Source organism: Bradyrhizobium sp. CW1, assembly GCF_023100665.1.
Taxonomy (GTDB): Bacteria; Pseudomonadota; Alphaproteobacteria; order Rhizobiales; family Xanthobacteraceae; genus Bradyrhizobium; species Bradyrhizobium canariense_D.
In genome coordinates, this window is record NZ_CP064684.1 from 3,085,229 (window position 1) to 3,196,455 (window position 111,227).

The 111,227-nt window shown below is 64.0% G+C and carries 109 protein-coding genes, 1 tRNA gene and 4 pseudogenes (2 of these 114 running past the window's edge); 54 read left to right on the forward strand and 60 right to left on the reverse strand.

The genetic code is table 11. The features are described 5' to 3' along the window. Positions 1-86: the 5' end (the start) of a DUF72 domain-containing protein gene (locus IVB54_RS14945; protein ID WP_085385045.1), read on the reverse strand. The gene continues 736 nt to the left of window position 1, outside the view; only the first 86 of its 822 coding nucleotides appear in the window; the start codon lies at positions 84-86; its stop codon lies off the left edge, out of view. A gap of 115 nt (positions 87-201) precedes the next feature. Between IVB54_RS14945 and IVB54_RS14950 the strand changes: the two genes are divergently transcribed. The 4 genes from IVB54_RS14950 to IVB54_RS14965 all read left to right on the forward strand — a co-directional run bounded on the left by IVB54_RS14950 (position 202) and on the right by IVB54_RS14965 (position 3,777). Then, complete coding sequence (locus IVB54_RS14950) at positions 202-582, forward strand: hypothetical protein (RefSeq protein WP_247777310.1); 381 nt, start codon at positions 202-204, stop codon at positions 580-582. Positions 583-671: 89 nt separating this feature from the next. Beyond that, the gene (locus IVB54_RS14955) at positions 672-875 is read left to right on the forward strand and encodes a hypothetical protein (protein WP_026232985.1); all 204 of its coding nucleotides are present in this window, start codon (positions 672-674) and stop codon (positions 873-875) included. A 259-nt stretch (positions 876-1,134) separates the two neighbouring features. Continuing rightward, on the forward strand, positions 1,135-2,268 hold the full coding sequence (locus IVB54_RS14960) for a glycosyltransferase family 2 protein (RefSeq protein WP_026232986.1): 1,134 nt from the start codon (positions 1,135-1,137) through the stop codon (positions 2,266-2,268). A 6-nt stretch (positions 2,269-2,274) separates the two neighbouring features. Further along, on the forward strand, positions 2,275-3,777 hold the full coding sequence (locus tag IVB54_RS14965) for a glycosyltransferase family 39 protein (protein ID WP_247777311.1): 1,503 nt from the start codon (positions 2,275-2,277) through the stop codon (positions 3,775-3,777). Between the two features lie 25 nt (positions 3,778-3,802). Here the strand turns inward: IVB54_RS14965 and IVB54_RS14970 are convergent, their stop codons facing one another. Both IVB54_RS14970 and IVB54_RS14975 read right to left on the reverse strand, forming a co-directional pair. Continuing rightward, a complete protein-coding gene (locus IVB54_RS14970; RefSeq protein ID WP_247777312.1) occupies positions 3,803-5,692 on the reverse strand; it encodes an adenylate/guanylate cyclase domain-containing protein in 1,890 nt (629 codons plus the stop codon). Positions 5,693-5,767: 75 nt separating this feature from the next. Continuing rightward, complete coding sequence (locus tag IVB54_RS14975; RefSeq protein WP_026232987.1) at positions 5,768-6,292, reverse strand: FecR domain-containing protein; 525 nt, start codon at positions 6,290-6,292, stop codon at positions 5,768-5,770. 646 nt (positions 6,293-6,938) lie between these two features. Here IVB54_RS14975 and IVB54_RS14980 point away from each other — a divergent pair. Continuing rightward, complete coding sequence (locus tag IVB54_RS14980; RefSeq protein WP_018455608.1) at positions 6,939-8,012, forward strand: DUF2778 domain-containing protein; 1,074 nt, start codon at positions 6,939-6,941, stop codon at positions 8,010-8,012. Positions 8,013-8,085: 73 nt separating this feature from the next. On the opposite strand, the gene IVB54_RS14985 is transcribed toward IVB54_RS14980, so the two are convergent. Next, complete coding sequence (locus tag IVB54_RS14985; RefSeq protein WP_018455609.1) at positions 8,086-8,910, reverse strand: SDR family NAD(P)-dependent oxidoreductase; 825 nt, start codon at positions 8,908-8,910, stop codon at positions 8,086-8,088. 22 nt (positions 8,911-8,932) lie between these two features. Beyond that, a complete protein-coding gene (locus tag IVB54_RS14990; protein ID WP_018455610.1) occupies positions 8,933-9,766 on the reverse strand; it encodes a MurR/RpiR family transcriptional regulator in 834 nt (277 codons plus the stop codon). A gap of 136 nt (positions 9,767-9,902) precedes the next feature. Here IVB54_RS14990 and IVB54_RS14995 point away from each other — a divergent pair, with 136 nt between their 5' ends. The 7 genes from IVB54_RS14995 (at position 9,903) to IVB54_RS15025 (ending at position 16,836) form a co-directional block, all read left to right on the forward strand. Then, a complete protein-coding gene (locus IVB54_RS14995; RefSeq protein ID WP_247777313.1) occupies positions 9,903-11,195 on the forward strand; it encodes an ABC transporter substrate-binding protein in 1,293 nt (430 codons plus the stop codon). A gap of 106 nt (positions 11,196-11,301) precedes the next feature. Next, a complete protein-coding gene (locus IVB54_RS15000; protein ID WP_085351081.1) occupies positions 11,302-12,222 on the forward strand; it encodes a branched-chain amino acid ABC transporter permease in 921 nt (306 codons plus the stop codon). A gap of 5 nt (positions 12,223-12,227) precedes the next feature. Then, positions 12,228-13,271, forward strand: coding sequence for a branched-chain amino acid ABC transporter permease (locus IVB54_RS15005; RefSeq protein WP_085385040.1), 1,044 nt, complete (start codon positions 12,228-12,230; stop codon positions 13,269-13,271). Continuing rightward, positions 13,268-14,011: an ABC transporter ATP-binding protein gene (locus IVB54_RS15010; protein ID WP_247777314.1), complete on the forward strand. Its 744-nt coding sequence runs from the start codon at positions 13,268-13,270 to the stop codon at positions 14,009-14,011. Before IVB54_RS15005 ends, IVB54_RS15010 begins: the two co-directional genes overlap by 4 nt. Further along, positions 14,008-14,709, forward strand: a complete 702-nt coding sequence (locus IVB54_RS15015; protein ID WP_247777315.1) for an ABC transporter ATP-binding protein — start codon at positions 14,008-14,010, stop codon at positions 14,707-14,709. Before IVB54_RS15010 ends, IVB54_RS15015 begins: the two co-directional genes overlap by 4 nt. After that, the gene (locus IVB54_RS15020) at positions 14,710-15,369 is read left to right on the forward strand and encodes an ATP-binding cassette domain-containing protein (protein ID WP_085351085.1); all 660 of its coding nucleotides are present in this window, start codon (positions 14,710-14,712) and stop codon (positions 15,367-15,369) included. It abuts the gene before it with no gap. 30 nt (positions 15,370-15,399) lie between these two features. Then, complete coding sequence (locus IVB54_RS15025) at positions 15,400-16,836, forward strand: NAD-dependent succinate-semialdehyde dehydrogenase (RefSeq protein ID WP_247777316.1); 1,437 nt, start codon at positions 15,400-15,402, stop codon at positions 16,834-16,836. A gap of 18 nt (positions 16,837-16,854) precedes the next feature. On the opposite strand, the gene IVB54_RS15030 is transcribed toward IVB54_RS15025, so the two are convergent. The 3 genes and pseudogenes from IVB54_RS15030 to IVB54_RS15040 form a co-directional block, all read right to left on the reverse strand. Beyond that, positions 16,855-18,213: a caspase family protein gene (locus tag IVB54_RS15030; protein WP_247777317.1), complete on the reverse strand. Its 1,359-nt coding sequence runs from the start codon at positions 18,211-18,213 to the stop codon at positions 16,855-16,857. Positions 18,214-18,323: 110 nt separating this feature from the next. Next, positions 18,324-18,962: a glutathione binding-like protein gene (locus IVB54_RS15035; protein WP_247392686.1), complete on the reverse strand. Its 639-nt coding sequence runs from the start codon at positions 18,960-18,962 to the stop codon at positions 18,324-18,326. A 13-nt stretch (positions 18,963-18,975) separates the two neighbouring features. Further along, positions 18,976-19,568: pseudogene (locus IVB54_RS15040) on the reverse strand (cysteine hydrolase family protein). A 132-nt stretch (positions 19,569-19,700) separates the two neighbouring features. On the opposite strand from IVB54_RS15040, the gene IVB54_RS15045 reads away from it, so the two are divergent. Together IVB54_RS15045 and lepB are read left to right on the forward strand one after the other, a co-directional pair. After that, positions 19,701-20,534: a LysR family transcriptional regulator gene (locus IVB54_RS15045; protein WP_018455621.1), complete on the forward strand. Its 834-nt coding sequence runs from the start codon at positions 19,701-19,703 to the stop codon at positions 20,532-20,534. Between the two features lie 109 nt (positions 20,535-20,643). Beyond that, entirely contained in the window at positions 20,644-21,390 is a 747-nt protein-coding gene (gene lepB, locus IVB54_RS15050; RefSeq protein WP_247440548.1) for a signal peptidase I, read from the forward strand. A gap of 122 nt (positions 21,391-21,512) precedes the next feature. On the opposite strand, the gene groL is transcribed toward lepB, so the two are convergent. Further along, the gene (gene groL, locus IVB54_RS15055) at positions 21,513-23,153 is read right to left on the reverse strand and encodes a chaperonin GroEL (RefSeq protein WP_085351091.1); all 1,641 of its coding nucleotides are present in this window, start codon (positions 23,151-23,153) and stop codon (positions 21,513-21,515) included. 44 nt (positions 23,154-23,197) lie between these two features. Next, on the reverse strand, positions 23,198-23,512 hold the full coding sequence (locus IVB54_RS15060) for a co-chaperone GroES (RefSeq protein WP_007611913.1): 315 nt from the start codon (positions 23,510-23,512) through the stop codon (positions 23,198-23,200). A 373-nt stretch (positions 23,513-23,885) separates the two neighbouring features. Here IVB54_RS15060 and IVB54_RS15065 point away from each other — a divergent pair, with 373 nt between their 5' ends. After that, a complete protein-coding gene (locus tag IVB54_RS15065; protein ID WP_007611911.1) occupies positions 23,886-24,173 on the forward strand; it encodes an usg protein in 288 nt (95 codons plus the stop codon). 149 nt (positions 24,174-24,322) lie between these two features. Next, positions 24,323-24,862 carry a cupin domain-containing protein gene (locus IVB54_RS15070; protein WP_018455297.1) on the forward strand — a complete coding sequence of 180 codons (540 nt, stop codon included), beginning with the start codon at positions 24,323-24,325 and terminating at the stop codon, positions 24,860-24,862. 12 nt (positions 24,863-24,874) lie between these two features. On the opposite strand, the gene IVB54_RS15075 is transcribed toward IVB54_RS15070, so the two are convergent. The 3 genes from IVB54_RS15075 to IVB54_RS15085 all read right to left on the reverse strand — a co-directional run bounded on the left by IVB54_RS15075 (position 24,875) and on the right by IVB54_RS15085 (position 28,355). Beyond that, on the reverse strand, positions 24,875-26,719 hold the full coding sequence (locus IVB54_RS15075) for a tetratricopeptide repeat protein (RefSeq protein ID WP_247443732.1): 1,845 nt from the start codon (positions 26,717-26,719) through the stop codon (positions 24,875-24,877). Between the two features lie 15 nt (positions 26,720-26,734). After that, positions 26,735-27,001 carry a hypothetical protein gene (locus IVB54_RS15080; protein WP_247443729.1) on the reverse strand — a complete coding sequence of 89 codons (267 nt, stop codon included), beginning with the start codon at positions 26,999-27,001 and terminating at the stop codon, positions 26,735-26,737. 103 nt (positions 27,002-27,104) lie between these two features. After that, the gene (locus tag IVB54_RS15085; RefSeq protein WP_085361711.1) at positions 27,105-28,355 is read right to left on the reverse strand and encodes a nucleoside transporter C-terminal domain-containing protein; all 1,251 of its coding nucleotides are present in this window, start codon (positions 28,353-28,355) and stop codon (positions 27,105-27,107) included. A gap of 158 nt (positions 28,356-28,513) precedes the next feature. Between IVB54_RS15085 and IVB54_RS15090 the strand changes: the two genes are divergently transcribed. Next, on the forward strand, positions 28,514-29,752 hold the full coding sequence (locus IVB54_RS15090) for an MFS transporter (RefSeq protein ID WP_247777318.1): 1,239 nt from the start codon (positions 28,514-28,516) through the stop codon (positions 29,750-29,752). 239 nt (positions 29,753-29,991) lie between these two features. Here IVB54_RS15090 and IVB54_RS15095 read toward each other — a convergent pair whose 3' ends face one another. From IVB54_RS15095 to IVB54_RS15115, 5 genes are all read right to left on the reverse strand, one after another. Next, positions 29,992-30,750 carry an SDR family oxidoreductase gene (locus IVB54_RS15095; RefSeq protein WP_018455301.1) on the reverse strand — a complete coding sequence of 253 codons (759 nt, stop codon included), beginning with the start codon at positions 30,748-30,750 and terminating at the stop codon, positions 29,992-29,994. A 26-nt stretch (positions 30,751-30,776) separates the two neighbouring features. After that, a complete protein-coding gene (locus IVB54_RS15100; RefSeq protein WP_026232918.1) occupies positions 30,777-31,535 on the reverse strand; it encodes a proteasome-type protease in 759 nt (252 codons plus the stop codon). Positions 31,536-31,657: 122 nt separating this feature from the next. After that, the gene (locus tag IVB54_RS15105; RefSeq protein WP_007611900.1) at positions 31,658-32,506 is read right to left on the reverse strand and encodes a transglutaminase family protein; all 849 of its coding nucleotides are present in this window, start codon (positions 32,504-32,506) and stop codon (positions 31,658-31,660) included. A gap of 68 nt (positions 32,507-32,574) precedes the next feature. Continuing rightward, positions 32,575-33,519 (reverse strand): alpha-E domain-containing protein, encoded by a 945-nt coding sequence (locus IVB54_RS15110; protein WP_018455303.1) that lies wholly within the window; start codon positions 33,517-33,519, stop codon positions 32,575-32,577. Positions 33,520-33,523: 4 nt separating this feature from the next. Beyond that, positions 33,524-34,942 carry a circularly permuted type 2 ATP-grasp protein gene (locus IVB54_RS15115; RefSeq protein WP_018455304.1) on the reverse strand — a complete coding sequence of 473 codons (1,419 nt, stop codon included), beginning with the start codon at positions 34,940-34,942 and terminating at the stop codon, positions 33,524-33,526. A gap of 277 nt (positions 34,943-35,219) precedes the next feature. On the opposite strand from IVB54_RS15115, the gene IVB54_RS15120 reads away from it, so the two are divergent. The 3 genes from IVB54_RS15120 to IVB54_RS15130 all read left to right on the forward strand — a co-directional run bounded on the left by IVB54_RS15120 (position 35,220) and on the right by IVB54_RS15130 (position 37,248). Then, entirely contained in the window at positions 35,220-35,957 is a 738-nt protein-coding gene (locus IVB54_RS15120; RefSeq protein ID WP_018455305.1) for a molybdopterin-binding protein, read from the forward strand. Between the two features lie 36 nt (positions 35,958-35,993). Continuing rightward, the gene (gene gpt / locus IVB54_RS15125; protein ID WP_026232919.1) at positions 35,994-36,521 is read left to right on the forward strand and encodes a xanthine phosphoribosyltransferase; all 528 of its coding nucleotides are present in this window, start codon (positions 35,994-35,996) and stop codon (positions 36,519-36,521) included. Between the two features lie 109 nt (positions 36,522-36,630). After that, positions 36,631-37,248, forward strand: coding sequence for a hypothetical protein (locus IVB54_RS15130; RefSeq protein WP_026232920.1), 618 nt, complete (start codon positions 36,631-36,633; stop codon positions 37,246-37,248). Here the strand turns inward: IVB54_RS15130 and IVB54_RS15135 are convergent. After that, positions 37,245-37,472: a hypothetical protein gene (locus tag IVB54_RS15135; protein ID WP_018455308.1), complete on the reverse strand. Its 228-nt coding sequence runs from the start codon at positions 37,470-37,472 to the stop codon at positions 37,245-37,247. The two genes, IVB54_RS15130 and IVB54_RS15135, sit on opposite strands and share 4 nt — an antisense overlap. Positions 37,473-37,476: 4 nt before the next feature. Next, positions 37,477-38,499, reverse strand: coding sequence for a methionine synthase (locus IVB54_RS15140; RefSeq protein WP_018455309.1), 1,023 nt, complete (start codon positions 38,497-38,499; stop codon positions 37,477-37,479). Positions 38,500-38,609: 110 nt separating this feature from the next. On the opposite strand from IVB54_RS15140, the gene IVB54_RS15145 reads away from it, so the two are divergent. Together IVB54_RS15145 and IVB54_RS15150 are read left to right on the forward strand one after the other, a co-directional pair. After that, a complete protein-coding gene (locus tag IVB54_RS15145) occupies positions 38,610-39,218 on the forward strand; it encodes a 2-hydroxychromene-2-carboxylate isomerase (RefSeq protein ID WP_018455310.1) in 609 nt (202 codons plus the stop codon). Further along, positions 39,218-40,195 (forward strand): NADPH:quinone oxidoreductase family protein, encoded by a 978-nt coding sequence (locus IVB54_RS15150; protein ID WP_018455311.1) that lies wholly within the window; start codon positions 39,218-39,220, stop codon positions 40,193-40,195. Before IVB54_RS15145 ends, IVB54_RS15150 begins: the two co-directional genes overlap by 1 nt. 12 nt (positions 40,196-40,207) lie before the next feature. Here the strand turns inward: IVB54_RS15150 and IVB54_RS15155 are convergent, their stop codons facing one another. From IVB54_RS15155 to IVB54_RS15190, 8 genes are all read right to left on the reverse strand, one after another. Further along, on the reverse strand, positions 40,208-41,098 hold the full coding sequence (locus IVB54_RS15155; protein WP_018455312.1) for a crotonase/enoyl-CoA hydratase family protein: 891 nt from the start codon (positions 41,096-41,098) through the stop codon (positions 40,208-40,210). Positions 41,099-41,248: 150 nt separating this feature from the next. Continuing rightward, the gene (locus IVB54_RS15160) at positions 41,249-42,670 is read right to left on the reverse strand and encodes an amidase (protein ID WP_018455313.1); all 1,422 of its coding nucleotides are present in this window, start codon (positions 42,668-42,670) and stop codon (positions 41,249-41,251) included. Beyond that, positions 42,663-43,835: a M20 aminoacylase family protein gene (locus IVB54_RS15165; RefSeq protein ID WP_085351102.1), complete on the reverse strand. Its 1,173-nt coding sequence runs from the start codon at positions 43,833-43,835 to the stop codon at positions 42,663-42,665. The genes IVB54_RS15160 and IVB54_RS15165 overlap by 8 nt, the downstream gene beginning before the upstream one ends. A 13-nt stretch (positions 43,836-43,848) precedes the next feature. Beyond that, positions 43,849-45,354: a M81 family metallopeptidase gene (locus tag IVB54_RS15170; protein WP_247335594.1), complete on the reverse strand. Its 1,506-nt coding sequence runs from the start codon at positions 45,352-45,354 to the stop codon at positions 43,849-43,851. Between the two features lie 212 nt (positions 45,355-45,566). Then, positions 45,567-47,216, reverse strand: a complete 1,650-nt coding sequence (locus IVB54_RS15175) for an ABC transporter ATP-binding protein (protein WP_026232921.1) — start codon at positions 47,214-47,216, stop codon at positions 45,567-45,569. 14 nt (positions 47,217-47,230) lie between these two features. Further along, positions 47,231-48,118, reverse strand: coding sequence for an ABC transporter permease (locus tag IVB54_RS15180; protein ID WP_018455317.1), 888 nt, complete (start codon positions 48,116-48,118; stop codon positions 47,231-47,233). A 20-nt stretch (positions 48,119-48,138) separates the two neighbouring features. Further along, complete coding sequence (locus IVB54_RS15185) at positions 48,139-49,080, reverse strand: ABC transporter permease (protein WP_007602533.1); 942 nt, start codon at positions 49,078-49,080, stop codon at positions 48,139-48,141. A 168-nt stretch (positions 49,081-49,248) separates the two neighbouring features. Continuing rightward, positions 49,249-50,379, reverse strand: a complete 1,131-nt coding sequence (locus IVB54_RS15190) for a M20/M25/M40 family metallo-hydrolase (protein ID WP_247777319.1) — start codon at positions 50,377-50,379, stop codon at positions 49,249-49,251. 280 nt (positions 50,380-50,659) lie between these two features. On the opposite strand from IVB54_RS15190, the gene IVB54_RS15195 reads away from it, so the two are divergent. Both IVB54_RS15195 and IVB54_RS15200 read left to right on the forward strand, forming a co-directional pair. Next, positions 50,660-52,267, forward strand: coding sequence for an ABC transporter substrate-binding protein (locus IVB54_RS15195; RefSeq protein ID WP_247777320.1), 1,608 nt, complete (start codon positions 50,660-50,662; stop codon positions 52,265-52,267). 240 nt (positions 52,268-52,507) lie between these two features. Beyond that, positions 52,508-54,102 (forward strand): annotated as a pseudogene (locus IVB54_RS15200) (glycosyltransferase family 39 protein). A 204-nt stretch (positions 54,103-54,306) separates the two neighbouring features. Here the strand turns inward: IVB54_RS15200 and IVB54_RS15205 are convergent. Together IVB54_RS15205 and IVB54_RS15210 are read right to left on the reverse strand one after the other, a co-directional pair. Next, on the reverse strand, positions 54,307-55,557 hold the full coding sequence (locus IVB54_RS15205) for a multidrug effflux MFS transporter (protein WP_247777321.1): 1,251 nt from the start codon (positions 55,555-55,557) through the stop codon (positions 54,307-54,309). A 160-nt stretch (positions 55,558-55,717) separates the two neighbouring features. Beyond that, a tRNA-Leu gene (locus tag IVB54_RS15210) sits at positions 55,718-55,806 on the reverse strand. Positions 55,807-55,978: 172 nt separating this feature from the next. Between IVB54_RS15210 and IVB54_RS15215 the strand changes: the two genes are divergently transcribed. Further along, on the forward strand, positions 55,979-56,395 hold the full coding sequence (locus tag IVB54_RS15215) for a hypothetical protein (RefSeq protein WP_018455323.1): 417 nt from the start codon (positions 55,979-55,981) through the stop codon (positions 56,393-56,395). Positions 56,396-56,420: 25 nt separating this feature from the next. Here the strand turns inward: IVB54_RS15215 and IVB54_RS15220 are convergent, their stop codons facing one another. Together IVB54_RS15220 and IVB54_RS15225 are read right to left on the reverse strand one after the other, a co-directional pair. Continuing rightward, positions 56,421-57,623, reverse strand: coding sequence for an FAD-dependent monooxygenase (locus tag IVB54_RS15220; RefSeq protein WP_247299779.1), 1,203 nt, complete (start codon positions 57,621-57,623; stop codon positions 56,421-56,423). Positions 57,624-57,642: 19 nt separating this feature from the next. Continuing rightward, complete coding sequence (locus IVB54_RS15225) at positions 57,643-57,888, reverse strand: zinc-finger domain-containing protein (RefSeq protein WP_007602543.1); 246 nt, start codon at positions 57,886-57,888, stop codon at positions 57,643-57,645. Positions 57,889-58,191: 303 nt separating this feature from the next. Between IVB54_RS15225 and IVB54_RS15230 the strand changes: the two genes are divergently transcribed. Both IVB54_RS15230 and IVB54_RS15235 read left to right on the forward strand, forming a co-directional pair. After that, positions 58,192-59,328: a hypothetical protein gene (locus IVB54_RS15230; RefSeq protein ID WP_247299776.1), complete on the forward strand. Its 1,137-nt coding sequence runs from the start codon at positions 58,192-58,194 to the stop codon at positions 59,326-59,328. Positions 59,329-59,362: 34 nt separating this feature from the next. After that, positions 59,363-60,118 carry an alpha/beta hydrolase gene (locus tag IVB54_RS15235; protein ID WP_026232923.1) on the forward strand — a complete coding sequence of 252 codons (756 nt, stop codon included), beginning with the start codon at positions 59,363-59,365 and terminating at the stop codon, positions 60,116-60,118. Positions 60,119-60,265: 147 nt separating this feature from the next. Here the strand turns inward: IVB54_RS15235 and IVB54_RS15240 are convergent, their stop codons facing one another. Beyond that, positions 60,266-61,228, reverse strand: coding sequence for an AraC family transcriptional regulator (locus IVB54_RS15240; RefSeq protein ID WP_018455327.1), 963 nt, complete (start codon positions 61,226-61,228; stop codon positions 60,266-60,268). A 214-nt stretch (positions 61,229-61,442) separates the two neighbouring features. On the opposite strand from IVB54_RS15240, the gene IVB54_RS15245 reads away from it, so the two are divergent. Together IVB54_RS15245 and IVB54_RS15250 are read left to right on the forward strand one after the other, a co-directional pair. Then, on the forward strand, positions 61,443-62,213 hold the full coding sequence (locus tag IVB54_RS15245; protein ID WP_026232924.1) for an alpha/beta hydrolase: 771 nt from the start codon (positions 61,443-61,445) through the stop codon (positions 62,211-62,213). Positions 62,214-62,401: 188 nt separating this feature from the next. Next, positions 62,402-63,003 (forward strand): annotated as a pseudogene (locus IVB54_RS15250) (hypothetical protein). A gap of 157 nt (positions 63,004-63,160) precedes the next feature. On the opposite strand, the gene IVB54_RS15255 reads toward IVB54_RS15250, so the two are convergent. Then, entirely contained in the window at positions 63,161-64,519 is a 1,359-nt protein-coding gene (locus tag IVB54_RS15255) for a hypothetical protein (protein WP_162496427.1), read from the reverse strand. A 275-nt stretch (positions 64,520-64,794) separates the two neighbouring features. Here IVB54_RS15255 and cysE point away from each other — a divergent pair, with 275 nt between their 5' ends. Further along, positions 64,795-65,619, forward strand: coding sequence for a serine O-acetyltransferase (cysE, locus tag IVB54_RS15260; RefSeq protein WP_247777322.1), 825 nt, complete (start codon positions 64,795-64,797; stop codon positions 65,617-65,619). A 150-nt stretch (positions 65,620-65,769) separates the two neighbouring features. Beyond that, the gene (locus IVB54_RS15265) at positions 65,770-65,988 is read left to right on the forward strand and encodes a DUF3126 family protein (RefSeq protein ID WP_007602550.1); all 219 of its coding nucleotides are present in this window, start codon (positions 65,770-65,772) and stop codon (positions 65,986-65,988) included. An 89-nt stretch (positions 65,989-66,077) separates the two neighbouring features. Here IVB54_RS15265 and IVB54_RS15270 read toward each other — a convergent pair whose 3' ends face one another. Continuing rightward, positions 66,078-66,662 carry a DUF1349 domain-containing protein gene (locus tag IVB54_RS15270; RefSeq protein ID WP_026232925.1) on the reverse strand — a complete coding sequence of 195 codons (585 nt, stop codon included), beginning with the start codon at positions 66,660-66,662 and terminating at the stop codon, positions 66,078-66,080. 263 nt (positions 66,663-66,925) lie between these two features. Then, complete coding sequence (locus IVB54_RS15275) at positions 66,926-67,633, reverse strand: hypothetical protein (protein ID WP_085351113.1); 708 nt, start codon at positions 67,631-67,633, stop codon at positions 66,926-66,928. Positions 67,634-67,855: 222 nt separating this feature from the next. On the opposite strand from IVB54_RS15275, the gene IVB54_RS15280 reads away from it, so the two are divergent. The 5 genes from IVB54_RS15280 (at position 67,856) to IVB54_RS15300 (ending at position 69,888) form a co-directional block, all read left to right on the forward strand. Then, on the forward strand, positions 67,856-68,185 hold the full coding sequence (locus IVB54_RS15280) for a hypothetical protein (RefSeq protein ID WP_007602553.1): 330 nt from the start codon (positions 67,856-67,858) through the stop codon (positions 68,183-68,185). Between the two features lie 91 nt (positions 68,186-68,276). Next, positions 68,277-68,807, forward strand: a complete 531-nt coding sequence (locus tag IVB54_RS15285) for a gamma carbonic anhydrase family protein (protein ID WP_018455332.1) — start codon at positions 68,277-68,279, stop codon at positions 68,805-68,807. A 71-nt stretch (positions 68,808-68,878) separates the two neighbouring features. Next, positions 68,879-69,052, forward strand: coding sequence for a hypothetical protein (locus tag IVB54_RS15290; protein ID WP_018455333.1), 174 nt, complete (start codon positions 68,879-68,881; stop codon positions 69,050-69,052). Between the two features lie 64 nt (positions 69,053-69,116). Beyond that, positions 69,117-69,416, forward strand: a complete 300-nt coding sequence (locus IVB54_RS15295; protein WP_247335619.1) for a hypothetical protein — start codon at positions 69,117-69,119, stop codon at positions 69,414-69,416. A 103-nt stretch (positions 69,417-69,519) separates the two neighbouring features. After that, entirely contained in the window at positions 69,520-69,888 is a 369-nt protein-coding gene (locus IVB54_RS15300; RefSeq protein WP_247335622.1) for a hypothetical protein, read from the forward strand. A 179-nt stretch (positions 69,889-70,067) separates the two neighbouring features. On the opposite strand, the gene IVB54_RS15305 is transcribed toward IVB54_RS15300, so the two are convergent. The 6 genes from IVB54_RS15305 to IVB54_RS15330 form a co-directional block, all read right to left on the reverse strand. Then, positions 70,068-70,562 carry a hypothetical protein gene (locus IVB54_RS15305; RefSeq protein ID WP_247335625.1) on the reverse strand — a complete coding sequence of 165 codons (495 nt, stop codon included), beginning with the start codon at positions 70,560-70,562 and terminating at the stop codon, positions 70,068-70,070. A 176-nt stretch (positions 70,563-70,738) separates the two neighbouring features. Further along, complete coding sequence (locus IVB54_RS15310; RefSeq protein WP_085361723.1) at positions 70,739-71,470, reverse strand: aspartate/glutamate racemase family protein; 732 nt, start codon at positions 71,468-71,470, stop codon at positions 70,739-70,741. 20 nt (positions 71,471-71,490) lie between these two features. Beyond that, positions 71,491-72,369 carry an ABC transporter permease gene (locus IVB54_RS15315; protein WP_085396140.1) on the reverse strand — a complete coding sequence of 293 codons (879 nt, stop codon included), beginning with the start codon at positions 72,367-72,369 and terminating at the stop codon, positions 71,491-71,493. Between the two features lie 3 nt (positions 72,370-72,372). Continuing rightward, positions 72,373-73,332: an ABC transporter permease gene (locus IVB54_RS15320; protein ID WP_018455339.1), complete on the reverse strand. Its 960-nt coding sequence runs from the start codon at positions 73,330-73,332 to the stop codon at positions 72,373-72,375. Positions 73,333-73,336: 4 nt separating this feature from the next. Further along, positions 73,337-74,626, reverse strand: coding sequence for a PotD/PotF family extracellular solute-binding protein (locus tag IVB54_RS15325; protein WP_007602563.1), 1,290 nt, complete (start codon positions 74,624-74,626; stop codon positions 73,337-73,339). 42 nt (positions 74,627-74,668) lie between these two features. Continuing rightward, the gene (locus IVB54_RS15330) at positions 74,669-75,655 is read right to left on the reverse strand and encodes an ABC transporter ATP-binding protein (protein WP_247777323.1); all 987 of its coding nucleotides are present in this window, start codon (positions 75,653-75,655) and stop codon (positions 74,669-74,671) included. A 265-nt stretch (positions 75,656-75,920) separates the two neighbouring features. On the opposite strand from IVB54_RS15330, the gene IVB54_RS15335 reads away from it, so the two are divergent. Further along, the gene (locus tag IVB54_RS15335; RefSeq protein ID WP_247335628.1) at positions 75,921-76,628 is read left to right on the forward strand and encodes a GntR family transcriptional regulator; all 708 of its coding nucleotides are present in this window, start codon (positions 75,921-75,923) and stop codon (positions 76,626-76,628) included. A 42-nt stretch (positions 76,629-76,670) separates the two neighbouring features. On the opposite strand, the gene IVB54_RS15340 is transcribed toward IVB54_RS15335, so the two are convergent. Next, the gene (locus IVB54_RS15340) at positions 76,671-77,600 is read right to left on the reverse strand and encodes a tripartite tricarboxylate transporter substrate binding protein (protein ID WP_247299768.1); all 930 of its coding nucleotides are present in this window, start codon (positions 77,598-77,600) and stop codon (positions 76,671-76,673) included. A gap of 163 nt (positions 77,601-77,763) precedes the next feature. Then, positions 77,764-78,576 carry a helix-turn-helix domain-containing protein gene (locus IVB54_RS15345; protein ID WP_018455343.1) on the reverse strand — a complete coding sequence of 271 codons (813 nt, stop codon included), beginning with the start codon at positions 78,574-78,576 and terminating at the stop codon, positions 77,764-77,766. A 332-nt stretch (positions 78,577-78,908) separates the two neighbouring features. Between IVB54_RS15345 and IVB54_RS15350 the strand changes: the two genes are divergently transcribed. Next, complete coding sequence (locus IVB54_RS15350; RefSeq protein WP_247335649.1) at positions 78,909-80,660, forward strand: CYTH and CHAD domain-containing protein; 1,752 nt, start codon at positions 78,909-78,911, stop codon at positions 80,658-80,660. A gap of 120 nt (positions 80,661-80,780) precedes the next feature. On the opposite strand, the gene IVB54_RS15355 is transcribed toward IVB54_RS15350, so the two are convergent. From IVB54_RS15355 to IVB54_RS15370, 4 genes are all read right to left on the reverse strand, one after another. Further along, a complete protein-coding gene (locus IVB54_RS15355) occupies positions 80,781-81,407 on the reverse strand; it encodes a transglutaminase-like cysteine peptidase (RefSeq protein ID WP_247777324.1) in 627 nt (208 codons plus the stop codon). Positions 81,408-81,738: 331 nt separating this feature from the next. Continuing rightward, a complete protein-coding gene (locus IVB54_RS15360) occupies positions 81,739-82,350 on the reverse strand; it encodes a PilZ domain-containing protein (RefSeq protein ID WP_007602573.1) in 612 nt (203 codons plus the stop codon). A gap of 68 nt (positions 82,351-82,418) precedes the next feature. Beyond that, positions 82,419-83,585, reverse strand: coding sequence for an MFS transporter (locus IVB54_RS15365; RefSeq protein ID WP_247335654.1), 1,167 nt, complete (start codon positions 83,583-83,585; stop codon positions 82,419-82,421). Between the two features lie 52 nt (positions 83,586-83,637). Then, positions 83,638-84,885: an MFS transporter gene (locus IVB54_RS15370; protein WP_256464915.1), complete on the reverse strand. Its 1,248-nt coding sequence runs from the start codon at positions 84,883-84,885 to the stop codon at positions 83,638-83,640. Positions 84,886-85,135: 250 nt separating this feature from the next. Between IVB54_RS15370 and IVB54_RS15375 the strand changes: the two genes are divergently transcribed. The 4 genes from IVB54_RS15375 (at position 85,136) to IVB54_RS15390 (ending at position 87,936) form a co-directional block, all read left to right on the forward strand. Then, positions 85,136-86,287, forward strand: a complete 1,152-nt coding sequence (locus tag IVB54_RS15375; protein ID WP_204511595.1) for a zinc-binding dehydrogenase — start codon at positions 85,136-85,138, stop codon at positions 86,285-86,287. Between the two features lie 3 nt (positions 86,288-86,290). Next, entirely contained in the window at positions 86,291-86,770 is a 480-nt protein-coding gene (locus IVB54_RS15380; protein ID WP_085351128.1) for a DUF5680 domain-containing protein, read from the forward strand. A gap of 110 nt (positions 86,771-86,880) precedes the next feature. Beyond that, positions 86,881-87,309, forward strand: a complete 429-nt coding sequence (locus IVB54_RS15385) for a VOC family protein (RefSeq protein WP_204511594.1) — start codon at positions 86,881-86,883, stop codon at positions 87,307-87,309. Positions 87,310-87,423: 114 nt separating this feature from the next. Beyond that, the gene (locus tag IVB54_RS15390) at positions 87,424-87,936 is read left to right on the forward strand and encodes a hypothetical protein (RefSeq protein ID WP_247777325.1); all 513 of its coding nucleotides are present in this window, start codon (positions 87,424-87,426) and stop codon (positions 87,934-87,936) included. Positions 87,937-87,973: 37 nt separating this feature from the next. Here the strand turns inward: IVB54_RS15390 and IVB54_RS15395 are convergent, their stop codons facing one another. Both IVB54_RS15395 and IVB54_RS41635 read right to left on the reverse strand, forming a co-directional pair. Continuing rightward, on the reverse strand, positions 87,974-88,327 hold the full coding sequence (locus tag IVB54_RS15395) for a cupin domain-containing protein (RefSeq protein WP_085361730.1): 354 nt from the start codon (positions 88,325-88,327) through the stop codon (positions 87,974-87,976). A gap of 52 nt (positions 88,328-88,379) precedes the next feature. Then, a pseudogene (locus tag IVB54_RS41635) lies at positions 88,380-89,116 on the reverse strand (metallophosphoesterase family protein). 368 nt (positions 89,117-89,484) lie between these two features. Here IVB54_RS41635 and IVB54_RS15405 point away from each other — a divergent pair. Next, positions 89,485-91,482 carry a DEAD/DEAH box helicase gene (locus IVB54_RS15405; RefSeq protein ID WP_247443759.1) on the forward strand — a complete coding sequence of 666 codons (1,998 nt, stop codon included), beginning with the start codon at positions 89,485-89,487 and terminating at the stop codon, positions 91,480-91,482. 65 nt (positions 91,483-91,547) lie between these two features. Here IVB54_RS15405 and IVB54_RS15410 read toward each other — a convergent pair whose 3' ends face one another. Continuing rightward, complete coding sequence (locus IVB54_RS15410) at positions 91,548-92,057, reverse strand: GNAT family N-acetyltransferase (protein ID WP_247777326.1); 510 nt, start codon at positions 92,055-92,057, stop codon at positions 91,548-91,550. A 145-nt stretch (positions 92,058-92,202) separates the two neighbouring features. On the opposite strand from IVB54_RS15410, the gene IVB54_RS15415 reads away from it, so the two are divergent. Then, complete coding sequence (locus IVB54_RS15415; protein WP_247335661.1) at positions 92,203-92,592, forward strand: hypothetical protein; 390 nt, start codon at positions 92,203-92,205, stop codon at positions 92,590-92,592. A gap of 13 nt (positions 92,593-92,605) precedes the next feature. Here the strand turns inward: IVB54_RS15415 and IVB54_RS15420 are convergent, their stop codons facing one another. Next, positions 92,606-93,160: a PAS domain-containing protein gene (locus IVB54_RS15420; RefSeq protein WP_247335664.1), complete on the reverse strand. Its 555-nt coding sequence runs from the start codon at positions 93,158-93,160 to the stop codon at positions 92,606-92,608. Positions 93,161-93,685: 525 nt separating this feature from the next. On the opposite strand from IVB54_RS15420, the gene IVB54_RS15425 reads away from it, so the two are divergent. Both IVB54_RS15425 and IVB54_RS15430 read left to right on the forward strand, forming a co-directional pair. After that, positions 93,686-94,462 (forward strand): rhomboid family intramembrane serine protease, encoded by a 777-nt coding sequence (locus IVB54_RS15425; RefSeq protein ID WP_018455359.1) that lies wholly within the window; start codon positions 93,686-93,688, stop codon positions 94,460-94,462. Positions 94,463-94,651: 189 nt separating this feature from the next. Beyond that, the gene (locus IVB54_RS15430) at positions 94,652-95,080 is read left to right on the forward strand and encodes a CBS domain-containing protein (RefSeq protein ID WP_085351136.1); all 429 of its coding nucleotides are present in this window, start codon (positions 94,652-94,654) and stop codon (positions 95,078-95,080) included. Between the two features lie 16 nt (positions 95,081-95,096). Here the strand turns inward: IVB54_RS15430 and IVB54_RS15435 are convergent, their stop codons facing one another. Continuing rightward, positions 95,097-96,137 (reverse strand): patatin-like phospholipase family protein, encoded by a 1,041-nt coding sequence (locus IVB54_RS15435; protein WP_085361736.1) that lies wholly within the window; start codon positions 96,135-96,137, stop codon positions 95,097-95,099. A gap of 242 nt (positions 96,138-96,379) precedes the next feature. Between IVB54_RS15435 and IVB54_RS15440 the strand changes: the two genes are divergently transcribed. From IVB54_RS15440 to IVB54_RS15450, 3 genes are all read left to right on the forward strand, one after another. Next, on the forward strand, positions 96,380-97,453 hold the full coding sequence (locus tag IVB54_RS15440) for a hypothetical protein (protein ID WP_018455362.1): 1,074 nt from the start codon (positions 96,380-96,382) through the stop codon (positions 97,451-97,453). 349 nt (positions 97,454-97,802) lie between these two features. Beyond that, positions 97,803-98,042, forward strand: a complete 240-nt coding sequence (locus IVB54_RS15445) for a hypothetical protein (RefSeq protein ID WP_247777327.1) — start codon at positions 97,803-97,805, stop codon at positions 98,040-98,042. A gap of 84 nt (positions 98,043-98,126) precedes the next feature. Next, on the forward strand, positions 98,127-98,549 hold the full coding sequence (locus IVB54_RS15450) for a hypothetical protein (RefSeq protein WP_247335668.1): 423 nt from the start codon (positions 98,127-98,129) through the stop codon (positions 98,547-98,549). A 390-nt stretch (positions 98,550-98,939) separates the two neighbouring features. Here IVB54_RS15450 and IVB54_RS15455 read toward each other — a convergent pair whose 3' ends face one another. From IVB54_RS15455 to thrS, 3 genes are all read right to left on the reverse strand, one after another. Next, positions 98,940-100,208, reverse strand: a complete 1,269-nt coding sequence (locus tag IVB54_RS15455; protein ID WP_247777328.1) for a serine hydrolase domain-containing protein — start codon at positions 100,206-100,208, stop codon at positions 98,940-98,942. 63 nt (positions 100,209-100,271) lie between these two features. Further along, entirely contained in the window at positions 100,272-100,835 is a 564-nt protein-coding gene (locus IVB54_RS15460; protein ID WP_018455367.1) for a nitroreductase, read from the reverse strand. 93 nt (positions 100,836-100,928) lie between these two features. After that, positions 100,929-103,010, reverse strand: a complete 2,082-nt coding sequence (gene thrS / locus IVB54_RS15465; RefSeq protein WP_018455368.1) for a threonine--tRNA ligase — start codon at positions 103,008-103,010, stop codon at positions 100,929-100,931. 186 nt (positions 103,011-103,196) lie between these two features. Between thrS and IVB54_RS15470 the strand changes: the two genes are divergently transcribed. Then, a complete protein-coding gene (locus IVB54_RS15470) occupies positions 103,197-104,369 on the forward strand; it encodes an MFS transporter (RefSeq protein WP_018455369.1) in 1,173 nt (390 codons plus the stop codon). A 92-nt stretch (positions 104,370-104,461) separates the two neighbouring features. After that, a complete protein-coding gene (locus IVB54_RS15475) occupies positions 104,462-104,851 on the forward strand; it encodes a hypothetical protein (protein WP_247777329.1) in 390 nt (129 codons plus the stop codon). A 68-nt stretch (positions 104,852-104,919) separates the two neighbouring features. Here IVB54_RS15475 and IVB54_RS15480 read toward each other — a convergent pair whose 3' ends face one another. Beyond that, positions 104,920-106,248 (reverse strand): alpha/beta hydrolase, encoded by a 1,329-nt coding sequence (locus IVB54_RS15480; RefSeq protein ID WP_247777330.1) that lies wholly within the window; start codon positions 106,246-106,248, stop codon positions 104,920-104,922. Between the two features lie 330 nt (positions 106,249-106,578). Here IVB54_RS15480 and IVB54_RS15485 point away from each other — a divergent pair, with 330 nt between their 5' ends. Further along, complete coding sequence (locus tag IVB54_RS15485; RefSeq protein WP_018455372.1) at positions 106,579-107,946, forward strand: amino acid permease; 1,368 nt, start codon at positions 106,579-106,581, stop codon at positions 107,944-107,946. 2 nt (positions 107,947-107,948) lie between these two features. Beyond that, positions 107,949-109,163 carry a hypothetical protein gene (locus tag IVB54_RS15490; RefSeq protein WP_085351145.1) on the forward strand — a complete coding sequence of 405 codons (1,215 nt, stop codon included), beginning with the start codon at positions 107,949-107,951 and terminating at the stop codon, positions 109,161-109,163. Here IVB54_RS15490 and IVB54_RS15495 read toward each other — a convergent pair whose 3' ends face one another. Together IVB54_RS15495 and yidD are read right to left on the reverse strand one after the other, a co-directional pair. After that, complete coding sequence (locus IVB54_RS15495; protein WP_026232939.1) at positions 109,164-109,376, reverse strand: hypothetical protein; 213 nt, start codon at positions 109,374-109,376, stop codon at positions 109,164-109,166. Positions 109,377-109,468: 92 nt separating this feature from the next. Further along, entirely contained in the window at positions 109,469-109,807 is a 339-nt protein-coding gene (gene yidD, locus IVB54_RS15500; protein WP_018455375.1) for a membrane protein insertion efficiency factor YidD, read from the reverse strand. 253 nt (positions 109,808-110,060) lie between these two features. On the opposite strand from yidD, the gene IVB54_RS15505 reads away from it, so the two are divergent. Further along, positions 110,061-110,960 (forward strand): hypothetical protein, encoded by a 900-nt coding sequence (locus IVB54_RS15505; protein ID WP_247443706.1) that lies wholly within the window; start codon positions 110,061-110,063, stop codon positions 110,958-110,960. Positions 110,961-111,017: 57 nt separating this feature from the next. Here the strand turns inward: IVB54_RS15505 and IVB54_RS15510 are convergent, their stop codons facing one another. After that, on the reverse strand, positions 111,018-111,227 hold the 3' end of the coding sequence (locus IVB54_RS15510; RefSeq protein WP_007602629.1) for an iron-sulfur cluster assembly scaffold protein. The gene runs 246 nt beyond the window's last position; only the last 210 of its 456 coding nucleotides appear in the window; its start codon lies beyond the right edge, outside the window; it ends in the stop codon at positions 111,018-111,020.

A 111,227-nucleotide genomic window follows, 5' to 3' on the forward strand; every position in this document is an offset into this window, starting at 1 on the left:
ACCCCACGCCATGGCTCGAAGGTCCAGCCGCCGATGCCGATGAAGATGTTGCCGGATTTTTTGGACGCGGTTTTTGCTTTGGCCACGGGAGGATCTCGGATGCGGGAGGAGGGCCTCCATCCTAATCAAACCAGTTGTGATTGGCCAGTTGCGACGTCCCGTCTAAGCTCGCGATAGGATCTGCGAAAAAAGGAGAACAAGATGCGGATGCTGATGGTGGGAGCGGCGCTCGTCATGATGACATCTGCTGCCATGATATCTTTAGTTATGGCCGACGATGACGATGCCAAGGGTGCGCAGAAGCTCGCCACGCAGGGCCGCGACGATTATTGGCATTGCCTGGCGCGGGAATATTCGCGCGTCGGCAATCAGGGCCTGTCGAAACAGGATTTTGGGCGCTCCGTCGCCGGAGCCTGTCCGTCGGAGCGACAATACTACCGGGTGGCACTGCTCGATTATCTCACCACGCAATATCCGGATATTGATGCCGGCGCCCATCTCGCGACCGCGAACAGGGCGGTGGAGGCGGCGCAGAAGGACATCGTGGCGGCCTTCGTCAAGCACAAGCCGCCGCAGCAATAGCCCATTGAACCGGTGCGTCCGGCAAGCCCTTCCGGCAGCGCGCTTATCCATGGTATCACTGGGCGCATCTGGAACAGGGATGGGTTTCCATGTCGTCTGAGTCGGTGGGGGGCATTTTGGGCGCGATCGTCGCGGCGATTGTGCTTGCGGTCGCCGTCGTCTTTGGGCCGATCGGCCAGTACGGCAAGCCGCCCAAGCCTGCGAAGGCCGAGCCGGCCGGGGCTGCGGCGCCGGCGGCTCCTGCCGCGCCCGTGCCGCGAGGGCCGGTGATCAAGGAAGTCCCGAACCAATAAGGGCGTGAAAAAGGCCTCTTTCGCCCCTTGTAAAGCGGCGTTGCCGTTCCCATTTAGCTTCTAACGGCGACGTTGAGCGAAAAACTCCGGCGCTGGAACGACCTTGGAATAGCCCAGGCTGCGCCGGATGTACGCGCCGCCCGCCGTTCCGGGGTCGTTGGCATTTTGGGACCCCTTTTTGGGCCGCTCCCCAGAGAAACCCCGGCTTGCTGGCGCAAGTTCTTGGCAGCACAGGACGCGGCGGATATACGCTGCCGTCATGAATCAAGCGATCAGACCGGGCTCCGATAACCCACGGGCGGCTTCGCCGGCGCCCGAATTGTCGGTCGTCGTCCCGACCTTCAACGAACGCGACAATGTCACGGTGCTGTACCGGCGGCTGGAGACAGTGCTGGCCGGCATCGCCTGGGAGGTCGTGTTCGTCGACGATAATTCGCCTGATGGCACCTGGGACGTCGTGCGCGCGCTGGCCCAGCGCGATAGCCGCGTGCGCTGTGTCCGCCGTATCGGCCGCCGCGGCCTGTCGGGGGCCTGCATCGAGGGCATCCTGGCCTCCAGCGCGCCCTATGCGGCCGTGATCGACGCCGACCTCCAGCACGACGAGACGCAACTGCCGAAGATGCTGTCGCTGCTCGCGAGCGGGCAGGCCGAACTCGTGGTCGGCAGCCGCTACATCGAGGGCTACAAGAGCGAAGGCTTCAACAAGCAGCGCGCCGGCGCCAGCGCGCTGGCAACGGAACTCGCCAGGAAAGCGCTGCGGGTCGAGATCGCCGATCCCATGAGCGGCTTCTTCATGGTTCGCCGCGACCGCTTCGAGCAGCTCGCGCCGAAACTTTCCGTGCACGGCTTCAAGATCCTGCTCGACCTCGTCGCAAGCGCTAACGGCACCTTGCGCGCCATCGAAATTCCCTACACGTTCGGCGAGCGCCAGCACGGCGAAAGCAAGCTCGATTCCATGGTCGCGCTGGATTTTCTCGGCCTCGTTCTGGCGAAGTTCACCAACGATGCTGTCTCGTTACGCTTCCTGCTGTTCGCGATGGTCGGCGGGATCGGCCTCGTGGTGCATCTCACCACCCTGTTCATATCGCTCGAGCTGTTCAAGGAGCCGTTCGCGGAAGCGCAGGCCTCCGGCGCCATCGTCGCAATGACCAGCAATTTCGTCCTCAACAACTTCCTCACCTACCGCGACCAGCGGCTGAAGGGCTTTGCACTGCTGCGCGGCCTGATCGCGTTCTACATCGTGTGCAGCGTCGGCCTGCTCGCCAATGTCGGCGTCGCCTTCTCGGTCTACGACCAGGAGCCGATCTGGTGGCTTGCGGGTGCGGCCGGGGCGCTGATGGGCGTGGTGTGGAACTACGCGATGTCCGGATTGTTCGTCTGGCGCAAGAAATAGCTCACGATGGGCGGGGCTGACGCGCGGATCGTCCGCAATACGGCGCTGGTGACCGTTGCGCTGGTCGGCTTGCGGCTCGTCGCAGCCGCCTTCACGCCAATCACCTTCGACGAAGCCTATTACTGGATGTGGTCGCAGAACCTCGCCGGGGGGTACTACGACCACCCGCCGATGGTTGCCTACGTCATCCGCGCCGGCACCCTGATCGCCGGCGACACCGAGCTCGGCGTCCGGCTGGTCTCGATCCTGCTCGCGCTGCCGATGAGTTACGCGATCTATCGCTCCGCCGCGATCCTGATCGGCGGCGCGCGGGTGGCCGCGACCAGCGCCATCCTGCTCAATGTAACGCTGCTGGCCTCGGTCGGCACGCTGATTGTCACGCCCGATGCGCCGCTTCTGGTTGCCTCCAGCTTCGTGCTGTTCTTTCTCGCCAAGGTGCTGGAGAGCGGCCGCGGCATCTGGTGGCTCGCGGTCGGCGCAGCCGTCGGTGCGGCGCTCCTGTCCAAATACACCGCGATGTTCTTCGGGCTGGCGATCCTGATCTGGATCGCTGCCGTGCCGAAACTGCGGCACTGGTTTCTCTCGCCCTGGCCGTATCTGGGCGGTTTCGTTGCGCTCGCGTTGTTCTCGCCGGTGATCCTCTGGAATGCCGATCATCAATGGGTCTCGTTCGCAAAGCAGCTCGGGCGCGCCAGGATCGAGGATTTTCGTCCGGTCTTCATCGCCGAGCTGATTCCGACGCAGATCGCGTTCGCAACCCCGCTGGTGTTCATCCTCGGCGCGATGGGGCTGCACGCGCTGACCTGGCGCCGGGCCGGCGCACTCGCCTCGCGCGTGCTGATCGAGACGATGTTCTGGACCATCGTCGCCTATTTCGTCTGGCATTCGCTGCATGCCCGCGTCGAGGCCAACTGGTTCGCGCCGGTCTATCCGCCTTTCGTCATCGCGGCGGCCGCCGCCGCCAATCTGGTGCAGTGGAAGCCGCGGCAGCGTCGCCTGGTGGATTTCTGCCTGCGCTGGGCCGCACCCACCGGCATCGTGATGTTTGCCGCGCTGATCGTGCAGGCCAATACCGGCTGGCTGTCCGGCTATCGCCGCGATGCGACCGTGCGTAGCGTCGGCGTCGGCTGGCGCGAGCTCGCTGCCGAAATCGAAGCGGTGCGAGCTCGCAATGGCGCGACCTGCGTGCTTGCCCCGGACTACGGCACGACGGGCTGGCTCGCCTTCTATCTGCCGCGCGGCAGCTGCGTGGCGCAGCAAAACCAGCGCATCCGCTGGGCCAACATGCCCGAGCCGGATCCAAAGCTGCTTGCGGGCAAACTGATCTATGTCGACGAGCTGCGCTCTGACGGCCATCCCGCCGTCCACGATCTCTTTGCCAAGGTGACGCAGGTCGCGCAATTGCAGCGCAAGCGCGGCCCGCTCGTGATCGAGACTTACAGCATCGATCTGCTCGAAGGCGCCAAGGGCGACGTGCTGGACCGCTCGCCGCCGCCGGAAGCGCGGTAGCTCTCCTCGGAACGACGACGAAAGTTCAGTTGATCATCTCGGCCTTGGTCGAGGCCTGGTTCGGCCTGTCCTGGTCGCGCCAGAACCAAACGCTCACGACGCCGGAGCGGCCGCGGACCTGCGTGAGCAGGGGGCCCGACAGAACGCCGTGGGGAGCGCCCTGGAAATCGGCCGCATCCAGCAGCGTATCGCTGAGCGCGAGACGCGCGCCGTTTTTAGCAGCGACCTCCATCAACCGGCTCGCGACGTTGACGGTGTCGCCCGTCGCCGTGATGTGCTGATGGCTTTCGCCGAGGCGGGAGGCGACGATCGGGCCGAAATGCGCGCCGATCTTGAAGCCGAGCTGATCCCTGATCGCTGGCGGCAACCACGTGATCCAGCGCTCGACGCCGCGGTGCAGGTCGATCGCGCATTTCAGCGCGCGTGCGGCGTCGTCGGGCATCGCGCCGGGCAGGCCGAACAGGATCATGGCGCCGTCACCGAGAAAGCCGCTGATCATGCCGCCGCAATCGACCGCGGTCTTCTCGATCAGCGCGTGAAACGCCTTCAGAATGTCCTGGAGTTCACCCGGATCGATCCGCTCGCTCAGCGCCGTGAAGCCGGAGAGATCGATGAAGACCATTGCTGCGTCCTGCCGGACGGGTGTTGACAGGAAATTCGGATCCCGCGCCAGCCACTCCTGCACGGCCGGCGCCTGGAATTGCGCGAGCGACCGACTCTTGGCGGCAAAATATTGCGTGCGGCGGCCTCCCGCCCACAATTGCACGCCGGCAAAGACCGCAACCGGCGGCACTGCCGCGGCGAGCGTGGTCGCGGCGTTCAACCAGACGCCATGCGTGAACGCAAACAGATTGAACCCGGCCCAGGCGATCATCACCGCGGCCGCGGCGACGATGCCGAGCGCGCTGCGCCGCCAGGCGAGCAGGCCCACCAGCAGCACCGGCAGCAGGATCGCGATGAGCGCGTCGGCGATGTGGACCTTGCGGTCGCGCACGATGCTGTCCCCGGCGACGAGATGGGTGATCGCGGTGGAGACCACTTCGACGCCGGGCATTAGAGAATCGAACGGTGTTGGGTAAAAATCACCGCCGCCGGCGACCGAGGCCCCGATCACGACGATCCGGTTCTCGATCGCCGCGCGACTTAACGTGCCGTCGAAGATGCTCTGTGCGCTGACGGTGCGGATGGTCCGGCGCGGGCCGTAATAGGTGATCGGTAGCGCGAAGTCGGCATCGGTGGGCACCGCGCGGTCGCCGAGCATCAGATGGTCCGGCGCGATCGTCAGCGACTTGTCGAGCGCGCGCGCCGCGACCCGCAACGGAAAGGACAGCTCGACCTTGTCGCTCGTCCGGAACAGCATCGGCACCGAGAGCGGCGAGCCCGATTGTCCGGTCGCAACATTGACGACGCCGACCTCGGCATGATCGGCGAACGCCGGCAAGGGCAGCAGGAAGCGCTCGGCCTGCGGCAGGGCGGCGAGGGGGCCTTGGCCGCTGGTCTCCACGGTCTCGCTGGCGGACGGGAAGATCGCTGCGGCGGCAAGGACGATGGGACCCGTAGCCAGCGTATTTGCCAGCGTAGCGTCGCCGATCGCAGCGCTGCGATCGACCAGCAGCAGGTCGATCGCGACGACCTTCGGCTTGAACTGCACGATGGTGTCGACGACGCGGGCGAGATCGGCGCGCGGCAGCGGATAGCTGCCGCCGCGCTTCACGACGGTGTCGTCGATCGCGACGATGGTGACGAGATCGGGCGGAACCCGCACGCCGCGGACCTGCGTCCGCCAATCCGTCAGCGTCGCCTCGAGGCGATCGAGAAACCGCAGATGACCGTTGGCGTGACCGGCATAGATGCCCGCGCCCCACAGTGCGGTGAGGACGAGTGCCACCAGGATCTGAACGCGTCGGCTACTCATGTGGTCGTGTTGCAATTTCTCTATCGTCCAAGTGCTGTTCGCCGCGCCCAGGTGACCCGAACCATTGGCCAAGTCTTACTGACCAAGTCTTGCCATCAACGCGTCGACGCGCGGCTGGCCCCATGTCTTGACCGTCAACGGGCCTGTGGCTTCCACGTCGACGCCTTGGCCACGGTCTAATACCACGCTGCGCCCACCATTCCTGCGGCTCACGCCGACACGGCCGTCAGCCACGAAGACGGAGGTCTTGGCCTCTGCGACATCGACCGCCCATTTCGTGCCGCGCACCGCGGCGATCGCCTGCGGCGTCAGCACCTTGAAGGGATTGCCGCCGGGCTTCTTGGGGACCTCGACCAGCAGCGCTTTGCTGCTCAACTCCACCGAGTCTATATGTCCGTCGCGGTTAGCGTCCTTAAGTTCAAATCTGGCACCGCTTTCGGCAACGATCGTGATGCCGTTGTCGCAGCGCCAGGTCTGCGTACCGGCAGCAGATGGCGTCGCCGTGCAGCCCACATTGGCGGCAGGCTGGGCAATCGCGTGTCCGATCAACAGAAACGACCCCGCCAGAGCGAAAAACCCTGCGCGCACGAACTCTCTCATGCCAGCCTCCGTTTGCGTGCTCGGCACAGTTCAAGGCGATCTTGATACGGTACCGTATCACACGCAGAGGCTGCTGAAAAGTGCCGGTTGCCGTAGCTATTTTCTCGCTGCGGCCTTTTCCAGTGCGGTGCGATCAACTTTCGGTCAGGGCACCTGCTCGCGTGCGCGGTGTAGCTGCTGACAACCGCGCTGCGGCTGCGGAGCAGAGGGTGCTTGCGCACCAGCCTCGCGCAACGCTTCCCCGCTATCTTCCGGGTATTGAACACCACGAAAACGACTTGGTTGGATGGCCTTAGAGATGCGGCCGGAGACGGTCGCCGGCAACGCCAATCCCGCCGAGAATTATAGTTAACAGACGCCCTTAAGTCCGTAGTTCTGCGGGCTTTTTTCTCGAAATGGGACACCCGAACGGGTTGCCTCACATCCGCCCGAACTTAATCCGCATTTAACTAAAAGTGGCCTTAATGACGCTCCGAGCCTCTGCGAGATGCTGTTCCCGGATCGTGACCAGCGGCGCTTCGAAGGGGGACCGAGTGACACCGTTCTGGACGCAAGGCGAATGAGTACGAGTATCGCTGCGCAAGGCATCGCGGCACGAAAGTCCAAAGGATTCTCGAGCAATTCCTATCGGAAGCCTTCCCGGAAAATGACCACCCAAAACGTGCTTGGCGCCGCCGTGATCGGCTGCGTCGTGCTTGGCGCCGGCTGGACCATCTACAGCAACATCTTTGCCGCCAGCGTCTATCCGACCGTCGGCAGCAGCGGCTACGACGAGCCCGTGATCAAGCGGGCGCCCAGGGTCGCGCTGCGCGAGGCCGGTGAGGCCGTCAAGGACGCCTTTGCGCTCTTGCCCGACCGCTTGCAGGTGGCAGCGCCGATCTCGCGCGAGATGTTCAACGATCGCTTTGCCGCGGCTGCGACCCAAGGCGTGACATCGAATGCGGCCAGCGCCGCGCCCGCAACCAAGGTCGCCGAAGCCAAGGACGCGCCGAAGCCGAGCGTGATCGCGAGGGTCGCGGAAGTCCTGAAGCCAGGTCCCGCCAAGATCGCTGACGCTGCGAAGTCCAAGCGCGGCGCTGACGCGCCGCTGCAGCTTGCCTCGGCAGATCCGGCCGAGATCGTGCCGGCGCCTGAGGCGAAGCCAAAATCGATTGCCGATCGCGCCAAGGCTGCGGTGATGTCGATTACCGGACCGCGCCAGTCGATGGTGGAAAAGCTCTGGGGCAAGCGCGAGCCGTCCGGTGGGCTGCTCGCCTATGCCTCGGCCGACGCCAGCGTGACCGCCTCCATCGCGCCGAGGGAGCAGAACCCCATGCTCGGCGGTTCGGCGCCCTATGAGCGTGACACCGCGGTCTACGACATCTCCGCTAAAACGGTTTACTTGCCCGACGGCACCAAGCTCGAGGCGCATTCCGGCCTCGGTTCCAACCTCGACGACCCGCGCTCCTCGCGCGTCCGCATGCGCGGTGTGACGCCGCCGCATATCTACACGCTGAAACCGCGCGAGGCGCTGTTTCACGGCGTGCCTGCGCTGCGCCTGACCCCGATTGGCGGTGAGAGCGCGATCTACGGCCGCGACGGCCTGCTCGCGCATACCTTCATGCTCGGGCCCAACGGCGATTCCAACGGCTGCGTGTCGTTCAAGGATTATTACGCGTTCCTCGACGCCTACCGCAACAAGGGCATCCGCAAGCTCGCGGTGCTGGCGCGCGTGGACTAGGCTCAGTCAATTCGAGATCACGCAAAAGGGCCGCTTGCAGCGGCCCTTTTCTGTTTCGCTTCGCGCGTGCGTTTTAGCCCGGCCAGCACTGCCCGCCGCCGTCGATCCGCAGCACCTGACCGGAAACGAAGGCGCCCATGGGCCCTGCGAAGAATTCGACAACGCGCGCGACCTCGTCGACGGTTGCGATCCGGTCGAGCGTGCCGGTCTCGACCATTCTGTCGGGGTCGACTGCACGCGTTCCGAGGAAGCGGCCGGTGCGGGTATCTCCGGGCGCGATGCAGTTGACGGCGACGTCGTAGGGGCGGAGCTGGTCGGCCAGGCATCGCGTGTAATGGGTCACGCCGGCCTTCGAGACCGCATAGATCGAGCCTTGGGTACGTCCCTTGAAAGCGGCGACGGAGCCAAGCGTCACGATGCGGCCGCGTCGGCGCTCCATCATGCCGCGCGCGACCGCCTGGCATGTCAGGATGGTGGAGAGCAGATTGCGCTCCAGCACCGCGCGCACGTCGGCCTCCTTGATATTCACCGCATCGTTCGGATCGGGCTTGCCGCCGCCGGCCGCGATATCGCCCCCGGCATTGTGCACGAGAATGTCGATCGGGCCGAGTGCCGCTTCGGTCTCCGCGATGACGCGTGCGATGTCCTCGCCCTTGGTGAGATCGCCGAGCACGCGCTGGCTGCGAACGCCGAATTCGCGGCCGATCTCGACGGCGACCGCGGTGAGGGTGGTGCCCTCGCCATACTCGGCCGGCCCGTTCTCGCGCATGCCGTGGATAGCGACGTCAGCGCCGAGCGCGGCAAGCTTCTCTGCAAAAGCGCGGCCGAGCCCGCGTCCCGCGCCGGTCACCAGTGCAACTTTGCCTGCCAGAAGCTTGTTGGTGTCATGCGATGTCATGATCTTGTTCCTGTTGTGAATGTCAGTCTGCGGCGAGGTCGAGGCCGATCGCCAACGCCTGCACGAGGCACATCGGTGCGACAAGCGTACGCAGCGCGGGCTCAGGCATGTCCTGGATCTCGAACACGACGCTCGCGCCCTCGACGATCGGGCTCAAAAGGCTGTCGGTGATGGAAATCGTGGGCACGCCCCGCGCGACGAGTTCAGGAAACAAGCGCGCCGTATCCGGATAGTAATTTCGGAAGCTGATCGCGACCAGCGCGTCGTCTGATGTCGCCGCGTGCGACTGCTCGTGGATGCTGCCGCCAAGGCCGTCGAGCAGGACGACGCGCCGTCCGAGCTTGCGCAGCACGTAGGCGAGGTGGATCGCAACCGGGAACGAGCCGCCCAGGCCGAGCAGATAGATGTCACGTGCCTTGGCAAGGATCGCGGTTGCGGCGTCGAGTTCGCGCGCATGGACGGATTGGCTGAGCGTGACCAGCGATGATTGCGCTTCGGACACGAAACGCGACAAGACCGCGGCCGGCTGGCGGCCGAGCACTGACTTCTCCTGGCTCTTCATGCGGGCGAGGCGCGCCTTGTAGCTTGGCGCGACGCCGGCGACGAGACGGGAGCGGAACACCTGCTGCATCTCGGTGAAGCCGCCGAACCCGAGCGCATGCGCGAAGCGAACGATCGCCGACGGCGGCACCCCTGAGCGCTGCGCCACCTCCGCCACGGTGCCGAGCGCGACATCGGTCGGGTGATCGAGCACGAACTCCGCGATCTGCTGTAACCGGCCGGACAGTGCCCGGTGCCGCTGCGCGATCGCGCCGCGCAGTTCGTCATAAGTCATGGCGCCAGCCGCCTTGTTCATCGAGTCGGATCTCCGGATCGGTCGCCTGTTTAACGGCATTTCATCGTTTGGATCAAATATTCTACTTTACATAACAGATAGAATGAATATTCTAATCTCACAAAAAAGCAAAAGACTTCGAAAACGGGAGGACACGATGAGAGGGCGTCAGATCTCACGGCGAAGCGTTCTGAAGGGCAGCTTGATGGCGAGCGTCATCGGCGGCGCCGGCAGCTTCTTTGGGCCGTGGCGGCAGAATCATGCCTGGGCGCAAGGCGCGAAACCGATCAAGCTGGGCCTGACGTGCGATGCCAGCGGTCAATACGGCAACAGCGGCCAGGATGATTTCCGCGGCATCAAGATGGCGATCGACGAGATCAACGCCAAAGGTGGCGTACTCGGGCGCCAGGTCACGTTCATCACGGCGGACACCGAGACGACGCCAGCTACGGGCAGCCGCGTCGCGGAACGTTTCATCACCCGCGAGGACTGCACCATCCTGATCGGCGCGCTGCATTCGGGCGTCGCCAACGCCATCACACAGGTCGCTAGCAAATATGGTGTGATCTACATGAACACCAATTCCTCCGCGCCCAGCGAAGCCGGGGAGAACTGCTCGCGCGTGAAATTCGTATGGGACGGCAACGGCACCAATTTTTCCAAGGCGTCGGTCAAGAACGCGGTGGACTCCATCGGCAAGAACTGGATGCTGCTGACCAACGACTATGTCTGGGGTCACACGACGTCTGCCGCGACCAGGACGCAGGTCGAGAGCGCCGGTGGCAAGATCCTCGACAATCTGCTGGTGCCGCAGAACACGCGCGACTTTACTGCCTATCTGCTGAAGATCCAGCAGGCCAAGCCCGATGTTGTGGCGACCGCAGTTGGCGGCGACGATATCAAGGCATTGCGCGAGCAGGTGGCGCAGCTCAAGCTCGACGGCAAGCCGGCCTGGATCAACAACCAGCAGGACTGGCCCGATGTGTGGGGCGCGCCCGACAGCCTGTTCGGCGTGTTCGGCACCACCTGGTATCACAAGCTGCCGCTGCCAGGTGTCGCCGAATTCGTCAAGAAGTGGCAGGCCGCCAACAAGGACCGCCCGATCCCGGTGCCGGGCAACGTCTCCTACAACGGCTACATGTCCACGCGCGAACTGCTGCGTGCAATCGAGCGGGCAGGGTCGACCAACAACGTCAAGATCATCAAGGAGCTCGAGAACCTGAAGGTCTCGGCGACCGATCGCATGCAGCATTTCGACGCCTACATGGATCCGATGACGCACCAGATGCAGCAGACGATCTATCTGGCGCGGCGCAACGCCAAGCCGGTCGACAATACCGATCTGTTCGAGATCATCAGCTGGACGGAGCCGAAATCGGCCGCCGATGATGCGGCACCCGGCAAGTGCAAGCTCACCCCCTACGAGCAGGTGCCGACCGTCGACTCCTAGAGACGGTGCGTCACATCGCAGAACGAGCGGCGCGCATCTCGCGCGCCGCGCCTCCGGGACCGTCAGCCTCCCGGATGACACATGCCAGTTGCGAGAGCCAAAAACCTTGTTCGACCTTCTTCCGCATCTCCTCAACGGCCTGACGCTCGGCCTGTTGTTCGCGCTGATCGCACTCGGCTTCATGCTCATCGTCGGGCTGATGGAGCAGATCAACCTCGCGCACGGCTCCCTGTTCGCGCTCGGGGCTTATGTCGCCATGCAGCTCACGGGGCCGCGCCCTCCATTGCCGATGGAGCTTGCGAAAGCGTGGCTCGCGCTGCCGCTCGGCTGGCGCTATGCGGCGACGTTGATCATTGCTCCCGTGATCGTGAGCCTGGTCGGCATGCTGATCGAGCTCTGCATGCGGCGCACTTACGGCAAGGATCCGCTCTACGGGCTGCTCCTGACCTTCGGCGCCGCGATGGTGATCGAAGAGATGATCCGCCTGGTGTGGGGCACGCGCGACTACGTGCTGCAGGTGCCGTCCGCCATCAACGGCGGCTTCCTGTTCGGCGACCTGATCTGGTCGACCTATCGCTTCTACGCAGCGGGCATCGCGGCCGGGGTCATCGGCCTGGTCTGGCTGTTGATCGAAAAGACCTCGTTCGGTGCGACGGTCAAGGCCGGCGCGCATGACAGCGAGATCGTTCGCGCGCTCGGCATCAACCTGTCGCGGTTGCGGATGCTGGTCTTCGTGTTCGGCACGATGCTGGCCGCGATCGCGGGCATCATCGTCGCGCCGATCTGGGGCATTCGCCCGCATATGGGCGTCGATGCGGTCATTCCTGCGTTCCTGGTGATCGTGCTCGGGGGCGTCGGCAGCTTTTGGGGTGCGGTCGTGGCGGGTCTTTTGGTCGGACTGTGTGTCGGCCTTGCCGGCGCCTACGCGTCCGAATGGTCGCTGTTGTCGATGTACATCTTGCTCGTGGCCGTCGTGACGTTCCGCGCGCGCGGCCTCTGGGGCAAAAAAAGCGTGCTCGAGGCCTAAAGGGAATGATTGTGGGACCAAAATCTTCACCGGACGCTGCGCGCCTCGTTACGCCGACGATGCTGGTGCTCTGGCTCGTGCTTGCAACGGTGCCGCTCTGGATCACGCGGATCGGGCTCTATCCCTATCTCGGGATCGAGATCCTGATCTGGTCGCTCTATGCGCTCGCATTCAACCTGGTGCTGGGCACCGCCGGACTTCCGTCGTTCGGTCATGGTGCCTATTTCGGCATCGGCGCCTACGCGTTCGGTCTCTGTCAGTTCGACATCGTCGCCAATCTCTGGATATGCCTGATTGCCGCGGCCGCGGCGGCAGGTCTCGCCGGCGTGCTGGTGGCGCTGTTCATCTCGCACAGGCGCGGCATCTATTATGCCTTCATGACGATTGCCTTCGGCCAGATCTTCTGGACGTTGGCGATAAAATCGCACCGGATCACCGGCGGCGAAGACGGCCTTCTCAAGATCAAACGGTTGCCGGCCGATTTCGGGCTTGTGTCGTTCGATCTCAACGACAATGTCGCGTTCTACTATTTCGTGCTCGCCGTCTTTGCGGTCGGCACCGCCGCATTGTGGAGGCTGGTGCACTCGCCCTATGGCCGCGTGGTCGCTGCGATCAGGCAGAGCGAAGTTCGCGCGAGCCATCTCGGCTATAATGTGTGGCTCTACAAAGTCGCGATCTTTGCGCTGTCGGCCGCCGTCTCGGGGTTTGCCGGCGGATTGTTCGCCATGGCGCAGCTCGCCGCATTCCCCGACGTCATGAGCCTGCATCAATCCGGCTACGTCGTGATGATGACGCTCGTCGGCGGTGGCCTCGTCAGCTTCTGGGGTCCGGTGATTGGCGTATTTCTCTTCCTCACCGCCCGAGACGTGATCGGTGCGCTGACCAATGCCTGGATGCTCTATTTTGGTCTGCTCTTCATCGCCATCGTGCTGTTTCGCCCCGAAGGCATTGCCGGCGCGATATCCGCTGCCGTGCAGCAGCACTCACTCGGCGCCTTACGGCAGCGCGGTACCTCGGCGATGCGGCTGCTGTTCGGGAGCGGGCGATGAACATGATCGAAGCCGCAGCCGTTCATGTCCGCTTCGGCGATCGGGTCGTGCTGGAGAGCGTCGATCTCGCGGTCGCGGAGGGCGAGCTTCACGGCGTGATGGGCCCGAACGGTGCCGGCAAAACCACGTTCTTCAATGTCCTCACCGGCCGGGTGAAACCGAACCGTGGTCGAGTCCTGCTCGCCGGCGAGGATGTCACGGGCCTCAGCCCGCACCGCATCGCCACCAAGGGCATCGCCCGCTCGTTTCAGATCATGACACTGTTCGACGAATTCTCCGCGCGTGACAACGTCATGATGGGCTTGCCCGAGTTTCGCGCCCGTGGCCACGATGTCGCGCGCGCAGCGGCGGGCGACAGCCGGCTTGCCGCGAAGGCCTCTGAATCGCTGGCGGCAGTCGGGCTTGCCGACAAAGGCGACACCCGCGCCAAGGACCTGTCCTATGGCGACCGGCGCGCGCTGGAGATCGCGGTCGCCCTGGCGCAGGCGCCCCGGGTGCTGTGCCTGGACGAACCGACCTCCGGCCTCGGCTCCGACGGGGTGCACCGGCTCGCAGCCCTGATTGCTCGCCTGAAGGGGCGGCTGACCATCGTCGCCATCGAGCACGATATGGAGTTCCTGTTCTCGTTGGCTGACCGGATCTCGGTCATCCATTGGGGGCAGGTGGTGGCGCGCGGAACGCCACACGAACTGCAGCAGAACGAATGGGTGCGGCGCTCCAATCTCGGGAAGTTCGCATGATCCTCGAAGTGGACGCGGTCGATACCTTTTACGGCGAGACCCAGGCGCTGTTCGGCGCCTCGCTTGCCATCGAGCACGCCAAGGTGTTTGCGCTGCTCGGCCCTAACGGCGCCGGCAAGACGACCATGCTCCGCTCGATTCTGGGGCTGACGCGTCCGCGCCGCGGCTCCGTTTGTTTCGACGGTCACGACGTCACGCGCGATCCGACCCACGAGATTGCGCGCGCCGGCATCGGCTGGGTACCCGACGACCGCCGGCTGTGTCCGACATTGACGGTTGCGCGCAACCTGTCGATCGCGCAAAAGCGCACGCGCTTTCGCCACTGGAGCGTCAAGGAGGCCGCTGCGATCTTCTCACCGCTCGAATATCTCATGGAGCGCGACTGCGAAAACCTGTCGGGCGGCGAAATGCAGATGGTGGCGATCGCCCGCGCGCTGGTCGGCTCGCCGGGACTGGTGCTGTTCGACGAGCCGAGCCAGGGACTGGCGCCGAAAATCGTCGGCGACGTGCTTGCGACGATCCTGCGCATGAAGGATGAGGGTATTGCCTCGCTGGTCGTGGAGCAGAACGCCGACATCGCGCTGTCGGTCGCAGACCATGCCGCGGTGATCGATCGCGGCCGGATCATCTGGACCGGGGAGGCCGCGGCCTTGCGCGATGACCGCGGGCTTCGTCAGTGCTTGCTGGGAGTACAATAAGTGGCCGCACCGCTGCTCGTTCTCGACGACGTTCGAAAGGTCTATACACGGGGCCGCGTGATCCGCCGACCGACATTCACGCTACAGGCAAACCTGTCGCTGGACGAACCTGATATCGTTGGTGTCGTCGGCCCGAATGGCGCCGGCAAGACGACCTTGTTCGAGATGATGACGGGCTCGAACGCCCCGACCTCCGGGCGCGTGCTGGTCGCGGGCACCGATATCCATGGTGTCAAATATCGCGAGCGCGACCGGCTCGCGATCCACTATCACCAATCCTATCAGGTTAGGCGCTTCCGGAAGCGCATTCCGTCCGCCTTCCTGGCGCCGTCGCCAACCCGGACGCCGCTGGTTCACCTGTTCGACGAACCGCAGTTCAACCTGCAGGATGGCTATATCGGCTTCATGCTCGATTTCTTCCGCAAGCTGCGCGACGAGGGTCGGCTGGTCGTGCTCTGCATGCATCCGACGGCGGCCTGGCACCTCGACATCCTTGCCGAGATCGCCGGGCGATTCCTCTTTGTGGCCGGCGGTGGGGTGACACGCATGGCCGATTTCGGCGCTCTGGTCGCCGAGCCACGCTTCCGCTCCTATCTTGGGCCGGAGATGACAAAGGCGGCGGACGCGATTTGTCACCGAGCCACTCCCATCCCGACCTAACGCAGAAAAAAGCGACCACAGGAGAATCCGTTGGCCTATTCGAACACCCAGCTTTTCATTGGCGGCAAATGGCGACCGGCCCATTCGGGCAAGGTGATCGAGGTCCGCAATCCCGCGACTGAAGAGGTGATCGGCACCGTCGCCCATGCCGGACGGTCCGACCTCGACGAGGCACTCGCCGCAGCCAGCGCCGGCTTCAAAATCTGGCGAAACGTTGCTCCCTTCGAGCGCTGCCGCATCATGCGCAAGGCCGCCGCGATCATGCGCGAGCGCAATGAGGAGATCGCGCCGCTGCTCACGATGGAGCAGGGCAAGACGCTCGGCGAGGCCAAGATGGAGGCGATGGCCGCCGCCGACGTGATCGAGTGGTTTGCGGAGGAAGCCAAACGCGCCTATGGCCGCCTGATCCCCGCGCGCGGCCCGGGCATCTACCAGCTCGCGATCAAGGAGCCGGTCGGCCCGGTTGCGGCGTTCACGCCCTGGAACTTTCCGATCAATCAGGTCGTGCGCAAGCTCTCCGCCGCACTCGGCGCCGGCTGCTCGATCATCGTCAAGGCCCCGGAGGAGACGCCGGCCTCGCCCGCACAGCTGATCCGCGCGTTTGAGGACGCTGGCGTGCCCGATGGCGTCATCAACCTGGTCTACGGTATTCCTGCCGAGATCTCCGAATATCTCATTCCGCATCCGGTGATCCGCAAGATCTCGTTCACAGGCTCGACCCATGTCGGCAAGCAGCTCAATGCGCTCGCGGGCCTGCACATGAAGCGTGCCACCATGGAGCTCGGCGGTCATGCGCCGGCGATCGTTTTCAAGGACGCCGACGTCACATCGGCGGCCAAGATTCTGGCGGCAGCAAAATATCGCAATGCCGGGCAGGTGTGCATCTCGCCGACGCGGATGCTGGTGCAGGATGACGTGTTCCGTGAATTCGTCGACACATTTGTCGACAGCGCCAAGGCCTTCAAGGTCGGTAACGGCCTTGATCCCGACTCCAAAATGGGTTCGCTCGCCAATCCGCGCCGCGTCACCGCCATTGAGGGCATGGTGCAGGATGCCGTCGGCAAGGGTGCAAAGCTCGAGACCGGCGGTAAACGCGTCGGCAACAAGGGCCATTTCTTCGAGCCGACCGTAGTGAGCGACGTGCCGAAGGATGCGCGCGCCATGAACGAGGAGCCGTTCGGCCCGCTCGCGCTGATTTCGCGCTTCTCATCCTTCGACGAAGTTGTCGAGGAGGCCAACCGCTTGCCGTTCGGGCTGGCGTCCTACGCATTCACAAGCTCGACCAAGACGGCGGCCGCGATCGGTTCGGCCGTCGAAGCCGGCATGATGTCGATCAACAGTTTTGGTCTGGCGCTGCCCGAAGTGCCGTTCGGCGGCATCAAGGATTCCGGCTACGGCTCGGAGGGCGGCACCGAGGCGATGGAGGGTTATTTGAACACCAAGTTCATCAGCCAGACGGGCGTGTGACCGGCCGGGGATGCGCAGCTAGCGTTTGACGAAAACCAGATTGCAGGCCCGCGCCTCGTTGCGCTTGCCGGTGCCGCGGGTGCGATCGAACTGCGCATCGACGGTAAAGGCGTAGGGCGAGCCGGGCGCGAGATTGTTCAGCGTGTACGCGCTCGCTCCCGTCGTGCCGCGCGCGCTCAAGGTGGTCTTGCCGTCCGCCGGGATCTGGCCGTCGATCTCGAGCCGGTTGATGTTGTTGCCCGGATCCTGCGCCTCGGCATGAAGCACGCCGTTCGTGACGGTGGCGACCAGAGGTCTGGTGAAGCCCTGCGCCTTGCCGGTGGCCAAGCAGTTCAACGTCACGTCCCAGCTGCCGTCAAAATCCTTGCTTCCGCCGCTCCGGCCGTTGCCTGACGGCGCGAGCGCCACCTTCTGCTTCAGCCCCTCGATCCGAGCTTTGGCGAGCGTGGCGAAGATGCAATTCGGGAATCTCGCGAGGTGATCCTCGAAAGCGCCCAGCGTGCCGATGCCGTCGGCAGCCTTCCAGTGTGCTTCTGCTGCTGCGCAAGGGTCAGCCCGGGGCGCGGCTTGTGGCGCCGCCGGCGCCACCGTGACCGACACCGGTCCGTTCAGGTAGAACTTGCCGATGATCGACAGCGACAGCTCCGGGAGTTGGGTCTTGCCGCTGGAATCGTAGACGTCGCTGCTGATGTCGCGAAAGACTTCGCCGATCTCCTGCGGCTCCTCGATGTGCTTCAGGAACGCCGTCGTATAGGGGCTGTTGCGGCCGCTGCCATCGGCCGCCGTCTGCCCGGACTGGGTTGAGAACGACACGATCGTGCCGCGCGGTGCTTCGACTTTCGACAGGCCCCGCCCGATCGAGGCGCCGCGCGTCATGCCGGCGGAGCGTTTCAAGGTTTCGGCCAGCGGATTGTCGCGGCAGGAATCGAGGATGAGGATGCGCAGGTTCTTGGCCTGCTGCAGGTCGTTCACGATGTCGTCCACCCGCACGAAGCGCTTCAAATCGGCTTCGTCGCTCAGCACGGCATCGACAGGCATCAGATAGTTCACGCCGTTGTACTGCATCGCATGGCCGCTGTAGTAGAACATGGCGACGTCGGCTTTGCTCGCGGCGCGCGCGAAGCGGATGGTGAGGTCCTGCATGTCAGCTTGGCGCAGGTCGATGCCCTGGAGCACCTCGAAGCCGCTGCGCTTGAGCGAGGCGGCGACGTCTTCGGCATCGTGCGACGGGTTGGGAAGCTGCGCCGTACTGGCATAGGCGCCATTGCCGATCACCAGGGCGACGCGGGTTTCCGCCGATGCCGGCGCAACGGAAAGCCAGCAGGCCAGGAGGGCAAGGCAAAGTCCGGCCGGGCAAAATCTGGAAAGAGCACGCATGAATGCCTTCCAAGGAAATGTCGAAAAATATCCCTCCAGATTAGCGCATGCCGCGCCGACATCAATGCCCTGCCGGAGCACCGCTCAGATTTCCCGGCCGTGACATCCTGTCACGCCGGGCTCGCCGCGATCGTCTTGCGGACGGCCATTTCGGTCGCAATCGCGTCCCGCACGGCCGGTCGCGCCTGCATGCGCGCGAGATAGGCCGACAACGATGGCCATTGCGCGACGTCGATTCCCGCGGGACGGAGCAACAGCAAAGCCCAGGTGAGATGGGCATCCGCGACGGTGAAGCTGTCGCCGACGAGGAATTCGCGGTCCGTCAGATGCGCGGCAGGCATCGATAATGTCTGCGCTATTCTTGCACGCGGCTTGGCGAGCGAGGCCTCGTCCTTGTACCAGAAGGTTGGAAACAGGAACGCCTTGTGGATCTCGGCCCCGACGAAACTGAGCCATTCCTGGAGCCGATACCGGTCGGGATTTCCGAAGGCGGGTGCAAGGCCCGCCTGCGGCTTTAGGTCGGCGATGTATTGCAGCACCGCGGCGCTTTCGGTCAGCCGTTCGCCATTCTCCAGCACCAGGACCGGCACCGCGCCCTTTGGGGAAACGCCGAGGAAATCGCTGCCGTCGTCCACGACCTGCTTGGTCTGGAGATGGACCGGATGATAGCGGGCCTCGATGCCCGCTTCCATCAGCGCGATGCGGCTCGCAAGCGAGCAGGCCATCGGTGAGAAATAGAGTTGCAGCATCGCCTACGCTCCTTCAGGTCAACGTCTCGGTTTGTGCGATGATCGCAAACCGGTCCGACAATTCGGCCAGGGCGACCTCGTGGATGATTCTTGCGGAGAGCGCTCCGCCGCGGCCGTCGGGAAGATCGCGTGTGGCGCAGGCATCGGCTGCGATCGTCGTGCGCAGGCCGAGGTCGAGCGCGGCGCGGGTGGTCGAGCTGTGCACATATGGGTCATGAAACCGGCCAGCACGATGTTCGTGCGTCCGGTTGCGGCCAGCCGGACTTGCAGGTCGGTGCCGGCAAAAGCGTTCGGCAGCGCTTTTTCGATCACGGCTTCGCTGGCGAGCGGCGCCACGTTCCTGACGATCGCGCCGCGCGCGGCCTCGCGGTCGAACAGGCTGCCGGCACGTCCCTTGTGCGCGATATGGAAGATCGCAGCGCCGCTCGCCCTCGCGCGGGCGAGCAGGCGCGCGGCGGCGGCGATTGCGGGCTCCGCGTCCGGCAAGGCGAGCGGCCCGGCGCAATATTCGTTCTGGATGTCGATTAGCACGAGGCAGGAATCGGCGAGCCTGGGCGGAGTGAGATCGGCGCCGGACAATTCAAGCAGGGTTTTTGGGGCGGTCATGCGGGTCGGGCCTTCCTAAGGCATATCGGATGGCGCCACAGTAGCGCGGCGGCGGCCTGCCAATGTGCAGGACTATTGCAGCATATGGCTGCAAATTTGCAGGAGCCCGTCGTGCCTGCTAGGCTCATCGCCATGAACTGGGACGATCTGCGCATCATCGCCGCGGTCAGGGACGAGGGCACCTATGCCGGCGCCAGCGCGCGGCTGCGCATCGACGAGACCACCGTCGGCCGCAGGCTCGCGCGTATCCAGCGCGATCTCGGCGTGCCGCTGTTCGATGCGGTGGACGGCCAGCGCCGGCCGACGCGGAGTTGCGAGGCGGTGCTGGCGCATGTCGAGGCGATGGCCGCACATGCCGCCGAGATCGGTCGCGTCGGCGAGAGTCTTGCAGGCCCGGTGGGACGCCTGCGTATCGCCTCCACCAACACGGTTGCCGAGGAGGTTCTGTCGCCGCGCGCGAGCGACTTCCTGCGCGCCAATTCCGGCCTGACGCTGCAATTCCTCACCTCGAGCGAGAACGTCAAGTTCTCGCGCTGGGAAGCCGATCTCGCTATCCGGCTGCGCAAGCCCGACAAGGGCGACTTCGCGATCTCCAGGCTCGGTGACGTCAAGCTCTATTATTTTGAGCCTGTCACGACTGAAGGCGAGCCGGTGCTGTGCGCCTATCCGGACGAACTCGGTGCCATTCCCGAGATGCAATTCCTGCGTATGAAGCAAGCCCACGCGCGCTGCGTTACCGACAACGTTCGCGTCATCCGTAACCTGATCCGCGCGCATCAGGCCGCCGGCGTGTTGCCGGAGCACGTCTGCGCGGACTTACTCGGCGATCGCCGCCTGCGCGCCACGCTGCTGCCTGGGCGCCGCGACGTCTGGCTGCTGGTGCAGAACCATCTCAAGCGCGATCCGGCGACGCGGCTCACCATCGAATGGATCCGCCGCTGCTTCAGCGATCTCGCGCGCGGTTGATTGCGACCCGTGAACGCGATCCGCGCGCGGCGCGACCAAGTTATGGGATTGCGTACGCGCGAGGGTTGCGTAATCTCGCGACGACTACGGGCTTGATCAGGGCAGGCGCATGACCACTCTTCAGGAAACCATCCACCCGCAGGCCAAAGCGCGGGAATGGAAGGCGATCGTCATCCTGATCCTCCTGATTCCGGTGCTGTGGTCGCCGCCGTTCCTGTTTCGCATCTTCCTGTTTCAGCCGTTCAACATCCCGTCCGGCTCGATGACGCCGACGCTGGTCGTCGGCGACTACGTCTTTGCTGCAAAATATGCCTATGGCTATGGCCGTTATTCGTTTCCCTTCGCGCCGTCGTGGATCTCCGGGCGTTTCCGGGCCACCGATCCCGAGTATGGTGACGTCGTCGTGTTCCGGACGCCAAAGGACACCGCGGTCGACTATGTCAAGCGCGTGGTCGGGCTGCCCGGTGATCGCATCCAGATGCGGCAGGGCCAACTCATCCTCAATGACCGCCCGGTGACGCGCGTCGCTCTGAAGCAGGCATTCGCCGGCTCCACCTGCGGCGTGGATGACGGTGCGAAGGCCAAGCGCTGGCGCGAGACGCTGCCGAACGGCGCGTCCTACGTGACGCAGGACTGTGTCGACAACGGCTACTACGACAACACCGACGTCTACACCGTGCCGCCGGGCCATTTCTTCGTGCTCGGCGACAATCGCGACAACTCGAGTGACAGCCGCGTGATGTCGTCGATCGGATTCGTGCCGATGGACAATCTGGTCGGCAAGGTGACGCGGATATTCTGGTCGCTCGACCAGCACGGCGAACCGCACATGGAGCGGCTGGGGAAGGTGTGGTGAAGCCCCACTGTCATTCCGGGCTCCGCGCTGCGCGCCGCTCCGGGATAGGACCACCGAAGAAAAACAAAACCCCGGCATCGCTGCCGGGGTTTCGCATTTTGTCGTTTGCCAGGATGGCTGGATCAGAAATCCATGCCGCCCATGCCGCCGCCCGGGGGCATCGCGGGGCCGGAGCCGCCCTTCTTGGGCAGCTCGGCGACCATGGCTTCCGTCGTGATTAAGAGCGCCGCAACCGAGGCTGCGTTCTGGATCGCGGTACGGACCACCTTGGTCGGGTCGATGATGCCCTTCTTGACGAGGTCGACATATTCGCCGGTCTGGGAGTCGAAGCCGTAGGCGTACGACTTGTTCTCGAGGACCTTGCCGACGATCACCGAGCCGTCTTCGCCGGCGTTGATCGCGATCTGGCGAGCGGGCGCGGAGAGCGCCTTGCGCACGATCTCGACGCCGGTCTTCTGGTCGTCGTTCTTGGTGCGCAGGCCCTTGAGCTGCTCGGAGGCACGGAGCAGGGCGACGCCGCCGCCCGGGACGATGCCTTCTTCCACAGCCGCGCGGGTCGCATGCATCGCGTCATCAACGCGATCCTTGCGCTCCTTCACCTCGACCTCTGTCGCGCCGCCGACGCGGATCACCGCGACGCCGCCTGCGAGCTTGGCAAGACGCTCCTGGAGCTTCTCACGGTCGTAGTCCGAGGTGGTTTCCTCGATCTGCGCCTTGATCTGCGACACGCGCGCTTCGATGTCGGCCTTCTTGCCGGCGCCGTTGACGATCGTGGTGTTCTCCTTGTCGATCATCACCTTCTTGGCGCGACCGAGCATGTTGAGCGTGACGTTCTCGAGCTTGATGCCGAGATCTTCCGAGATCGCCTGGCCACCGGTCAGGATCGCGATGTCCTGCAGCATGGCCTTGCGGCGATCGCCGAAGCCCGGAGCCTTGACGGCCGCGACCTTCAGGCCGCCACGGAGACGGTTCACGACCAGGGTGGCAAGCGCTTCGCCTTCGACGTCCTCGGCGACGATGACCAGCGGCTTGCCGGTCTGCACCACGGCCTCGAGCAGCGGCAGCAGCTCGTTCAGCGAGGAGAGCTTCTTCTCGTTGATGAGGATGTAGGCGTCGTCCATCTCAACGCGCATCTTGTCGGCGTTGGTGACGAAGTAGGGCGAGATGTAGCCGCGGTCGAACTGCATGCCCTCGACGACGTCGAGCTCGGTCTCGAGCGACTTGGCTTCCTCGACGGTGATGACACCCTCGTTGCCGACCTTCTTCATGGCGTCGGCGAGGAACTTGCCGATCTCCGCGTCGCCGTTGGCCGAGATGGTGCCGACCTGGGCGATCTCGTCGTTCGAGGTCACCTTCTTGGAGTTCTTGACGAGGTCCGCAACGACGGCTTCGACCGCGAGATCGATACCGCGCTTCAGATCCATCGGGTTCATGCCGGCGGCAACCGACTTGGCGCCTTCGCGCACGATCGCCTGGGCCAGCACGGTCGCGGTGGTGGTGCCGTCGCCGGCCGCGTCAGCGGACTTGGAGGCGACTTCGCGCACCATCTGCGCGCCCATGTTCTCGAACTTGTCCTCGAGCTCGATCTCCTTGGCGACGGTGACGCCGTCCTTGGTGATGCGGGGAGCGCCGAACGACTTGTCGAGCACGACGTTGCGGCCCTTCGGACCGAGCGTGACCTTCACCGCGTTGGCGAGAATGTCGACGCCGCGAAGCATCTTGTCGCGCGCATCGACCGAGAATTTGACTTCTTTAGCTGCCATCTGGATTTTTTCCTTAGGTGTTTAACTGGATAAGAGAGGGGCTCTTAGGCCGCCTTCTTCTTGGAAGCGGGGACGTCGAGGACGCCCATGATGTCGCTTTCCTTCATGATCAGCAGGTCGACGTTGTCGATCTTGACCTCGGTGCCGGACCACTTACCGAACAGCACGCGGTCGCCGACCTTCAGGTCGATCGGGATCAGCTTGCCAGCTTCGTCGCGGCCACCCGGGCCGACGGCGACGATCTCGCCCTGCGAGGGCTTTTCCTTCGCCGTGTCGGGAATGATGATGCCGCCAGCGGTCTTCTCTTCTGCGTCGATGCGCTTGACCACGACGCGGTCGTGAAGCGGACGGAAATTCATGCAGTTCTCCTAAGCTTTTGCACGATTTGGGAATTTTGAGTTGTTAGCAGTCTGCGCCGGCGAGTGCCAGCGCAGGCACAACTGAGATAAGGCAGGATTTTGGCGGGAGCAAGGGCTTGTAGCAGAAAAATAGCACTCGGAGGCGCCGCCTGCCAAAATCTCTTTCCATCGTTAATCGCGCTCGGCGCAGTATTAGCACGGAGCTAGCTCTGCTGCTAACGCATTGAATTTCAACAGCTTGTTAAACTTTTGGGCTTGAGATGGATTGTCAGTTTGCGTCACATTTCTCTTATGTGAGCGCATCAGCAGCGGGTGGCTCTTAAGGCGCACCGGAAAGCCACCCCTTGAATGCGCTCCTGCAAAGGAGGTTGGCATGGGCTTGCGGAGTGGAGCCGTTTCGGACGATTTCCGGAAACAGCTGCTGGGTTACGGAATGACGACGGCGCAGATTCTCTACCGGATGCCGGATCATCCCTCGCTGCTCCAGACTTACGTCTGGCAGGACTACGACATGTTTCCGAAATTTCCGGCGCTGAAGGATTTTCTGGCGTTCTGGCAGGAAAAGCTCGACGGACCGCTTCACTCGGTGACAGTGGCGCATTCCAAGCTGATCAAGCCGGCCGAGTTGCGCGCGGTGGACGGCGTATTCCGGCTGCATTGAAGGGCGGAGCTGTAGGGTGGGTTAGCGTCAGTGTAACCCCCCATGCCTCAACGCTTGCGCAAAGAAGTGGTGGGTACGTTAGCGCTAACCTACCCTGCGATTTCGCATTCTGTGCTAGCCTCTCCCCATAACAACAGGGGAGGCCGCCCATGGCCAAGAAAGCAAAATCGCGCAGCGCATCGCAAGCCGCGGTGAAGAAGCGTAGCGGGGCCAAACCCGCAGCACGATCCACGGCGCGCACGGCGGTGAAGGCAAAAGCCCCCACGACAACGGCAAAGTCATCCGCCAAGAAACCGGCGCGGCCCAAGCAGCGCATTGCGATCAGCCATCACCGCGAGGAAGACTTCAAAGCCGACGGTCTGCGTACCTACGCGAAATATCGCGACCTCGGCATCGCCGCCGCCAGCCACGGCCTCGCGCAGGCGCACGTGATCCGGCTGCAAGGCCCCTGCAATCCGGACGAAGTGTCGAAGCTGCACTTTCACGACGTCGAATTCCAGATGGTCTACGTGCTCAAGGGCTGGGTGAAGACCTATATGGACGGAGAGGGCGAGACGCTGATGAAAGAAGGTAGCGCCTGGACCCAGCCGCCGAAGATCAAGCACATGATCCTGGACTATTCGGACGACGTCGAGCTGCTGGAGGTGATCCTGCCGGCGGAGTTCAGGACCGTGGAGTTTAAGGCGTAGGCGAGGCGGAGATCAGCCGCCGTCGTTGCAATAGCGTTTCCACATCGCGCGATAGGCATCGTCCACCGCTTGCACGTATGAGATTGGGTTGCCGGCGGCGGCAGCCCTGATCTGTCCGGGCAGTTCGCCGCGCAACTTATCGAGCTCGCCGATCTGCAACCCACGGCTCGCTGCGATTTCGACATAGGCCTCATCGCTGTCCGCGACCCACTCCGGCAGGCCCAGCGCGGTGAGGATGGAGCCGGCAGCACGGCTCGGCAGGCTGTGACCGAGCTTCGCCACCACCGGCACGCCCATCTGCAAGGCTTCCCACGTGCTGACGCCGCCATTCTGCGGGAATGGGTCGAGGCCAATATCGACGCGATTGAACGTTGCCAGATGTTCGTCTCGCGACGTGGCTCCGAGCAGATCGACGCGTTCGGCCGGCAACCGGCAAGCGGCAAACCGCGCCAGCAGATTGTCGCGGACCAGCTGAGCGTCCAGTGCAGTATCCTTGATCAGCAGTCGCGAACCCGGCACCCGCTCGAGAATCCTAGACCAGACTTCCACCGCCTCGTTCGAAATCTTGCTGATGCGGTTGAAGACACCGAATGTGATGAAGCCGTTCGCGAGCGCCGGCGTCGGCGCCCGCGCAATCCCGGGTGGCAGCGGCGCCAGCGTCACAAAGCACGGCAGGTCAACGATGGTCTCCGCAAACAGATGCCGAACCGCGGCAGGAATCGCGACCGGGTCCGAGAATAGATAATCGATGGTTGGCAACCCGGTCCCGGTACCATGGCCCCAGCCATGCGCCTGAACAGGTGCCGGTTTGCGCGCAAACACACCGAGGCGGTTTCCGCTGGTGTGGCCGGACAGATCGATCAGGATATCGACGCCGTCGGCGCGGATCTGAGCGGCGAGGCGATCGTCGGACCATTGCGAGGCGTCGCGCCAGCGATCGGCGATCCCCTGAAACTCGCGGGTCGTCGCGTCCGTTTTCGGTGAACAAGCGTAGCACACGATCTCGAACTGTGCCCGATCATGGTGCTGCAGGACCGGCTTGAAAATGAACGCCGCTGAATGTGTGTGAAAATCCGACGAGACATAACCCAGCACCAGACGGCGATCCGGATCGCGGCTGTTCTCATGCGGTCCCGCCGCTGCCGAGGCGATCTTCGCGCCGATCTGCTCCCACCATACATGTCGCGCTTGCTGATGCTGCGCAACGCTGGCGTCGGCCATGAAATCGAGGGTGAATATCTTGCTGGAGATCGTGCTCTGATCAGGCTCGATGTCGAGAGCTCTGTCGAAACTGGCGAGGGCTTCGTCGACCCGGCCAAGTGCCGCGAGACATTGGCCGAGCAGGCTGTGGGCCTGAGAGAAGCCGGGATCGGCCGCGAGAGCCTTCTCGCAATCGGACAATGCTTCGGCAACTTGCCGGGTCAGGAGCAAGATACTGGCCCGCCAGAGCCATCCATTCGCGTCGTCGGGTGCGAGGGCGATTGCGCGATTGCAATCCGCCATGGCTTCGTCAAATCGCTGAAGCTCCCGCAATGCAACGGCGCGGGTCGACAGCGCCGAGGCGTAGTCAGGCTTGATCGATAGCGCGCGGTTTAAGCTTGCGATCGCTTCGTCATAGGCGCGCACACGGCAGAGCGCCCAACCCCGGCCGTTATGGGCTTCGGAAAGTCTTCCGTCGATTGCGAGCGCCTTGTCGTAGCTCTCGAGCGCTTCCTGGTAAAGTTCAAGGGCCGCGCTTGCGTTGCCGAGATTGGACAGGGCCAAGGCGTAGTTGGGTCGAAGGGCGAGGGCCTTCCGATAGCTCTCGCGGGCCTCATTGTGACGTTTCAGCCCGTTGAGCGCGACGCCCAGGCTCATATGGGCTTCGGCAGATCACGGATCCAAGGCCACCGCTCGGCTCAGCAAAATTTGCGCCTGCCGATAGTTTTTGGATTCAGACTCCAAAGCGCCCAGCAAATGCAGCGCGATGAATTGGTCGGGCGCAAGCTCCAGGAGTTCGCGATAGGCCGTCTTTGCCTCGGGGAGAAGTCCCGCCTTGTGCAGCTGGAGGGCGCGCGCGAGCAACGGCCCTAGCTCGGCTTTTTGCCGTTTCTGAAGCCGGGCATTTTGAAATGCCCGCTGGCCTGCGCTGTTGCTCATGAATCAATTCCAGCCGAATCTCCTGAACAGATTAACATGGAAGGATTGTCGCGATTGCGCTGCGCCCCATCGGAGCTGCGAGGGCGCCAGCCTCACACAAGCTTCACGTCAACACCCCCACCACTGCTCCCATCAGGCACGTCGTCAGCGTTCCCGACACGATCGACTTCAGCCCGAGCGCATTGATTTCCTCGCGCCGTTCCGGCGCCATCACGCCGAGACCGCCGATCATGATGCCGAGGCTGGCGAAATTGGCGAAGCCGCACATCGCATAGAGCATGATCAGGCGCGAGCGCGGATCGAGCGTGCCGGGCGGCAGCTTCGAGAAGTCGACATAGGCGATCAGCTCGTTCAGCACGGTTTTCGTGCCCATCAGGCTGCCGGCGGTGATCGCCTGATCCCACGGCAATCCCATGAGCCAGCACACCGGCGCCATCACGAGGCCGAGCAGGCGCTGCAACGAGATCGCAGCGCCGCCGACATCAGGCAGCAGGCCGAGGATCGCATTGACGAGATAGACCAGCGCCACCAGCACCAGCAGCATGGCGACGATGTTGATCAGCAGCTCGATCCCCGCGCCCGTCCCTTTCACGATCGCGTCCATCGTGCTGGAGACCTCCATCTCGGGAGCCTCCAGCGCGCCGCCGGTGCGCTTGTCGGACGTCTCCGGCACCATGATGAGGCTGACCAGGATCGCGGCCGGGGCACCCAGCACCGAGGCGATGACGAAATGGGCGGCTGCGTCGGGAATGAGGGGAGCAAGGAGCGTCGCATACAGCACCAGCACCGTGCCGGCGATGCCGGCCATGCCGCCGGTCATCACCAGGAACAACTCGCTGCGGGTCATTTGCGCGAGATAAGGCCGCACGAACAGCGGCGCCTCGACCATGCCGAGAAAGATGTTGGCGGCGGTCGAGAGTCCGACCGCGCCGCCGACGCCGAGCGTCCGCTCCAGCAGCCAGGCCATGCCGCGCACGACCGGCGGCAGCACGCGCCAATAGAACAAGAGCGTCGTCAGCACGCTCATGACCAGCACGATCGGCAGCGCCTGGAACGCCAGGACGAAATCGGCACCCGGTGCTTTCAGGTCGAAGGGCAGGGGACCGCCGCCGACATAGCCGAACACGAAGGAGGAGCCGGCGCGCGAGGCCGCCGAGATCGCGCCCACCGCGTCGTTGATGGCACCGAACGCGCGCGCGACGACGGGCACCTTCAGGAGAACGATCGCGGTGACGAAGGTGGCGACGAGGCCGATCGCCGCCTGGCGCAGCGAGGCCGCGCGGCGATTCTCGCTCAGGACCAAGGCGATCAACAGCAATGCGAAAACGCCGAGTGCCGATTGCAGCCGCAGCATGATTTCCCCAAACCCCGATGATTATGGCCACCCCTGCGTTGCAAACGCAATGCCGGGAGATTGTCGAAGCGTCTCGCTGTTGACAAGCAGGTCCGCGTCAGCCACGCGGAGCACGTCGACATCAGGAGCCGGATAGCCCGAGCGTGACCGAAGAGGCGATGCCAGACCAGCCCATATCGGGAAACCCGCCGGTCAGTGCCCGCGCGCTCCTCTCCCATCGCGCCTTTCTGTTCTTTCTGCTCTCGCGCAGCCTGTCGCGTTTCTCCAGCCAGATTGCGGCGGTCGCGATCGGCTGGCAGATCTACGATCTCACCGGCTCGGCCTTCGATCTCGGCATGGTCGGCCTCGTGCAATTCCTGCCCACGGCGCTGCTGGTGTTCATCGCCGGCCATGCCGCCGACCGCTACGAGCGCAAGCGCGTGGTCCAGCTCTGCCAACTCGTGGAAGCAGCGACCGCGCTCTATCTCGGCGTCATCACCTATCTCGGTTTGGTCAGCGAAGTTCAGATTTTCGTGGCCACCTTCGTGCTCGGCATTGCCGGCGCGTTCGAGAGCCCGACCACCGCGGCGCTGCTGCCGGCGATCGCGCCGCAGGGCTCGCTCCAGCGCGCCACCGCCGTCTCCAGCGGTGCGGCGCAGGTCGCGACCATTACCGGTCCGGCGCTAGGCGGTTTTGCCTACGCGGTTGCGCCGCATCTCGCCTACGCGGTGATGGTGCTGTTCTGGATCTTCGGGATGATCCTGACCGGCTTCATCCGCCCGCGCCCGCAGGCGATCGCCAAGGATATGGCGGGAGCCGACAATATCTTCGCCGGCGTCCGCTTCATCCGCGGCAATCCGGCGATCCTCGGCACCATCTCGCTCGATCTGTTCGCGGTGCTGTTCGGCGGCGTCACCGCGCTTCTGCCGATCTATGCCCGCGACATCCTCCAGACAGGTCCGATGGGACTCGGAATCCTCCGCGCCGGGCCCGCGGTCGGCGCGCTGCTGATGACCATGGTGCTGGCCCGTCACGCCATTTCGCGGCATGTGGGCCTGCGCATGTTTCAGGCAGTGATCGTGTTCGGCGTCGCAACGATCGTGTTCGCGCTGTCGTCCTGGATGTGGCTCTCGGTGCTCGCGCTCGCCGTTCTCGGCGCGGCCGATACGATCAGCGTCGTGATCCGCTTCTCGCTGGTGCAGCTCGCGACGCCCGACGAGATGCGTGGCCGGGTCGGTGCGGTGAACTTCCTCTTCATCAACGCCTCCAACCAACTCGGCCAGTTCGAGAGCGGGGTGGCTGCCGCACTGTTCGGCGCGATGCCGGCAGCCGTGCTGGGCGGCGTCTGCACGGTTGCGGTGGCGCTGTTGTGGATGAAGCTGTTTCCGAGTCTGCGCCGGGTGGAGAGTTTGGAGTAGGAGCTCGCTCTCTCCCCGTCATTGCGAGGAGCCCGCGACAAATTGTGAAGTAATTTTGCGCTGGCGCGACGAAGCAATCCAGAATCTTGCCGCGGTGGTAGTCTGGATTGCTTCGCTGCGCTCGCAATGACGATTGTTGAAGCAGTGCGGAGATTTAGCCGACTTCACGTCCGCTTGCGGAGCGAGGCTGCAATCCCATGCCGCCTACTGTGCATGGGGTTGTTTTCGCGTTTTCTGATTCAGCCCCGTCCCACGAACGGCATCTTGGTTGCCATGACGGTCATGGTTAGCACGTTGGCATCGAGCGGCAGGCCGGCCATGTAGGCAACGGCATCGCCGACCGCCTTCGCGTCCATGCGCGGCTCCTGCTTCGACGTGCCGTCGGGCTGCAGCACGCCGGGACCGTTGACCATGCGGTCGGTCATGGGCGTTGCGGCATTGCCGATGTCGACCTGGCCGACCGCGATGTCGTACATGCGCCCGTCGAGGTTGGACGCCTTGGTGAGGCCGGTGATGGCGTGCTTGGTCGAGGTATAGGCCGCCGAGAACGGCCGCGGCGCATGCGCCGAGATCGAGCCGTTGTTGATGATGCGGCCGCCGCGCGGGGTCTGGTCCTTCATGATGCGGAAGGCGTGCTGGGTGCACAGGAACGGTCCGGTGAGGTTGGTGTTCACCACCGCCTGCCACTGCTCGAGGCTGAGATCCTCGAAATTCACCGGAGGGGCGCCCATGCCGGCATTGTTGAAGAGCACGTCGAGCCGGCCATAGGTGGCCTTCACCTTGTCGAACAGTGCCGCAATCGAGTCCGGCTTGGTCATGTCGGCGGTGACGCAGAGGCTTTTTCCCGCGGGGCCGAGCTTGGCCGTCTCCTCGAGCATCTCGGGCCGGCGCCCGACCAGCACCACGGTGAAGCCTGTGTTCATCAGCGCCAGTGACGCCGCGCGCCCGACTCCAGTGCCGGCGCCCGTCACCACTGCGATCTTTTTCGCTTCACTCATCGTTTCCTGCCTTTTCTCTTGATCTGTCAGGTTTTGGATTCTTTTTCGTTCTTGTAGGGCGGCCGCGGAATGTTCTGATGCGCGGCGCGCAAGGCCGCCGACCAGCGCGAGCGCAAATCGTGGAAATAGGGCTCGCCCGCCTCGATGCGGTGGTTGAGGTCGGCCTCGCAGGCGTCGGCGCGCACCACCAGAACGTCGATCGGCAGGCCGACGCCGAGATTCGAGCGCATGGTCGAATCCATCGAGATCAGCCCGGTCTTCAGCGCCTCGTAGAGTTCGACGTCGTAATGCATGGCGCGGTCGAGCACCGGCTTGCCGTATTTGTGCTCGCCGATCTGCAGATAGGGTGTGTCGGTGGTGCATTCGATGAAATTGCCGGCGGTGTAGACCATGAACAGGCGCATGCGCGCGCCGTTGATCTGGCCCCCGAACAGGAAGGACACGTCGAACGATACGTCCTCAGACCTCAGTGCGGGGCCCTCGGTCGCGTGCACGGCCCGGATCGCCCGGCCAATGCGCTGGGCGGCCTGGAACATGGTCGGCGCGTTCATCAGCGTCTCGATCTCACCGGTGTCGGGGTCTTCGAGGCCCTCGGTCAGCGTCGAGAGCACCGACTGGCTGATGGCGAGGTTGCCGGCGCTGGCAATCGCCATAATGCGGTCGCCGGGCTTGGAGAAGATGTGGAGCTTGCGGAAGGTCGAGACGTTGTCGAGGCCGGCATTGGTGCGGGTGTCGGCGATCATCACCAGACCGTCCCGAACCAGAATTCCGCAACAATAGGTCATTTCCTGTCCCCGAACGCGTTTGCGCGGATTACTAGCCAATTTCAAGGGCCGCTCCAACCCCCGATTGCCGCGGGGCGGCAGGGTGGAAACCGACCGTGGGTGAGGGGCGCGCGGGGCGCGGCTCAGCTCTGCCGCTGGGACTGCGATTGCGACTGGCCGCCACGGCCGGCCTGCTCGACCTTGACCGCCACCGACAGCGTCTCCGCGCCGCCGCCATAGCGGGTGCCGCGTACGGGGGCGGCGCCGAGATAATCGAGCCCGATCGCGACGCGGACATGGGCGTCGGTGGCGCAGATGCTGTTGGCGGGATCGAAGCCGACCCAGCCGAGACCGTCGACATAGGCCTCCGCCCAGGCATGGCCCGCGTCCTGATGCACCGTACCGTCGGAGCGCAGGAAATGGCCGGAGACGAAGCGCGCCGGCACGCCGCCGCTGCGGGCGCAGGCGATGAAGATGTGCGCGTAGTCCTGGCAGACGCCGCGCTTGAGCGTGAACGCTTCCGCCGCCGACGTGCCGCTGTTGGTGGGGTCCTCGTCGAAGGTCATGTGATCGCTGATTTGCGTCATCAGCGTGTGCAGGAAGCCCAGCGTGTCGCTCTCGGCCTCGCTACGCAGCTGGCGCGCGACCGCATTCATCGCCGGATTGACCGTGGTAAGGTCGGTGGCGCGCAAGAACATGCCGGCGGGAAAGCGCTCGTCGGCGCCGCGGAGAACGCCACCGGTGTCATGGGTCTCGATCAGGCCCTCGGCGGTGATCTTGATATCGCCGACCGGTCCGCAGGACAGCACATGGGTGACGTTGCCGAACGCATCCTCGTGGGTGTCGAGCTTGGTGTCGGTCGACACGTCGATCTGCCACTCCGCCACATATTGCCCGTCATGGCTGCCGGGCGTCATGCGCAGGATCTGGATCACGCTCGTGGCCTGCGGCTCGTAGCGATAGGTCGTGGTGTGCAGGATTCGCAGGCGCATGGTGGACCGTTGTTGTAGCGTCATCGATCCGGGCTAGCCCTGCGGGCGTCCCCGGAATGGCAGCAGTATCAGATCAAATACTGCTTCGTGATGATTTCGCCCAGCCTGGAATTGTCCAAGATGAATTCCTGAATGAATTCATGCACGCCATGCTGGAAAATGTCGTTCATATTGCTGTGTTCCAGCCGGTTGCGAATGCCGCGGGCATGGCGCTGGGCCGGACCCTGGCGGCCATAGGCGACGCCGATCTGATCGAGATTGCGCACCAGATTGCCGTAGCAGCTTGCGAGCGAACGCGGCAGCGAATCGTTGAGGATGAGCAAATCCGCGATCAGCCAGGGCTTCAGTGTCTCGCGATAGACCCAGTGATAGGCCGTCAGCGCCGAAACCGAACGCAGGATCGAGGTCCATTGGTAGAAATCCAGCGGGCCGCCGACATGCTCCTCCTCGGGCAGCAGCACATGGTATTTCACGTCGAGAATACGAGCGGTGTTGTCGGCGCGTTCGAGATGCAGGCCCATCCGCGAGAACCAGTAGGCGTCGTTGCGCAGCATGGTCCGGTAGGCCGAGCCGTCGAAGCGCAGCGAGGTCTCCTGCACGAAGCGCAGGAACTTTGCGAGATCCTCTCGCGTGGAGGTCCCTCTGCTCCAGACCTCCTGCAACTCGATCCAGGCCGAGTTGATGGTATCCCACATCTCGCTCGTCAGCGCTGTGCGCACCGAGCGCGAATTCAGCCGCGCGGCCTCGATGCAATTCCTGATCGAGGACGGATTATCCGCCGAGAACGAGAGATAATCGACGACGTTGCGCTCGTTGGCTTCTTCGTACTGCTGATAGAAGCTCGCGGCGACGCCGGCGGTCAAAAGCGCCGAGTCCCATTCGTTGGTCTTGCCGATATAGGCGGCGGGAAGCGCGGTGACGCGCAGCGTCGCATCGATGGTGCGCGCAAGATACTCGGCCCGTTCGACGTAGCGGGCGAGCCAATAGAGGTTTTCGGCGGTACGCGACAGCATCTCTCTACTCGTCCAGGATCCAGGTATCTTTGGTGCCGCCGCCCTGGCTCGAATTCACCACCAGGGAGCCTTCCTTCAGGGCAACGCGTGTCAACCCGCCGGGCACGATCGTGGTGCTCTTGCTGCCGGTGAGCACGAACGGCCGCAGGTCGACGTGGCGGGGCGCAAGGCCGGATGCCGTGCAGGTCGGGCAGGTCGAGAGCGCCAGCGTCGGCTGCGCAATGAAGCCCTCGGGCTCGCGCTTGAGCTTCTCGCGGAAGGCTTCGATCGTCGCCTTGGTCGCGGCAGGGCCGATCAGCATGCCGTAGCCGCCGGAGCCATGCACCTCCTTCACGACGAGCTCGCTCAGATGGTCCAGCACATAGGCGAGGTCCTTCGGCTCGCGGCAGCGCCAGGTCTGCACGTTCTTCAGGATCGGCTCCTCGCCGAGGTAGAATTTTACGATGTCCGGCATGTAGGAGTAGATCGCCTTGTCGTCGGCGATGCCGGTGCCGACCGCGTTGGCGAGCGTGATGTTGCCGGCTGCATAGGCCGACATCAGCCCGGGCACGCCGAGGGCGGAGTCGGGGCGGAAGGTGAGGGGATCGAGGTAGTCGTCGTCGACGCGGCGGTAGATCACGTCGACCCGTTTCACGCCCTCGGTCGTCCGCATGAACACTTCGTTGTTCTTGACGATGAGGTCACGGCCCTCGACCAGCTCGATACCGAGCTTGTCGGCGAGGAAGGAGTGCTCGTAATAGGCCGAGTTGTAGACGCCCGGCGTGAGCAACGCGACGGTCGGCTCGCCGGAGGCGCTTTGCGGCGCCACCGAGCGCAGGGCGGATAGCAGCTCGTCCGGATAGCGTTCGACCGGCGCCACCCTGTGGCGGGCGAACAGGTCCGGAAACAGCCGCATCATGATCTCGCGGTTTTCCAGCATGTAGGACACGCCCGAGGGCGTGCGTGCATTGTCCTCCAGCACGATGAAGTCCTCGGCATCAACCCGGACGATGTCGATGCCGGCGATGTGCACGTAGACGTCGTGCGGCACCTGCTGGCCGTTCATCTCGGGACGGAAGACCGGGTTCTGAAAGATGAGGTCGTCGGGCACGATCTCGGCACGGAGGATATCGCGGCCGTGATAGATGTCGCGCAGGAACATGTTGAGCGCGCGCACGCGCTGCTTCAGGCCCCTCTCCAGCAGCGCCCATTCCTTGCCGGACATGATCCGCGGGATCACGTCGAAGGGGATCAGGCGCTCCGTGGACTCGGAGTCGCCATAGACCGCGAAGGTAATGCCGATGCGGCGGAAGAGGAGCTCGGCCTCCTGGCGGCGATATTCGAGCGCCTCGGGAGGCGTCTCCTTGAGCCAGCGCGCCAGCTCCTGATAGGCGGGCCGAAGGTCCCCACCGGGAATGTTCATTTCATCAAACGCGACTGCCATAGATCCCGACTTGTCTCCGCAAGGCGTTGCGCCATTCGACAGGTCGCGAGGCCCTGGTGAAGACCGCAACGTCCTGGCCATGCGGCAAGAGTGCATGACTTTCATGCGGTAGCAAGGGCCGGGCCAGCGCGATAAGCATGGGGGGAGGACATTTGCCGGGGATGGCCGGCGGCTTGCCTGAAAAAATGGCTGAGGACTGCTTATTTCGGCAGCAAAACCGCGTGACTTCAACGCGTTACCTCGGCAAAGTCGGGCCGATAGGTGAGGGACTTGAGGTATGAGCGAGATCGTCACGGCGGGTATTCTGGTCATTGGGGACGAAATCCTGTCCGGCCGGACCAAGGACAAGAACATCGGCTTCATCGCCGAATACCTGACCAATATCGGCATCGACCTGAAGGAGGTCCGGGTCGTCTCCGACGACGAGTCCGACATCATTGCCGCGTTGGATGCACTGCGGCATCGCTACACCTATGTCTTCACCACAGGTGGCATCGGGCCGACCCATGACGACATCACCGCTGATAGCGTCGCCAAGGCGTTCGGCGTCGGCATCGACCATCACCCGGAGGTGGTCGCCCGTTTCCGCGAGCGCTGGAGCGAGCAGGACCTCAACGAGGCCCGCCTGCGCATGGCCCGCATTCCTGATGGTGCCGAGCTGATCCAGAGCGCGACCATCCTCGCTCCCGGCTTCAAGATCGGCAATGTCATCGTGATGGCGGGCGTGCCCTCGATCATGCAGGCGATGATGGACATCGTCTCGCCCAAGCTGAAATCGGGCGTGCGCATGCTCTCTGAATCGGTCCGCGCCAATGCGCGGGAAGGCGACATCGGCAGCCCGCTGCGGGCGATTGCCGCCCAACATCCCGACACCATCATCGGCAGCTATCCCTTCATGGATGAAGAGCAGAAGCCGAACACCAATCTGGTGGTGCGCTCGCGCGATGCGGACAAGCTCGCAGCCGCAATGGCGGCGGTGAAGGAAATGCTGGCGGGATTGAACATCACCCGCTAGCAACCTAGCTGCCGGCAGACGAAGCAGGAGACGACGATGGCTGGTGAAGCACCGGAACTAAGTGCGGAAGAACGGGCGGGCCGCCCCTTTCCGGTGTCGTGGGACCAGTTCCACCGGGATTGCCGGGCACTGACCTGGCGGCTCAATGAAGTTGGTCCGTTTCATGCGGTGATCGCGATCACCCGCGGCGGGCTTGTGCCGGCGGCGATCGTGGCGCGCGAGCTTGGCGTGCGCGTGATCGATACGGTCTGCATCGCCAGCTATGACCACGACAAGCAGGGCGATCTCAAAGTGCTGAAGGGCATCTCCGAAGACGTGATGACGCTTGGCGGCGGCACCGGCAAGGGGCTCCTGATCGTCGACGATCTCGTCGACACCGGCAAGACCGGCAAGCTGGTGCGCGCGATGCTCCCCGACGCGCATTTCGCAACCGTCTACGCCAAGCCGAAGGGACGTCCGCTGGTCGATACCTTCATCACCGAAGTCTCGCAGGACACCTGGATCTTCTTCCCCTGGGACACCGCGCTGTCCTATCACCCGCCGCTTCGCGACGGGGCGGCGTGATTATCGCCGTCATTGCGAGCGCAGCGAAGCAATCCAGAAATGTGTCCGCGGAAACAGTCTGGATTGCTTCGTCGCTTCGCTTCGCTCGCAATGACCGGTGGAGGCGACCATGCCCCTGCAAAACCGCGTCACGCCGACCGGCGAGATCATCGCGACACCGCACCGCGGCATGTTCACCGGCAACCGCGGCATCATTCATGATCCCGCGACGAAGACGCTGCTGAAAAAGCGCTGGTCGTCGCCGGCCTGGATCACCTGCCTGTGCGAATTCCGCGGCTGGCGTCGGCCGGTGATGGCGCGGCGGAGCTGGACCGAGCTGTTCTTCCTCGACGAGGCCACGGCTTTTGCCGCCGGCCATCGGCCCTGCTTCTTCTGCCGCCGCGACGATGCGAAGCGATTTCGCGTTGCATGGGAGATGGGCAACGACGCCCGCGGCATTAGCGCCAAGGCGATGGATGCCGTACTGCATCGGGAGCGGCTCGATCGTGGCAAGAAACGGCTGCATGTGCTGTCGATGCCGCTCGCGGAATTGCCTGACGGCGCGATGGTGCAACAGGGCGATGACTGCTTCCTCCTCGCGCAGGGCAAGGCGCTGCTGTGGTCACCCGCGGGCTACGTCCTGCATCCGAGCGCCCTCGATCACCCGTTGCTGTTGACGCCGCCTTCCACGCTGCGCGCGATCATCGCTGGATATCAACCTGTGCTGCATCGGACCGCGCGCCGCTAGCGCAGTGGCTTGCCGTGCTCATCCACTGTGGTCCGCGCATCGCGCAGTGCCCATTCGCGGATCACTTGGCGGCAGCGCGTCAGCTCGGCTTCGCTCGCGGCATTCGCATCCTTCGACGCACGCTCCACGATTGCCTTGCAATTGAGAAGCACGGAACGATCCTCTGCGCGCGCCGACAGCGCGAACGCGGCAAGCGTTGCAATGGTGAACGCCAGATGGATCACATCCCTAACCCAGCTTCTCGCGTGCCAGCGCGGCACCCGCGCCGAGCGCCATCAGCTTGGCTTCGGCGATCTCGCGCCGCATCGGCGCCATGCCGCAATTGGTGGTGGCGATGATGTTGCTCTTGGGCACGAATTTCGACACCGCGTCGATCACCTGCACGACATCCTCGGCCGTCTCCACCGTGTCGCTGGCGACGTCGATCACGCCGGCCTGCACGATCTTGGTCTTGAGCAGCGCAAGCAGGTCGAGCGGCACCTTCGAGTTGCGGCACTCGATCGCGACCTGCTGGATTGGGCTGGCGTCGATCGCGGGAAATATCTGCTCGTACTGCCGCCATTGCGCGCCGAGCGTTTCCTTCCAGTCGGTGTTGGCCTTGATGCCGTAGCCGTAGCAAATATGCACGGCGGTGGCGCAGGTCAGGCCCTGCGCGGCGCGCTCCAGCGCCTTGATGCCCCAATCGTTGACCTCGTCCATATAGACGTTGAACGCGGGCTCGTCGAACTGCACGAGATCGACGCCGTCGGCCTGGAGCGCCTTGGCTTCCTCGTTCAGCAATTCGGCGAACGCAAAGGCCATCTTGACGCGGTCGCCATAGTAGCGATCGGCAATGGTGTCGATGATGGTCATCGGGCCGGGCAGGGTGAATTTCAGCTTCTTCATCGTGTGCGCGCGGGCGACACGCGCCTCGTCGGCGTGGACGCGGCTCTTCAGCCGGAGCGGGGCGACGACCTGCGGCACCATCGCCTTGTAGCGATCCTTGCGGATACCCATCTCGACCTTGTGGGCGAAATCGATGCCCTCGATCTTCTCCAGGAACCCGTGGACGAAATGTTGCCGGGCCTGTTCGCCCTCAGTGACGATGTCGATCCCGGCGTCCTCCTGGACTTTAACGGCAAGCATCGTCGCATCGCGCTTGGCGCGGACGAGCTCGTCGCCTTGCGACTTCCAGGGCGCCCAGAGCATGTTGGGTTTGGCGAGCCATTCCGGCTTCGGCAAGGAGCCGGCGATCGTGGTTGGAAACAGCATGGCGGCCCTCTCGGCGGGTTATGATTGCGCCCCTTCCTGCCATGTCTTAACGTCGAGGTACAGAACAACAAAAGTCGCCTTGAAACCGGCGGCGCCGGACCGGAAACGCCATGATCGAATTCTTCTTCGACTGTTCCAGCCCCTGGACCTATCTCGCCTTCCACAACATCCAGCCGCTGGCCAGGGAGGTTGGCGCGGAGATCATCTGGCGGCCGATCCTGGTGGGCGGCATCTTCAATACGGTCAACCCAAGTGTCTACGCGCAGCGTGAGACGCCGGTGCCGCTGAAGGCGCGCTACATGAAAAAGGACCTTGCCGACTGGTCGCGCTCGGCCGGTCTCGCGATCAAGATGCCGCCGACGGTATTTCCGGTGAACAGCGTGAAAGCGATGCGCGGCTGCATCTGGCTCGGGCAGGAATCGGTGCCTTTCGCCACGGCGGTGTTCGAGACCTATTGGGGCGAGGACAAGGACATCTCGCAGGATTCAGTGCTCGCGGAGATCTGCAGGAAGGTCGGCGTCGATGAGCAGAAATTCTTCGCGGGCATTTCGGGGCAGGGGATCAAGGATCAGCTCAAGGCCAACACCGAAGAAGTCGTCGCCCGCGGCGGCTTTGGCTCGCCGACGATCTTTCTCGGCAAGACCGACATGTATTTCGGCAATGACCGCCTGCCGTTGATCCGCGAGGCGCTGCTGCGCGGCAAGGCGAGCGCGGCCTGATGGTGCGGGCTGTCGTTTGCCGCGCGCTCGGCGCGCCCGAAAAATTGCAGCTTGAAGAGTTTCCGTCGCGCGAGCTGAAGCCGGGCGAAGTGCGCGTCGCGATCCGTGCCGCCGGCCTGAATTTTCCCGACGTGCTGATGGCGGCCGGCGAATACCAGCTCAAGCCGGAGCTGCCGTTCACGCCCGGGATGGAGTCGGCCGGCGACGTGACCGAGGTCGGCGCAGAGGCGAGCGGCGTCGCCGTCGGCGACAAGGTCATCGTCAAGATGCGGCACGGCGCCTTCACGGATGAAGCCGTGGTGACGCCGTCGCAGCTCACGCCGAAGCCATCCACGTTCGACTATGCGGAAGCCGCGACCTATCTCGCCGGGCACGGCACCGCCTATCACGCGCTGATCGACCGCGGCCGGGTGGTGCCGGGCGAGGTGCTGCTGGTGCATGGCGCCGGCGGGGGCGTGGGCCTTGCTGCCGTCGAGATCGGCAAGATGCTGGGTGCCACCGTAATCGCGACGGCGTCCAGCGACGAAAAGCTCGCGATCGCCAAGGCGCGCGGCGCCGATCATCTCGTGCGCTACGACCGCGAGCCGTTTCGTGATGTTGTCAAACGTATTACCGACGGGCGCGGTGCCGACCTCGTGTTCGATCCCGTCGGCGGAGAAGTGTTCGAAAACTCGATGCGTTGCATCGCCTGGGGCGCACGGCTGCTGGTGATCGGCTTCACCGGCGGCATCGGCTCGGCGAAAACCAATCTCTTGCTGATCAAAGGCGCCAGCGTGCTCGGCGTGCGTGCCGGCGAGGCCGTGCGGAAAAATCCAGCGCTTGGCGAAGTGCGCCTGAGGGCGCTGCTCACATGGGCGGAAGAGGGCAAGCTGCGCCCTAACGTCTCGCATCGCCTGCCGCTGGAGGAGGTTGCGAAGGCGATGCGGTTGCTGATCGACCGCAAGGCGATCGGGCGTGTGGCGTTGTTGATGGACTAAGTGCCTACAAGGTCACTTGTACTCCCGCTCAGTCCACCACGGGAAATAATCCGGCATATCGCTCGATACCTTGTTCTTGAACTGCGCGGGGCGCTTTTCCAGGAACGACACCACGCCTTCCTTCACGTCGTCGGAGCGGCCGCGGGCGTAGATGCCACGGCTGTCGACCTTGTGGGCTTCCATCGGGTCGTCAGCGCCCATCATGCGCCACATCATCTGCCGGATCAGCGCCACCGATACCGGCGCGGTCTTGGCCGCGAATTCCTTGGCGAGCGCCCGGGCGGTCGGCAGCAGATCATCGGGCGCCACGACCTTGCTGACGAGACGTCCTGCGAGGGCTTCCTGCGCCGGGAAGACGCGGCCCGAATAGCACCATTCCAGCGCCTGCGAGATGCCGACGATGCGCGGCAGGAACCAGCTCGAGGCCGCCTCCGGCACGATGCCGCGCTGGGAGAACACGAAGCCGAAGCGCGCGGCATCGGAGGCGATGCGGATGTCCATCGCGAGCTGCATGGTAACACCGATGCCGACCGCGGGACCGTTCACCGCGGCAATCACCGGTTTCAGGCATTTGAAGATGCGCAGTGTCACCTGGCCACCGCCGTCGCGCACCTGAGAATCACTGTAGTCGACCTTGCCGTCGGCGAAGCGCTTCACCGGTCCGCGACGCGCGTCGCGATCAAAGGTGTCCGCGCCCGACGAAAGATCTGCGCCCGCGCAAAACCCGCGACCGGCGCCTGTGATGATGATGGCGCGGACGTCGTCGTCCTTGTCGGCGGCGTCGAACGCGTCGATCAGCTCTCCTTGCATCTGCGCGTTGAAGGCGTTGAGCTTGTCGGGCCGGTTCAGCGTGATGGTGAGGATCTGCTCGGCGACCTCGTATTTGATCGTCTCATACGCCATGGTGGTTTCCTTCCCTGTCCTGAATTCTGTCTCGAAGAGACGTCATGCATAGCCGCCAGCGTCCGTCTTGCGCGGACTGGGCATGTGGCGGCCAGTAAGAGAACGCGGATGGCCAGTCTAAACAACAAGCCCGGCCATGACGGAGTGTATCTAATTCGCCGGCGGGCTCGGCCAGGGCTTCTGCGGCCCGCGCAGGCTCTCGAAAGCCTTGGCCATGCCAAGCACGCCGATATCGTCGAAGCGGCGGCCGACGATCTGCACGCCGATGGGAAAACCCTTGGCGTCGAAGCCGCCGTTGATGGAGATCGCCGGATTCTCCGACATATTCCATGGCACGGTATAGGCAATGTGTTCGAACGGCTTCATGGGATCGTTGGTCGGCGAGGCCCACTCCGCCGGATAATTCACGTTCGGCGCGGTCGGCGAGATCACATAGTCGAGCTCGCAGAACAGCTTTGATGCCGCAGCGCGGATTGCCATGGTCTGGTTGAAGCCCCTGATGACGTCGACGCCCGAGAGCTTCGCGCCGGACTCGCCCCACTTGAAAATGTAGGGCAGCACCTTTGCCTGTTCGGCGGGCGTCAGCTTGGACAGATCGTCCCACATCCGTGCGCGCCAGAAGCTGTCGAGCCCGTCGAGCATCTCGCGCGTGAGGATGCCGTCGACCTCGGTGACGACGGCGCCTGCGGATTCGAACGCTTTCGCCGCCTTTACCGCGACCTCGCGCACCGGTTTCTCCAGCGCCAGGCCAACGCCGGGATCGAGCATCAATCCGATGCGCAGTTTGCGCGGGGATTTCTCCGGCCCCTTCCAGTTGAGGGGCTCCGCTGGAAGGCTCATGCCGTCGCGCCGGTCGGGTTTTGCGATCACGCTCATCATCAGCGCGCAATCGTCAACGGTGCGGGTCATGGGGCCGGCGACGCGGCCGACATAGGTGGGATCGATCGGCACGCGGCCAAAGCTCGGCTTCAATCCGACGAGGCCGCACCAGCCCGCGGGCAGGCGGACCGAGCCGCCAATATCGGTGCCGAGATGCAGCGGACCATAGCCAGCCGCGGCCGCGGCGCCCGCGCCGGCGCTGGAGCCGCCGGGGTTCTTGGAGAGGTCCCAGGGATTGCGCGCGAGCGCGTGGAAGGAGGACAGCCCCGAGGACAGCATGCCGTAATCGGGCATGGTGGTCTTGGCAAAGATGATCGCGCCGGCTTCGCGCAGGCGCGCGGCGGGCGGTGCGTCCTTCTCGGCCGGCACGAGCTTGACGCTGGCCGCGCCCAGCGGCACCGGCACGCCTTTGGTCGCGATGTTGTCCTTCACCGTCACCGGCACGCCGTCGAGCGCTCCGGACGGCTCGCCCCCGGACCAGCGCGCGGTCGAGGCCTTCGCGGTCTCGCGCGCGCCGTCGGGATCGAATGCATAAAGCGCCTTGAGGTGCGGCTCCCACGCGGCGACGTGCGCGAGCACGTCTTCCAGCACCTCGCTCGGCGAGAACTGCTTGGCGCGATAGCCCGCGATCAGATCGACCGCAGAGAGATCGTGCAGCGAGGTGACTTCCTCTTCGACACCCTTTTTATGCATGGGCACCCACCGGCATCCGGGTCTCGATGATCCGGGCGAACATGCTGGCACCGATCGGCAGGATCTTGTCGTCGAGCACGAAGCCGGGATTGTGCACGGGCACCGAGCCGTCGTGGCCGACCCAGAAATAGGCGCCGGGAATGGTTTGAAGCATGTCGGCGAAATCCTCGCTGCCCATCTTCGGCTGGGCGCGGGTGATCACGTTGGCGGGGTCGACGATGGTGCGCGCGACCTCCTCGACCACCTTGGACTGCTCGACCTGGTTGACCAGCACATCGAAGGTGTCGCGGATGTCGACGTCGATCACGCACTGATAGGCGCTCGCAATGCCGGCGCAGATCGTGCGAATGCGTTCGCTGATCAGGATGCGGACTTCTTTCGAGAAAGTGCGGATGGTGCCGCAAAGATGCGCTTCGCCGGGGATGACGTTGTACGCCGAACCGGCGTGAATCTGCGTGATCGAGACGACGGCGGCCTGCAGCGGCTCGACGTTGCGGCTGACGATGGTCTGGATCGCCTGCGCCAGCGTGGTCGCGATGATCACCGCGTCCTTGGAGCGTTCGGGCATCGCACCGTGCGCGCCGTAGCCAGTGATGCGGAGGTCGAAGAAGTCGGCGCTGGCCATCGCGGGGCCGGGCAGGATCGCGATCTCGCCGTGGTTGAGGTCGGGCGCGTTGTGCAGGCCGTAGAGTTCGTCGCAGGGAAATTTCTCGAACAGCCCGTCCTTGATCATCGCGCGGGCGCCGCCGAGACCTTCCTCGGCCGGCTGGAAGATCAGGTGCACGGTGCCGTCGAAGTTCCTGGTTTCGGCGAGGTAGCGCGCGGTGCCGAGCAGCATGGTGGTGTGGCCGTCATGGCCACAGCCGTGGAAGCGGCCGGGGATTTTCGAGCTCCATTTCAGATTGGTGTTCTCCTCCATCGGCAGCGCGTCCATGTCGGCGCGAAGCCCGATACGCTTGCCGCTCGAACCCTTGCCCTTGATGACTCCGATCACGCCGGTGCCGCCGAGACCGCGATGCACCTCGATGCCCCAGCTCTTCAGCTTGTCCGCGACGATTCCGGAGGTGCGCACTTCCTCGAAGCCGATTTCCGGATGGGCGTGAAGGTCGCGCCTGATAGCAGTGAGTTCGTCGGCATAGCCGTCGATGCGGTCGATCGTGGGCATGTGTTCTGTCCAGTTAGCGTGAGGAGGGAGTGAAAATCGGGCCGTTCGGCTTGATGCGGATGCCCGGCCGCAGGCGCGTCCATGGCAGCGTGGCTGTGTCCGCGGGCATCGCGCCGGGGGCGGCGCAGATCATCAGCTTTTCTGCGATCGGCTCGAAATCGGCGCGGAAGTGCACCGAGCTCTTGTTGACCAAAATCTTCTCTTCGGTCGGCTCGATGCCGACATAGCGGTACATTGCCTGGTCGGCGAGCTGCGCCTTATGCGAGGATACGACGACCCGGACATCGCCGATGCGAAGGCAGGCCGACGGGCCCATCTCCATCTCGCGGCCGCCGTAGTAGGGACCGGGCGCGATGAAGCGGCCGTCCGAAAGTTTTTCGACGACGAAGGTCGCACGATAGGGCTCGTCGCCGGGAATGCCGGACTTGCCGCCGAGCGACAGCGTCACGGTGGCACCGGCGCCGGCTGCATGCGCGGCCTTGGCCGATTCCGGATCGTAGATCGCGCCGGTCGCGGCGCTGGCCTTGTTGCGGACCAGCGCGCGTAGCATGCCGGTGGTGTCGGAATCGCCGCCGGCGCCGGGATTGTCCTGGGTGTCGGCGATGATGATCGGCTTGCTGGCGCCCTTCGAGAGTTCCATCGCGTGGCGTACGCCGTCATCAGGTGACCAGATCTTGCCGTCGAAATCGTCCTCGTGGCTTTCGATCAGCTTCACGATCGCATCCGCCGCGCGGTCGGCATCGGCTTGCGTCTTGCCATAGGCGAACACGCTCGGCCCGCAATCGCGGAAATCGGCGGCGGGGAAGCCGGGCGCAAAGGACAGCGTCGGAACCGCGTCGATCTCCAGCGCGGCAAGCTTTTCGTAGATGCGTTTGGTCGGCTGGTCGTTGGTGCACTGCCAGCTGATCGGAATCAGAAACGGCAATTGCCGGAAGGCCTTTGCGAAACGCCGCTGTGTCTTCAGAAGCAATGCGAGATGTTGCGCGCAGGCGCGGCCGGTCTCGGCCATGTCGACATGGGGATAGGTGCGGTAGGCGATCAGCGCGTCCGCATGCTCAATCATTTCGGGGGTGACGTTGGCGTGGAGATCGAGGCTGGTGACCAGCGGAATGTCCTTGCCGATGACGCGGCGCACGCGCGCGAGAATCTCGCCTTCGCCGTCGTCGAGATGTTCCGTGACCATCGCGCCGTGCAGATCGAGATAGACGGCGTCGATCGGGCCGGCGGCGGCAATGCCATCGACCATGACCTTCACGATGCGCTCGAAGGCGTCCTTGGTGACATGCGCCGAAGGGCTCGCGCCGCAGGCAATCGTCGGAACGAGTTCCCAGCCATGGGCCTCGGCGCTGTCGACGAAACCGGCGAGGCCGACATTGATGCGGCGCATCACCTTCAACACGTCGGGACCTTGCGTCATCGCCGGCCAGCCGCCGCCGTGCTGGAAGTCTGCGAAGGTCGCCTTCGTCGGAGCGAAGGTGTTGGTCTCGTGCAGGAAGCCGCCGACGGCGATACGTGTCATCAACTCAAGTCCAGCAATTGAATGTGCGCGACGTTAGCCCTGTGCTTGCGGCGAGAGCAAGCCGGGAAGCAATCGCGCCGCGCATGGCGTCAAGCCGTTTTGGGAATGCTTGTCGCAACCGCCGTCATTGCGAGCGAAGCGAAGCAATCCAGAATCCTTCCGCAGGGACAGTCTGGATTGCTTCGCTGCGCTCGCAATGACGAGGCGAGAGACTAGGCGCTGGCCGCCGCGCCCTCGGCCACCGGCCGGAAGTTCGCAAAATCCCAGCCGCGGCCTGGCGCTGCCTCGAGCAAGGCTCTGGTGTACGCCTCCTTCGGATGCGTCAGCACTTCGGCGGCCGGCCCCTGCTCGACGACGCGGCCGTGTTGCATCACCATGACCTCGTCGCAGATCTGTGCTGCGACGCGTAGATCGTGAGTGATGAACAGGATGGCGATGCCGAGCCGCTTCTGGATCTCGTCGAACAGTTCCAGCACCTGCGCCTGCACGGAGACGTCGAGGGCGGAGACGGCCTCGTCCGCGACCAGCACATCGGGATCGAGCGCGAGCGCGCGGGCGATCGCAATGCGCTGACGCTGGCCGCCGGAGAACTGGTGCGGATAGCGCGCGACCGCATCGGCGGGCAGACCGACCAGCTCGAGCAATTCGCGGGCACGCTTCATTGCGTCGGCATGCGACACACCATAATTGATCGGGCCTTCCGCGATGCTTTCGCCGACGGTGACGCGCGGGTTGAGCGAGCGGTAAGGGTCCTGGAATACGATCTGGATCTTCTTCCGATGCGGCTGCAACAGCCGCCGCGAAATGTCCGAGATCTCGCGGCCGGAGAGGCGCACGCCGCCCGAAGTCGGGTCGATCAGGCGGACGATGCAGCGCGCCACGGTCGATTTGCCCGAACCGCTCTCGCCGACGATGCCGAGCGTGCGACCCTTGCGTAGCGTCAGCGTGACCTTGTCGGCAGCGACGACCTCGCGGCCTTTACCGAAGAACGCGCGCTCGCGGTAGACCTTCCCAAGCTCGTTGGCTTCCAGCACCACCGGTTCCTTGGTCTCAAGCCGTGCCGCGCGCGGCACCAGGCTCGGTACTGCGGAAAGCAGGTTGCGGGTGTACTCCATGGTCGGATTGCGCAGGATGGAATCCAGCGTTCCGGTCTCGACCAGTCGGCCCTGCCGCATCACGGCGACGCGGTCGGCGATCTCGGCGACCACGCCCATGTCGTGGGTGATGAACAGCACGGCGGTTCCGTGATCGCGCTGGAGGTCGCGGATCAGGGTCAAGATCTGCTTCTGCGTGGTGACGTCGAGCGCGGTGGTCGGTTCGTCCGCAATGAGCAGCTTCGGTTCGAGCACGAGCGCCATCGCGATCATGATGCGCTGGCGCTGACCGCCGGAGAGTCGGTGAGGGTAGGAGGCAAAGATACGCTCAACCTGGGGCAGGCGCACCTGCTCCATCATGTCGAGGATACGCTTCTTGCGCGCCTTCGCGTCGAGTTTGGTGTGCGCGCGCAGGACTTCGTCGATCTGACGGCCGACCGGCATCACCGGATTGAGTGCCGTCATCGGCTCCTGGAAGATCATCGCCATTCGGGTCGCGCGGAGCTGCCGCAGGCGGCGGTCGGTCGCGGTGAGAATCTCCTCGCCGACCAGCTTGACGCTGCCGCCGGTGGGAACGAGCGTGCCCTTCGGCAGCAGACCCATGGTGGTCAGGGAGGTCACCGACTTGCCTGAGCCGCTTTCGCCGACAAGGCACAGCGTCTCGCGCTCGTGCACCTGGATCGAGATGCCGTCGAGGATGTTTGCAGCATTCGGCTTCTTGCCGACGGACACGACGAGGTTGTTGATGTCGAGGATGGGGCTGGTCATCACTTGATCGGTCATCATTTGCCTTCCCGCTGCTTCATGCGCGGATCGAGTGCATCGCGGGCGGCGTCGCCGATCAAATTGATGCTGAGGATGGCGATCGAGAGCAGCAGGCCCGGCCAGAAGATCAGCGTCGGCTTGAGCTGGAAGTACTGACGGCCCTCGGCCATGATGTTGCCCCAGGTCGGCGTCTCCGGCGAGATGCCGGCGCCGAGGAAGGAGAGGATGGCCTCAGTAAGGATCGCGGACGCGCAGACGTAACTGCCCTGCACGATCAGAGGTGCGATCGTGTTCGGCATCAAATGCCGCCACATGATCTTTGGCAGGGATGTGCCGACCGAGATCGCCGCTTCAACATAGGGCTCTTCGCGCGCCGACAGCACGACCGAACGCACCAGGCGTGCCACGCGCGGAACTTCGGGGATCGTGATCGCGATCAGCACCGTCCAGAGGCTGGCGCCGGACAGCGACACCACGGCGATTGCCAGCAGGATGCTCGGCATTGCCATCAGGCCGTCCATGATCCGCATCATGACGGAATCGACCAGCTTGAAGAAGCCGGAGACGAGGCCGATCGCCAACCCAATGACGATCGACATGATCGCCGAGCCGATGCCGATCAGAAGCGAAATGCGTCCGCCATACATCACGCGCGACAGCAGGTCGCGGCCATAGGCGTCGGTGCCGAGCAGGAATTGCGCCGAAGAGGGCTTCAGCCGCTGCGAGGGCGCAAGCTGGATCGGATCATACGGCGCGATCAACGGCGCCAGGATCGAGATCAGCACAACCAACGCCAGGCAGATGGTCGCCGCCGCGATGATCGGCGTCGAGGTCAGGAATCCGAGGCGCGGTCGCAGCGGCGATGTGATCGGGATGGAGGACTGGGGAAGGGTATCGACCGACATTTTTGTTGTTATCCTTAGCCCTAGTACCGGATCCGGGGATCGAGCAGCGTGTAGGCGACGTCGATCAGGAGATTGACGACGACATAGATCAGCGACGTCAGCAAGATCATCGCCTGGATCACCGGATAGTCGCGCGCCAGCACCGCATCCACCGTGAGGCGGCCGATGCCGGGGATGTTGAACACGCTCTCGGTGACGACGACCCCGGAGATCAAAAGCGCAAAGCCGGTACCGATCACCGTGATCACGGGCACGGCCGCGTTGCGCAGCGCGTGCCGCATCATCACGGCGACCTCGTTGATGCCTTTTGCCCGCGCGGTGCGGACGTAGTCCTCGCCGAGCACGTCGAGCATCGCCGCGCGCGTCATGCGCGCGATCAAAGCGATATAGATGAAGGACAGCGCACAGGTCGGCAGGATGATGCGCTCGAAGAACGGCCCAAACCCGTTCGAGATGCTGCGGAAGCCCTGCACCGGCACCCAGCGCAGGTCGATCGCGAAGACCTCGATCAGGATGTAGCCGACCACGAACACCGGCACCGAGAAGCCGAGCACGGACAGGCCCATCACGAAGCGGTCGATCCAGGTGCCGTGCTTCCAGGCCGCGATCACGCCCAGGGGAACAGCGACGATGACGGCGAGGATGATGGTCGACAGCGCGATCGAGATCGACGGCTCGACCCGCTGGCCGATCATCTTCATCACCGGAAGGTTGGAGATGAGTGACGTTCCGAGATCGCCATGCAGCAGCTTGTTCAGCCAGGTGATGAACTGCACGATCAGCGGCTCGTTGAGGCCGAGCGAGGTGCGGATGCGCTCGAGCCGCTCCGGCGTGGCGTTGTCGCCGGCCAGAATCGCGGCGGGATCGCCCGGGGTGAGGCGGAGCAGGAGGAAGACGAACAGCGCCACCACGCCCATCACAGGCACGGCGGCGAGAATTCGGCGAAGGAGATATCCGAGCAAGTTGGATCCCGTCAGATGAGAGTCAAATCAGAGACAGCGGCTGGAGCCTGGGGTTCTGCCACCAGCCTAACATTTCAGCAATTCCCATGCCATCCGGGCCACCGTTTTTGCAGTGCGGTCAATTTGTTTCGGTGATCTGGCCCGGTTTTGGCGATGTGGCTCGCGCCGTTACTCCAGAGTCGCGAGCAGCCCCGCCATCAGCCGGCCGCGTTCGACCAGACTTTCAACCTCGATATACTCCTCGAGCGTGTGGCCGTTGCCGCCACGCACGCCCAGGCCGTCGAGAGTCGGGATGCCCATTGCGCCCGTGAAATTGCCGTCGGAGCCGCCGCCGGCGCTCGCATGCGGCAGTTCTGCGCCAAGCGACTTGGCGATCCCGCGCGCCCTTTCATACAGCGCCATGGTGCCGGCATCGGGCTCCCAAACCGGACGTGTCACGCCGCGCGTCACCTTGAAGGTGACATCATTGGTTGTACCGGAGAGCGCCAGCATCCTCTCGACGCCGCGATCGAGGTCAGCCTGGCGCTTGGCCATCGAAAGCGCTTCGCCGGTGGCGGTCGTGGCAACGCAATTGACCCATTGACCCCCGTGCACGACGCCGACTGAAAACGTGCAGTCTTCGCCCGTCATCGCATCGATGGTGAGGATTTGCCGCGCCATCTCGCGAATCGCCGAGCGGCCTGCCGACAAGGTCGCGCCGGCGTGGCTGGGTCGGCCGGTCGCCTCGAGATTGAAGCGCGCGATGGCGTAACGTCCGGTGGTGACGCCGTTGCCGGCGCGGCCGGGCTCCGGCACCAGCACGTATTTGTTGCGCGCGGCTTCCGCCTCGATGATATCGCGCGTGGAGGGTGTGCCGACTTCCTCGTCGGGCGTGAACAGCACGGTGATCGGCAGTGGCGTCGTGAACGAGGCGCGGGCCAGTTGTCGGATGGCTTCCAGCGAAAGATAATTGCCGCCCTTCATGTCGTAGATGCCGGGGCCATAGCACTTGTTACCCTCGCGGCGCCATTTCAGCTTCTCGATGGTGCCTGTGGGGTGGACCGTATCCATGTGTCCGGCGATCAGGATGCCCGGTTCGCCCTGCTTCGGATGCGGAAAGCGGGCGCGGATCACGCCGCCAAAGCCCTGGCGACCGGCGATGCGCTCGATCGTCGCACCCATGATCGCCATCTCCCGCGCTGCGATATCGAGCATGCGGTTCACGGCGCTCGCGTCCCAGGTCGGGCTTTCGCATTCCACCCAGCCGCGCAGACCCTGGAGCATCGCTTCGGAATCGAAGGGAAGATTGGCTGGATTCATCTCAATGTCTCTCCAATGTCTCTTGGGCTTTGGAACATGGAACGCGCATTGCATCGGCGCGGGGCAGGACAGGCGGAGAGTGTTGTAGAGCCAAACCGATCCTTGTGGAGCCCGTGTGCGCGCCGCTTGGGCTTGCAGCGAAACCGGATTGACGCGCTCGGCACCGTCTGCAAGTCTCGAAAAGATAAAGGCATTGCATGAGGTTAGTTCGCCTAAAGAACGAACCGGATGCTCAATCAATAACCTGCCTTTGAACAGTTTCACGTCAGGAGAACTTTTTATGTTTAAGTTGATGCGCCGGGGGCCTCGCGCGTTCGCCTCCAAACTTGCGCTGTCGCTCGTCGCGCTTTCGACCGCACTGGCCTCGCCGGTGCTTGCGGCCGGCAAGACCATCACGGCGGTAATGCATTCGGATCTGCGCATCATCGATCCGATCTTCACCACGGCCTACATCACGCGCGACCATGGCTACATGATCTACGACACGCTCGTGGCGCCCGATTCGAACTTCAAGATCCAGCCGCAGATGGCGGACTGGAAGATCTCCGACGACAAGCTCACCTACACCTTCACGCTGCGCGACGGCCTGAAGTGGCATGACGGTGCGCCGGTGACGGCGGAGGACTGCGTCGCCTCGCTCAAGCGCTGGGCCGCAGTCGATGGCATGGGCCAGAAACTGCTCGACTTCACCGCCAGCATCGAGGCGACCGATGCCAAGACCATCACGCTGAAGCTGAAGGAGCCCTACGGCCTCGTGCTCGACTCGATCGGCAAGCCGTCCTCCCGCGTTGCCTTCATGATGCCGAAGCGCCTGGCCGAGACGCCGCCGGACAAGCAAATCCCCGAGCAGATCGGTTCGGGTCCTTTCAAGTTCGTGCAGTCGGAATTCCAGCCGGGCGTGAAGGCGGTCTACGTCAAGAACACCGATTACGTGCCGCGCAAGGAGCCGTCGAGCTGGACCTCCGGCGGCAAGGTGGTGAAGGTCGACCGCGTCGAGTGGATCACCATGCCGGACTCGCAGACCGCGGTGAACGCGTTGCAGTCGGGCGACATCGACTTCGTGGAAAATCTGCCTTACGACATGCTCCCGTTACTGGAAGCGAACAAGGACATCACGATCGAGGTCTCGAACAAGTTCGGTTTCCAGACGCTCGGCCGGATGAACTTCCTTTATCCGCCGTTCGATAATGTCAAAGTGCGCCGTGCTGCCTTTCTGGCGATAAACCAGAAGGACGTTCTCGACGCGCTCGTCGGCAACGCCAAATATCAGAAGGTCTGTGGCGCCTTCTTCGTGTGCGATACGCCGTTCGCGACGGAGGCCGGTGCCGAGACCCTGGTGAAGGGCAACGGCATGGCCGAAGCCAAGAAGGCGCTCGCCGAATCCGGCTATGACGGCACCCCGATCGTGATCATGGCCCCCGGCGATGTCACGACGCTGAAGGCGCAGCCGATCGTTGCGGCTCAGTTGCTGCGCGAGGCCGGCTTCAAGGTCGACCTGCAAGCGACCGATTGGCAGACGGTGGTGAGCCGCCGCGCCAGTCAGAAGCCTCCGAAAGAGGGCGGCTGGAACATGTTCTTCACCAACTGGGTCGCGGCCGACGTCTCCAACCCGATCGCCAATCTCTCGATCGGCGGCCAGGGCAAGAAGGGCTGGTTCGGTTGGGCCGAGAACGCCAAGATCGAAAAGCTCAAGGACGACTTCGTTCGCGCCGCCTCGCTCGACGATCAGAAGAAGATCGCCGCTGACATCCAGAAGGAAGCCTATGAGCAGGTGATCTACATCCCGCTGGGGCAGTATCTCCTGCCGAGCGGCTGGCGCAAATCGCTGACCGGCGTGCTCGACGGTCCCGCGACCCCGCTGTTCTGGAACGTCGACAAGTCGGAGTAGGGCAAAGGCCCTTCCTTTCGTCCGGATCATCATGCGGCGCCGCTGTCATCAGCGGCGCCGCTCTTTTGCCAGTCTCGGTCCTTTGTTGACCTTACGCCGGCTGAGAAAGCGGATGCTTTCAACGTTCCCAGTCTGCGGTCATTGCTATTTGTTTCGATCCAGAACTAGATGTGTCTTGCTCGCGCATCATCTTCCTTCCTCCATTTGATTCCAGTGCCGATCGATTTTGCATTCCAGGCGATGGCCGAACGGTCCGATCGCGCGCCGGCACGATGGCGCCGGCCATTCCGGCGTTGGCTCGATGGCGTCGAGACGGGCTGGGCCGTGCCGCTTCTCGTCGCCTGCTTCGTCGGGATCTGGACGCTCTATCTGGCAGTCGCCTATGCCGGCGGCGGTCTGCACCCCGATACGCTGGAGGCCTGGACGCTGGGGCGGCATTTCGCGTGGGGCTATCCCAAGCATCCGCCATTGACCGGCTGGGTTGCCGCGAGCTGGAGCGCCGTTTTTCCGCTCACCGACTGGTCGCTGCACTTGATGGCGATGGCCAACGCCGGGCTCGCGCTGGTCTTCGTCGATCGGATCGCGCGGCAATTCGTGACGGGGCACAAGCGCGTCCTGGTGCTGTTGCTCCTGATGCTGACGCCGGCCTATCAATTCCATGCCCAGCGCTTCAACGCCAATGCGGTGCTGCTGGCGGTCTGGCCGCTGGCGACCTGGTGCTTCCTGCGCGCATTCGAGATCCGAGCGGCGTCGTGGGCGGTTGCCGTGGGATGCACGACGGCACTGGCCATGGTCGGCAAATACTATTCGATCTTCCTTGTCGCGAGCTTCACGTTTGCCGCGCTGGCGCATCCGGCGCGACGCGCCTATTTCACTTCCGCCTCGCCCTGGATTTCGGTCGTCGTCGGGCTTGCGGCGCTGTCACCGCATCTTCATTGGCTCGCGACCACGGGGCATCGACCTTCACCTACGCGCTGAACCATGCCAACGGCACTGCGGCGAGTTCTGCTGCTGATGTCAGGAACTTCCTTTTGGGCCTGTTGGCGGCCATGAGTGTGTCAGCCGTCAGCTGGGTATTGATCGCCGGCACGCGGCTGAAGCAGTTTCCGGACGATTTCGCGGCGATGAATCCGGGCCTGCGGCTCCTCTTTTACGTTGCCGTCGGCACGATTGCGCTGCCGGTCCTGATCTCGCTCGTGATGGGCACCGATCTGCCGTCGCTGTGGGCTTTGCAAGGGTTGTTTCTGTTCGCCATTCTCGTGGTCTGCGGCACAAATTATTCCATCGAGCGCTTTTACACCGTCAACCTCACCGTGGTCGTGGCCGGTGTCGCGCTCACGGCCGTCCTCGTCGCCGCGCCGACCCACGCGGTCTATCGCAATGATCACGGTTACGAGGAGGGGCGCAATTTCTACGCGCAGGCGGCGAGTCGATTGACACGCGACTGGCGCGAACTGACGGACGAGCCGCTCGCCGCCGTCAGCGGCGACGATTCACTGGCCTTCGCGACAGCCTTCTACAGCCCGGACCACCCGCACCACGTGCGGCCGTTCGAGGATCAATATCCCGGGGGCTTGCCGCACAAGACGACGCTGGAGCGCGGCTGGGCCGCGCTCTGTTTTCGCGATCAGGATGACTGCAGCCGGTGGATGGACTCGGTGGCCGGGCGCGCCGGGCATTTCATGAGGCGGGAACTTATCATACAGGCGCAGCTATGGGGCCGGCCCGGTCTCACGCGGGAAGTGCTTGTGCTGATGGTGCCGCCCCGTGGAAGCGGCGCGGCACCCGAAGGCATTGCGGACGATTTCAGCGCCAGCAGGCGCGCAACGGAATAGGCGTCTTGCTCAGCAGTGGCTGTCGCGGACCCGCTCGAGCCCTTCACTCGCGAATGGCACGGTGACGGCGGTCTTTTCGGCGCTCGACGGCGTGCGTTCCGTCTCCGCCCGTTCCGCGGCGTCGTGGTCTTTACGGTGTTTCGGTTCCATTGAAGCGCCCTTTCAAATTGTTGCAGTACAACATCGAGAGCGCCACGGAGTTCCTCAGCTGATGGCGCGATGATGCGGCCTGAACAACCGTCCTCTCTCCACCACCAGCACGATCGCGAGCGCGGCGAGGGACGACACGAAGAAGCCGACCGAGAACGGCAGCAACGTGCCGTCGAAGCTTTGTCCGATGGCCATGCCGACGGCGATGCCGATCAGCGTGGTGATCGAGCCGTAGAGCGAGGACGCCGTGCCGGCGATGTGGCCCTGCGGCTCCATGGCGAGTGCAGTGAAGTTGGCGACCATCATGCCGAACGAGAACATCATCAGCGCCGAGAGCACCATGAACAGGGGAAGCGGCAACGCGGCGAGGCTTTCCGTCAGCAGCATCACTCCCGCCACCGCGGTGTAGAGCGTCAGCGCGCCGTGCGAGATCACGCGCATGCCGAGGGTCCCAACGAATCGCGCATTGAGAAAGCCGGCAATGGCGGTGCCGGCCGCGATCCCGGCGAAGGCGAGCGGAAAATAATGGCCGAGGTGATAGATGCCGACAAAAACTTGCTGAGCCAAAAATACGTAGGCGAACAGCGCGCCCATGACGCTACCGGCGGCGAGCGCATAGCCGAGGGTTTGGCGATGGGTCACGGTCTGCCAGTAGGCCGTGAGCACGTCGGCCGGCGCAAGCGACCTGCGTTCGCTCTCAGGCAGGGTCTCCGGAAGCCGCAGCACGGACCATGCAAGCGCGAGCAGCCCGTAGAGCATCAGCACGACGAAGATGCCGCGCCATTGCGTCACCAGCAGCACCGCCTGTCCGAACGAAGGGGCGATCACGGGGACGGCGATGAAGATCATCATCGCAAGCGACATCACGCTCGCCATGCGGCGGCCGACGTAACAGTCGCGCACGATTGAGGTGGCGATCACGCGCGTCGCCGAGGTACTGAAACCCTGCAGTGCGCGTGCCAGCAGCAGCGTCTCGAACGACGGCGCCGCAATCGCCAGCACGCTTGCCACCGCATAGACCGCCATCCCGCCGAGCAGCACCGGGCGGCGGCCAAAGCGATCCGACAGCGGGCCCATGACGAACTGCCCCGCGCCAAAGCCGATCAGGAAGGTCGACAGCACCAGCTGAAGATGGTTGGCGACGGGGATATTGAAGGCCGACCCGATATTGGGCAGTGCCGGGAGCATCATGTCCATCGCAAGCGGATTCAGCGCCATGATCGACGCGATCACGATGACGAATTCGGGGAAACCCATGGGACGGTGTCCCGAGGACACCCAGTCGTCGGCATTGACGTCGGACAAGAAGCTCACCTCTGATTTGAGGCCCTTATCTATCTTCAATGCTGCGTTGCACAAGCAACGTTTCGGGATGGCTGGCAGGCGGTGCAGGAGCAGACAGGAATTGATGAGGTATCAGCGCTCGCGGCCGCCGCGCGCGGCGGGATCCTCCGCGCAGCTTTCGTGGTGCGGGCAGCCGGGGTCGAACCGGCACAGCGCTTGCGCGCCGAGGGATTTTAAGTCCCTTGCGTCTACCAATTCCGCCATGCCCGCTTGATCCAACGACATCAGCCACTTAAGTCCCTTGCCGGCGGTCTGGAATTGGCATTTGCAGGCCGGAGGGGTGGTTCTTCCTTAGGCGAGCCGGCGGCACAAGGCAAAGCCTCAATCCGGACATCTGTTGTTGCTTTAGGCATTCTCAATCGACGGGGACTATTCATCCGGCATGTCAGCTTTGATCCAATATCGCCTGCGCCCGTGCTGCGTGGTCGCCGCGCTGCTCGCGGCCGACTTCGCGCTGTCCGGCTGCGCCGGCATGAGCGAGACGGTCGCTCCGGCCTTTGCCGATCCCGCCAAGTACGAATTGTACGATTGCAAGCAGCTCGAAGGCGAGCGCAAGTCGATCGCCAACCGCACCGGCGATTTGCAGAGGCTGATGGACAAGGCACAGACCGGCGCGGGCGGCGCCGTGGTGTCGGAGCTTGCCTATCGCAACGACTACATCGCAGTACGCGGGCAGGCGCAGATGGCCGATGACGCTTGGCGCCGCAACAAGTGCCGGGAAACGCCCCCCGAGGCGACGCCGGCCGCCGCGGCGCCCGCAGCCAATCCTGGCCCGAAATCGACAAGAGCCGTGCGCTGAAACGTCCTGACATCAGCGCCTCGCGTCAGGGCCGCCAGCCGTAGATCCAGTCCTGCCGTGCCAGCATGCGTTCCGGGCCGAGGGCGCGGACCGCAAGATCGCGCGCGAACGCGAGCGGCCCACTGAAATGATAGATGCGGCCCTGCTGCCGCGCGGTCCGCTGCACCCGCCGCACGCGCGCCTGGCGCGTCCGGCCGTATTGTCTCAGCGCTGCCGTGATGCCCGCGGTGGTCTCGGCGATCTCAGGGCTCAAATGCTGCGCGAGCACTGCGGCGTCCTCGATCGCCATGCCGGCGCCCTGGGCCGCAAACGGCAGCATCGCATGCACGGCGTCGCCGAGCAGCGCGACCGGGCCTTTGCTCCAGGGGCAGTCGTCGGGGACGCCGAACAGCGCCCATTTCCGCCAGCTGTCGACTGTGGCGAGCATCATGCGCGCCGGCGGCGGCCAGCGCGGCGCGGCGAAGGCGTCCAGCACTTCGCGGGGATCGCCGGGCGTGCTCCAGCCCGGCCTGTTCCAGGTGCCCGGCAGCACCGCGACCACGTTGATCTGGCGTCCGCCCGCGATCGGGTAGGCGACGAGATGGGCATTCGGGCCCATCCAGAGCTGGACCCGGCGCGCTGTGTAGTCCTTCGGCAGTTGCGTGGCATCGAGCGTACCGCGCCAGGCAATCAGCCCGGAGAAGCGCGGCTGCACCTCGGGGAATAGATGCTGGCGCACCGTCGACCAGATACCGTCGGCGCCGATCAGCGCACTGGCGAGATCGCTGCGCCGGATCGTGCCGCTGCGATGAACCACCGTCAGCCCCTTCACGTGAGGCGCGACGTCTTCGAAGGTCGCGCCGAGTTTCAGGTCGATATCGGGATGGTCGGAAACTGCGCCGGCGAGGGCGGATTGCAGGTCGGCGCGGTGCACCACCCAATAGGGGGCGCCGGCGCGCTCGGCGGCGGCTTCTCCCAGCGGCATGCGCAAAAGCTCACCGCCGGCCCGCGCGCTCATGATCGAGACTGCCTCCGGGATCACGGCGCGCAACTTGAGGCGCTCGGTGAGGCCGAGCTCGACCAGCACGCGGCTGGCGTTCGGGGAGAGTTGCAGACCGGCGCCGACTTCCTCGAGCCGCTCGGCCTTTTCCAGCACGATGATGCGGAAGCCGCGGGCCGCGAGCGCAAGCGCAGCCGTCAGTCCACCGATGCCGGCACCGGCGATGACAATCGTTCGGGGGAGCGCCACCCCTGGCCGATCGAAGCGGTCAGGCCACCTTGTCCTTCAGGACGCATTCCGGCGGACGGGCTTCGCCCGCCTTCAGGTCGGCGGCGAAACGGTACAGAGTCGAGCAGTACGGGCAGATGATCTCGTTGTCGTTGCCGAGGTCGAGGAAGACGTGCGGATGATCGAACGGAGGGTTGGCGCCCACGCACATGAACTCTTGCGAGCCGATCTCGATGACGGGGACACCGGCATCGTTGTGGAAGTGCGGGACGACATGGTCGGACATCGTACTCATCCTGGAGTGGCAATGGCGGCAGACACAATCACGACTGCCGCGGCATTATTAAGGCGCCGCGGACCATACTGGTGGGTGGAGATGATTGCTAGTCCAGCGGAACCGAAAGCTCCGCAATGCCCCATGCTCATTTGCTCATGCAAATTCGACACAATCTTGCGGCCTGAGAGAAGCCCTTCTTTCGTCGGGGACGTTGTGTCGCAATTTTGGCATACTATGTCTGTGGACGAGCGTAATTGCGACGAAAGACAACCGTTAGGCGTCAACGATCTCAGGACCGTCCAGGCTCTCCGCATGAAGTGGTTGCGAATCAGCACAGCGTTGACCGGTATCGCGGCATGCGGCTTCATGCTCGCGCAGGTAGCACCGCACGCCCGCGAGGCCGGGGCGATTCTGGCCGCCCAGGACGATCCCGCCGCGCTCTCAGAGATCAAGCTCGACGCGCTGCTGCGGCACAACGACCGCCTGATTCAAGACAACATCGAGGTCGCGCTCGCATCGGGCGATGCCGATCTTGCCGACAGTTTTGTCGCACTGGCGCGCGACCGCAACATCGCGCTGCCTGACGACCTCCCGAGCCGTGTCGGTGACGCGGTCAAAGCCGAAAACTCCACCTCGCATTTCGCAAAACGGTTTGCCACCGGTCTCGTTACCGGCAACGCGGATGATGTTGCGAGCTTGTCGGGAACCGTGGCCGGCGATCTCTTCGTCATCGGCGACATCAGGGACGTCGTCCGCGAGGGCAAGCACCTCGCCATGGGCGAGGAGACCGATCGCCTGGTGCTGGGCCTTGCGGCCGCGGGTCTCGCGGTCACGGCCGTGACCTACGTCTCCGTCGGCGGTGCCGCGCCGGTTCGCGCCGGGCTGACGCTGGTGAAGGACGCGCGCAAGGTCGGCCGGCTCGGCGAGGGACTAGCGGCATGGGCCGGCCGGTCCGCGCGCGAGGTCGTCGATACGCCGATGCTCCAGAACGCGGTTGCCTCCGGCTCGGTGCTGCGGCCGGGCCAGACCTTGAGCGCGATCAAGGCCGCGTTCCGCGCCGAGAAGGCCGGCGCGCTGGTTCGGCTCGGCAAGGATGTTACGCGCGTGGTCGAGAAGACCGGCACGCGCGGCGCGATGGATAGCTTGCGCATCGCTGAAGGTCCCAAGGACGTCGCACGCGCGGCGCGGCTCGCGGAAGCGCAGGGCGGCAAGACGCGCGCGATTCTGAAGCTGCTCGGCCGCGGCGCGCTGCTGCTGATCGGCGGGGCGTTCAATCTTGCACTCTGGCTGTTCGGTGCGGCGTTGACGCTGCTCGGCCTGTTGTCCTCGATCAAGGCGACGACGGAGCGCCTGACCCAGGCCTGGTGCGATCGCAGACGGGCGCGGCGACTTCGCCAGGCGCGGATCGCCGCCGAAGCCGTTCTGGCAAGCCCTGCCATCACGGCCTAAGATACCTCTTCCCCTCAAGATTGCGGAACTGATGATGCCGAGCTTTCACAACGGCGCCGTTGAAATTGCCTATCTCGACGAAGGCGAGGGCGATCCGATCATCCTGGTGCACGGCTTTGCCTCCAGCAAGAACGTGAACTGGGTCTATCCGACCTGGGTCTCGGAGCTGCGCAAGAACGGCCGCCGTGTCATTGCGCTCGACAATCGCGGCCATGGCGAAAGCGCAAAGCTCTACGAGCCCGCGCAGTACTCCATCCCGACCATGGCCGCCGACGTGCTCGCGCTGATGGATCACCTCGCCATCCCGCAGGCCGATCTCATGGGCTATTCGATGGGCGGACGGATGACGGCCTGGCTCTCCCTCAACGAGCCGCAGCGCCTGCGTTCGGCAATCCTTGGCGGCATCGGCATCGGCGGCCTGATCGAGGGCACCGGGCCCGGCGAGAACGTCGCGAAGGCGCTGGAAGCGCCCTCGCTCGACGACGTCTCCGATCCCGTCGGACGCACGTTTCGTGCTTTTGCAGACCAAACCCGTTCCGACCGCAAGGCGCTGGCCGCCTGCCTGCGCGGCACGCGCGATCTCATGACGAAGGACGAAGCCGCGCGCATCGACGTGCCCGTGCTGATCGCGGTCGGCAGCACCGACGACGTCGCGGGTTCGGCCAGCGCACTCGGTGCCATCATCCCGGGTTCGGAAGTGCTCGATATTCCCGGTCGCGATCACATGCGCGCAGTCGGCGACAAGGTCTACAAGACTGGCGTGCTCGATTTCCTCTCACGCCGCGCCTGAGGCGATGAGGCGGTTTCAGCTATCCTGAAATGTCTCGTTACAGTGGGCCATCCACTCCGTTCGGCAACCGTCCATTCCTGTACCTAGGGATCGGGGTTCGCTAAGGGCGCATATGAGACTCAGCTCGAAGCCACAGCTTTATCGAGGTCAATCGGATACTTGCAATTCCGATCCGTCCAACTGCGCACGGGCTCCGTCGGCGCGTCGCGCAGCCCGGTAACGGCCGGGCGACTGACCAATGTGCCGGTGAAACAACTTCGAAAACGCCGCTGCAGTCTCGTAACCGATCCGGTTGGCAATCCGTGCGATCGGTTCGTCGCTGGTTTCCAGCAGGAACGCCGCCTCCGCCATCCGGCGTTCGATCACATAACGTTGCATGGGCTGGCCCACGAGCCTAGTGAAGCGCGCCGAAAATGCCGAGCGGCCGAGCCCGACGCGACGGCCTAGGTCGCTCAGCGTCCAAAGCTGCTCCGGACTTTCGTGAATCAGCTTCAGCGCCGGTCCGATATGGGGGTCAGAAATGGCCCCGATCCAGCCGCCTTGCCCGGGACTGAGAGACGCGATCCAGCTTCGCAGCACCTCGACGAAGAGCACTTCCGTCAGTCGTGAAAGCGCGACGCCTTGGCCAGGACGCTCGAGCGCGGACTCGCTCATCATGCGGCGCAGGATGGCTTCAAGCCAACCACGGTCGGACGTCGGCTTCAGCAAGAGCACGGGTGGAAGCAACTCCAGCACGCTGCCAAACGTCGGCCGCGACACCGTGAAATTGCCGCAGAGCATGGTCGAGAGCGGCTTTGCACGGCTGCCGTGACGAACGAATCCGAGGCGTGGCGACGACCGTTCGATATCCACGATGCGCAAAGGCTCGGCCCGGCGATCCGAATAAAACACATGGGGCTCGCCACGTGTGATGACGACAAAATCGCCCCCGGTGATCTGGATTTCCTCTCCCTGTTCGAGCGCGAGGGTCGCTGAACCTTGGCTGAGATAGTGAAACAGGGCGTAGGGGCGCGCCGGCAACTCAAGATGCCAGGGATGGCCGAGCTCGAAGTGAAAGAGCAGCGTCCCGCCGAGACGAACCCGATCGAGCACCTGGGTGAGTATATCCATCCCCCGAGACTAGAACCGCGGACGATCGGACACAAGACACAGACGATTGGTCCCTATCGTCCGAGAGGTCCACGGAATACGTCATGCCACGGCGGGCCGACGGGACGTGCGGCAACCATTTCGCCAACGGCAGATGGAAGAACCGCGACCTTGCTGGAAACGCCTGTCCATTCCCCCGGACTACTTTCGTCCGATATGCCAACAGGAACAAACAATGCGAACTATTCTCCTCTCAGCCGCCACCGTCCTCCTGGCCGGAACGACGTTGGTCGGAGCCGTACATTCCGCCGAACTGCCCAAGGGGGCAGCCCACAACGTCGTGCTCGTGCACGGCGCCTTCGTAGACCAGACGAGCTGGCAGCCGGTTGCCGATATTCTCACCAAGAAAGGCTACAACGTCACGCTCGTCGAAAATCCACTCACTTCGCTCGCCGCCGACGTCGATGCGACCAAACAGGCGCTCGCGAAGCAAGCCGGCAGGACCGTTCTGGTCGGCCACTCATGGGGCGGCGTGGTGATCACGCAAGCCGGCAACGATCCCAAGGTTTCGGCGCTGGTTTATGTGTCCGCCTTTGCGCCGGAGGTCGGTGAATCCCTCGCGTCGCTGGCAAAGGCCGGTCCGCCGACCGAAGGCGGCAAGGCGATCCACCCCGATGCGAAGGGCAATCTGTACATCGATCCAAAGGTGTTTCCGTCAGCCGTCGCGGCTGACCTTCCTCCGGAGATCGCCGCGCACCTGGCCAACTCGCAGCTTCCGCTGAACCACGTTGCATTCGAAGCCCCGGTCGACGTTGCGGCCTGGCATGACAAGCCGACGTTCTACGTCATCAGCACGAAGGACAAAGTCCTCGCGCCCGAGGCCCAGAAGTCGTTCGCGGCCAGGATCCACGCCCAGACGACGGAAGTCACCGGCAGCCATGCCTCGCTCGTCGTCCATGCGAAGCAGGTCGCTGAGGTGATCGAAAAAGCCGCCCTCACGAGGTGACGGTACCGCTCCCGGCGCTGTGGCGCCGGGAGCCCGCGCGCTCCCGCTCGACCATTTTAAGCCAGGCATCCGTAGAGTGCTGAAACGTCCTGACGACACTTCAGCTCACGGACGTGAACACCTCCAATCGCGGAAACGCAACAAGTGTTGTCATGATGTGAGCGACGCATTGGAACGGACATTCCTGCATGTATAAGGCACTTCTTGTCACCCTCACTGCTGTGGCTCTTACCACCGTGTCTGCCGCGTCTGCTCCCGCCGTCAGCAGAGAGCCGCTGAATGCTGCGACGCTCAGCGCAATCAAATCGAAGTTCGGCAGGCTGATGGAATTGGCAAACAAGCATGATTTCAAGGCTCTGTATCGGATGTTCTGGCAATCGCCCTCGGCCCTTTTGGTGGCCAAGAGCGCGATCCCGTCCGAGGGAAACTGGGCCGGCTTTTGGGGTAACGCGGCGATTGATCAATAGCTGCATGATATCGGTAGCCCGGTCCGGTCGTACTCGAGCCAGATTTTTCGAAGCTCAGGGTTGTCGGCCTGACGCGCGACGTCGCCGAGTCCTATGTGCCGATGACCATCACCGTCTCTTATGCGGGGCAAGATGGAACAGCCAGGCCGTTTCTCATGATCAGCAACTGGCTTCGCGTCGGGAAGGACTGGAGGGTCGCTTCCGAAATCATTCTTCCGGTGCCGGCGGCACCGGCACAAAGAGCTAGCCGCGGAACGCCTCAGTTGTTGTACGGCACTGACCGTCTCGCACTTGGGTCCGTTTTCACGCAGCCGGCTGACTAACGGCTGGTCGTGCTCATGCCACCGCCCCGCCGCGTGTGCCGATTTGCGGGGGCGATGAAGGGCTCCAAACACCCTTGAGAACGAATGCGCTGGTCTTACTGGATAAACGCGATCGCTGCTCGGACGAAACCAGGCACGATGGCGCTTCACCCCAATCTCACCGCGCTTTGCTGTCTTCCCCAAGGCGGCGCGCCAGCGCCATCAGCACGGTGAAGGTCGCAACCCACACCATCCGCGCGCCGTAGCGGTCGTGCGGGCCGGAGATCACGCCGCAGATGAAGGCATTGCCGAGCAGCGCCAGCGTGATGGTCGCCGCCAGCAAGGTCAGGTCGTCGAGCCGGCGGTTCGCGAGGGCATGCGCCAGCAGCGCGACCAGCGCCAGCATCGAGGCCAGCGCGACGGGAACGTGCAGCCAGTTGATGGTGTCGAAATCGAGTCCCCAATTCTGCTGGCGCGCGGCGCGCATCGGCGCGGCCTGCGAGGGGACATAACGTTCGATGATGCCGCGGGTGTGCGGGATCCAGCCATTGGTGCCTTCGCCGGTCGCCACATGCAGCAATTGCTGGCCCAGCGCCTGCAAGGCCGCGCCGGCCTGCCAAGCCGGATAGTCGGCGAGCGAACCCACGACGATGGTGCCCATCTCGTCGTTCATGCCTTCGAAGCGGCCGAGCGTGTTGAACATGCTCTTGCCCCACAGGAATTCGTCGGCGCTCGCCGGCAATTGGTCGCGATAGGGGCAGAGCTTGAGTTTTTCGCGTGGGCAATGGTCATTGAGATAACGCGCAACGATGCCGTCCTGCATCATGCGGCCGAAGGCGACGCCGGTGCCGCCGGGCGTCCACGTCCACTTGCCCGACAAGGCATGGTTCGCCGACACCAGCATCAGGCCGCCAGCGAGGATGGTGAGGCTCGCTTGGGCCAATCCGGCGATCGGAAGCCGGCGCCCCAGCAACGGCCGCGCCATCCAGCCGGCGATGCAGAGCCCGAGCAGCACGCCGAGCGTGGCGCTGTGGGTCGCGGCGGCAAAGGCCGTGAAGACGAACAGCGAGATTTTTTCGAGCGCCGAGGTCCGCGGCCCGCCGACGACCAGCAGGAATAGCGACAGCACCGACAGGCCTGCAAAAATGTCGGTGAGCAGCATGCTCGCAAGCCAGGGCAGCGCAGTCGACAGGATCAGGAGCAGGCTGATCACGACGAAACGGAACGTCTGCATCATCGAGAGCACGCGCAAGGTGAGCTGCAACAGCCACAGCGTGGCCAGCGACTGGACCGCGAGGTTGATCCAGAACCCTGAACTTTCGCCATAGTGCAGATAGATGCCGAAGACGGTGGAGCGGCTCGGGACGAGATAGCCCTCGTACCAGCGCGCCAGATAGCCTCCGGTATCCCATTGCAACAGCGGATAGCCGTTCCAGAATGCCGGCGCGATCAACAGGAGCGGCAGGGCGATGGCGGCGAGCCGCAGCCAGAGTGAGCCCGCGGCGCCCGCGCGCGCATGATCGGTGGTGATGGTCAAATCCGCTCCGTCCTCACTCGGACCATGCCCGCAATTACCGTTGAGGCGGAATTCACCAATAGTTTGACGCCGCCCGGCTTGAATTTGGCGAAACCCTGACCATTTTGAGCCGACCTTGCCGCCCGGGGTGTCGGAAGAAACTGTTGTGATTCAACGCGTTGGCATGCCCCCGCCGGACAACGCACTGTTCACTCTCAGGCAAGCCCGTCAGGACTTTGTCGCCTAGACTGTGTTATAGAACCAGTGAAACGAGCCAATTCGAAAGAGCAGATCTCATGGCAGTGCATCAGGTCAATCCGGGAGGAAAGCTTGCAACGCTTGATCCGATCTGGGATCGGATCCGCGGCGAAGCGGAGGACATCGTCCATCGCGAGCCGGAGCTTGCGACCTTCATCTATTCGACGGTGCTGCATCACAGCCGCCTGGAAGATGCGGTGATCCATCGAGTCGCCGACCGGCTCGATCATTCCGCGCTGTCGGGCGATCTCGTGCGCCAGACCTATGACGAGGCGCTGCGCGACGATCCCGATCTCGGCAACGCCTTCCGCGCCGATCTCGTCGCCGTCTACGATCGCGACCCCGCGACCTCGCGCTTCATCGATCCCTTGCTCTATTTCAAGGGCTTTCACGCCATCCAGACCCACCGCCTCGCGCATTGGCTCTATCTGAAGGGCCGCAAGGATTTTGCGTATTATCTGCAGAGCCGGGCGTCTGCGGTATTCCAGACCGACATCAATCCCGCCGCGCGCATCGGCCGCGGCATCTTCCTCGACCACGCCACCGGCTTCGTCTGCGGTGAGACTGCGCTGATCGAGGACGACGTCTCGATCCTGCATGGCGTTACGCTCGGCGGCACCGGCAAGGAGAACGAGGACCGCCATCCGAAAATCCGCCACGGCGTCCTGATCGGCGCCGGCGCGAAGATCCTCGGCAACATCGAGATTGGTCATTGCGCGCGCATCGCGGCGGGCTCGGTCGTGGTCAAACCGGTGCCGCACAACGTGACGGTCGCAGGCGTGCCTGCCAAGGTCGTCGGCGAAGCTGGCTGCACCGAGCCGTCGCGCACCATGGATCAGATGATCAACGCCATGGGACTCTGAGATGGGCCTCTGAGGCGGGCCTTCGAGCTTGTCGGAATGGGCGGATTTTCCGCCCCTTTCGTCCCAAAATTCTTTGGCAATTCATGCTGGCGGTTGGTCGCGTCTCGTCCTAAAACCCGCGCCAACCCAGATTTCGATTGGAGACTTGCCGTGGACGTCAAGGAAGTTAGGAAGCTCGACGCGTATTTGAAGCGCGTATTCGGCAATCCCAAGATCCGCGTCGTGCCGCGGCCGAAGAAGGATGATTCCGCCGAGGTCTATATCGGCGAGGAATTCATCGGTGTGCTCTTCGTCGACGACGAGGACGATGATCGCTCGTTCCAATTCCAGATGGCGATCCTCGAGGACGACCTCGTCGACCAGGAATAGTTCGGCGATCGTCTCGCTCAACGGGGCCGCGCGGGCGCGGCTCCATGCCTTTGCTTTCTTGCAAGAACATATATCTGCGAGGGTGATGTTCAGCTCAGGTCGTGCAGGTCTTTTCCGAGGGGAGGTGTCAGACGAAACGTCGAGAATACGACTTCTAGCCCCGCCCGTTCGGGTGTGCAGGCCATCGGTCCCACAAGGTAGGAGTTTGCTTTAGGAAACGCCGCCAGCCGCATGAGGGGCCAGGATTTGCCGTCGGCCGAAACCTGCAGACGAAGGACACCGTTGGCGATGGTCGCGCGGACCCAGAAGTCGCTGGCATTATGCTCATAGGGTGCTGTCGCCCAGTCTGATTGCCCGTTTGTCAGCACGCTCGCGAGCATAGCGCGGCCATCTGACAATTCGATTCCGGCTTTGACCCAATGATGCGCGTCGAGGCGCACCATGATGCCCGCCTGATCATAGAGCGCCCGGAAATCGCCCTGAACACGCAAATCTGCGGTGAATGCTTCGCCTGTCGGAAAGCCCAGGAAATGTCCGCTATCGCGATTGAAGCCGTAATGGGTTTCGCGCCAGAAATCCGTGGCCTTGTCCGTGAGGATCCGCAGGTCATCACCCTCTGCCGCCCATCGCTGCGGTTCATTTAGCCACACACCGTCACTTCTGCGGAGAATCATGACTAACCTCTGTCGCGGATGCCTGCCGGTTCGGTCCGTGAGTCGGACGAGCACGGCATCGTGCATTGAGATGAAAAGGCAATGTAGCCGAGATTGCTTCGCTTCGCTCGCAAGGACGAGCAACAGCTTCACCGCCGCCCCATCCTGACACCATACGCGCGAAGCTGACTTCGAAAAATACGAAGCATTACAGGAGCTTGGCTACTGTGCATGGGGTTGTTTTCGCAGTTTTTGTTTTGGAGGCGCAGGTCGCGCGGTCGCGTTCAGCCCTTCGGGCCGCGCAGCTGCGCCGTCAGCTTCTCCATCGCTTCCGCCGTATCGCGCCACTGCGACAGCCAGCTGCGCGGAAAGCGGAAGGTGAGGTCGGCGCCGCCGACGCGGCGTTCGGCGAGGCACATGCCGGGCGTCGCACCATCGCGCGTGCAGCGCGCGGTCAGCGCGGGACTTGCGGCAGAATAGAGATCCTCGGTGCCGTAAGGCGTGTCAGCGCGGAATATCCGCATCGTCAGCCCATCCTGAGGCATTGCCGCGGCCTGGTCGAGATAGCGTGGATAAATCGTGGCGGTGCGCTGCTCGGGCGAGAGCGCATCGCGATGTGCGGCGATCGACAGGAAGATGCGGTCGATCGGCTGCATCGCCGCATCCACGCTATCGGCGGTGACGTGCTTCGGCGCGCCCGGCGGCTCCAGCGAAGGGTACAGGAAGTCGAGATCGATCCGCTCCTGTGGCCCGGAGTGGCGCTGGATCTTCATGCGGATCGCGTTGGTCGGCAGGTTGAACAGCGTGCCGCCGACGCTCACCGGCAGCTTGTCCGGGGCGTTCGCGCCGCTCGGCCCCCAGGTCGGCCACAACAAATAGGCGACGAGCGCGACGGCGCACACCGCGGCAATGCCGCCGAGCACGATCGGGACGACGTGGGCCCGGGTGCGCACCCGGGGAGATTGAGGGGAAATTGCCGAAAACACCGTCATGAGCCGCGCGAATGAGCCGGAAGTCGGCCGATGGCCGACGAATCAGCGGCGAATATGCCACGTGGTGGCGATTTCGCGGAGCGTTGGCCGGCTGCAGGGAAGGGAGAGAGGCCTGCGTGGAACGGCTGGCGGCGTTAACCTTCCCTTAAGGATAATGTAGCGTTAACCGGCACTCTTTGTCACAGGAAGGTACCTCGCGTTGCGTAAGGGCGGACTGTTCCGATGACACCTGAAGCTCTCAACACATTCTTCTCGATCGGCATTGGTTTCGCGCTCGCGGGAGCGCTCGTGAGCGGATACCAGACGGTCGCACAGCGGCCGGCCGGCTTCGGTCTGTTGCAGGACGGCGTGGCGCCGAAGACCTTCGCGGCGGTTCCGTTCCTGGTGTTCGCGGCGCCTTTCATCATCATGCGCAATACTCTGCGCGGCAGGCAGGTGGAGAGCCGCCGCGTCGAATTCGTGATGATGGCGACCGTCATCGCCGGCTTCTGGAGCATGATGAGCGGCACCTTCTTCCTGATGACGCTCCGCGCGGCCGGCGTTCTGGTCTGATGCGCGCCGCTGTAGGGCTGCCTGCGCGGCGGCCCTTTGCGTCAAGGCCGCCGTTTCGCTATGGCTGGGGTTGACGCGACAGGAGACCCTCATGGCGATCTACGAGCTCGACGGGCAGGCGCCCGACCTTCCCGCCGACGGCAACTACTTCATCGCGGAGACCGCTACCGTGATCGGCCGCGTGCGCCTGAAGCCGGGCGCGAGCGTCTGGTTCGGCGCGGTGCTGCGCGGCGACAATGAGTGGATCGAGATCGGCGAGGGCGCCAACGTGCAGGACGGCTCGACCTGCCACACCGATCTCGGTTTTCCGCTTCAGATCGGCAGGAACTGTACGGTCGGGCATAACGTCATCCTGCACGGCTGCACCATCGAGGAGGGCGCACTCGTCGGCATGGGCTCAATCGTGATGAACGGCGCCAGGATCGGGCGCAACAGCATCGTCGGCGCCGGCTCCGTCATCACCGAGGGCAAGGAGTTTCCCGAACGGTCCCTGATCATCGGCTCGCCGGCGCGGGTGATCCGCACGCTCGACGATGCTCAGGTGCAGAAGATGGGGAGTGCTGCGAAGTTCTACGTCGCCAATGGACCGCGCTTCACAAAGGGCCTCAAGCGGATCGGGTGAACTCAGCTTCCTTCGGACTCGCGCGCTTCTATTGCGCTTGCGACCTTCTCGTGCCCCGCGGACCATAGGGCATGCTCATCGCTACCGTCCTGGTACGGATTGGCTTCCGCCGGAATGTTTTTACGCGCCGCGCGTTCGCCTTCTGCAAAAGCATCGCGATCGTTCATCGTGACTGCGCCTTTCTGTTTGCGGAGCAGAAGATCAGCTTGCGCGTGATCGTGCCCGCCTTCCCGGTTTCAAGCTGATGCGACGGCATTTGTTCCGGAACCGGTCCTTGCTGCGGCGGTTGATCGGCGAAGGAGAATTTCAATGGCCAGATTGCCTATAGCCCGTTCAATCAAGACCGTGATCGTGATCTTCGCCCTTGTTCCGGTGCCGGCCGCATCGTTCGCGCAAGCCACCGGCGGCTCCACAGGATCGGCCGGAGGTGTCGCCAATTCTCCGGCTCCCGCGCCAGGCACCAACAGTCTGGGGACCGCCCAATCGTCCGGTGCGAATGCACCCGGCGTCACCACTGGGACCGGCGCAGGTGGGTCCACCGACGCCGCCGTCAACGCCGAGAACCGGCTGCTCGACAAGAAGCTCAAGAGCATCTGCCGCGGCTGCTGACGCTCGCGGGGAAGTGAGACAGTGAGGCTGTCAGGAACGCCTCAAGCCGATTAGCTTGGTCCTGCTTTGGAGCGTGGAGGGTATCCACGCAGAGGATCGAGTGATGATACGGAAGATGATGTTGACGGCGCTGGCTGTGGTGGCGGTTGGGTCGTCGATGCCGCAGGCGGCACAAGCGGGCGGTCACGGCGGCTGGGGTCATGGCGGCGGTGGCTGGGGCCGTGGTGGCGGCTGGGGTCATGGCGGCCACTGGCATGGCAGTGGCTTCTGGCCAGGCGTCGCCATCGGTGCCGGTATCGCCGGCGCAGGTTACTACGGCGGGTATTACGGCTACGGCCAACCGTATTACGGCAATCCATATTACTATGGTACCCGATACGATGATGGCGGTTATGGCGGCTGCTACGTTGTGCGGAAGCGCGTCATGACGCCAGCGGGCTGGCGCATCCGCCCCGTGGATGTCTGCGAATAGGCGGCGGTACCCGTCAAAAAACAAGGCCGTTGACGCAATATACCGTCAACGACCTTGCCAGCCCCGGACATTGAAATCGGCTCACGCCATCCGGTAACGGCGAGCATCGCTTGGAATCACACGGGCGAATGTGATCCAGTTCACAAGTCCAAAAATTTAAGGGTGGCGGCGCCGGCTGCTCAGCCGCGCGAGCGCTTGCGTGCACTGGCATGGACACGATGCCGTGCAGGTTTCCTGCGGGTAACTGAGGGAGTCTCCGCCTCGCTCGCCCGGGCGCTGGCAAAGGATTGCCGCAGGCCATCGATGGACTCGTTGAGTATCGTGACCTGCTCGGACAGACGCTTGGTGTCGGCCTGCTGGAATGCGAGCAAGCGCTTCACACTCTGGAGCTGGTCTTGCACGACCTGGAGCTGGTCAATCGATTCCTGCTGGGTTGCCTCCAGCCCCTTGGTCTTCTCGACCAGCTGCTCGGATGCCTGTGCGGTGCGAGCCTGCAGCTGCCGCGACGCCACCACCCGGTCGGTCTCAGGGGCCGCACCGGTATAGGCACGCCAGATCGCGATCGAGGTCACCCCCGCGATCAGGAGCAGGAGCGCGGCGGCGGTCAGCGCGATAGGCTGGGTGCCAAGGCGAAAGAGGGGATGGGACCGTGTGTCCTCTGCGAGATCGATCATCGCTGACAAAACCCAAATTGAAACTTGGTGAGTGGCGAAGACCGGCAACCTGAGGTTACCGGGGCGTCCCGAAAGCGTTACGTGTCGGCAAGGAATGGGACCAAAAAGAGGCTAAGAGCAAAAAAACCAACAATCAGGATGCCTTAGGGCATCCGTGCCCCCGTCAGAGGCAGAGATCAGGGCTGAAACAGCGAAAACGGACCGGAATAGGTCTTCGAGCGCGGCGCCGCGTAGGGCCCGAGCCGGGAGGTCTTCAGTCCCAGTCGCACCAGTGATTCTGCCAAGGTCACCGCGGCGGCGACGCCGTCGATCACGGGCAGGCTGTGCGTGGCGGCGAGTTCATTGGCGAGATCGGCCATGCCGGCGCAACCGAGCACGATGGCCTCTGCGCGATCGTCGCGGATCGCGGCCGTGATTTCCGTAGAGATTTTTGCGAGCGCATCGGTGTTGCGCTCCTCGAGCGCGAGCACCGGCACCTCGGCGGCGCGGACGCGCGCGCAGCGTTCGGCGAGGCCGTATTTCCGCAAATTATGCTCGATCGGCACGATGGAGACACCGAGCGTCGTCACCACGGCGAAGCGCGCGGCAATCAGGCTCGCCATGTGGAAGCCGGCCTCGCCAATGCCGATCACTGGTGCCCTTGCCGCAGCGCGCGCGGCGTCGAGGCCGGTGTCGTCGAAGCAGGCGATGACATGCGCATCCGCGCCGTCGCGGTCGGCCTCGCGGATGCAGCCGAGCATGCCCGGCACCGCGAACGCCTCGTCGTAAAATCCCTCGATCGAGACCGGGCCCATCGTGGGCTGGCGCGCATCGATCACGGTGTCGGGCAGGGCGACCGCGCGCGCGGCAGCGGCGATCTTCACCGTCATGGACGCAGTGGTGTTGGGATTGACGACGTGAAGCCGCATCGGATCAGACAAGCCCCTTCTCAGACAAGCCCTTTGCCGGCGTCCGAGCCTTTGGCCGCCTGTCGCTTGTTGAGCATGTGGATGGTGCCAAGCGCAAGCGCGATCACCGTGAACGAGACGGCCGAGATCACGGTGCCGAGCGCATAGATGTCGGGGTTCGTCACGGTGGTGGTGAGGCCCTGGAGATCGAGAGGCAGCGTGTTCACCGCCCCGATCGCCTGGCTGGAACGCGCGAGTTCGTCCCAGGACAGTGTGAAGCCGAACAGTCCAATGCCGATCACGGAGGGCAGGATGATCGGCAGCACGACATGACGGAACGCCTGCCACGGTGTCGCACCGAGATCGCGCGCGGCTTCCTCGAGCCTGGGATCGAAGCGATTGAAGATCGCGAACATGATGAGAAGGCCGAACGGCAGCGTCCAGGTCAGATGTGCACCGAGGCCCGAGGTGAGCAGACCCATCGAGGTCTCGAAATTCTCGTTCCAATGCGCCTTGATCAGATCGTCGATGATGCGGAATTCAAGCGAGATGCCGAGCGAGGTGATGATCGAGGGCACGATGAGGCTCGCGATCGCGGAGTAGAACAGGATGCTTTGCGCCTTGAACTTGCGGCGAAACGCCATGCCCGCTGCGACCGACAGCACGACGGTGACGATCATCACGATGATGCCAAGCAGCAGCGAACGGCGGAAGGCGGCGCCGAGATCGACGATGCCGGTGCCCTGGAACAATTTTGCGATCCAGAAAGTCGATACACCGTTCATCGGGAAGGTGAGGCCGCCCTGCGGTCCCTGGAACGACAGCACATAGATCGCGATCATCGGGCCGTAGAGGAACAGCGTGTAGGCCGCGAAGAAGATCGCGAGCACGTAGAAAGAGCGCGGGCGTCCTTCCTTCATGCTCTAGAGCTCCTTCTTGATGTCGACGATACGCGACATCATGGTGATGATCAGGAACGTGATGACGAGCAGGATCACGGCATTGGCCGCTGCTGCCGGGAATTGCAGCGCATTCACCCGCGTCTCGATGATCTTGCCGGCGGCCGCGATCTGCTGCCCGCCCATCACGCCGATGGTGATGAAGTCGCCCATCACGATGGTGATGACGAAGATCGAGCCGATCACGATGCCGGGTTTTGCCAGGGGAATGATGACGTTGACGAGCGTCTGGAAACCGGTCGCCCCGGCGTCATAGGCGGCCTCGATGAGCGATTTGTCGATGCGAACCATTGAGTTGAAGATCGGCACCACCATGAAGAAGGTGAAGAGGTGCACCAGCGCCAGCACCACGGAGAATTCGGAGAACAGCAGCCATTCAACGGGATGGTTGATCAGCCCCGTCTTCACCAAGCCTGAGTTGACAAGGCCATTGCGCCCGAGCAGCGGAATCCAGGCGATCATGCGGATCACGTTGGAGGTCCAGAACGGGATCGTGCAGAGCAGCGACAGTCCCATCTGCCAAGTTTTCGACTTGACGTGAAAGGCGAGGAAGTAGGCGACCCAGAAGCCGATGAAGAGTGTGATGACCCACACGATGAAACAAAGCTTCAGCGTCTTCAGATAAGTCTTGGCGATCGTGCAGAGATCGGGGAGCTGCGCGATGCAGCCCTCGAACGTGTCGGTGTAGCCGCGGCCCGAGAAGGCCGGCAGCAACTGGTATTCGTTGTAGTCCCAGAACGAGACGATGACGACGAAGACGAGCGGGATCAGGAAGAAGGCGAGGAACACCAGCATCATCGGCCCGGCCTGGAGCCAGGAGATGAAGGAGGGTGACAGCCGCGCCGCTTTGCTGCGGCGCGCCGTCTCCGATCCCCGGACCAGGTCCGGAGATGCCTGTTGCAAAATGTCCTCCGACGTGTCCATCAGATTACGCCGCGATGAACTCGTTCCACTTGCGGACCATGTAGTCGTTCTCGTCCATCACGGCGTTCCAGCACGCGACGCCGCCCATGCGGTCCTCGTAGGAGCCGCCGTCGCGCACGGCGCCAGCCTTCTCGAGCAGCGAGCCGTCGGGCGCCTTGATGTCCTTCTCGGCCGCCTTGCCTTCCATCCAATAGGCCCACTCGTAAGGCTCCATATGCGCCTTCGCGGTGGAGAGCACGGCCGAGTAGTAGCCCTGGCGGTTGAGATAGGCGCCGGCATAGCCGGACAGGAACCAGTTGACGAACTCATAGGCCCATTCGAGCTTCGCACCCGAGACGCCCTTGGAGACGCAGAAGCCGGAGGCCCAGGAGCGATAGCCTTCCTTGAGCGGCTGGAAGGTGCAGGCAATCCCCATCGAGCGGACCTTCGTCACCGCCGGCGACCACATCGACTGGATCACGGTCTCGCCCGAGGCCATCAGGTTGACGCTCTCGTTGAAGTCTTTCCAGAAGGCGCGGAACTGGCCCGCCTTCTTGGCCTCGGTCATCACCTTCATGGTGAGATCGATCTCTTCCTTGGTCATGTTGCCCTTGTCGGCATATTTGTACTTGCCGGTGGCTTCCACGACCATCGCGGCATCCATGATGCCGATCGAGGGGATGTTGAGGATCGAGGCCTTGCCCTTGAACTCGGGGTTGAGCAGCTCGGCCCACGAGCTGATCGGACGCTTGATGATATCGGGGCGAATGCCGAGCGTGTCGGCGTTGTAGACGGTCGGGATCAGCGTGACGAACTCGGTGGCAGACGTCGCGAACTTCTTGGAGTCCTTGCCTTCGAGATAGAGCACCTTCCAGGGTGCGGTGCCCTGGCCGCCGATCTTCTTGCCGCCGGGCGTGACGCCCTTGGTGAAGACCGGCGTGATGTTGTCGAATTCCTTGATCTTCCTCGCGTCGAGGGCAAGGATGTTGCCCGACGGCACGATCTTCTTTAGCGCGAAATATTCGGTGTCCAGCACGTCGAAGGAATTCGGCTGGGTCATCACGCGCTTGGTGACGTCGTCGGTGGTCGCGGTGATATATTCGATCTTGATGCCGGTGTCCTTCAGGCACTGCTTGGAGATCTCGTCACCCTCGTTCACTGCGGTGCCGAGATAGCGCAGCACCTTCGGCTCGGCCGACATTACATAGGGAAAGCCTGTGATGGCGCCGGAGCCCGCGGCAAGTCCGGCGAGACCCGCGGTGCTCTTCAGTAGCGTGCGGCGGCTAAGGCCCTTCTTCCTGGTCGTTTCGGTCATATCACTCACTCCTCTGTTGCGCATTCCGGTGATTGATCGGCGCTATTGCAGACGTTGCGCCTTGGCGGGATCCCAGATGGCCAGCACGCGATCGCCCGGCCGGAACTGGTGGACGTCGAAGGCGGCCTCGGGAAGGTGGGAAAACAGGGCGGTCCCGTCGTCGAGCGTGAGCGAGACGGCGATGTAGGAGCCTTGGTACTCGGTCTGGGTCAGTAGCGCGGGCGCGCCGAAGGCGCCGTCAGTGAACGGCGCGATGCCGAGCTGATCGGCGCGCACGGCGATGAGTTTGCCTGCGTCGCTGAGGACGTTGTGACCGCCGATGAAGCGCGCCACGAATTCGGTGCGGGGGTGATGGAAGATGTCGCGGGCGCTTCCCTGCTGTTCGATCCTGCCCTGGTTCATCACCACGATGTGGTCGGCCAGCGCCATCGCCTCTTCCTGGCCGTGCGTGACCTGAACGAAGCTGATGCCGAGCTCGCGCTGCAGCCGCTTCAATTCGCCCCGCATCTTCACCCGCAGGAACGGATCGAGCGCCGAGAGCGGCTCGTCGAGCAACAGGATCTGCGGCTCCGTGATCAGCGCGCGGGCGAGCGCGACGCGCTGCTGCTGGCCGCCGGACAGCTGTGCGGGGAGGCGGGCCGCATAGGGCGTCATCGCCACCAGCTCGAGCAACTCGCCGGCGCGCTTGTGCCGCGTCGCCCGGTCGATGCCGCGCATTTTCAGGGCAAACGCCACGTTGTCGAGCACGGTGAGGTGCGGAAACAGCGCGTAGGACTGGAACATCATCGCCGTGCCGCGCTTGGCGGGTTCGAGATCCGTGACGTTCTGCGGACCCAGGGTGATGTCGCCTTCGCTGACGGCCTCGTGGCCGGCGATCATGCGCAAGGTCGAGGTCTTGCCGCAGCCGGAGGGGCCGAGCAGGCAACAATAAGTGCCGGCCGGGATTTTCAGATTGACGGTGTCGACCGCCAGCGTCGTGTCGTAGCGCTTGGTGACGGCGACCAGTTCGAGGGCGGCGGGAGTGGCCATGGCGTGTCCGGGGCGAGGGCGATGCTGCGCCTCTCTCCGCAAGGTCCATGCCAATCGCGCTTGAATCGTTCTCGGCCGGCCGAATTCCAAAACAGTGCAGCGGAGTCAGATCGTTAGATCGAATCCCACGGGCTTGGGCGGTTCGCTGCCTTCGCAGTTGCGTGCACACAAAACAGGCGCGGATTGTATAAAGTTTCGCCTGTGATTGGATACAGCTGGTCGATTAGGATTCAACGCCCTCGTCGACGATCGAGTCCTCACCCCCATGGCCGTCAAGTCCCGACCGAACTCCGACTCGCCAGATGCGAGCGATCGCGTCAGCCGCATCCGGGAAGGTGTGACTGCGGCGATCCTCGAGCATCGCCTGTTGCCCGGCACGAAACTCGGCGAGGACGAGATCGGCGAGATCTACGGAGCAAGCCGAACGCTGGTTCGCACCGCGCTGCAACAGCTCGCGCACGAGGGCATCGTCAACATCGAGAAGAACCGCGGCGCCTTCGTCGCGCGGCCGACGCCTGCGGACGCCCGCGAAGTGTTCGAGGCGCGCCGCCTGATCGAGCCGACGATCGTCGATCACGCCGTTGACGCGGTGTCGCCGGCATGGATCGGGCGTCTCCAGCGGCATCTTGCCGAGGAGCGCGAGGCGGAGCTGCGTGGCGATGCGCGTGCTTCGGTCCGCCTCTCCGGCGACTTCCATCGACTCGTCGCCGAGATGAGTGGCCACAGCATCTATCTTGGTTTTCTCAAGGAGCTGATCGCGCGGTCCTCGCTGATCATCCTGCTCTACCGCCGGCACGACACGCCGGCCTGCGGCACCGATCATCACGCCGGAATCGTCTCCGCGATCCGCAAATGCGACAGGGAGGCCGCGCGCGCGCAGATGTTGTCGCATCTGAACGAGATCGAGGCCGAGCTGTTTCTGAAGGATCCCGCCGCTGACGAGTTGCGACTCGCGGACGTGCTCGGGGTCTGAGCTCAACGAGGCGCGTCCGCACCCGGCTGGGCGCGACGGCGGCTATTGCGGCTCTAATCCGAGAGTCTTGATCGACTCGAGCCAGATCGGCCCTTCCTTTTCGTAGAGCGCAATCGAGGATGCGCGATCCATGGCCGGCTGGTCGACGCCGAAGGCATCGAGCAGCTTCTGCACGCGCTCCGTCTTGCCGCCTTCGACCATCAACTTGGCGAGCATGTCGATCCGGTCTGCCGGCATCGCAGCGGGCGCCACCAGCGCGGTAAAACTGATGAGCTGGAAGACATTGCCCGTGACCCCTTGCTCGGCAAATGTCTTGGTTTCGGGCAGCTTCTTCATGCGCACTGGTGTCGGCACGGCAATCGGGCGGCCGATGCCGGTATCGAGCACCGGTAGCGCAGCCTGATAGCTGCCGACGGCCGCCTGGATCACCCCCGCGGCCAGATCCTGCCACATCGGCGCTTCGCCGCGGTAATGCACGATGGAAATGTCGAGACCGAATTGCCGGTTGAGCTCGGCGATCGCAATATGTGCGAACGAGCCGATGCCGTACGAGCCGGCCGTGACCTTGTTGCCACGTGCGTACGCGACGAACTCTTCGATCGTCTTTGCATTGGTGGCGGAATGGACCACCAGCGGCAGATGCCCCGAAGGCGTCATCGCGACGATCGTGAAATCCTTGTCCGGATCATAGGCCAGCGATTTCAACAACAGCCGGTTACCGAGCAAGGTGGACGAGATCGTGTACATCAGCGTGTAGCCGTCGGCCGGGGAATCCTTCACCGACTGTGCCGCCAGCGCACCGCTGGCTCCGGTTTTGTTTTCGACAATGACCGGCTGGCCAAGCTTCTGCGAGATATAGTCGCCATAGGCGCGGGCGAAGGCATCGGTGATGCCGCCTGCCGGCGTGGAGACGACGATCCTGATTGCCCGGGTCGGCCAGGCTTCGGCCAAAGCCGTTTCAGAAGCGGCCATCGTCAGGCATGCCATCGCGGCAGCCCAAATTCTCGCGGATGTCCGCACTTCGGCCTCCCCTTTTCCCTGTGTCATTGGGCAGCCGGCAGCCGCCGCAACGAGGTGTCACACGGGCAGGAAGGGGGGTCAAGAAATCAAAATATCGTTTCACTGTGTGAAATGATCATCGCCGACCTGCAGGAGAACCCGGCGCAGCAAGCTTGGCACCGAGCGCCTCGGCAAGTGCGGAAGCGACCTTCTTCATCGGCGGTACGAAGCGCCGCACACCGTCCTCCAGACCGACCGCCTCGCGAAGCATCATCACGTTCATGCTGCCGAACAGGCGATTCCGCAAAACGACCGGTACGCCGATCGCCCACACTGCGCCCCCGAAGACGCGGCGGCTGTAGGTCTCGTCCATGACTGCGAACCCCGCGCTACGGATCGTGCGCAGCACTTTGGCAAGTCTGCCGGGATTGCGCGCCAGATCGTTCCAGGGCTCCGGACCAAGGGCCAGCCGTGCGGCAATGCGCTCCTGCTCGGCGGGTTCGCAGAAGGCGAGATAGGCGCGTCCCATCGAGGTGCCGAGGACGGGAAAGCGAAAACCCGGCGGGCGGCTGAACAGCAGCGATCCATCGACGCGCGTCGTGTGGGCGATGACCATGGACTCCTGATCGAGCACCGCGATGTCTGACGGCCAATGGATCTGCTTGCGGAATTTGTTCAGGATGGGTTCGGCGATGCCGCCAATCCAGGTCGGCTCATCATAGCCTGCGCTGAGCAGCAGCGCCCGTCCCGTCGGCGCGTAGCTGGCCGGCTCGGTACGACGTACCACATAACCTTCATGTTCCAGCGTCTCGAGCATGCGGACGATCGTTGACTTGTTCAGCCCCGTCGCCTTGTGCAGCGAGCCGACGGTCGACTGCCGTTCCTGATTGATCACCCGAAGGACTTCGAGGCCCCTGGACAACGCGATGACGGGACGGAACGACGTCATGCCAACTCCTTGTGATTGCCTGTGCCGCTAGCCGATGAAGCAACAGCCGGAGGGACAGGGCAGCGCGCTCGACGCCATCGCCACCGATTGCGGGAAGGTTGGCATGAGTCAAGCTCGCTGACGCGTTCATCTCGGTTTCGAGAAGGGCGGGATTCGCAGTCAATTCGATCGCTTGCTGTGCCCAGCGGCAATTTAGTTCCTGTGGTCAAGCTGGATTGTGCGCTCCCAGCCTCGTGTGGACGGTAGGGCGCTGCGACGTCACGTGACTATTCCTCGCGAGCCACACCGGCTATAGGATGGCGCTCTGTCATCGAACTGTCATGTTACCGTAAATGCTGAAGTCAGACGCAACGCCGGTTCGCAAGGCTCCGAGCGCGCGGGATGGAAATCCTGTTGCAAGGGAAAACAAGAGAACGCAAGTCGTTGCTGGCTTCTTCAGGCAGCGTGAGCCGGCCGAACTCGTCGCGGAACCTGTGATCGATCAGACGCCATTGCAAGACGCGGAACCGGCAACGGAACCACTGCGGTCGAGCGCTGCCGCGCATGGTGCCGGTGAGATCGAGCTCAAGCTTTTCGTCGATGCCGATCGCATGGCGCATTTCAAGGCCGCGCCTGTGATCGCGATGAACGCGCGCAACAAGGGCGCGCGCAAACATCTCAAGTCCGTCTATTACGACACGCCGGAGCGGACGTTGCGTCGCCACGGCTTGAGCTTGCGCGTTCGTCAGAGCGGCGCGCGCTTCGTGCAGACCGTGAAGACCGATGCGGTGGACGATCCGCTCCGCCGTGGTGAGTGGGAGATGAGGGTACCGTCGCTTGCGCCCGATCTCGGTTTGGCAATGCCGTTCATTCCCGAGAAGCTTCGCGGCAATCTGGAAGCGCAGCCGCTCGAATCGGTCTTCACCGCCGATGTCCATCGCCATGCGCGGCCGATCGAACTGCCGTCAGGCACGGTCGAGATCGCCTTCGACCAGGGTGAGTTGACGGCCGGCGACCGTTCACTGCCGGTGAGCGAGATCGAGCTGGAGCTCAAGAGCGGCAGCGCGAGCGCGGTCTACGAGATCGCGCTGCGGCTCGCGGAGCACGGCGACGTAAAGCCGTCCATTCGCTCCAAATCGGCACGCGGCTTCGATCTTGCCGCCGACAAGCCACCCTCGGCGCGGCGTCCGCGAAAACTTCGTCTCGATCCGTCGGTGACATTGGACGAGGCGTTCGCGACAATCCTGCGTTCCTGCTTCCTCCATTTGCTTCAGTCGCTGCCGGCGGCCGAGGATGGCCGCAATCGGGAAGGAATCCATCAGCTGCGCGTCTCGCTGCGCCGGCTTCGATCGGCGTTGGATCTGATGGGGTCGGTCGGCGCGCTCAGCAATCTCGATGCGCTGCGGTTGGAAGCCAGATGGCTGGCGCAAGAGCTCTCCGCTGCGCGCGACTGGGATGTGTTCCGGCTCGATACCTTGCCGAAGATCGCAACAGCCTGTCCGTCGGTCGCGGGCTTCGATGCACTGGGCCTGGCTGCGGCCGGGCGCCAGTCCGACGCCTATCGCAAGGCGCATGGCGCCCTCGAAGATCGCCGCTGCGCCATGTTCCTGCTCGGCCTCGGCAACTGGATCGAGGCGCGCGGCTGGCGCAACGACGTCGCCACCGAGGATCTCGGCCAGCTCGCCGAACCCGCGGCCGACTTCGCGGCACGCATCCTATCGGCGCAATACGCCAAGGTGCTCAAGCGCGGCCGCCGCTTCAAGTCGCTTTCCGCCGAACAGTTGCACCGCCTGCGGCTCGCGACCAAGCGGCTGCGCTATCTCAGCGAGTTTCTGCTGCCGCTGTTCGCAGACCGCAAATCCACGCGAAAATTCTCGCGAAGGCTCGCCGGCTTGCAGGAGCAGCTTGGCGCCGTCAACGACATGGCGGTTACGGCATCATTGCTGGACGGGCTTGATGCCGAGCCCGACGGCACCATCGCCGCGGCGGCGATCGCAGGCTGGCAGGCGCGCGCGTCGATCGGGGTGCAACCCGTCCTGCAAAGCACATGGCGCGATTTCACCGTCGCGCGCGTGCCCTGGTCGCGGCAGGCGCCGCAGAACTAAGCGAAGTACACCCTAAAAAAGTTGCGGCCAGCCATTGGGGGATGGCTGGCCGCGCGCGAACCGGTCTGGGACGGGGAGGGGTGGGGATGTGACCGGGTCGCGTATCTCTTTCGTTTGTCTCTACTGATCCCTTGCGCTGGCGGTGGAGATCGCCGGCTTGGTGTCGCCGAGCGAGACCCAGACATTGGGATCGCTCTGCGACTGGCGCTTGACGAAGCGGTAGTCGGTCTCCGTCCAGGCAACGACGTTCTCGTTCTGATTGTCGAGAACGAACTCGCCCTTGTCGGTCTTCACCGTCAGCACCGCGTGTCCTTCGCCCTTCTTGTCGCGCACGACGGTGATGAGCAGGGCCTCGCGCGGCCATCCGGCATCGATCAGCATCTTGCGCTTCAACAGCACGTAGTCCTCGCAGTCGCCGTAACCGTCCGACGGCAGCGACCACTTTTCGATCACGCCCCAGTGCTCCTGGTCGGTCAAAGGCTTGACGGTCTCGTTGACCCAGCGATTGACCTTGACGAGGTCGCGCCATGCAGCCTGCGACATCACGATGTCACGCGGTTGCGTCGGTGCGCCCTGGCACTGAGCGGCATTGTCCGCACAGAACTCGACCCAGCCGATCGGCGCACGCGTGGTGTCGCCGAGGCTTGCGTAGAGCAGACGGCCTTCGCCGGCCTGCGCTGCCGCGCTCATTCCGAAGAGCATGGCGGCGAGCGCCAATCCCTTCCCCTGTCCCCTGAAATGAAACATTGCGGCCCCCGTTTCTTGTTGGGACCACATTGCGCAGGCAGCTTTTGAGTTGCCGCTAAGTCAGTCAAGTCAAGTCGAGACGAATGCAAGTAAAACACGCGGCGAATTCGATCTATACTTGAGTCAAATTTGAATAAAATTCGATATGACTGCAATTGATTCAAATTTTATGGATTAACGCGGAAACGCTGGCGGAACCGTTGTTTGCACGCTCCCGCAGCCTCCGCGTTAACCCGCGCGAGCCTCGACGCCACTCATGAAAAAGGCGGCGTCCGCATCGCGGAGGCCGCCTTCAGTACTGGAAATGCAGTGGTTTTGGTGCCTTCGCGCTTTACCGCGCGGTAACGCTCTCTTCGAGAGTTTCAATTGGCTGCGAATGCATGAACTCGAGCGCGAAGCCATCTTCGAGGTTTCGGACCACGCGGCCCTGCACCCGGCCCAGCAAAACCGTCGATTTCAGCGGGGGGCGGTTCTCCGCGGCGATGGCGGCGCCCGACAGCGAGAGGTCGATGATGCGGCAGGTCATCTTGGTGCCGTCCTCGAGCGTCAGCACCGCGATCGGATTGCGCGGCACGATACGATCGTGGCGGCGGTCTTCCGGCAGATTGAGGATGTCGCGGTTGGCGAGCCAGGTCAGCTGTGCCGCAAGCTTGTCGCGCTTTCGCGGCGTGGCACCGACCGTCATGGCGAAGCCATTGTCGATGATGCGGGTGATCTTGCCCTCGACGCGCCCGATATGGTCGAGATAGGCGACCACGCGGTCGCCGACATTGCCGATGCCGGGGGCCAGCAGTGCCAGCCCGCCCGGCGACATGTTGATCACCTGGCAGGGGAATTCACGGCGGTCCGGCAGCATGTAGCGGCCGAGCAGGTGAACCTTCACCCGCTGGAAACGCCGACGTTCCTCGGCGGCCGGAAGAAATTTTTTGTGCGCCAACGCCATTTTCACAACCCGACCCCCCGCCTGGCGGAGTCCGGGACGACCCTAAGGTGCACAGGGTTAATGCCGCGTTAGGATCGGGCGCGGCGATGACGAACAGACACAATGCGTTCGAAAAGCCACATCAGGGGCGGGCAGGCCAGCACTGTCAGCGCGCCGAGGTCAAGCGCGACCGCGGCCGTGCCGGCCGATTTGGCGAGCCGGCCCGCCACCGCCGGTCCCAGCATCATCGCGGCATAGAAGAGAGTGTAGAACACGCCCATCCCGATCGCCCTGGTTTCCCGCACGAGCACGCGGGCGGTCAGGCTCATGATCGGCCCGGCCGGATGGCCGCCGATCAGGCCGATCAGGACGAGGATCGTGATCACGGCGTCGGACCGGGTCAGCCAGGCCAGCAGCCCGGCCACCACCAGGCTGGCCACGATAGCCAGCACGAACGGCCGCTTGAAGCGATCGGCGAGATAACCGCCTGCCGGCACCGAGATCACCGACAGCCACATCACGAGGCTGATCGCCGATCCCGCCGCGGCAATGCTCCAGCCGCGCTCGGCGAGCAGCGAGGGGCCGAACGAGAAGATCATGGCGAAGCCGACATTATAGAGGCCCCAGATCGCACCCGCGACGATCACCGCCAGAAGCGCGAGCGGATCAAGCCGTCCGGAGCCGGTCGCGCTGGCGGTTGCTCCCGGCGGTGATTGGTAGAACGTGATCAGCACAATGCCGATCGCGGTCAGCGCGCCGGCCACTAGGAACACGGCGCCCGCGCCATAGGCCGTGCCGATCGCCGGCAGCACCAGCAGCGAGATCGCAACGCCGGCCGGCCAGGAGTTGACGAAGATCGCCATCGCGGTGGCGATCTCCTTCCCCGCGAACCAGTCGGTGCCCATCTTGGTGAGCTGCACGGTCAGCAGCACGCCGCCGGCGCCGGAGGCGAGCCGGCCCGCCATCTGCCATCCCCAGACGTCGGTGGTGGCCATGACGAGGCTGCCCGCCGTCATCAGCAGCAGTGCCAGGATCGTGGTCGGCTTGTCGCCAAGCGTCCGGCCAATCGCGCCGCCCGGCAGCGCCAGCACGATGCCCGGTGTGAAATAGAGTCCGATCAGGATGCCGATATCGGCGAGCCCGACGCCGAAGCTCTGCTGCAGCAGCGGCGCGACCGCGGCCACGCTCTGGAACTGGAATGCCATGGTGAGGCGAACGACGAACAGGATCGCAAGTATGCCCCAGCGATTGCGCAACGCTTCATCTCCCCAAACCCTGTATCAAGCGTGCGGTGGGGAGACGCCGGAGTCAACCGGCCGTCTTCCTCGTCGCGCGCCCATAGAGAAGACATAGCAGCGCCAGCAGCACCGCGGCTGAGAGCCCGAGCGACCAGTGAATGCCGATCGCCGCACCGAACAGTCCGACCGTGATGCCGCTGAACGCCCGCATCCCGAGCCCCGCCATGTTGTAGAGGCCGACGACGCGACCGCGAATGTCGGACGGCGCGTTCAACTGCACCAGCGCCTGCGCCATGGTATTGAACGACAGCTCGAAGAAGCCTGCAAAGAACAACAGCACGATCGCGACCGGATAGATCCGCACCGAGGCGAAGCCGAGCAGCGCCACGCTCCACAGCATGGCGAGCATGATCGCGGTGCGCGGCGTGCCCTTGAGCCGCCCCCAGGATTCCAGCGCGATGCCGGCGAGCAGTGCGCCGGCGGCATCGGCCGCGAGCAGCACGCTGTAGGAGATTCCGGGATCGCCGTGGCCGAGATCGCCGGCAAAGCCTGGCATCTGGGCGTGATAGGCATTGCCGATCATGAAGGAGGTGAGGCCGGCAAGCCAAGTCATCGCCGTCAGCACCGGCTGCGTGCCGATGGCGCGGATGGTCAGCATGATGTCGGCAAGGCCGCGCACGGCGAAGCGCCGCACCGCGACACTCTTGTCCCGCACCGGCGCCCAGAACAGCCACAGCAGCATCGGCAGATAGAACAGCGTGTTGACGATAATGCCATGCGAGGTGCCGAGCGTCAGCATGATGATTCCGCCGACGGCAGGTCCGACCAGAATGCCGAGATAGCGCGCCATCGCATTCAGCCGCACCGCGCTCGGAAGATCAGCGGGACCGACGAGATCATAGAGCAGCAGCTGGTTCGGCGTCTGCCACAACACGCCGGCGCAGCCATGGATCACCAGCAGCAGCATGGCGTGCCACATCTGGATGGCGTCGGTGATGAAGAAGAAACCCCATCCGGCCGAGGCAACAATGAACAGCAGCATGCCGCACTGGATGATGCGGCGCGGATCGACCCGGTCGGCCAGTCCGCCAACCGCGACCGAGAACAGCAGGAACGGCAACCAGTGCGACAGCACGGCAAAACCCGCCAGCGCCGGCGAATGGAATTTCTGGAACACCACCCAATAGCTGATCACATGCTCGATATTGTCGGCCATCATCGCCAGCACGTAAGCGATGAACTGGAGCCGGTAGGGCACCGACCTCATCGCTGCGAACGAGCCGGACGCGACCACGGGATTTTGAGGGAGGGGGTTCAAGCGGGCACCTGGGGTGGGACTTTGGCGCCGTGCCTACACGTTCGCCGTCGAGCGCTCAAGGCACTTGGGTGTGTGGAGACCAGGGTCCCGTAGCCCGGATGAGCGAAGCGATATCCGGGAATGCTGGCCCCGCATGTCGCTTCGCTCATGCGGGTTACGAGACCGCGGCTTGGCACCAGCGCGCATCTCACATACGCTTCGCTTCAGCCCGCACCAATCAATCATAACAGACGGGCATCGAGGACACGCCATGGACCAGATCCGCGTCTGCACCCACGCAGGGCCGGGCAGCGAGCCCGTCATCCGCAGCGTGCCGTGGCCGAAGGTCGGCAAAAAGGCCGCGCTGATCAAGGTCGGCGCGTGCGGCGTCTGCGGCACCGACCTGCACATCCTGAAAGGGCACTGGCCGAAGCCGCTGCCATGGCCGTTCACGCTCGGCCACGAGCTCGGCGGAATCATCGTCGAATGCGGCGACGAATTCACCGAGGACTTCATGAGCAAGCCGCTCAAGGTCGGATCAAAAGTGATGATCCCGCCGCTGATGCCCTGCGGCAGCTGCTATTACTGCATCCATTATCCCCTGACCGCCAACAAATGCCTGACGCCGGTCTATTACGGCCGCTATCTCGGCTTCGACAAGGCGCCTCACATGTGGGGCGGCTGGGCCGAATATGTCTATGTCGATCTCGACATGCTGCCGGGCACCAAGATCTACAAATTGCCTGACGACATGTCGCTGCGGTTGGGTGCGCTGTCGGAGCCGCTGACGTCCTGCATCCGCGCCTTCAATCGCGCCAGCCGCGCCGGCGGTTTTTCCTGGGGCGACACTGTGGTGATCCAGGGCTCGGGCCCGATCGGCATTCTCGCGGTCGCCGCCGCGCAGGAGATGGGAGCAGGGCGCGTGATCTGCGTCGGGGCGCCGGAGGAGCCGCGGCTCAAGCTCGCGCGCGAGTTCGGCGCCGAGGCGACGGTGAACATCGAGGAGATCAAATCGCCCGAGGCACGCATCGCGCGCGTGCGCGACATCGTCGGCGGCTTCGGCGCCGATCTGGTGATGGATTGCTCGGGCCATCCCTCCGCCGGCCCCGAAGGCATCGAGATGCTGCGCGACGGTGGCACTTATGTCGAGATGGGCCAGTTCACCGACGCCGGCTCGATCGAGACTTCATGGCACCGCATTTGCACCAAGGATATCAACGTGCTGGGCTCCTGGGGTTTTACCGCCAACGATCTGCCGCTCGGCGTCGACATGCTCCATCGCACGGCGGGCAAATATCCCTGGCTGAAGATGCAGACAATCTATCCGTTCACGGAAGAAGGCGTCGCACAGGCGGTCAGGGATGCCATGGCGATGAAGACGGTGAAGTCGACCATCGTGCCGTGGCCGGAACTGGTGGAATAACCGATGTCGTCCATCCCCGGAGATCTCGCAGCGTTCCTGGTCGAAGCCAAGCGCCATACCTATGCGGGGATGGACGACGACGCCACCGCCGCTCCGCTGCTCAGAGGCTCAAAGCAGCTCGAGCATCGTGCGGCACCCTATGCCTATCGCGATATCTATTTCGGGATGGGGTTTTTCGTTGGCCAAGAAACCGTGTCCCGGGATGACCGCGTCGTTTGGTCGATGAGCTACAGCGGTGGCGTCCGTGCGGAGATCACGGATCGAGACATCTTCCTCGCAATCTACAAATTCCTGCGCCAGGCGTTGCTGGATGTCAGCGTCGAGTATCCGTTTCGGGGCCCGCATCTGTTCGAGCAGGCAGGCATGATTTATCGAAACGAGGTCGAGGGCGCGCTCGATCGTTTCCACGGTGTCGAGACGATTGCGCGGCAGGATGGCGTGCCGCTCTATGCGGTCCGTTACAGTGGCGGTTTGTTGCGATAAAGTCTGGCGAGCCCTGTAGCCCCGGACGGAGCGCAGCGTAATCCGGGATTCTCGCCTGGGGCTCCCCGTATTCCGCTACGCTCCATACGGGCTACGGGCCGGCGTTTTGAATGAAGGACGAGATGACAACCGAACCGATCCAACGCACCCGCTCGCCCTTCCGCGCCATCCGTGCGATCGACTACACCGTCATTTTCGCGCGCGACATGGTGGCGATGCGGCGCTTCTACCAGGAGGTTCTCGCATTTCCGCTGCTGCGGGAGCTGTCGCCGGACTGGATCGAGTACGGCTTGGGCCCCAACACGCTGGCTCTTGCAAGGCCAAGCCGGACCGCGGCTGACGCGCCGACGCCGGCAGGCAGTGCCTCGCTGCAACTGGCCTTCAAGGTGTCCGCGGCCGAAGTCGATGCGTGTGCCGACGAACTCGCACGCCACGGCGTGGCGCTGCTGTCACCGCCGACGAACCAGTCGTTCGGGCATCGGACGCTGTTCTTCCGCGACCCCGACGGTAATCTTTTGGAGATCTATGCGGAGATCTGAACCGGGCAGCGGCGGGCCCGTACACGAAAAGTTCCATCGAAAATCCGCGAGTTATTCAAGCCGGGGTGAAACTTAGGCCCAGGTTACGGCTTTCAGTTCACGGGAGAGTTCATCGTGAAGCAGAACCTGAAGCCCCTGACCTACATCGCGGCCGCCATCTACTTCCTGGTGGATGCGGTCTTCATGGCCGTGGCGAGGCCAATCTCGCGCTGGATCGGGCGGCATCTCCAATTGAAGCGATTGCGGGGCTGGATCAGATCGCTGTCGCCTTATTGCTCGCTCGCCTTGTTTTCGGTACCCGTCATTATCCTGGAGCCGGTCAAGCCCGTGGCAGCCTATCTCGCGGCGACCGGGCAAATCGTGATGGGGGCCGTGACTTTTCTTCTCGGCGAACTGCTTAAGCTGGTGCTGGTCGAGCGCCTGTTCCATCTCACCCGCGACAAGCTGATGCGGATTCCGGCCTTCGCCTGGGCCTATGGGAAGTACTCCGAGGTGAAGGCGTGGCTGCAGGCAACCGACGCCTGGCGCGCCATCCGCGCACTGAGCCGCGCGGCCAGGGACACTCTTGTGCGGGCAAGAGCTAGACTGGTCGGCGGCTTCAGCAGCCTGGTGACCTCCAGGGATTAAGGCTGCAGGCATAGAGCTGCGCTGGGCGAGTTGCCATCTATGCGAGCTTGCGGTCCGCGGCGGTGGCCTTGTCCCCCGTATTCGGCGTGCCGGTCGGCTCGATGAGCAGGAGATGAACTTCCTCGCGCGCGACCGGGCGATGCTCGACACCTTTCGGCACCACATAGAGTTCGCCCGGACCAAGCGTCACCGTGCGATCCCGTAATTCGATCTCCAAACTGCCTTTCAGGACGAGAAAGAAATCGTCGGTGTCGTCGTGCTTGTGCCAGGTGAACTCTCCCTTCACCTTCACCACCATCACGTCGCAGTCGTTGAAGGTTGTGATCGTGCGTGGAGACCAGAAATCCCCAAAAGTCGCGAGTTTGTCGGCAAGCGAAATGCCGTCGGCCATGTGTTCTCCCGTTCTTCCGTGCGGCTCGATTTGGGTCGAGCGATGCCAGCAGCTATTTGACATATCCCGACGATATGGCCCGCGCCCATTTCGGGTGGTCGTTGGCGAGGGCACGGGACGATGCGGCGTCCCAATCGTATTCGAGGGCCAAGAGTTCGGCCTGCCAGCCCCTTTGTCGCTTCGTGAGGATTGCATATCGCGCGTGCGGCGAGCGGTATTCCAGGTTTGCGGCAACGGGAATGTCTGCGAAGACCGGGCAACCAACGCTCCCTGGATTGAGAACCAGACAGTCATGAGGTCCGTGACGGCCTGGCGGTGGCTATGACCACACAGCACCACGCGCGCCGTCGGCTCACTCGCGAGGCGCATTGCCAGCACGTCGCGGCGTGCCGGTACGAAGCGGCCATCGTCGAGCGTTTCTTCCAGCAGGCATGTCGTATCGTTGTCGGGCGTGCCGTGGCAGGCCAGGATCCCATCGTCCAGCCGTATTTGGGAAGGCAGGCTGTGGAGTGCGAGACGTTGCTCCGCAGTCAATGCGTTGCGCGCAAACAGACCTGCCGACGAGAGCTTGTCGTCCGGAAACTCCTCAATCCAGCGATCATGGTTTCCGCGTACGGTCGGCAACGACAGCGCCTCAAGCGCTTCGAAAGTCTCTCTCGGCCACAACGGGCTGGTGACGCAATCGCCAAGGTTGACCGTACGATCGACGCCACGCGCCTTGATGTCGGCCAGCACCGCCTCGAGCGCGGCAAGGTTGCCGTGGATATCGGAAATGACTGCCAATCGCATCGTCGTGCTCCCTAGTCCAATCGGCCTGAGCTTAGCCCTGTTGTGCGTATCCGGCAGCTTCAACCGCGCATAATTTAAGCGAGGTGGGAGTGAAAATCTGCAGCCTCGCCCCAAAATCCCGCTATATGCAGTAAAATGCCCCGAAAACGCTGGATGTAGTGGGTCGAGCTGGCCGGTAAGCTTATTCTCGGCATCACCAAAGCCATGCGTCATAGGCATGGTGATTTGCCCGCACTTGGCGTAAAGAGCGTCCAAATCAAATCACCACGCGTGCGGCTGGACCATTTGCCGCCTACGCAGCTTCAGGTCGCGCGGCTCGACGTTCCGCGCCTGGACCAACCAAGGTTTATCCCGTGTCTTTTCCGACCATGAGTCCGCCGCTCGCCCGAGCTTTGGCCGAGCGCAACTACGACCGTCCGACCCCCGTTCAGCTCGCCGTGCTCACGGACGAGGCCGCTGACCGCGATCTCTTGGTTTCGGCCCAGACCGGCTCCGGCAAGACCCTGGCCTATGGGCTCGCCATGGCCAAGGACCTGTTGGGCGACGCCGAGCGGTTCGAGCGGGCGGGTGCACCGCTTGCCCTGATTGTGGCGCCGACCCGCGAGCTTGCCTTGCAGGTCCATCGCGAGCTGGCGTGGCTGTACGAGCATGCGAGCGGGCGCGTCGTCTCCTGCGTCGGCGGCATGGACCCCAGGCGCGAGCAGCGCGAGCTTGCGGCCGGCGCTCATATCGTCGTCGGCACGCCCGGCCGGTTGTGCGATCATTTGCGCCGCGGCCGTCTCGACATCTCGGAATTGAAGGTAGTCGTGCTCGACGAGGCCGACGAGATGCTCAATCTCGGCTTTCGCGAGGACATGGAGTTCATCCTCAAGACCACGCCGGACACGCGCCGCACCCTGATGTTCTCGGCGACGTTCCCGCGCGGCATCGTCGCGCTGGCCAAGCAGTATCAACAGCGGGCGTTCCGGATCGAGGTCGCCGGCGACGAAGGCGGTCACGCCGATATCGAGTACCGCGCGATCCGGATCGCGCCCGGCGATGCCGAGCACGCCGTCGTCAACGTGTTGCGCTTCTACGAGGCGCCGAGCGCGCTGGTGTTTTGCAGCACGCGCGATGGTGTCCGGCATTTGCAGGCGGCGCTGCTGGAGCGCGGCTTCTCCGTGGTCGCTTTGTCAGGCGAATTGACGCAGAACGAGCGAACCACGGCGCTGCAGTCGCTACGGGACGGACGCTCGCGCGTCTGCGTGGCGACCGACGTCGCCGCGCGCGGCATCGACCTGCCGAGCCTCGACCTCGTCATTCATGCCGACCTGCCCAACGACGCCGAGGTCATGCAGCATCGCTCCGGCCGCACCGGCCGCGCGGGCCGCAAGGGGACGAGCGTCATGCTGGTGCCGCCCGTGCGGCGGCGGCGTGCGGAAATGCTGCTCAATGTTTCGGGGATCGACGCGGTCTGGGGGACGGCGCCGCAGCCGGATGAGATCCGCAAGCTCGATCACGAGCGCATGAAGGACGTGCTGTTCACGGAGGAGACCACCGCCGACGATCTGGCGCTGGCGCAGGCGCTATTGGCCGAGCGGTCGGCCGAGGAGATCGCCGCGTCACTCGCACGGCTCTATCGCGCGCGGCTGCCGTCGCCCGAAGACATTATGGATCCCGGCGAGCGGAGCAGCCGGCCGCGCGAGGATCGCGGCCGCAATGATACGCGCGCACCGCGCGACGATATCCGCGCATCGCGTGGCGATGATCGGCCCGAAAGGGCGCGGCCCAAAGCGGGAAAATCGTCGTCGAAGCATGGCATGGCGGATGGCAGCGTCTGGTTCCGGGCCAACATCGGACGAAAAAAGAACGCGGAAGCGCGCTGGCTGTTGCCGATGATCTGCCGTCGTGGCGGCATCGACAAGAACGACATCGGCGCGATCAAGATCATGGACACCACGACCGAGTTCGAAATTTCCGAGCGGGTCGCGGAATCCTTCGCCGTGAAGATCAAGCGTCCGGACAAGGAAGACAATATCCGTCTCGAGCCGATGGCGGATGCGCCGCAACGGCAGGCGGCATCGGAAGAGCGGCCCCACGCGCCGCGGCGCGAGAGCGGCGACAACGATCATCGTGAACGCCAGGGCGAACGCGCGCGCGAGCCGAACGGGTTCAAACCGCAAGGCAAACCTCACGGCAAGCCACACGGTAAACCGCACGAAAAGCCGTACGGCGAACGCACACCGAAATTCGACGATGCTCCTTCCTTCGCAAAGAAGAAAAAGCACAAGAACAAGCCGGGCCACGCTGAGCCCTCGGTCACGTCGTGGTCTGAGAAGGGCGCCGCCGGGAAGAAGCCGAAGACTAAAAAGAAGCATCGCGCCTGACTGGCGCTGCCCAGCGCGGACGGCAATGATGCCGCCGGATTGCGCCGGCGGCATCGTCTCAGAAATCAGGTGTGAGCAGCGAGATCGCGCAGCATGTAGGTTGCGCTGTCGCCGTAGGTCGCGAGCTTTACCCGCAGCTCCGCATCCGCCGAGACCGGCCGAAAGCCGAGACGCTCCCACAGCGGCCGCGTGGCGTAGACCGAGACCAATGCGAGCGTCGCGATTCCTGACGCGCGCGCGAGCTGTTCGGTCGCAACGACATAGTCGCGCGCGACGCCGCCGCGAAAGTCGGGCAGCACCGCGATGTCATGCAAATAGAGGCAATCCGCATCGCCGGGCAATTGCTCGAGGAAGCCGTCGAGCGGCGGAATCCGGTGCTGCATCCAGGGATGCGCCAGACCGTAGCCGACGATCCCGTCGTCCGCGACGATCACGCGGCAGCCATAGGGATAGAGCCGCATCTTTTCCGCAAGCACCTCGGGGCGTTCAGGCAGATCGGGATGGATTTGCGCTGCGATCTTGCTGATCGCCGGCAGATCGGAGGCGCGGGCGGGACGCCAATGCGGCTTGCTCATGTCGATCCGTCGTTCCGTCTCAATCGTCCCAGTTTATTCCGATGCGACGATGCGCGCAGCGAAAATATCTTTGCCGCCGTCTCAGGAATACGACGGCTCGCGCGGCGTCCTACCCATGCAAGCCCATTGCATGACAGGAGAGACCATGACGACATCCTCGATCCGCCTCGCGCTCACGCTCGCAATATCGCTGGCGCTGGTTCCCGCTGCTTTTGCGGCACCGCCGACCAAGACCGGCAAAACCGACAAGGGCAACGTGCTCACCGACGCCAAGGGCATGTCGCTCTATATTTTCGACAAGGATGCTGACGGCAAGTCGGCCTGCAATGGTCCGTGTGCGACCAACTGGCCGGCGCTGAAAGCCGAGGCGAGCGATGCCGCCGCCGACGGCTACACCGTCATCACGCGCGACGACGGCTCGAAGCAGTGGGCCTACAAGGGCAAGCCGCTCTACACCTTTGCCAAGGACACCAAGCCCGGCGACGTCACGGGCGACGGCTTTCTGAACGGCGCCTGGCATCTGGCGATGCCGTGAGCAGGGTGCACTCCTAGCGCAGCCCCTCATACACCATCAGCCCGCGTGCGATCTGCAGCTTGCGGATCGCGCGCGGCAGCAGTTTTTCCGGCTGGTGCAGATAGCGCCAGGAGGTGAGGGCGAACGGACCCAGCGCGCCGCATTCGTCGTCGAACGGCGCGAGCACGCCTGTCACGCTCACCGGTGTATGCGGGCGGGCGTTGAACGGCAGCAGCAGCAGCTCGAGATAGGCCTTGCTGCCGTCCTCGCGCGCGGCGGTGACGCCGGCGATTGCCCCGAGGCTCTCGTCGGCGACGATGGTCGTGATCTCCTCGATCTCGCGGCGGCTAGCCTCGTTGAACAGCGCCGCAAAGCTTGAGTCCTTGAGGTCGCATCCTGCGAGCGCGCAGACGCGCGTGCCGGCGACGCGGAACGGAAAGCCGAGATCGGGCTCGCAGGACAGCACGAAGATGTCACCGAGCAGGCCGCGCACGGCGGCCGGATCGATATCGGCCCGGTCAGGGGCCCGCGCGGTGCCCCGCTTGGTGTCCCAATATGCGAAGAACTCGCGGCTCGACGGATGTTTCATGGCTGAACGCTTACCCCGGGGCGCAACCTCGCGGGACAAACCTGTCCCGCTTCAGTGCAGCCGCGATCCCTGTGTTGTTGTGCAGGAGGGGCTTTGCAGCGTCCATGCCGCAGCGGCATTTTCGGTGCTCCTGGCGCTGCCTTTGCGTCGTTAACGTTAAATTAACTATGCGCTTTCCGTGCACCGCCCCGCTGCTATGGTGATCGCGGTCGCAAGCCTCGCCGCTTTTCTCCAGGTTCTCGGCGAGGCCTGTACACAGGCGTCAAACAGTTTGGTCACCGGCGCGGGGAGGGGTGGGGATACTCCCGTCTCTCTGGGTACCGGAAGTCCGACACGGATAGGCAGGGCTTTCCCAGGGCCCTGCCTTTTCCTTTTGTGCACTTGCGCAGCGCGGGCAAAGGCGACTATCTCCAAGGCCTGTCGTGAAGCCTGTCGCTCCGATCGCGCCTGAAAGCGAAGCCGCCCTTGGAATTCCCGCCAAATTCTCCGCCGCAAGATCCTTCGTCGCAAGATGCTTCGCTGGGGGTGCCGGCCGTCGTTGAGGAGGCTCCGCGCGAGCCGATCCTGACGCTGCCGTTCGCGCTGACCGCCTATATCCTCCTGCTCGCGGTGATCCATCTGCGGGTGCTGCTGCCGCCGGAGCTCGAGAACTGGACCATCGACGTCTTCGGCTTCATCCCCAAGCGCTACGATTCCTCGCTGCTCAATCTGGAGATCCCCGGCGGAGCCGGCGCCAAGGTCTGGACCTTCGTCACCTATTCGCTGCTGCACGCCAATCTCACCCACCTCGGCTTCAACGTGCTGTGGCTGTTGCCGTTCGGCAGCGCGCTGGCGCGGCGCTTTGGCGCCATCAGGTTCTTTCTGTTCCTCGCGGTGACGGCGGCGGCCGGCGCGCTCGCCCATCTCGTCACCCATGAGCACGCGGTGGCGCCGATGATCGGCGCCTCGGCCTCGGTGTCCGGCGCGATGGCGGCGGCGATCCGCTTCGCCTTCGTTCGCGGCAGCTTCCTGTCGTTCAGCCGATCGGATGCCGATACCGCCGCAAGAGTTCCGGCGCTGCCGCTGTCGCGCGCGTTGCGCGACGGGCGGGTGCTCGGTTTTCTTGCGGTGTGGTTCGGCGTCAACATCGTCTTCGGCGTCGGCGCGATCGGCGTCGACAGCGAGACCACGAGCGTCGCCTGGCAGGCGCATATCGGCGGCTTCCTTGCCGGCCTGTTGCTGTTCGCGCTGTTCGATCCGGTGCCGCGCGTGCGAAGTGATGCTGCGGATGCGTCATCACGGGACATTTCAGACCGCATTTGAAGCGGCGCTTGCGGCGCCGCCCGAATTCATCCATCATTCCCGAGAAGAATGTTCCGAAGCGACAGGCCGCTAGCGGCGATGCTTCGCAAAGCGCCTGAGCGTGAAACGGGCGCTGAAACTGTTAGTTGAAGACTCGAAGAACAAGTCCGGACCGCGAACAGCGGACGGTTGCGATTCAGGGAGGCGACAATGACGGTACGTTCGATTCTCAACACCAAGGGCCACCAGATCATGAGCGTCGAGCCCGACGCCAAGCTGGCTGCCGCGGTCAAACTGCTCGCCGACAAGAAGATCGGCGCGGTGCTGGTGATGAACCAGAGCCGGCTGGAAGGCATCCTGTCGGAGCGCGACATCGTCCGGGTGATCGGCGAGCGCGGCGCCGGCGCGCTGGAGGAGCCGGTCTCGCAGGTCATGACCCGCAAGGTGGTCACCTGCAAGGAGACCGACACGGTCGCCGAGCTCATGGAGATGATGACCACCGGCAAGTTCCGCCATCTGCCCGTGGTCGACAACGGCAAGGTGGTCGGCCTGATCTCGATCGGCGACATCGTCAAGCGTCGGGTGCAGGAATACGAGGCCGAGCAGGAAGCTCTGCGCGACTACATCAAGACTGCCTGATCAGTAGACCGCCTGATCAGGCCTGCTGGTCGGCTTTGGGCGCGGCGCCCTCGGGCGCGGGCGCCAGTTCGTGGATTGCCTCCTGGATGGACTCCAGCGCACGCTCGGCTGCGCGGGTGCCCAGCGCGATGAGGTCTTCGGAGCGGTGGAAATCGAACCAGCCGAATTGGCCGATCCGCGGTGTGATCAGCATGTCGGGCGGATCGCCGGCGAGGCGGGCCCGGGTGATACGGTCCTGCATGATGTTGAAAGCGTCGACCATCACCGAGGAGAGGCCGGGCCGGGCGCTGCCGCCGCCGAAGAACTCGCGCTTCACCGTCTTCTCAGGCGAGAAGAATCTCGGGAAGCGCCGCTTTGACGCCGGCTCTTCGGTCGCGGGGATCACCGGTTCAGGCATCGCGCCGTGCGAATAGACCGTCGTCGAATAGGTGAAGATGTCGCTGGAAAGATTTGCGGCGATGACGATTTCCGCGCCGAGCGCGCGGGCGGCCGAGACCGGCACCGGGTTCACCAATGCGCCGTCGACCAGCCAGCGATCGCCGATCAGGACCGGAGAGAAGATGCCGGGCAGCGCGTAGGAGGCGCGCATCGCGTCGACCACGCGGCCGCGCGTCAGCCAGATCTCGTGGCCGGTGCGGACCTCGGTCGCGACGGCGGCGAACTTGACCGGGAGATCCTCGATCTGGCTCTGGCCGCAGGCAGCCTCGAGCCGGGTCGCCAGCTTCTCGCCGCCGATCAGGCCGGAGCCGTTGAGGCGGATGTCGAGATAGCCGAGGATGTTGCGCATGCCTTGCAGGCTGCGGCCCCATTCTTCCAGCGTATCGAGCCGGCCGGCTGCATAGAGGCCGCCGACCACTGCGCCGATCGAGGTGCCGACCACGACGTCAGGCACGATTCCGTTGGCGAGCAGGGTCCTGATAATGCCGATATGAGCGAAGCCGCGCGCCGCGCCGCCGCCGAGGGCAAGGCCGATGACCGGCCGGCGGATGCTGCCCAGGCCGACTTTCTCGCCGACCTTATCGCTGTTCGAACCCCGACCCTTCAATATGTCCAGCACCGAAACTCTCCTACGCCGGGACCCGCCATCAGACTAGGCACCGCACTCGCGCTCCGCCAGAACCGGGCCGAAGCATGGTTTATGCCGGTTTGGGAAGCGCGCGGGGCAGGAGTATGGCGAGGGACGGGTGCCCCTGGGGTAATCACGCAGGCGTCAGCCGGGTTCCAAAGAACCGTATTGGCCGTATTTCTCAGGGGTCCAGAGGCTTGAATTTGCCGCGTTTTCGGTGAAAAGCAGGTGGCATGACTCTCGGGGGTGACGGCATCATCGGATGGCGGCGCAGCGCATCGCTGCTGCCGGTGCTGGTCCTTGCTGCCTGCCTCTATACTCTCGGCCAAAATGCTGCGCAGGCGCAGCTTTTCTCCGATCGTCCGCCGCCGGTGCCGCCCGCGTCGGTGCCCGATCCCGGCGGTGCCGTCAGCCTGGCGCCGCCCTCCGGCCCGGGTGCCGGACCGCCGAGCCTGCCGCCGACCCTGTTGCAGCCGACCACGCCCAGCATGCCGCCGCCCGCGGTCACGACTGTGCCATCCGCCCCGCCGCTCAACGCGGCGGTGCCCGGACAGGGCGTGCTGTCGCTGACCGCGAAATATGGCAAGGACACCCCGCCGATCACCAGCGGCCTGGTCTGGCGCGTGTTTGCCGATCGTCCCGACGAGAACGGCACCTTCAAGCTGATTCGCGAAGATCGTAATGCCACGCCAAACATCGTGTTGCCGCCCGGCAATTACGTCGTGCATGTCGCCTTTGGCCTCGTCAGCGCTGTGCGCACTGTCAGCCTGAAAGCCGAGACCGATCGGGAATCCTTCGTGCTGCCCGCCGGCGGCTTGCGCATCGAGGGCCGCGTCGGCACCAGCCGCATTCCGCAGAACCAGATCTCGTTCGCGATCTACAAGGGCAGCCAGTTCGAATCCGGCGAGCGCGCCTCCCTGGTGCCGAACGTCGCCGCCGGCGACGTCGTGCTGCTGCCGGAGGGCACCTACTACATCATCTCGAATTACGGCGACGCCAATTCGGTGGTGCGCTCGGACATCCGCGTTCAGGCCAGCAAGCTCACCGACGTCACCATCACCCACCGCGCTGCCGTCATTACGCTCAAGCTCGTCAGCGACAGGGGCGGCGAGGCGCTCGCCAACACCGCCTGGTCGGTGCTGACCCCGGGCGGCGACGTCATCAAGGAATCGATCGGCGCCTTTCCGCGCGTTGTGCTCTCAGAAGGCGAATACCGCGCCATCGCCAAGAACGAGGGCAAGGTCTACGAGCGCGGCTTCAATGTCGTCAACGGCGTCGACGGCGAAGTCGAGGTCGTCGCGCGGTAGTGCTTGAGCGGTGATGCCGCATGCGGCCCGACGCTGGTCTTCTTGCCTGGTGAACACTTCTCATTCAGCGCATGGATTCCCATATCTTATTACCGCCAGTCCCGTGTGCGAAAGCAGATGTTTTCCGCTGCTCCGCTGTTGCGATTGTTGGCGTTTCGATTTGAACAGCTCTGGCAGCGCTACCAAGCAGGACCGATCAACACCGGCACCGCCGGCTTATTCCAGCGGCGCCGCGACTTCCTCACAGCCGGTGCAAGATACCTATTTCCGATAATCAATTTTATTCGCTTTCCATCCTGCCGCGTTATATGTCGGACATCACTCCAACGGGGGAGGCCGGAGCAGGCTCGTGCGTCTGCGAGACGGCAAGGAGCAGGGGACCAAGCTCGTCGGCATGTTCGAAGTGATCCTCACCAGGCGTAAGCGGTTCGGCTGGCGGTGGCAGGTGTGCGACCAATCCGGCAAGAAACTTGCCGATGGCTTCGAGCGCACTCGGCCGTCCGCCAAATATCATGGCGAGCGCGCATTGTTCTTTCTGTTGTCGCAGGCCCATCTGCGCAACCGCTTGGCGACGTCCAGCGAGGACTAGTCGGGACTGCGCGTGCAGTCCGATAAGTCCCGTAGCCCGGGTGAGCGAAGCGATACCCAGGACAGCTCGTGGTCGGAATCCCGGATGTCGCTTCGCTCATCCGGGCTACAAGACCTTGCGTTGCCCGACGGGCAAAACACCCAAATTGTCGGTCAACGCGAGCCGCGAAAATATTCCGCTTTACCGAATTTCGGAAACGACGTATGTGTCGCCGCAACCCGGCCCAAGGAAGAGGGGCGTATCGCGATCGTCACGAACGCGGGCCGGACGGCGGTGGACGTTAGTCACATCGGCGCGATCGGCTTCGCAGGGCGGGCAACCGTGAGCGAAGGCCTCGCGCACACGACCGGTGTGATCGGCGTACGGCAAAATCGTGTGGTCCTGACGCCCGGGGTCTGTGCGTCAAGCGTTGCGGTGATGTGGGTTGCCCAACCGGGCGCACGCGTCAGCCATCCGCAAGGCGACGGGGGCAATAGTGCATCGCTCCCCGGGGAGAGCGCGACATAAGCCGTAAAGCCACTGCGCAGGGAAGGCCGGATGTTTTGGCTTCACCTGTATGCTGCTGTGCAATTTTGTTCACGACAATCTCGCACAGTGGACCGCGGGTGCCAGCCGGCACCCGGTCTTCCCTGCGCCCTCTTTCATTTGAGGGTAAGGCATCGAGGCAAAGCTCGGGCGAACAAGCCGCGAGGATGCGAAGGTGCGTCTGCGATCCGGAATGCGATGAAAGTGCGACGCTTCCACCCACAGACTCCGTCATTGCGAGCGCAGCGAACCAATCCAGAGTCTTTCCGCGTGGGCAGTCCGGATTGCTTCGCTGCGCTCGCAATGACGAGGATGATGGGAGTATACGCCGCCGAGATCGCAAAGCTGCTCGCCGATTTCGGCGAGCGAGATTCACGGACGGCGTAACTCGGACGGATAGCAGTCGTAGACCAGCGCCTTGAAGGCCGGCGTGATGCGGCTGCGCTCGTTCTGGGTCTGCTGCATCAGCAGGTAGACCATGTCGAGCTTGGGATCGACGCCGAAATAGGTGCCGCTGCCACTGTCCCATTTCAACTCGCCGAGCGAGCCCGGCGGCGGCGGTTTGGCGTTGCCGGGATCGGTCCGCACCGCGAGGCCATAGCCATAGCCGAAGCCGTCGCCCGGAAAATAGAAGTAATCGCGTCCGACGCCCGAGCCCGGCCCGACGTGATCGGTCGTCATGGCCTTGAAGGCAGCGGGGCTCAGATAGCGCTTGCCGTCGAACTCGCCGCCATTGAGCAGCATCTGCGCGAATCGCTGGTAGTCGGTGATGGTCGAGAGCAGCCCGCCGCCGCCGGACTGCCATTCGGGGTGTTCGAGGCGCTCGCGCTCGGCGGCGAGCAGGATGTTGTCGTTCGGCAGCGGCCGCGCCATTCGCGCAAGCTCGTCCTCGGTCGCCAGCGCGAACTTGGTGCTGCTCATGCCGAGCGGATCGAAGATGCGCTGCTTGAGGAATTCGTACAGCGTCTGGCCCGAGATGATCTCGATGACGCTGCCGAGGACGTCAGTGGAATGACCGTAGCGCCACAGCGTTCCCGGTTGCCGTGCCAGCGGCAGCCTTGCGATGCGTTCGGCGAATTCCCTGTTGTTGAATTGACCTTCGAAGATATTGGCGGCCTTGTAGGCCTGCTCGACCCATTTGCCGCCGATGTAGTCGTAGCTGATGCCCGAGGTGTGCCGCAGCAGATCCTCGATGTTGACGGGACGGACCGGGGCCACGAGATCCAGGTGCAACGTGCCGTCGGGATTGGTGACCTCGAGGCCCACCTTGGTGTCGGCGAAGAGGGGAACGTATTTCGACACGGGGTCGGTGAGCGCGAGCTTGCCCTCGTCGATCAGCATCATCGCGCCAAGGCAGGTGATCGGCTTGGTCATCGAGTGGATGGCGAAGATCGTATCGGGCGTCATCGCGAGACCGGTCCTGGTGTCGCGCACGCCAATAGTCTTCAGATAGACCGGCTTGCCGTGCTGCTGGACCAGCACCACGGCGCCGGGCAGCCGGCCATTCGTCACCTCGTTGTCGAAATACGCTGTGATACGGTCGAGCCCGTCGGACGACGGCGCGGGGACGTCGGCGGCGCGGCTTCGCGCCATCGTGCCGGCCAGCAGCGCGGCTCCGACCAGAAATTCACGACGCTTCATCCGGGCTTCCTCCCTCGCCGGGATCAAAGCCGCAAGACGTCGAAGGCGTCAACACGCCTTCGATTAAAATCGCGTCACGATTTCAGAAAGGACCGGTCGCGGACGGTCTTCGCTCGGCCTGGTCGGCTTGCCGATATGGACGAAGCCCGCGAGCTTCTCGTCCGGCTTGAGGCCGAGGCCATCCAGCACGTCGCGATCGAACGCGAACCAGCCGGTCAGCCAGCAGGCGCCGTAGCCGAGCGCCGCCGCGGCCGTGACGATGTTCATAACGCTGGCCCCGGCCGACAATTCCTGCTCGAAGGCCGGCACCTTCGGATGCGGTTTGGTGAAGCTGACGATGCCGATCACCAGCGGCGCATCCGTGAGGCGTTTGCGCTCGGTCTCGACGTCGGCCGCCGGCGCGCCGGGATTCTTCCGGGCAAACACCTTCGCGATCACCTCGCCGGCGCGCTGGCGCGCATCGCCCTCGAAGATGATGAAGCGCCAGGGCGCGAGCTTGCCATGGTCGGGCACGCGCGCACCGATGGTGAGGATCGTCTCGAGCTCGGCCGGGGAGGGGCCAGGTCCGGACATCTCGCGCGGCTTGACCGAGCGGCGGGTCTTCAGGAGTTCGATGGCGTCGGGCACTGCGGTTTCCTCTTCGGCTGGTCGTCGGGCGTGCTATGCCGAGATAAGCATGCACGCCCGCAACCGAAAGCGAGTTTAGACCGATTTCAGATGTCAGGCCGCGCCGCGCGCCCGCTTCACATCCGGCGGGGTCGCTTCGTCGACGAGGGCGGCGATGGCTTCCACCGTCGTCGTCACTAGCTGCCCGTCGCTGCCGAGCCGGCGGATCGAGACCGACTGCGTCTCGGCCTCTTTCTTGCCGACCACGAGCAGTGCCGGAATTTTGGCGAGCGAATGCTCGCGGACCTTGTAGTTGATCTTTTCGTTGCGCAGGTCGATCTCGGCTCGAAGTCCCGCACGCCGGACCTGCTCCAGCACCTGCTTGGCATACTCGTCGGCTTCCGACGTGATGGTGGTGACCACCACCTGCACCGGCGACAGCCAGAGCGGGAAGTTGCCGGCATAGTGCTCGATCAGGATGCCGATGAAGCGCTCCATCGAACCGCAGATCGCGCGGTGCACCATGACCGGCGGCTTCTTGCCGCTGTCGTGGTCGATGTAGAACGCACCGAACCGTTCCGGCAGGTTGAAGTCGACCTGTGTGGTGCCGCACTGCCAGTCGCGGCCAATGGCGTCGCGCAGCACATATTCGAACTTCGGTCCGTAGAAGGCGCCTTCGCCCGGATTGATCTCGGTCTTGATGTGATTGTTCTGCGACTGGATCTCGCGCAGCACCGTCGCCATCACGCGCTCGGCGTGATCCCACATCGCGTCGGTGCCGACGCGTTTCTCCGGCCGGGTCGACAGCTTCACAGTGAGATCGCCGGTGAAGCCGAAATCGGCATAGGTCGACAGGATCAGCTCGTTGATCTTCAGGCACTCGTCGGCGAGCTGATCCTCCATGCAGAAGATGTGCGCGTCATCCTGGGTGAAGCCGCGCACGCGCATCAATCCGTGCATCGCGCCGGACGGCTCGTAGCGGTGCACCACGCCGAACTCGGCGAGCCGCAGCGGCAGGTCGCGGTAGCTCTTCAGGCCATGCTTGAAGATCTGCACGTGGCCTGGGCAGTTCATCGGCTTCAGCGCGAACCAGCGCTTGTCTTCGGCCTCCTCGCCGGCCGACTGCGCCGCGAACATGTTCTCGCGGTACCAGCCCCAATGGCCGGAGGTCTCCCACAGCGACTTGTCGAGGATCTGGGGGGCGTTGACCTCGCTATAGTCACCGGCCAGGCGGCGTCGCATATAGGCGATCAGCTGCTGGAAGATGGTCCAGCCCTTGGCGTGCCAGAACACGACGCCCGGACCTTCCTCCTGGAAGTGGAAGAGGTCGAGTTCGCGCCCGAGCTTGCGATGGTCGCGCTTTTCCGCTTCCTCGATCTGCTTCAGATAAGCGTCGAGGTCCTCCTGCTTGGCGAATGCCGTGCCGTAGATGCGGGTCAGCATCGGGTTGTTGCTGTCGCCGCGCCAATAGGCGCCGGCCACCTTCATCAGCTTGAAGGCGTTGCCGACCTTACCGGTCGATGTCATGTGCGGGCCGCGGCAGAGATCGAACCAGTCGCCCTGGTAATAGATCTTGATCGGCTCGTTGCCGGGAATGGCATCGACCAGCTCGACCTTGAACGCCTCGCCCTTGTCGCGGAACACCTGTTTTGTCTTTTCGCGATCCCAAACCTCCTTCGTAAAAGGCTTGTCGCGCGCGATGAGCTCGCGCATCTTCTTCTCGATCGCGGCAAAGTCTTCCGGCGTGAACGGCTCGTTGCGGAAGAAATCGTAATAGAAGCCGTTCTCGATCACGGGGCCGATGGTGACCTGCGTGCCCGGCCACAGCGTCTGCACGGCTTCGGCCAGCACGTGGGCGCAGTCATGGCGGATCAGCTCGAGCGCGCGCGGATCGTCCCGGTTGATCAGCTCGATCCTGGCATCGGCTTCGATGGGATCGTCGAGGTCGGAGACCACGCCGTCGAGCGCCATCGCGACCGTACGCTTGGCCAGCGACGGCGAAATTCCCTTGGCGAGTTCGAGGCCGGTGATGCTCTTGGCGTATTCGCGCCGGGCGCCGTCGGGGAAGGTGAGGGTGATTTTTTCCGGTGGGGTCACGGGTCTCAAATTGCTGAGGCTGTACTGGAAGCCGGATTCGGATTTGGGCTGCTCGGACTTGGATTGGTCCTTGGATGGGTCCTTGGGCTGGTCGGTCATGGCATGTCTCCTGAGGCTCACTCCTGCGAACGAGCGCAGGTAAGCGGGAACGAGCGATATATCAGGCGAGTCGGCCTGCGCAATCCGGCATTTCCAAGAAACCGGCGCGCAAAAGCGGAGGCGCTGCACGAACTATTCCGGGCAACGCCCTTTAACTGGTCGCAAGGCGGCTCTACATGCGTTTGCATGGAAAATGCACGCGCCGGCCGTTTCGCGCCAACCGCCCTGATGCTCGGCAATCTCGTCACCGGCTGCTCAGTACTGGCGCCGGCGGGCATGCTGCCGGAATTGGCGACGGGGCTCGACGTCAGCATCCATGCGGCTGCGCTCCTGATCACCTTCGGGGCTGTCATCCTCTGCATCGGCTCGCCGCTGACGGCCTGGCTCACCAGCCGGATCGAGCGCCGGGCGTTACTCACCACGACGCTGGCGGTGCTCGCTTTTGGCAATCTGGCCTCGGCCTTTGCGCCCGACTATGCGAGCCTCCTCGTCATCCGCCTGGTGATGCTCGCGGTCGGCGCGCTTTACACGCCGCAGGCCGCCGGTACGGCGGCGTTGATCGTGCCGGTGGAGCGTCGCGGCAGCACGATTGCCTACATCTTTCTCGGCTGGTCGCTCGCTGCCGCCGTCGGCCTGCCGCTGATCACCTTCATCGCCAGCCGCTATGGCTGGCGCGCGGCCTTTGGCGGAATCGGCGCGCTCGGTTGCGTCAGCTTCCTGCTGTTGCTGATGCGGCTGCCGGGGGGCTTGAAGGGGACGCCGGTGGATCTGAAGACCTGGAGCGCGGTCGGTCGCAACAGAACGATCCGGCTTCTGCTTGCGATCACGATGTTGCAGATGTCCGGGCAGTTCGTGGTGTTCACCTTCATGGGGCCGCTGCTCAACAAGCTGACCGGCGCAGGGCCCGATGCCATCGGCCTGGTGTTCGCTCTCTATGGCATCTGCGGCTTCCTCGGCGTTGTCATCGCGACCCGCATCGTCGACACCTCGGGACCCTATCGCACCTCGCTGCTGTTCACCTGCCTGCTGCTTGCAGGAATCACGGGCTGGGCACTCGGCGCCGGCACGCTCGCGTTGATGGCGGGTGCGGTCGCGATCTGGGGCCTCGGTTTTGCCTCGACCAATTCGATGCAGCAGGTGCGGCTGGTCTCGGCCGCACCGTCGCTGGCATCGGCGACCGTCGCACTCAACACCTCCGTCCTTTATATCGGCCAGGCGGTCGGCTCTGCCGTCGGCGGACTGCTGTTCGCCCGCGAGCTCCTGCATACGCTCGGCTTCGTCGCAGTCGGTTTCGTGGTGGTGGCGCTGATCCTGGTCGTCCTGACCCGGCCCCGGCCGGCAACAGCCGCCCCGGCCTGAACGGAAGCGTGCCTGTGTGCGCAAGGTGCTTGGCAAACCGCGCGCCGGGAGGCTAGAAGGCCGGTCATGGGGACCAAAGAGGGTTGACTGAGATGAGGATGATTCTGGCGGTTGCCGCGGTGCTCTATTCAGCTTCCGCTTTCGCGCAAGCCGACAAGCCACCAATGATCGGAGACAAGCCGTTGGTGCAGGTCAAGCCCAAAGGGACCAAGGCGGGCACCAAGGAGGCTGCGGCCAAGCCGGCTGCCGCGCCGAAGGGCAAGCCACAATCCATCGCGGCGCGGCGGCAGGCTTGCCTGGACCTCGATGACGGCACCAAGGACCGGCTCAATTGCTACGACGCCGTGATCCCGCCGACGCCAAAGCCGAAGCCGGCCAAGGCCAAGGGCTACGCCGATTGCCGTTTCTTCAAGGAAGAGGACGAGCGGCTGGCCTGCTTCAACGGCTTTGCCGAAAGCATTCCGAAGCTGCCAAAGACCTGAGGCAGATCAGGGCCTGCGACAGTTACAGGCCCACCTAGCCAAAATACCGACGGCGCAATATCGCGGGCTTACCGGCTCGACGGGGATGGATTGGTGGAGGCCACGCGCGTGAGCGCGAGTGATGGCGTCGCCGACATCTTCACGAGGACGTCCTTGAGCGGGTCCCGCGTCCACGCTCGCGTCACATAGTCACGATGCGTGATGCCGTCCCCGGTTTCGACGAACACCACGCTGCCCGGACGCAAGGGGCCGTCCATGTCTTCGGAGACGGTTATGCCTTTCTGCCGCAGCGTGCTCATCAGTTCGCGGTCGCGCCGTGCGGTGTAGCGGGTGTAGGAGCTGACGAAGAAGCCGGAGCGGTGGCTCTCGATCCATGAGGCGAACTTGTCCATCTCGCCATAGACGGCGTCGAGCAACACGACGCCGCGGACACGGTCACTGATGCCACCAACCTCGAGGCTCCAGGCCGTCGGCAGGAAGCCGCCGCTGTAGCCGACGATCACGATCGGCATGTTGGCGAAGGCGCGGGCGCTGTTGGGATCGCCGGTGAGGCGGGCGAGATGGTTCGCCGACTCGTCGATGAAGCGCTTGAGGCCGCCAGCCTGCCAGAATTTTCCTGCGCTGGAATCGGCGGCATCGACCGCCATCTGCGGTGCGAGCAGGATGGCGTTGGCGCCGGAATCAGTGATCTGTTGCGGCACCAGCTGGCGGTCGCGCACGTCGCGCTCCAGCGTCGCGCCATTGCCGTGGAAGAACACCACGATCACGCCCGGCTTCCGCACGTCGAAATGTTCGGGCACGTGCATCAGGACGCGGTTATCGTTGTAAGTCTCGTCCTGCCAGAACACGCGCCCGGAATAGCTGCGGTGGCCGCGGCGGTCGCCCTTGGAGATGTTGAGGAATGGCGCGTCGGAGGCAGGGTTGTTGCCGAAATAGGGGAAGGCTGACGATTTCATGCTGACGAGCGTCGTCAGGTCCTCGCGTGGCGGACGCTGGTAGGGGGCCTGCGGCGCGAGCGAAGCAACCTTGTAAGGCGCCTGCTCCGGCTGCGGCTGCACGGCGCGCTTGGGTGAGAAGTCCGACATCTGCCGTTGCAGAAAACCCTCGCTCGCGGATGGGAAGCGCTCCCTGAACTGGGGGGCCGGGAATCGATCCTCGAACGTGTCGTTGCTTGCGACTTGCTGGTTTGTCTTCGCAACGACCTGGACGTTGGTGACGTTGGCCTGCGAGTTCGCCGCGAGCGCTGCCGGATTGGGCGCCTTGCCGCATCGAACCAGTGTCAGCGACAACGGCACCAAGGCTGAGATCAGAGCGATCCGAAGCGCACGACCGCGTGCGCCGGACGTGGTCCGGTCAGCGCGGATGTCAGCTCTCGGCTTCGGAACGGCCCCGACCATTCACCCATGACCCCAAGTCATGACCACAAGTCCATCGGCAATCATTAAGGCAATTGAGCCGATGGGCGTTTAGGCGACGTTAAGTATCCGGAGAAACTTCCCCACATCCGGAACGCTCAAAGGGACCACGCAATCGTGTCGTGATTGTGGGGGGAGGGAGACGGGATGTCCCGGTGTTTACGACGCTTTATTGCCCGCATCGTGCATTGATGGTCCTGCAGTACCGATTCGGCCCCGCCTCATTTAACCCTTGTTAACCCTGCTTGAATTGACTGGACCGAGCTGCACGATACTTCCCACGAGACGTGACGCCTGAGGTTGAGGACGGCGATGACGGCATCAGATGCGGGTACTGCACCCTGGACCGGCCGGCTGACCGGAAGCGGGTCGGGGGTCTCCGTTCTGGTCGCAACCGCCATCGTCGTGGCCGACATGATCGGGGTCGGCGTCTTCACCAGCCTCGGCTTCCAGGTCAAGGACATTCCCTCGGGCTTCTCGATCCTCTTGCTTTGGACGGTCGGCGGCATCGTCGCGCTGTGCGGGGTGTTCTCCTACAGCGAGCTCGGCGCCATGTTTCCGCGCTCGAGCGGCGAATACAATTTCCTCGGCCGAGCCTATCATCCCGCCTTCGGCTTTCTCGCCGGCTGGGTGTCGGCGACGGTTGGCTTTGCAGCACCCGTCGCGCTCGCCGCGATGGCCTTCGGCGAATACGCCAAATCGGTGGTCCCCGATGTGCCGCCGATCCCGCTTGCCATCGCCGTGGTGTGGCTGGTCTCGCTCGTGCAACTGACCGGGGTCAGGCATTCCTCGACGTTCCAGTTGATCTCGACCATCCTGAAGGTCGTGCTGATCGTTGCCTTCCTGGTCGCCGGCTTCATCGTCGGCGTGCCGCAGCCGATCGCCTTCACGCCGCAGGCGGGTGATCTCGTGCATATCGTCAGCGCGCCTTTCGCGATCGGGCTCGTATTCGTGATGTATTCGTTCTCGGGCTGGAATGCCGCGACCTACATCATCGGCGAGATGAACATGCCGCAGCGGGACCTGCCGCGTGCGCTGCTCGCGGGCACGCTGATCGTGCTCGTGCTGTACGTCGCGCTGAATGCGGTGTTTCTCCATTCTACGCCGGTGGGCGCGCTCGCGGGTCAGCTCGACGTCGCCAGCGTCGCCGGCAGCGCGATCTTCGGCAATCTCGGCGGCCGGATCGTCGGCGCGATGATCTGTTTCGGCCTGATCTCCTCGATCAGCGCGATGATGTGGATCGGCCCGCGCGTGATGATGACGATGGGGGAGGATATTCCGGCGCTGCGCGTGTTCTCGCGGAGATCGGTGCGCGGCGCGCCGGCCTATGCCATCCTGTTTCAGCTCGCCGTCGCCAATTTGCTGCTGTTCACGCGCAGCTTCGAGGCCGTGCTCGACTTCATCCAGTTCGCGCTGCTGTTCTGCTCGTTCTTCACGGTCGCCGGCGTGATCAAGCTGCGCATCACGGATCCCGATTTGCCGCGGCCCTATCGTGCCTGGGGATACCCGTTCACGCCGCTCGTGTTCCTGCTCGTGACCGCGTTCATGATGTACTATTTATTGACTGAGCGGCCGGTGCAATCGCTATCGGGGATGCTCGTCATGGTCTCGGGCCTGTTGATTTATGCTGTTTTCCGCAGGCGGCCGGTAGCCGCTGGCACGTCACACAATCGCGAATAGACATGTTTCGACCCATGAGAATTGCGGCCGTGGCTCTCGCCTTGCTGGCTGCGGCCGTCTCGTCCGCACGTGCTGCCGAGGCAACCTTCGACGACACCGCGCGCTTCCTCGCGGGCATGCAGCCTTCGGCGGATTCGCCGCTGGTGCCGCTCACAAAGGACTCGGGTTGGCAACGCCACGCGAGATTCTTCGACAGTGCCTTCGCCCAGCTCGAGGAGCGCCAGCTCGCGAAGATCCGCAACTGGGCCGACGTCAATTTGGCGGCGACCAAGCCGACCATGTTTTATTGGTTCAGCGGCCCCGACTTCCTCTACGCCAACGCCTTCTATCCCAAGGCCAGCACTTACGTGCTTGGCGCGCTGGAGCCGGTCGGTGCAGTGGCTGACCTGACGCGATTGCCGCGCAGTTCGGTCGGCGCCGCGCTCTATAATGTCGAGCGCTCGCTCGGCTCCATCCTGAGTTTTTCCTTCTTCATCACCAAGCAAATGAAGGTCGACCTGCACACCAACCAGGTCAACGGCACCTTGCCGATCCTCTACGTCTTCCTCGTCCGCTCCGGCAAGATCATCCGCAATGTCGAGATGGTCGCACTCGACGACAGGGGCGGCGTGCATGTCGGCAACGACAATCCAGGACCGAACGCGACGCGCGGCGCCCGCATCACCTTTGCGGGCCCCGACGGCGAGGCGCGCACGCTGTATTATTTCTCGACCGATCTCTCCAATTCAGGTGCACGCGCGGCAGGATTCCTGAAGTTCTGCGAGACGCTCGGACCCGGCAACAGCCTGATCAAGAGTGCGTCCTATCTGCTGCACTCCGGCAATTTCACCGTGGCGCGCGACTGGTTGCTCGCCAACAGCGCGACCATCGTCCAGGACGATTCCGGCATTCCGCTTTCGAGCTACAATTCGCGGCAATGGCGGTTCTTCCCGTTCGGCCGCTATCTCGGACCGATCGGCGAATTTCCCGGCCGCTACCAGGAACGCTACGCCGCGCTGTTCACGCGCGCCCAGCCGATCGATTTCGGCGTCGGCTACCGCTGGCGGATGCACGAGTCGAACTTGCTGCTGGCGGTGAAGGTGCCGGGAAGCGAGACGGCGCCGGGGGCGGAGACCACCTCGTCCGCCGAGCCGTCGCCGAAACCGCTGCGTCCGAAGCGGCCACGTCCGCCTGAGCCGGTCCCGCCGCCACCCGGACGCTTTTTCTGGTCCCGCTAATTACCAGTGCACGCTCTGGCTCGGCACGATGAACGCCGTTGTGCTAGGCGGCGTGGCAAGACTCGTCTCCAGATACCAGCCGGAGCCGACCACGAGCAGCAGCAGGGCGATGATGGCGAGCATGTCGAGGGTTCTGGGATCGTGGCCTCGCGAACCACCCCGGGAATCCGGTCCAAGTCTGACGTGAAAATGAGGGCTGATTTTCCAGCGCATTGTTGTTTCCTCCCGCGGGGAGCATCACAGCAACGCGAGGAGAGAGTTTCGGTTCCACTCAAGGTAGCGACACCTGAGGCGCCGCATCATGCTCAGGATGCGTTGACGCCGCGCCAGCGGCCGTAGCGCCAAGGCAAGTACCAGCGCGCGCCCTGTGGTGCGGTGAGGGGCACGTTGTCGATGCCCGAGGTGCCGAAAGGGTTGCAACGGAGCAGGCGTGCGAGCGTCATCCAGCCGCCGGCCCACAGCCCGAACCGTTCGATTGCCTCGTCGCCATAGGTGGAGCAGGTCGGCAGGTGCCGGCAATTGTAGCCAACCAGCGGCGAGAGCGTGTGGCGGTAGAGCCAGATCAGCGCGCGGGCGAATCTGCGTGGAAGCCGGAGCGCGCCCGCGACGGGATTGGAACATGGCTCGCGGGCTGATTGCTTCATGGGCGCTTTGCTGAGATCGTGGGCGAGGTTTTGCGCGGTTCCGGTGCAGGGAACTGTAAGCTGTTGTTTGTACGTCATATTTTGCGTGCTTTTTGGGAGCAGTGCAGCAAATGCCTATGGACGAGCTGTATTCCCCCGGATACCATTTTTGTGACGTCCATGTGAGACTCATTGGAATGTCGGAACGGGGCTTGGCTGAGTCGGCTCGCCGTAAGGCTTGGGCTAAAGCTTGGGACTTGGGGAAGGGACCAGTTTGAAACTTCTGAAGGCGCTCAATCTTCGCGGCTGGTTGCTGGTGGGAACCGCTGCTTGTGGAGTCGTGCTGGCTGGCGCCGTCGCGACGCTCGGGTCGTCTGCCCGGGCCGGTGCTGCCCTCGAAGAGCGCAAGCTGCCGATGAAGTTCAATTGGGTCGCCTGCGAGCCGAATTGCCGCGGTTGGGTCAGTGCAGTCGGCATCATCACCGCCGATACGCCCCGGGACTTCGAAGAGTTTTCCCGCGGGCGCCAGCTCGGCGGCGCCACCGTGGTGCTGGATTCCAGCGGCGGTTCCGTCAACGACGCGATCACGCTCGGCCGGCGCTTCCGCAATCTCGGACTTCTGACCACGGTCGGCGTTAGCGTTCAGAACCGCGGCGGGCAGTCGGCCCGTCCGGCAGTCGCGCCGGAGGCCTATTGCGAATCCATGTGCGTGTTCCTGCTGTTGGCGGGCAAGAAGCGCTACGTGCCGGAAGCGGCCCATGTCCGGGTTCACCAGATCTGGATGGGCGATCGCGCCGACGATGCCAAGGCGGCGAGCTACAGCGCGCAGGACCTGATGATCGTGGAGCGCGACATCGGCCGGCTTGCCAAATACACGTTCGACATGGGCGGTGCCGGCGATCTGCTGTCGCTCGCGCTCAGCGTCCCGCCCTGGGAAGATCTGCATCAGCTCGATGCAGGCGAGCTCAAGCTGACCAATCTCGTGACGACGGATCTCGTGGCCGACGTGCTGCCGCATGTCGACATCTCCGCGCCGGCAATGGCGGAGCTTGCACCGAAGATCCAGGCGAGGTTCGGTGCGGAACCGGAGCAGCCTGCGAAGTCGACCAAGACGGCGGAAGCCCTAGTGCCCACGGGCGGCGTGGCCACGCCGGTTGCGGCGTCGCAGAAGTAGCCTCGAATCTCTGATCTATTTCCGGGTCGAGCGACGAGCCCGGATCAGCCTCCGGAATCAGCCTTGCGCCGCAGCCGGCTGCTTCGCCTTCGCCTCGATCTGGCCGATGGCATCGACCACGGCATCGAAGGTCAGGAGCGTCGAGGCGTGGCGCGCCTTGTAGTCGCGGACCGGCTCGAGGAACTTGATCTCTTCCCATTTGCCTTCAGGAGGCGCGCCGTTCTCCTTCAGCATCTTGCGAACAGTTTCGCGTAACTCACGGAGTTC

Excerpts from the sequence above, each read along its gene's own strand:
- IVB54_RS14950 (WP_247777310.1), top strand. The coding sequence starts at position 202 with ATGCGGATGCTGATGGTGGGAGCGGCGCTCGTCATGATGACATCTGCT.
- IVB54_RS14955 (WP_026232985.1), top strand. The coding sequence starts at position 672 with ATGTCGTCTGAGTCGGTGGGGGGCATTTTGGGCGCGATCGTCGCGGCG.
- IVB54_RS14960 (WP_026232986.1), top strand. The coding sequence starts at position 1,135 with ATGAATCAAGCGATCAGACCGGGCTCCGATAACCCACGGGCGGCTTCG.
- IVB54_RS14965 (WP_247777311.1), top strand. The coding sequence starts at position 2,275 with ATGGGCGGGGCTGACGCGCGGATCGTCCGCAATACGGCGCTGGTGACC.
- IVB54_RS14970 (WP_247777312.1), bottom strand. The coding sequence starts at position 5,692 with ATGAGTAGCCGACGCGTTCAGATCCTGGTGGCACTCGTCCTCACCGCA.
- IVB54_RS14975 (WP_026232987.1), bottom strand. The coding sequence starts at position 6,292 with ATGAGAGAGTTCGTGCGCGCAGGGTTTTTCGCTCTGGCGGGGTCGTTT.
- IVB54_RS14980 (WP_018455608.1), top strand. The coding sequence starts at position 6,939 with ATGACCACCCAAAACGTGCTTGGCGCCGCCGTGATCGGCTGCGTCGTG.
- IVB54_RS14985 (WP_018455609.1), bottom strand. The coding sequence starts at position 8,910 with ATGACATCGCATGACACCAACAAGCTTCTGGCAGGCAAAGTTGCACTG.
- IVB54_RS14990 (WP_018455610.1), bottom strand. The coding sequence starts at position 9,766 with ATGAACAAGGCGGCTGGCGCCATGACTTATGACGAACTGCGCGGCGCG.
- IVB54_RS14995 (WP_247777313.1), top strand. The coding sequence starts at position 9,903 with ATGAGAGGGCGTCAGATCTCACGGCGAAGCGTTCTGAAGGGCAGCTTG.
- IVB54_RS15005 (WP_085385040.1), top strand. The coding sequence starts at position 12,228 with ATGATTGTGGGACCAAAATCTTCACCGGACGCTGCGCGCCTCGTTACG.
- IVB54_RS15010 (WP_247777314.1), top strand. The coding sequence starts at position 13,268 with ATGAACATGATCGAAGCCGCAGCCGTTCATGTCCGCTTCGGCGATCGG.
- IVB54_RS15015 (WP_247777315.1), top strand. The coding sequence starts at position 14,008 with ATGATCCTCGAAGTGGACGCGGTCGATACCTTTTACGGCGAGACCCAG.
- IVB54_RS15030 (WP_247777317.1), bottom strand. The coding sequence starts at position 18,213 with ATGCGTGCTCTTTCCAGATTTTGCCCGGCCGGACTTTGCCTTGCCCTC.
- IVB54_RS15035 (WP_247392686.1), bottom strand. The coding sequence starts at position 18,962 with ATGCTGCAACTCTATTTCTCACCGATGGCCTGCTCGCTTGCGAGCCGC.
- IVB54_RS15045 (WP_018455621.1), top strand. The coding sequence starts at position 19,701 with ATGAACTGGGACGATCTGCGCATCATCGCCGCGGTCAGGGACGAGGGC.
- lepB (WP_247440548.1), top strand. The coding sequence starts at position 20,644 with ATGACCACTCTTCAGGAAACCATCCACCCGCAGGCCAAAGCGCGGGAA.
- groL (WP_085351091.1), bottom strand. The coding sequence starts at position 23,153 with ATGGCAGCTAAAGAAGTCAAATTCTCGGTCGATGCGCGCGACAAGATG.
- IVB54_RS15060 (WP_007611913.1), bottom strand. The coding sequence starts at position 23,512 with ATGAATTTCCGTCCGCTTCACGACCGCGTCGTGGTCAAGCGCATCGAC.
- IVB54_RS15065 (WP_007611911.1), top strand. The coding sequence starts at position 23,886 with ATGGGCTTGCGGAGTGGAGCCGTTTCGGACGATTTCCGGAAACAGCTG.
- IVB54_RS15070 (WP_018455297.1), top strand. The coding sequence starts at position 24,323 with ATGGCCAAGAAAGCAAAATCGCGCAGCGCATCGCAAGCCGCGGTGAAG.
- IVB54_RS15075 (WP_247443732.1), bottom strand. The coding sequence starts at position 26,719 with ATGAGCCTGGGCGTCGCGCTCAACGGGCTGAAACGTCACAATGAGGCC.
- IVB54_RS15080 (WP_247443729.1), bottom strand. The coding sequence starts at position 27,001 with ATGAGCAACAGCGCAGGCCAGCGGGCATTTCAAAATGCCCGGCTTCAG.
- IVB54_RS15085 (WP_085361711.1), bottom strand. The coding sequence starts at position 28,355 with ATGCTGCGGCTGCAATCGGCACTCGGCGTTTTCGCATTGCTGTTGATC.
- IVB54_RS15090 (WP_247777318.1), top strand. The coding sequence starts at position 28,514 with ATGCCAGACCAGCCCATATCGGGAAACCCGCCGGTCAGTGCCCGCGCG.
- IVB54_RS15095 (WP_018455301.1), bottom strand. The coding sequence starts at position 30,750 with ATGAGTGAAGCGAAAAAGATCGCAGTGGTGACGGGCGCCGGCACTGGA.
- IVB54_RS15100 (WP_026232918.1), bottom strand. The coding sequence starts at position 31,535 with ATGACCTATTGTTGCGGAATTCTGGTTCGGGACGGTCTGGTGATGATC.
- IVB54_RS15105 (WP_007611900.1), bottom strand. The coding sequence starts at position 32,506 with ATGCGCCTGCGAATCCTGCACACCACGACCTATCGCTACGAGCCGCAG.
- IVB54_RS15110 (WP_018455303.1), bottom strand. The coding sequence starts at position 33,519 with ATGCTGTCGCGTACCGCCGAAAACCTCTATTGGCTCGCCCGCTACGTC.
- IVB54_RS15115 (WP_018455304.1), bottom strand. The coding sequence starts at position 34,942 with ATGGCAGTCGCGTTTGATGAAATGAACATTCCCGGTGGGGACCTTCGG.
- IVB54_RS15120 (WP_018455305.1), top strand. The coding sequence starts at position 35,220 with ATGAGCGAGATCGTCACGGCGGGTATTCTGGTCATTGGGGACGAAATC.
- gpt (WP_026232919.1), top strand. The coding sequence starts at position 35,994 with ATGGCTGGTGAAGCACCGGAACTAAGTGCGGAAGAACGGGCGGGCCGC.
- IVB54_RS15130 (WP_026232920.1), top strand. The coding sequence starts at position 36,631 with ATGCCCCTGCAAAACCGCGTCACGCCGACCGGCGAGATCATCGCGACA.
- IVB54_RS15140 (WP_018455309.1), bottom strand. The coding sequence starts at position 38,499 with ATGCTGTTTCCAACCACGATCGCCGGCTCCTTGCCGAAGCCGGAATGG.
- IVB54_RS15145 (WP_018455310.1), top strand. The coding sequence starts at position 38,610 with ATGATCGAATTCTTCTTCGACTGTTCCAGCCCCTGGACCTATCTCGCC.
- IVB54_RS15150 (WP_018455311.1), top strand. The coding sequence starts at position 39,218 with ATGGTGCGGGCTGTCGTTTGCCGCGCGCTCGGCGCGCCCGAAAAATTG.
- IVB54_RS15155 (WP_018455312.1), bottom strand. The coding sequence starts at position 41,098 with ATGGCGTATGAGACGATCAAATACGAGGTCGCCGAGCAGATCCTCACC.
- IVB54_RS15160 (WP_018455313.1), bottom strand. The coding sequence starts at position 42,670 with ATGCATAAAAAGGGTGTCGAAGAGGAAGTCACCTCGCTGCACGATCTC.
- IVB54_RS15165 (WP_085351102.1), bottom strand. The coding sequence starts at position 43,835 with ATGCCCACGATCGACCGCATCGACGGCTATGCCGACGAACTCACTGCT.
- IVB54_RS15170 (WP_247335594.1), bottom strand. The coding sequence starts at position 45,354 with ATGACACGTATCGCCGTCGGCGGCTTCCTGCACGAGACCAACACCTTC.
- IVB54_RS15175 (WP_026232921.1), bottom strand. The coding sequence starts at position 47,216 with ATGACCAGCCCCATCCTCGACATCAACAACCTCGTCGTGTCCGTCGGC.
- IVB54_RS15180 (WP_018455317.1), bottom strand. The coding sequence starts at position 48,118 with ATGTCGGTCGATACCCTTCCCCAGTCCTCCATCCCGATCACATCGCCG.
- IVB54_RS15190 (WP_247777319.1), bottom strand. The coding sequence starts at position 50,379 with ATGAATCCAGCCAATCTTCCCTTCGATTCCGAAGCGATGCTCCAGGGT.
- IVB54_RS15195 (WP_247777320.1), top strand. The coding sequence starts at position 50,660 with ATGTTTAAGTTGATGCGCCGGGGGCCTCGCGCGTTCGCCTCCAAACTT.
- IVB54_RS15215 (WP_018455323.1), top strand. The coding sequence starts at position 55,979 with ATGTCAGCTTTGATCCAATATCGCCTGCGCCCGTGCTGCGTGGTCGCC.
- IVB54_RS15225 (WP_007602543.1), bottom strand. The coding sequence starts at position 57,888 with ATGTCCGACCATGTCGTCCCGCACTTCCACAACGATGCCGGTGTCCCC.
- IVB54_RS15230 (WP_247299776.1), top strand. The coding sequence starts at position 58,192 with ATGAAGTGGTTGCGAATCAGCACAGCGTTGACCGGTATCGCGGCATGC.
- IVB54_RS15235 (WP_026232923.1), top strand. The coding sequence starts at position 59,363 with ATGCCGAGCTTTCACAACGGCGCCGTTGAAATTGCCTATCTCGACGAA.
- IVB54_RS15240 (WP_018455327.1), bottom strand. The coding sequence starts at position 61,228 with ATGGATATACTCACCCAGGTGCTCGATCGGGTTCGTCTCGGCGGGACG.
- IVB54_RS15245 (WP_026232924.1), top strand. The coding sequence starts at position 61,443 with ATGCGAACTATTCTCCTCTCAGCCGCCACCGTCCTCCTGGCCGGAACG.
- cysE (WP_247777322.1), top strand. The coding sequence starts at position 64,795 with ATGGCAGTGCATCAGGTCAATCCGGGAGGAAAGCTTGCAACGCTTGAT.
- IVB54_RS15270 (WP_026232925.1), bottom strand. The coding sequence starts at position 66,662 with ATGATTCTCCGCAGAAGTGACGGTGTGTGGCTAAATGAACCGCAGCGA.
- IVB54_RS15275 (WP_085351113.1), bottom strand. The coding sequence starts at position 67,633 with ATGACGGTGTTTTCGGCAATTTCCCCTCAATCTCCCCGGGTGCGCACC.
- IVB54_RS15280 (WP_007602553.1), top strand. The coding sequence starts at position 67,856 with ATGACACCTGAAGCTCTCAACACATTCTTCTCGATCGGCATTGGTTTC.
- IVB54_RS15285 (WP_018455332.1), top strand. The coding sequence starts at position 68,277 with ATGGCGATCTACGAGCTCGACGGGCAGGCGCCCGACCTTCCCGCCGAC.
- IVB54_RS15290 (WP_018455333.1), top strand. The coding sequence starts at position 68,879 with ATGCTCATCGCTACCGTCCTGGTACGGATTGGCTTCCGCCGGAATGTT.
- IVB54_RS15295 (WP_247335619.1), top strand. The coding sequence starts at position 69,117 with ATGGCCAGATTGCCTATAGCCCGTTCAATCAAGACCGTGATCGTGATC.
- IVB54_RS15300 (WP_247335622.1), top strand. The coding sequence starts at position 69,520 with ATGATACGGAAGATGATGTTGACGGCGCTGGCTGTGGTGGCGGTTGGG.
- IVB54_RS15305 (WP_247335625.1), bottom strand. The coding sequence starts at position 70,562 with ATGATCGATCTCGCAGAGGACACACGGTCCCATCCCCTCTTTCGCCTT.
- IVB54_RS15310 (WP_085361723.1), bottom strand. The coding sequence starts at position 71,470 with ATGCGGCTTCACGTCGTCAATCCCAACACCACTGCGTCCATGACGGTG.
- IVB54_RS15315 (WP_085396140.1), bottom strand. The coding sequence starts at position 72,369 with ATGAAGGAAGGACGCCCGCGCTCTTTCTACGTGCTCGCGATCTTCTTC.
- IVB54_RS15320 (WP_018455339.1), bottom strand. The coding sequence starts at position 73,332 with ATGGACACGTCGGAGGACATTTTGCAACAGGCATCTCCGGACCTGGTC.
- IVB54_RS15325 (WP_007602563.1), bottom strand. The coding sequence starts at position 74,626 with ATGACCGAAACGACCAGGAAGAAGGGCCTTAGCCGCCGCACGCTACTG.
- IVB54_RS15330 (WP_247777323.1), bottom strand. The coding sequence starts at position 75,655 with ATGGCCACTCCCGCCGCCCTCGAACTGGTCGCCGTCACCAAGCGCTAC.
- IVB54_RS15335 (WP_247335628.1), top strand. The coding sequence starts at position 75,921 with ATGGCCGTCAAGTCCCGACCGAACTCCGACTCGCCAGATGCGAGCGAT.
- IVB54_RS15340 (WP_247299768.1), bottom strand. The coding sequence starts at position 77,600 with ATGGCCGCTTCTGAAACGGCTTTGGCCGAAGCCTGGCCGACCCGGGCA.
- IVB54_RS15345 (WP_018455343.1), bottom strand. The coding sequence starts at position 78,576 with ATGACGTCGTTCCGTCCCGTCATCGCGTTGTCCAGGGGCCTCGAAGTC.
- IVB54_RS15350 (WP_247335649.1), top strand. The coding sequence starts at position 78,909 with ATGCTGAAGTCAGACGCAACGCCGGTTCGCAAGGCTCCGAGCGCGCGG.
- IVB54_RS15355 (WP_247777324.1), bottom strand. The coding sequence starts at position 81,407 with ATGTTTCATTTCAGGGGACAGGGGAAGGGATTGGCGCTCGCCGCCATG.
- IVB54_RS15360 (WP_007602573.1), bottom strand. The coding sequence starts at position 82,350 with ATGGCGTTGGCGCACAAAAAATTTCTTCCGGCCGCCGAGGAACGTCGG.
- IVB54_RS15375 (WP_204511595.1), top strand. The coding sequence starts at position 85,136 with ATGGACCAGATCCGCGTCTGCACCCACGCAGGGCCGGGCAGCGAGCCC.
- IVB54_RS15380 (WP_085351128.1), top strand. The coding sequence starts at position 86,291 with ATGTCGTCCATCCCCGGAGATCTCGCAGCGTTCCTGGTCGAAGCCAAG.
- IVB54_RS15385 (WP_204511594.1), top strand. The coding sequence starts at position 86,881 with ATGAAGGACGAGATGACAACCGAACCGATCCAACGCACCCGCTCGCCC.
- IVB54_RS15395 (WP_085361730.1), bottom strand. The coding sequence starts at position 88,327 with ATGGCCGACGGCATTTCGCTTGCCGACAAACTCGCGACTTTTGGGGAT.
- IVB54_RS15405 (WP_247443759.1), top strand. The coding sequence starts at position 89,485 with ATGAGTCCGCCGCTCGCCCGAGCTTTGGCCGAGCGCAACTACGACCGT.
- IVB54_RS15410 (WP_247777326.1), bottom strand. The coding sequence starts at position 92,057 with ATGAGCAAGCCGCATTGGCGTCCCGCCCGCGCCTCCGATCTGCCGGCG.
- IVB54_RS15415 (WP_247335661.1), top strand. The coding sequence starts at position 92,203 with ATGACGACATCCTCGATCCGCCTCGCGCTCACGCTCGCAATATCGCTG.
- IVB54_RS15420 (WP_247335664.1), bottom strand. The coding sequence starts at position 93,160 with ATGAAACATCCGTCGAGCCGCGAGTTCTTCGCATATTGGGACACCAAG.
- IVB54_RS15430 (WP_085351136.1), top strand. The coding sequence starts at position 94,652 with ATGACGGTACGTTCGATTCTCAACACCAAGGGCCACCAGATCATGAGC.
- IVB54_RS15440 (WP_018455362.1), top strand. The coding sequence starts at position 96,380 with ATGACTCTCGGGGGTGACGGCATCATCGGATGGCGGCGCAGCGCATCG.
- IVB54_RS15450 (WP_247335668.1), top strand. The coding sequence starts at position 98,127 with ATGTCGCTTCGCTCATCCGGGCTACAAGACCTTGCGTTGCCCGACGGG.
- IVB54_RS15455 (WP_247777328.1), bottom strand. The coding sequence starts at position 100,208 with ATGAAGCGTCGTGAATTTCTGGTCGGAGCCGCGCTGCTGGCCGGCACG.
- thrS (WP_018455368.1), bottom strand. The coding sequence starts at position 103,010 with ATGACCGACCAGCCCAAGGACCCATCCAAGGACCAATCCAAGTCCGAG.
- IVB54_RS15470 (WP_018455369.1), top strand. The coding sequence starts at position 103,197 with ATGGAAAATGCACGCGCCGGCCGTTTCGCGCCAACCGCCCTGATGCTC.
- IVB54_RS15475 (WP_247777329.1), top strand. The coding sequence starts at position 104,462 with ATGAGGATGATTCTGGCGGTTGCCGCGGTGCTCTATTCAGCTTCCGCT.
- IVB54_RS15480 (WP_247777330.1), bottom strand. The coding sequence starts at position 106,248 with ATGGTCGGGGCCGTTCCGAAGCCGAGAGCTGACATCCGCGCTGACCGG.
- IVB54_RS15485 (WP_018455372.1), top strand. The coding sequence starts at position 106,579 with ATGACGGCATCAGATGCGGGTACTGCACCCTGGACCGGCCGGCTGACC.
- IVB54_RS15490 (WP_085351145.1), top strand. The coding sequence starts at position 107,949 with ATGTTTCGACCCATGAGAATTGCGGCCGTGGCTCTCGCCTTGCTGGCT.
- IVB54_RS15495 (WP_026232939.1), bottom strand. The coding sequence starts at position 109,376 with ATGCGCTGGAAAATCAGCCCTCATTTTCACGTCAGACTTGGACCGGAT.
- yidD (WP_018455375.1), bottom strand. The coding sequence starts at position 109,807 with ATGAAGCAATCAGCCCGCGAGCCATGTTCCAATCCCGTCGCGGGCGCG.